Genomic DNA, 115,343 nt, shown 5'->3' on the forward strand with positions numbered 1-115,343 from the left:
TCCCAATCCGTTTTATGACCCGAACGCGAGTTTGGACGCGAAATCCAACCGCGGTTTCGCAGCCTATTCACGTATCCACCATTCACGCGAAGCGGCGTTCGTGCTGGATTCCCCGATCCAGGTCCCCGAAAATGCTCGACTTCGAGTCACGCTGAAGCATCGCGTGTTTGTCCTTGGTGCATTCTCGTTGATCGCGCGGCGGGGGCATTTGGCCGTCAGCGACAGCGAAGAATTCACCAAAATGGTGAATGATGAATCGTTAGCGAAGCTGCGAGATGAACTTACCAAACTCGAGAAAGAGCGATCGAGGATCAAGTCAGTTTCCGTGCCGGTCATGCAAGAGCGTCCCGCGCATTTGGCACGTCCGAGTCATTTGTTCGAGCGCGGCTTGTTTCTCACCAAAGGAAAACAGGTCACGCCTAGTACCCCCGAATCGCTTCACCCCCTTCCCCGCCAAGACACAGACGACAGCTTGCTCCCGCCAAACCGATTGACACTCGCCAAATGGTTGGTCAGCCAGGACAATCCGCTCACTGCACGGGTTGCGGTCAATCGTGTCTGGGCTCAGCTGTTTGGAACCGGCTTGGTGCTCAGCGAAGAGGATTTTGGGTCGTCCGGCGAGTCCCCCTCGCATCCTGAGCTGCTCGATTATTTGGCGCTGCGTTTTCAGAACGAACAGCAATGGAGCATGAAGACGATGATCCGCGAAATCGTGCTTTCACGAACCTATGGGCAATCCGCCAAAGTCACGGACGAAGGTCTCCAATTGGATCCCCAGAATCAATGGCTGTCCCGAGGGCCTCGTCACCGTTTGTCATCGGAAATCGTTCGTGATCAAGCGTTGGCATTGTCAGGATTGCTAAGCGACAAATCGTTTGGCCCCCCGGTTCATCCACCAATTCCCGATGGCGTATGGAAACCGTTCCAATCGGGCGACAAATGGACGCCCTCGAAACCGGGCGACGAAGAGCGTTATCGCCGTTCGATCTATACCTACATGAAACGCAGCATTCCGTATCCGATGTTCGCGGCGTTTGATTCGCCGTCACGAGAGTTCTGTTCGCCACGACGGCTACGTTCCAATACGCCACTGCAAGCGTTGATGATGCTCAATGATGAAACGTTTGCTGAAAGCGCCGCAGCGTTGGCGGCGCGAATGCAGGCGGCAAAAAATGAGCCGCGTGAACAGATTCGATACGGCTTTCTAATCGTGACTTCTCGTGAACCTTCCTCTGCGGATTTAGATGACTTGATGACGCTGTTCAATTCGCAGCGAAACGGAAGCGAAGCGGATCTGAAGCGTGCTGACGCTGATGCGATGACCACCGTGGCCGCAGTGCTGTTGAACCTCGACGAAGTGGTGATGAAGTAAGGATAAACCATGAGCAACGAAAACCTCTACCGCGAAGCCGTCGCCACCAAACTTCAACAAACCACTCGTCGCCATTTCCTGCAAGGGTGCACGACCGGAATGGGAGCAATGTGGATGGCGATGCAGCAGCATGCCGACGCGGCGTCAAGACATCAACCGATTCACGATTCGCAAAATCCACTCAGTCCACTGCCGTCGCCGCTGCCGGGCAAAGCAAAACGAGTGATTTATCTGCATATGATTGGTGCCCCGAGCCAATTGGAGTTGTTTGACTACAAACCGGACTTGAAGCGGTTGGATGGCAAGGACACTCCGCAATCGTTCTTGGAAGGCAAACGGTTTGCCTTCATCCAAGGCACACCGAAGATGTTGGGGCCGCAGTATCCGTTTGCCCAGTATGGTGAAAGCGGAGCATGGGTTTCCGATCGTTTCCCGCATTTCACCAAGCATGTCGACGATGTTTGTTTCATCAAGACGATGCAGACTGACCAATTCAACCACGGTCCCGCACAGCTGATGGTCCACACGGGGCAAGCTCGCATGGGCTACCCGTCGATCGGCTCGTGGACGACCTGGGGGCTGGGGACCGAAAACGAGAATTTACCAGGCTTCTTCGTGCTGCTTTCCGGCGGTCGCCAACCTCGCGTTGGCAAAGCGTTGTGGAGCGGTGGATTTTTGCCCTCGGTGTATCAAGGCGTTCAGTGCCGCTCGCAGGGCGATCCGATCCTGAATATTTCCAACCCCGATGCTGTGTCGCGGGACCGACGACGAACGATGCTCGATACGCTGAATCGGCTAAACCAGCGTAACAATGAAACCTTCGGTGATCCCGAGACGCTGACACGAATCGCCCAATATGAGATGGCGTTTCGGATGCAGGCGGCGGTTCCCGAGGCGATGGACATCCGCGACGAACCAGCCCACATTCACACGATGTATGGAACCGAACCGGGCAAAGAATCGTTCGCCAACAACTGTTTATTGGCCCGACGTTTGGCCGAACGTGACGTCCGGTTTATTCAGTTGTTCGATTGGGGTTGGGATTCGCACGGAGCCGGTAAAGACGAGGCATTGAATGAAGGGTTCAAAGATAAATGCAAACAAGTCGACCAACCCATCTCGGCGCTGCTGACCGATCTGAAACAGCGAGGGATGCTCGAAGACACCTTGGTGATTTGGAGCGGCGAATTTGGCCGTACCCCGATGCGTGAAAATCGAGGCGGTAGCGAAATGCGATTCATTGGCCGCGACCACAATCCTGGCGCCTTCACGCTGTGGATGGCTGGTGGCGGAGTCAAGCCAGGCTACAGCCATGGCGAAACGGATGCCGTTGGCTACTCGGCGGCCGAGAACCCCGTCCCGCTGCGTGACTTTCATGCGACGCTCTTGCACTTGCTCGGATTCGATCACAATAAATTGAGTTATCCGTTTCAAGGCCTGAATCAAAAATTGACCGGCGTGCAACCCGCCCGAGTCATCCATGACATCTTGGCATAGTGCGAAGATTCTATAAATGCTGAGTCTATTTCGATCGTGGTAGCTTCCGTCGCCAGACGAATTTGATCTGGCGGCCAAGCACGTCGATCAGTCGGCGTGTAAAACCGTTGCAATTGTGCGTTCGCCGATGGTGGGTCACTGCCAATCATTGCAGCATCGAGGCACACAGAACGTTCCATTGCCGAATTTGCACATTGTTCAGCGGCAATCATTTTTTGGGCAGGCGTGACAAAGTGGTTCACAGGCGGCCAAGAGATGTAGCGAGCGTCGGTGCGTGAGTTTGGAATTTGCTGTGACTCTTGCAACGCGATTCCTTAACTCGTATCGGACATGTCTCTAAAATTGTGATAGGCAAATGAATATCGTCGGTGGAAGACTGGGTTAAAAACGATGAACCTTCGAACGAAATTTGGGGGCCGCACCAACAGCGTCTTGATTCTGATGACGCTTGTGACATCGGCCGTGAGCGTACATTCGAACCTTGCTGTTCGCGCGAGCGAACCGACGCAGGCACCACCGTCGGGTGAGCAGGCGGAGATTCAACCCCAGTTCGGGGACTGGGGCGATCCGTTTGTCGAACCTCAACATCCCGGCCGCGATCATTTTGGCGGCTGGCACTTGGGGGTGTTTGGTCACTACACGACCACCGGACACCTGTTAACGCAAGTGTTCCCGAACACGCCAGCGGCCCGCGCTGGACTCGAACCAGGAGACCGGATCATCACGGTGAATGGTTATCAAGTCGGCGACGTGTTGAACCGGCAATATCCGATCGACGTCCTGATCCAGCGACATGCGTCCCCCACTGGCTTTGTGCGACTGTTGGTGCAAAACCGACGGACGCTTCGCTTGCACAATCTCGACGTCCGCTTGGCCCGCGGCCGCATCCACTTCTAAACGAAAACCCTTGATGTTTGTAGCGAACATCGTCATCGGTTTGTTGATTTGATCTAAATGCGAATCGCTCTGGAGAGCGGTGGGCCGTGAGGCACCGGGGCGTGCATGGGACGCGGCCGCTGAGGCGTCACGGATCACTAAATCAACAAGCCGCTAACGGCTTTTCCCCAGCCACCGTTTTCGACTGACAAAAAGCAGCCTCCAAGGGTCGAATCCCACTCGAAGCAACTTCGGTGTATGTTAGAGTGGTTCGGGCATGATTGCCGATGCTCGAACCAACATCCCTGCTTCCTGAAGTTGTCGTCTTAGGAGTTCCCCCTTGAAATCCCGCTTCCTTTCCGGTTTGATTCTTTTGCTGTTCGTCTCCGCTAGTCACGTCATGGCCGAAACGCCCAACGTGATTGTCATCATGGCCGACGACCTCGGTTACGGAGACGTTTCTTGTTACGGCGCGACATCGCTAGAAACCCCGAACATCGACAAACTGGCGAACGAAGGAGTGCGATTTACCAGCGGGTACTGCTCGGCATCGACGTGCACTCCGACTCGCTATTCGATGCTAACCGGCACCTATGCCTTTCGCGGGGAACGCACCGGGATCGCACCGCCCAACGCTCCTGCGATCATCAAACCGGGCACCGAAACCGTGGCTTCGCTACTGCAGGGTGCGGGTTACAAGACGGCCGTGATCGGCAAATGGCACCTCGGCTTGGGCGACGAGGGTGGCCCCGATTGGAATGGGGAACTGAAACCAGGACCGCTGGAAATTGGTTTTGATACCTGTTTCCTGTTGCCCACCACCAACGATCGCGTCCCGCAAGTTTATGTGCACGATCATCATGTCGAAAACCTTGACCCTGCGGATCCGTTGTGGGTTGGAACCAAAAAACCAAGCCCCGAGCATCCCACGGGTATCACGCATCGTGACACGCTAAAGATGGATTGGTCGCATGGTCACAACTCGACGATTCACAACGGCATCAGCCGCATCGGCTTTTACACTGGCGGTCACGCGGCTCGTTTTCGGGATGAAGATCTCGCTGATAAATGGGTCGAAGAATCGGTCAAGTTCATTGAACAAAACAAAGACGAAAACTTCTTTCTGTTTTTTGCGTCACATGATATCCACGTCCCACGTATTCCTCACGAACGATTCCAAGGCAAGACCTCACTCGGTTTTCGCGGTGACAGTATCATCGAACTCGATTGGTGCGTTGGCGAGTTGATGAAAACCCTGGACCGACTGAAATTAGCCGAAGACACGTTGGTCGTCTTTTGCAGCGACAATGGCCCTGTGCTGGATGATGGTTACATAGACGCCGCGATCGAGAAAATCGGCGACCATCGCGCAGCAGGCCCTTACACCGGTGGCAAATACAGCGTTTATGAAGGCGGCACGCGAACCCCATTTATCACCCGTTGGAAAGGACGAATCAAACCGGCCGTCAGCGACGAGATCGTCTGCACAATCGACCTTGCCGCCAGCCTTGCGGCGCTGACGGGGCAACCGCTTCCCGAAGACGCGTCTCTGGATAGTTTCAATGTGCTCGGGGCCCTGTTGGGCGACGCCAATGCCGAAGGTCGTGACAGTCTTGTCCAACAGGATAACGGCAGCAGCGGCACCTATGGCTTCCGTGCCGGCAAATGGAAACTGCACCGCTACGACAAGAAGTCCGCGCGCAACGTCGTGGTGGAAAAACAACTTGCCAACACCAAGGTGCCGCGGTTCCAGCTTTTTGATCTCGATAAAGATCCTGCGGAGCAACACAACGTGCTTGATCAGCATCCCGACGTCGCCGAACGATTGAAGCAGCAATTAGCGACAATCATTCAACAGGGACGCAGTCGCCCCTAAACGGCAATGCGGCACCTGCCCCGCCGATGAACTTTTCTCGCATGCATTTGTATCCGTGATGCGGACTCCCGCATCACGCAGGGGGGCAATATTGGCCGCCGATTGATGATTCCGACAATGCTGGGGCTGCAGTACGGCTAGATCGAATCTCATCATCTTGAATCGGAGCGGGGCACGGAAGTACACTGCCAACGTGCGGTAACCCGCCTCGCCTCGTGCCATTCCCGGCTTTGCTGCTCGCCGAAAACCGACGGCTCCGAGGCTTCGGGTTGCAGAAACGAGGTCGTGCCGCTAGGCGGTTGTATCCCGCAAGAGCGACCTTGCCACCGCAGCAATCGATTGCTTTTTTTCTCGGCTTAACTCGGGGATCTTGTAAGTCGTACGCTGCGGATGCCGTGATCTGAGGCTTCTGTGCACATGGCCGTGGCTCATGGACGTGGCAAATATTTTCCATAAAACAGTCTGTTTCCGCCCCGACTGCTAACTCAAGTCTTTTGTTTGCTGCAAATGCTTGTTATCTATTACAGTTGGTAGTAGGTCGTTGACACTGAGCGATTGGTGTTCGGTGGCATAAGGAATCCGGCGCGGGGGCGGTGACGATCGATTGCGAAGGGAGAGTCAACTATGGATCAACCTGAATTTCTAGCGATGGTCGTCGACGACGAAGAAATTCCACGACAGATGCTGGAGTTTGCGCTCGGATCCGAAGGTTTTCGCTGTCTCGGTGCTGGCGATGGCACGCAAGCATTGGGATTGTTAGAGCGTCATTCATTTGACTTGGTCGTTACGGATATACGAATGCCCAATATGCATGGGCATGCATTGGTCGTCCAGTTGCTCGAGCGTGAACCGCCGCCGGTCATCGCCGTTCACACCTCGGTGGTTGAACCACGCATTGTCAAAGATCTGATGCTGCGTGGCGTCGATGATATTGTCTTCAAACCGACCGATTACAAAGCGTTTGCGGCCAAAATGAAAATGTTGGTCTCGCGGCGTCGTTTGGCGTTGGCCCAAGCGGCTACAAAAACGCAATCAGCGACGCCAGCGAATGCCAAAGGCGATCTAGCGGACGAAACAGCAGAGACAGAGTCTCGGGAGTTGCCCGCTAGCATTTCAGTCAACGACAAACTTGACGATGTGTTTGCCGCGTTGCCGATGTCGCCTACATCGATCGAAATCTACCAGTTGACGCTCGACAATGAGGTCGAGACCCGCGAGATCGTTGACCGCATCGAGAGGGAACCGTTCTTGGCGGCCGAGATTTTGCGGCTGGGCAACAGCAGTCACTACAACCCAAGCGGTCAACGAATCAGCGATCTTGTCTTGATTGTCAATCGGATTGGTCGTCGACGCATTGGAGAGCTGGCGCTTGGGGCAAGCGCCTGCAATACATTGAAGGAACGCAGCTTTGCAGGATTGGATGCGGAACTGCTTTGGCGTCGCAGCACCGCCGCGAGCATTGCGGCTCAAATCCTGGGGGACCAGCGTGAGCGAAGCGAGACTGCTGGACTTGTCTTAGGAGCGGTCATGCATTCGCAGGGCCGAGTCGGTTTGTGCAGCGAGTTCCCCGAAGAATACGAAATCATGACCGACGTGGCAAAGCACACCGAGGCATCATTAAGCGAGATCGAGCGACGCATCTTCGGAATCACGCAATCCAAGACAATGTCACAGTTGCTGGGACGTTGGAATATTCCTTCCGAGATCTCGTGGCCGCTGAGCGAGCTGGAAAGCACTTACGCTGAAATCGCGAAACTTGAACCTCGTCGTCGCGACCAAGTCGAGAGCATCAAGCTTGCGGTACTGGTTGGCTGGATCGCGGCCGGCGATTGGGAACCATGGGACATCGTCGAGTTTCCGTCGAGTGAATCGATTCAACGTTTGAATTTTCACTCGATTACTTCGGTGATTGATGCGACGCGTCGAGAACTTGGGCGGATCGCGTCATTGTCGGACCATACGCCGCGTGTCACTCGCGAAACACAGCGAGTCGGCTACATGCGAGTGTTGACGCACGGTTTCGACTTCTTTGCCGAAATGCTCCCCTCGCTAGGATTAGCGCCCGTTTATTCCTCTCCTGAATCTCAACCAAGGGTGATCATCAACGCAATCGGAGCCGGGGCATCTCAGGTGGATCTAAGCGGATTTGATCGTGATCGAACCGTTGTGGTCTGCGAAGAAGCCGGTATTCGCCACTGGGACCGATTTCGCCACACAGTCAAATTGGGCGAGACTCACGGTAAGTTTGAACGCATTTGTCACGGTTCGGATGTCGCCCCGATCACGTCGGCAACTCGCTAAGCGGAACGTGGTGACGGCTTGTTGATGTAATCCAAATGCAAATTGCAACGGTGAGCCGTGGGCCGTAAGTCAACGGGTAACGCGTGGCACCCGGCCGCGGACGCGTCACGGCTCCTTAAAGCAACAAACCATCGGCGAGTTTCGCTTCAGGATGCGCTGCGCGGCTGACTGAAGCGGCTTTTCCTCACGTCGCCTCAACATACCGAGTTTCAAAGCCGCAAATTTTGAGACTTCTCGCCTGTTTTTTCTTTCTCCTGCTGAATTCGCGGCCTAGGGTTCGAGGGAGGAATCTGCGCCAACACACGCAGCCCCCATGAATCAAACACCATTGTCGGGGCAAACGATGATTTCTACGCCGAGCGATTGCCAACAGGCAATCGGTCCCTATTCGCATAATCCAACCGAAAAACGTATCCCTCGTTGGTGCTTGATTGTTGCAATGGGTTGCTGGTTGGCCGCCGTGCTGACCTTCGTGACCTGGATCACCGCCTATGGGTTCAAAGTCGATGCGAGCAATCTTGCCGATTCGGAAGAAACGTGGCCTGCAGATACAACGCTTGCGATCCCAGCGGATCGCCCCACCCTGGTGCTGTTCGTGCACCCCAAATGTCCCTGTTCGCGAGCAACATTGGTAGAGCTCGAAAAGATCCTCACAGCGTCACCCGCAATCACGACGGCGGCTCCAAGCGTTCTCGTGGTGGCCAGCGTGCCTCGCGATGCCGATACGACTTGGACCCACAGTCCGCTGATCCAACGTGCCGCTGAACTAGCCAACGCCGATGTGGTTTTCGATGTCGAAGGCGTAGAAACGGCCCGATTTGGCGTGACGACCAGCGGGACAGTCATGCTGTTTGACCACCACGCAACGCGAACGTTTTCTGGCGGCATCACGACATCGCGGGGGCACGAGGGTCGCAGCGTAGGCGGTGACCTGCTGCGAGATCGTTTGTTGGTGGCGACGAAGGTCGACATCGACGGGATCAGCGACGACGCGGCTAAATCGCCCCCCGTTTTTGGTTGCATCCTGTGCACGCCAAGAATTCCGGTGAACCGCAATCAACCATCGCCGCGATGCGTCGAGGCGGCGGCATGGTAACGTCATCCCAGTCATTTTCACGCGCCGCCACGGATTCTGCTTCGTCATCGTCGTCGAACTACGAAGCATCGGTGCGTAATCATTTCGACCAACATGCGGCATCGATCTTTCGCCGAACCGATCGCATGTTCGCGGTGTTGATGGGATTGCAATGGATTGTTGCGATTGCGGTCGCAATTTGGTTCTCGCCTCACACATGGGACGGCGACCAACGCAGCATTCATCCGCATCTGATCATTGCAATCGTCGGTGGCGGCGTGTTAGCGAGTCTGCCGGTCGCAATGGCGTTGGTATTTCCCGGACGAACGATGACACGTCATGTCATTGCGATCAGCCAAGTTCTGTTTTCAAGCTTGCTCATCCATTTGTCCGGCGGTCGGATCGAGATGCATTTTCATGTCTTTGGTTCGTTTGCCTTCCTGGCATCGTACCGCGACTGGAAAGTGCTGGTGGCGCCGACCCTGATCGTCGCTGCCGACCATATGATCCGCGGTATCTGGTGGCCTGAATCGTTTTTTGGCATTGCTACCGCATCCCATTGGATCTGGATCGAGCACACGGTTTGGGTCTTATTCGAAGAGACGGTCTTGCTGATCACGATACGTCAAAGTGTACGTGAAATGAAGTCACTTGCCGTTCACACCGTCCGGCTCGAAGAGGCGACCCAGAAAGCCGACGAAGCCAACAAAGCCAAGAGCGAGTTTCTCGCCAGCATGAGTCACGAATTGCGAACGCCCCTTAATGGGGTCATCGGGATGACGGAGTTGTTGGCGGAATCAAAATTGGATGAACGCCAGCGGCGGTTTGTACACACCTGTCAATCCAGCGGCAAAATGCTACTGAAATTGATCAGCGATATCCTTGACTATTCAAAGATCGAAGCAGGCTGCATGGAACTCGAACAATATTGCTTCGATCTACGTGAACTACTCGACGACGTCGTTCTGAGTATGCCCATTCGTTTGGATGACAAGAACATCAAACTGACCTGTCACCTCGACGAACTTCTGCCGACGCGGGTGATCGGCGACAGCCATCGGCTACGTCAAGTCCTGCTCAATTTGCTTGGCAACGCAATCAAATTTACAGATCAAGGAGAGATACGTTTATTCGTTCATCCGCAGCGAATCGATGACGCCCAAGTGAAGTTGCTGTTTTCCGTCGAGGACACGGGGATCGGCATTCCGGCGGATCGTTTGGGCAGTCTGTTTGAATCGTTTTCGCAAGTCGATAACTCAATCAGTCGCAAGTACGGAGGGACTGGACTTGGCTTGTCGATCAGCAAATCGATCGTCGAAAAGATGGGCGGGGTGATCGGAGTCGAAAGCCAGGAGGGAGTCGGATCGCGATTTTGGTTTACAGCGACGTTTCCACGGTGCGACGAGACGAGCGAACCGAATCAGACGACCAAACCGTTTCACCATGCTGTGGAACTCGAACCGACCGATTTGCCAACCACCACCCCATCGTTCGCTAGCGACGACCCCTCGGCGGCGCGAATCCTGTTAGCTGACGACAACCACGTCAACCAACAATTGGCACGCGAAATCGTGATCGGATGTGGGTGGCAATGCGACGTGGTGGATAACGGAATTGATGCACTCCAGGCCCTCACCTCGCAACACTACGACGTCGTGCTGATGGATTGTCGGATGCCATTGATGGACGGTTTTTCGACAACGAAAGAAATTCGCAAGCGGATTGCCGAAGGACGAATCCATTCGCGCCCCGCCATCGTCGCCTTGACCGCGAACGCACTGCAGGGGGATCGCCAACGGTGTTTGGACGCCGGGATGGACGACTATGTCCACAAGCCGTTCGAGTCGACGCAGCTCAAAAATGCGGTTGGCCGCTTGTTGACACCTCCCGCTGCCCCCGCCGCGTGCAGTTAACCGACGCGACCACTTGGAGCCCGGTTTTTGCCGATTCGCAGCTGGGGAATGCACTTCGCTCGTGATTATCCCCATTGGCTGACTCAGCAGCGACGTCGACGGAACCTCAAATCTACGATGTTTTTCGCGACAATTCGACGGAAAACTCGATTAGAATAGCTACCATGATTCTGACGAGCGGCGAGCGCAGCGGTTGCAAACGGGATGTAACGACGAGCGGCATTCGCGGGCTCGCCATTTCTTGATTGGTGTTTCAATTGAGTCAGCAGTCCACACAGTGGTCGAGATTTCAAGATGCACGAAAAACAAGTTGCGGGTGATGGTCAATCAGTGGCTCCGGAAGAACCGCCGCCGCCATCGCCTGACGTGCCTGTCGACGATCGATTCTTGCTGCAGGCGTTGATGGACCACATCCCTGACAGCATCTATTTCAAAGATGCCAAGGGCAGGTTCATCCGCATCAATCAAGCCAAGGCCGATCGCTCGGGACTTGCCACCACCGACGACGCGGTTGGCAAAAGCGACTTTGACTTCTTTGATCATGATCACGCCCGAAAAGCGTTGGCCGATGAAATGGAAATCATGCGGACTCGTGACCCGCTCATTGAATCCGAGGAGCATTTGATTTGGTCCAGCGGACTTGAACGCTGGGTTTCCACCACCAAACTGCCTCTGCAACGACAAGATGGCGAAGTGGTGGGAACGTTTGGAATTTCGCGTGACATCACGAAGCTAAAGCAAACCGAACGGGCATTGGGCGCGGCAAAGGAGGCAGCGGAAACCGCCAACCGAGCCAAGAGCGAATTCGTTGCAAACATGAGCCACGAGATTCGCACTCCGATGAACGGCGTCATTGGGATGGCGGAACTATTGCTCGATACCGATCTAAATTCGGTACAGCGTGAATACGCACAAGCGGTGCTGGAATCAGGCGAAGCGTTGCTAGGACTGCTGAACGACGTGCTGGACTTCTCTAAGATCGAAGCGGGCAAGATCGAGTTGGATCCCACTCCGTTTGAGATCCGTGACAGCATCGGCACGATGATGAAGTCGCTCGCCGCTCGAGCGCATCACAAGGGACTCGAACTCGCCTATCATTTCGATTCGGATATTCCCGAGATCGTCGTCGGTGACGCAGGGCGATTGAGACAAGTTCTGATCAACCTAGTTGGGAACGCAATCAAATTCACCGAGCGTGGCGAAGTAGTGGTCGATGTCAAAGCCGAGCGAGTCGAGGTTCACGCAACAAAGGGTCCGATCATCTCACTAAGATTTGCTGTTTCTGATACTGGGATTGGAGTGCCCCAGGACAAACTCGACACGATCTTTACCGAGTTTGAACAGGCCGACAAATCGACCACACGCAAGTATGGTGGTACCGGATTGGGATTGGCCATCGCATCACGCTTTGTCGAACTGATGGGAGGACGTTTGACGGTGCAGAGCCAACTTGGTCGTGGAACAACGTTTAGCTTCAGTATCGATCTTCCCGTGGGTAAACGGGCAACCGCCAACAAGTCCGATTTGAATCCAGACTCCATTCGCGGGCTTCGCGTATTGGTGGTCGACGACAATGCAACCAATCGTCGTATCCTGCATGAGACGCTGCAAAATTGGGGGCTTCACCCCACCACGGTTGCAAATGTCCAAGACGCGCTGCACCAAGTCAAAAGTCAAAGCGAAAAGGGAACCCCGTTCAACTTTGTCATCTCGGACGTCAACATGCCCGAAGCGGATGGGTTTGATTTTGTCGAATCGTTGCGGCGGGACCGCGAGCTTGCCGACACCAACGTGATGCTGTTGACGTCGGCAATTCGGTCCGGCGACGCGATCCGGTGCGATGAGCTAAACGTAGCCACGCATTTGATGAAACCGGTCAAGCAATCGGAACTGCTGCGTGCGATTTTGCATGTGGTCCGGCGAGAATCCCGCGAATCAAAAACCCATGAACTGGCCGCCCACGCTGTGGACTCGGCAACGGGGGACGGTTTGCGTGTGCTGCTCGCCGAAGACAGCCTGGTGAACCAAAGGGTCGCCATGGGGGTGATGCAAAAGTGGGGGCACACCGTCACGATCGCTAAGAATGGGGTCGAGGCGGTGCAGATGAGTGGATCGCAGGATTTTGATTTAATCTTGATGGACGTCGAGATGCCTGAAATGGACGGCCTCGATGCCACGAGAGCAATCCGCAAACGTGAGCAAAACCAATCTCAGCACATCCCTATCATCGCCATGACGGCGCATGCAATGATGGGCGACGAGCAGCGTTGCCGCGATGCCGGGATGGACGCCTACGTCGCCAAACCGATTCGCCAGGAATTACTACTGCAAGCGATATCGTCGTTGGTTGCCAATAGCGTTCGCTGAACCAGAGGCCGGGGTTTTCTCGCCCCATCGTAGCAAATGCCTTGCGGAGTTGCGCCATCGTCGTTTTTCCAGGCAAATCATAACCCGACGCGTCAGCGAGGGACCGTGTCAAGATAAAGATTCCGTCGCTGATGCGTCGGGTGGTGATAAGAACGCAACTTCAATACAACTGCCTCGGGTCAACGCTTACCCCCTGCGATCCACCATCTTCGCGTTGGCGAGCGCGGCTACAGATCGCAGGGCGTTTTCGGGTTTTAGACTGACTTTTTTACCTCGATGCGGTGTCTAACCGAGCTCAGCAACGGTGTCATAAAGCTGCACCGGATCCGTCGACGGCATCCACTTTGCATCGTCCCTATCGAAAGATCCAGTAGAGGACAGCCATCACCAACATCAGCAGCGTCGACAACAGTCGTGGATCGCCCAACCGGCTATCGCCGGGTATCTTCAGCGCGGCCCAAGGCGGATCCCATGCCAATTCCGATCCACGCAAATCACCGGTCTCTGCGGCGACGTCCGGCAGCAATCGGCTCAGGAGTGCTTGGGCCACGACGCATACCGCGAATAAATAGAACGCCATCATCATGAAGCCTCCGGGCAATTGATTCAGCGTCCCCTCCGGCATCAGCGTGTTGGTTGCGAACACGGCGATCCCCAGCACTGAACCACCGATCAGCGTGATGGCTGCCGCACGCGAGCTTGCTCCGCGCCAAAAGACGCCTAACACCAGCACGCTGGTGATCGGCGGAGCGATGTGCGAAATAATGCTCGCCATCCCATTAAAAATGCTCTCGAACATGTTCAGCGCGGGCACCAACGCAACGGCGATCATCAACGCGATCCCAGCCGAAATTCGCCCCACTCGGACAAGCGACTTGTCGTCCACCGCCGGTTTGAACCGTTTGACGATGTCATAGCTAAATAGCGTCGAGATGGAGTTGAGTGCGCCGGACACCGTGCTCATCAATGCCGCCATCAACGCCGCCACCAACACGCCCCGCAGCCCGAGCGGCAACAATTCGGTAATCATGCTGGCGTAAATCCCCTTGGACTGCACTACGCCGTCGACGGTGATTAGCGATAAATCCAATCGCCCATCCGTAAATAGCGCCCATGCCAGCAGACCGGGAAGCACAAACAAGAATACTGGCAGGATCTTCAGCACGCCGGCGAAAATGGGCCCCTGACGAGCGTGCTGTTCGTTCTTGGCACCGAGTACTCGCTGCACAATCGTTTGATCGGCACACCAATACCAGATTCCCAGCACGGGATATCCAAGCATGATCGCATACCATGGCATATTGTCTGCATCACCATGCGGCCGCAACATCGACAGCCGCTGCCCTTGATCTTCGCGGTCGAGGATCGACAGCAAATTTTGCCAACCATCCCATCCGCCCGGAGCGTCCACCGTGCCACCGAGCTGCCAAAGTGCTAACGCGGTGATCAGGACCGCACCGCCTAGCAGCACGATCGTTTGAATGCACTCGGTCACGACCACCGCCAACAAGCCGCCCACGATCGTATAGATTCCCGTCAGCACGCAGAGCACGATGATGCTGTACATCATCGGAATCTCAAGCAGCTCTTCTAAAATGATGCCTCCGGTCAATAAAGCAAACGCGATGTGAATCACAATCGCCGTCAAGATCGAGACGAACGCTAAACAGTCACGGCAGATGCGATTGTAACGACGCTCAAGAAAATCGGGCAGCGTTGCGATCCCCGAGCGGATATAAAACGGTGCGAAAAACAGACCGAGTAGCACCAGCGTAAAGCCTGCCATCCACTCAAAATTCCCGTTCAACAATCCGGTGTCAAAACCGTTCTGTGCCAGACTGACCAAATGCAACGTGGAAATATTGGTTGCAAACAGCGACAGTCCAATGCTGGCCCAGCCAAGGCTTTTGCCCGCCAAAAAATATTCACTGGCAGCACCCTGCTTTTTCTTGTGCAGCCAAGCGGCGAACAATCCGATGGCCACGATCCCGATCAAATAACCAACGGCGACCAGGATATCGATTGTGCTGAGATGAACGTGAACACCACTCGATAAGGGCTCGGAAACATTTTGCAGACTTGCCAACGGCAAGGAAAGAAAAGACATCAAGACTTGAATCACAAGGGAAGGGGGAAGCGAAAAGGGCGGCAGGGTACCTACAAGCGGACGAAAATGCATCACGCATTATCGTATTCGCAATCGTGTACTATTGGAATCCGTTTTTCTTATCAGAGCAACGGAGGACCACAGCGGCCTCCGTTTTGCTGCGGAGCTGATCTCACGGAGGACGCTTTGAAGGGGCAACGACACGGTGGCCGCGAGTAAAACGTTCGATGTTGACCGAGCGGCTTGCGCCGCACCGCCATAAGAAACGCCCGTTTAGTGCGAACGTGGATGGCATTAAGCGGCACCCCGCTGGATTTTCGCCGGCGGCGGTGCTTCGTATCGCGTACTTCGTGGTGTGCAGGCTTTGATGACCTATCTAGCCCGTGGCATGACGAAATTCGACATCAACCACTTGGAAAGTACCGTTTCAACTTCAAGAAGTGGCGCTCTAACAAATACCAACTGGCCACGGCGGCGAGGTAGGTCAGTGTGAACATCACACCAATGTATCCGAGGTGACTTGTCACGGCATCACCGGTGACCGCGGTGAAGGTGGACGCAGTAAGCACCGCGGACACCAGTGCGATCAACGGATTTTGAAAAACATACATCGCATAGCTGTATTTTCCAAGCGAACGCAGTCCTGATAAATTGAAAAAGCGTGCCAAGCCTGCGCTGCGGTACGCCGTCATCAACCAAACCAAAATGTAGGCCCAAATCACCGGCCACAACGTATGCGTCAGCGTGAATAGCCCCTTATTTAGAACCAACCCCATCGCAACGATGAAAACGCAAACCAGAAAAGCAATCGGCAGCCATTTCTTGAGCGGTTCCAGGCCCTTCGGTCTGCGTGCGATCACGGCGACCGCAGCGCCGATCAGCAGCGAGTCGACGCGAAAGATCGTCAACACATCAGCGGCAACACCATGTTGCGTGGCCAGCACGTAACCGACTCGCGAGACCGCGCTGAGGATTGCCAAGCCGATTGCCACGCGAAGCGTCAGGGTGGATCGCAGGTGAAAAAGGATGAACGGCCAAACAAGATAGAAATGCTCTTCCACTGCCAACGACCAGAAATGGTCGAGGTAGCCAAAACACCATTCGTTTTCAAAACTCATCTTGACATTGACCAGATAGGTCCACAGATAGAACTGATTGCTCAGCGGCAGAGCGAACATTTCCGCCAACTCAGGAAATAAACTTGCCCCGATCACGATCGCCGCGAGCGTGCAAAAATAGAGCGGAAAAATCCGCAGGCTGCGGCGGGCGATGAAGTTACGAAAATAGTGCGGACGGTCTTTGCCATCGATCAGGATGCCGGTGATCAGAAAACCCGATAGCACAAAAAAAAGATCAACCCCGCGGTCGCCGTGACTCAAGACAAATCCAATCCACTTACCGATGACGGTCTCTTCAGGAAACCCTTTGCCGAATCGGTACAGCGTCACGACCAAAATGGCCAGCCCACGCAGCCCATCAAGCTCCGGCACATGTTTACCGCGTCGCCAAACCCGCTCGGATCGATGCTGGTGGGTTGCTTCCATATGGCTTTTGTAATGTCGGAGCGGTTTCCAGGCTGTCGAGCCAGACGGGTTTTGGTAGCGAAGGATCGTTAACGGCTTGTTGTTTTAGTTCTACGATGGACTTCCTAATCCGTCGAATGCGCTATTGACGGACTTGAAAGTCCATCATGCACCCCTTGCCGCAGGAAACTTCATTAAATCAACAAGCCGTTAAGAGTTTTATGTCGAAGCACCGATGCGCGAAAGTCTACGCGACTTTCACTGCGAGGAATTTAGGCAAGGCTTGCAGGCTGACGAGGACACGTGCGCAGACTGGAAGCCTCTCCCACAATATAGTCAAAGTTTGACGTTGTTATCTAGTTGTTATCTACCAGCAACAGAGACCGGAACGGATTGCGATGCCAGCCGCCTAGGCACTGATTTGTGGTACATTGATCCCTCCTCCCTTTTGCACACTCCGAGACATCAACGTGTCGGCTGCCGCGATCACCCAAGTCTATCGATACTCGTTCGCATCTGAGTATGATGCTCCGCGGCGGCATTTGTGTTTGGCCGCACAACCGGAACCGCAATCAAGCCCGCTTTATTTTCAGGGGCGACTGCAGGCCCCTCGCTTGACGTGTGATCTCCTTCGAGGCTTGATGCGGGTCGTGCAATCTCGTTTTTTTGCTCCTCCGGCGATGTTGGCCAAAACAATCGCTCTGTCGGATCCGGTGGTCACTTGCAGCGACGAAATGCTTCGTTTCGAAGGTTTCTCGGCGTGTTGTGGCGCGTATGCCCGTGTTGATCTGACGAGCGAGACATTGGACGGACAATGGCTAACCCGAGGAACGACGAATGTCGACTTTAACGCTCCGATGTTATCGGCACTGGCAATGGTGCAGTCGACGGATGAAGTGCAGTTAGCGGTGGGCGCCGACGAAGTCCGTTTGACGAGCGGAGACACGCAAATTGTTGAGAGAAAAGTCGAGCTGCCAATACGATGGCTGAAAGGTTTGATGGAAGTTCAAGTCTGCCAGTCGCGGATGGAAGAGGTGATCAGTGTGTCGGCGCTTGAAGGGCGTCGGTTTTTGCGTGGTTTGCCTCGCATGCACACGCATCGCCGCCCCACTTGGATCGTTCCTGCTAGGAACGGATTGCGGGTCACTCAGGTCGAAAATCGTGATGCCGTTCGTGTGGGTGGACTCCAGCGTCTGCGAGTCTTGGAGCCGCTCGTAACCCACGCGGGTCGCTTGCAGATCTATCATGATCCGGTCACCTCCGCTGCTGCTTTTGTTCTTGATTTCCCAGGTTGCCGGTTTCACTTGGTGCTCAGCCCCGAGATTTGGCGTGGATTCTCTGGTGAAGGCCAAGTGCTATCGTCGACTGCGTTGTCGTCGGATGAACGCGACAAAGAGCTTGCTCATGTCCGCGCGGCACTGCACTGGGATACCGTGCTGGATCCCACTGTTATCGCTGCTCGGGCAGCCACCACCGCCAAACGCGTCACGGAATTGTTGGGCGTGCTGAGCACTCAAGGTGTCGTTGGGTTCGACCTTAGTAACCAAGCTTATTTCCATCGTTTGTTGCCATTTGACTTGGAATCACTGCGGTCCAGCTCGGCGAAAATGCAGCCTCGGCTAGCTGCCGCGACCAAACTGATCAACGAAGGCAAAGTGCGTGTCGGAAAACAGTGTCTCAGCAAATACGAGATCATGGTTGCTAGCAGCGATGTGGTGCATCGAGTTCGAATCGACGAACAATCCGCCAAATGCAGCTGTCCATGGTACGCCAAACACCAAAACGATCGTGGACCGTGTAAACACATCTTGGCTGCGCAGATTTTTCTAGGAATCCAATGACGACCAACGAACAGGCTCTCCTAACGATTTTTCAAAGCGGTGATAAAGCGGCGATGCTGGAGTTCTTTCAAGGTATGAAGGAAGTGGACCGCGCATCGCTGCGTACAAAGTCCAAAGCATTGCTGAGGACCGCACCAACCGCGCACGTACAAACCAACGGTAGCAACCTCCATTTTGTGATACCGCCTCAGTTGCCGGCCGGAGGACTTGCCGTGTTTGCCACCGGGACTTTGTCGGATGTTGCCAAGCTGAACTGGAAATCACTGCCCAACGACGACGAACAGTTCCAGGTGATCGCGGACCGTCGACCGAATTGGACGCAGCGTTGGGTCGTGAAACTTTTAGACGATCGAAGGTATTGGCGAAATTGGAAGCTGGTCCGACGGTTAATACGAGCAGGTCTGTGCGAGAAGCCTGATCACCCGCACTACTACCTCGGGATGATTAGCGGGCTCGATGGCGGTTTCCGATCTGAGACCACAGTGGAATCCAAGTTACTCGAGGATCCCGACTTGCTGGACGACGAGATATGGAAACTGTTCGAATACGAAGGAGGGGGCGACAACAGTTTGGCGAATGTCGATCGATCCTCGGACACATCATGGAAAGCGGCATTGTTATCATTGGCGAAAAGCAATCGCCTATCACGCGAGCGACTGATCGGTTGTACGTTTGACGCGTTGCAACGCGATTTCAACCACTACCGTGCGAAGTGGTTTACAAACTTTCATGATGAGTTGCAGTTGACTCAATCCGAGCGTGTTCAGTTTGCTCCCCGCTATCTGAGTCTGTTGGCGTGTACGACGCAGCCTATCGTGGCTTGGGCGTTCAAACATGTACAGAAAATCGACAAAGAATCTCCATACGCCTCCGCAGACCTGATCGCTGCGTTGATTCCTGTCCTGCAATCGCGACAAAAAGGAATTGTCAAAAACGCATTAAAACTTGTTTCTTCGGTTATCACTCGCGATCCGGAACACACGACGGCAGCAAGTCTGGCGGCGGCTGAGGCGTTGGCACACGAGGCTGCGGATGTGCAAGATGCGGCATGGCAATGGATCCAATCCAACGTCAACGATCCCCATCCGGAACTGCGAACTAAGGTGAGAGAGTATGTCGATTTACTGGCATCTTCGGTCCAACCAAGCGTGCAGCAGTGGTTGGCGGGCGAGGAAGCTGACACCGCATCCACCCCCCTCACTAATCCCGCGGCAGAGAATTCGACGTTGGCAGCGGGCATCGATTCGTCCGCGAGCGAAGTTCGACAACAGTACGATCCGCAGTGGTTACAGCTGTACTCAGTCGGTACCTTGATTGAAAACATCGCGTCGGGCAATCCGAACATTCCTGCAACACGATTCGATGGCACCGAGATCGCTCGACTGCGACCCGAGGACCAGCTTGAACCGGTAACTGATCTCGACGAATTGATCGACCTCTGTTCAAGCGTCTTGGAAGATCGCGGTCAGGTGGATGAAGCCGAATTGGCAATCGATGGGATCGCCCGACTCTGTGATCAACGCCCCGCCGATTTTGCACAGCGTGTCGCACCACTCGCAAAACGGACCGTTCAACTGATCAAACGAGATCTGTTTCCCTTCTGGGGACGTGGCACAGTGTCGGATTTGGCCGGCTGCATCTATGCCTGGGTCGAGGGTGAGGTACTCGGTCCGCAAGGTGAATATGAGATCCGCGACGGACAACCCTACTGCCACGTGGTCAAAGTCGACGGTCTACAGGGGCCGTTTCGCTACTGTAACCGCAACAAACCGCTTGCGGTATTGTCTGAACGCTGTCAACAACTTGCTAGGAAGATGGCGACCGGCACAGCCTCGACGCCGCTGAGCACTCCGACGCATCGAGGCGGCTGGATTGATCCACTCGTCTTGGTCGATCGAGTCCATACTTTGGCGGACGACTCACCCGCCGAAACCGACGTGGTCCTGGCGATCTTACGATTGGCACCCGATCGTCGAGCGGAAGCGCTCACAAAGCTGAAGCCGAGCAAGCAGAATTGGCGTCAAGCGATTCGATACGCCCTCGGCGCCCAAGGCATTACGATTGAAACCAACGAGCGTCTGTGGGTTGCTGCGGCCCGGGCACGATCACCGTGGAAATCGGATCCCGCGGTATCAGACGTCTTTCCCGAGCAAGGTCCGGATGCCGCCACGGCCGCCACCTATCGCTGGGCGCATCAGGCCAATAAATACCGAACATGGTTGTCCGTGGCGAGCGAGCCTGCTTGCCCCGAATCGCACTCGAGTTCGCTGCCAAACGTTTCCGAACACCCCGCCGTCAGCTTCCACTTGCCGCATATCATCGCTTGGGAGGTAGGGCATTTTGCGGGCAACACGACTGATTCCGTCCGTGCCACCGCATCGTTATGGCCGATTGCTCGCGAGTCATATTTCGCTCGCGCTGCGGAGGCGTTCGCGGATAATCTCGATTGGCACGAAGCACGCTGGTACAACAGCCACTTATTGGAACCCATGTTGGATCCTGGGACGCCGCTTTTTGAGATGGCGACGCTTTGTTTGACCCTTGCATTGGCGGCCAAGGAACCCGGCGAGCAGCGTTTGGCAATCGATGTCGCAACGGTCGCAATTGAGGACGGACGTTTGGGAACCGACAATTTGGGGACAGCCATGCGTGCATTGTTACCAGGTGGGATGATCAAGGCGGCCCGCTGGGCGAAATCGCTCGCCGACGTCGCGTCCGTGTCGGATCTGCATGCATTGGTCGTGCAAACCACACTACAAATGTGTCTGCAGGGTGATCCGACGAACTACCCACGTGACTTCGCCAAATTGCTTTCACTACTCAGACAGTTGACGCTCCAGCTAGAGACCGCCGTTGGTGACGTCGACTGCCGCACGACACTCAGTGCGATCCGCGGAACAGGACAAGCCAGCAAGTTAGCCAAGCAGTTGCTGGCGATTGAATCCGCCGTGGCAAGCGACAAAGTGGTCGCTGCGCAGCACCAAGCAATCAACTGCCGCGTGAAACACCGAGGACGTTAACGCGAGAAACCTCGGTCATACGCCTAATGCGATCGACTTTCGCACTAAACGCGTGGTATTTACAGCGATGCTTCGCGAGCCCCCCGGTAAATTCCGAATGTTTTACTCGCTGCAACCGGGCGGGCTCTGCGGCGCACCGCTACAAATGCGGCCCAGACAGCGTCAAGGTAGATGGCATTGAACCTTCGCTCCAACCTAGACGTTTTCGTGCCCTCGGCATTCCAAAATTACTTGCCGCGGCGTGACTCGACCGCATCACTGAGGTCTTGCAGGATGGCCACGGTTTCGTCCCAACCGATACAGGCGTCGGTGATGCTCTTGCCTCGGACCAGGTTCCCATCGCTGAGGCTCTGGTTGCCTTCGACCAAATTGCTCTCGATCATCACGCCCATGATGCGGTGGTCACCATCGCCCACTTGGCTGCAGATGTCTCGGCACACGTAGCGTTGACGTGTGTATTTTTTGCGACTGTTTGCGTGGCTGGTATCGATCATGATCCGTGGCGTCAAATTTGCTTTTTTCAACAAATCCGACGCGGCATCGATGCTGGCGGCGTCATAGTTAGTGTGAATCCCGCCTCGCATGATGACGTGACAATCGCTGTTGCCGGACGTGGCGAAGATCGCCGACGTGCCTTCTTTGGTGACGGACAAGAAATGGTGCGGACGCGACGCCGAGCAGATTGCATCGACGGCAATTTGCACGTTGCCGCTGGTTCCATTTTTAAAGCCGACTGGGCACGACAACCCGGATGCGAGTTCACGATGCCCCTGGCTCTCGGTCGTGCGAGCCCCAATGGCTCCCCAACCGACGAGGTCCGCGATGTATTGGGGACTGATCAGGTCCAAAAATTCGGTACCGGTCGGCAGCCCCATCGCGTTGATGTCACGCAGCAAACCACGAGCGGTTCGCAGTCCACGGTTGATCTCGAAGCTATCATCCAAACCGGGGTCATTGATCAACCCTTTCCAGCCCACAGTGGTACGCGGTTTCTCAAAATAGACTCGCATCACGATCAACAGGTTGTCTTGATGCTTTTGTTGTTCGACCGCCAGATTTTGGGCGTACTCGATCGCGGCCTCCGGATCGTGGATCGAACAGGGGCCAACGACGACGACCAACCGGTCATCTTCTTCGCGAAGCACTCGCTGGATCCCCGCCCGAGCGCTGGAAACGGTTTCAGCCACATCGGCTTCGACCGGGATCTCTGCCATCAACTCTTTGGGCGGCATCAACTGCTTGATCTCGTTGATGCGGAGATCGTCGGTGGCAGGCGTTTGGGTTTTCTCGGTCATCGCGTCGTCAGGTTGGAATCGGATTCAATTCGAAAGTGTTGACTATCGTTGATGGACGCAAAAGATCAACCGGGGATCGAATTTGGACCCGTTTAAGACAGGGAAATAAGCTGGAAACGTTGATACGACCGCTATATTATCGCATCGGCCCGAGGCGGCCACATTGCAGCAACCCCACACCGACCAAGCGTAGTACGGGTCGTTTTGTGTCGACGCAGCGGTCGTATCGCACCTATTGTATCTAGGACGCCCCCTTTCAACAGCAGCCGTTCTGCCTCAGGTGGCACCGTGACCCCCGCTGGTTTTCCGCGATGATCAGGTTGCACCAATCCCTCTCAGCCGGACGTTGCGGCGGCGGACTCGCCCCCGAAGCCCCAACACCACCTGCAAGCGATATACAGCTACCGGACGAAGGTTCAAGTGATGCGAATGGGGGCGGATTGCTAAATCAACGCACCGCAGCGAAGATGGGAAGATGGAAAATCAGCCGCCCGGTGAAGCAATTGTGCTCCGAACCAGTCGATCGAACGAGTGTTTCGAGGCACGGCTCGTGCTGATGGCTGCTGGGTTCGCTGCCGAGGCCGTTTCTCGCGATGGCGCATGGCTTCTGGTCGTTGCCCCGCAAAATCGGGACGCCGCGATCGCCGAATTGGAAGCCTATCGCGCCGAAAACAACGATCGAACCGCTCGCGTGACCACGTCCGATCCGGTTTACGAAGGGGCCACGGTGGCGGTTTTCGTTTATTCCTGCGTCCTGATGCTGGTGGCCGTTTTAGCAGCCAAATCGACATTCGGACTGGAATGGTTCCAAGCGGGACGAATGCACGCGGGCAGCGTCGTTGGCGGCCAGTGGTGGCGGATGCTCACGGCCCTGACCCTGCATCTGGACGCTGCCCACCTGATGGGCAATCTGTTGTTTGGAACTGTCTTTGGTTTGCTGGCCGGCCGATCATTGGGGGGCGGGGTGGCCTGGTTGGGAATCGTGATCGCTGGCGGCATGGGCAATGGCATGAACGCCTGGGCCCAGCCCGCAGCGCATACTTCGATCGGGGCCTCGACGGCCGTGTTCGCCGCACTTGGCATGATCGTTTCTCACGGGCTTCGCCGCTGGGCCGCGTCGCAAGAAAAACCATTCAAACGATGGAGTCCGCTGATCGGCGGAATTCTGTTGTTCGCGTTCACCGGCGTTGGTGGCGAACGGACCGATGTGCTTGCCCATGTCACCGGTTTCTTTGCCGGAATGTTGATCGGTTGGATCGGTAGCCGAGTCCCCAATCGATGGTTGGCCAATCGGTTCGTGCAATACTCGGCTGGCGTCATCGCCATCGCATTGCTCGTGGTGGCCTGGGCCACCGGGCTGACCGTGGCGATGTAGGGGCGTCGGCTTCGTGCCACAATGTCCGTGTGCCTGGTTATGATGACACGCCTACGCCGCAGAGCAATTTCGGTAAACGACATCGTTCGAGCGATCGCATTGTTTGGTGAATCCCACTCGCGCGACGTCGTCCGCACAACACGATTATCCCATTCGCATCCACTGCACGTCCTCAACATGCATACATTTACTTTCCTGCGACGCTTCCGCGCATATGACCTCCGAGTACCGGCGATCTTACTTCTCTTTGGCATTGCCATATCCGCCGACGTCAACGCAGCAAACCGTCCTAACATCGTGTTGATGGTTGCCGATGACATGGGGTACTCGGATCCCGGGTGTTTCGGAGGTGAAATTGCAACTCCTAACATTGATCAACTTGCCCACGAAGGCGTTCGCCTCACTCATTTCTACAACGGTGGCATGTGCGTGGTGTCGCGAGCGATGATGTTTAGTGGCCAGTGGTGGCCGGCGGCGTTGCCGGCCTTCAACGAATTGGATCTCTTGCCCGAACAACTCCATGACTCGGGGTATCGATCGGCGCTGATCGGAAAATGGCATCTTGATGGTCATCCGATGGATCATGGTTTTGATCACTTTTTTGGTTTCTTGACCGGGTTTGCCGACCATTTCGCGGGAGCCCCCAGTTATCGGATCGATCGCAAACCGTTTCGCGATTTTGGCGATGACTTTTACAGCAGCGATGCACTGAGCGACCGGGCAATCAAATTCATCCATGACGCAGCCAAACAACAACCTGCCGCTCCCTTCTTTTTGTGTTTGAGTTACCAATCGCCACACAACCCGCTGCAAGCACCACGTGAAGACATCATGAAGTACCGAGGCAGGTATGCCGCCGGTTGGCAGGCCGTGCGGGAAGCACGGTTCGAACGACAAAAGGAACTTGGACTGATCGCGGACGACGCCGTCCTGCCAGCGTACCCGCAGAATCTGCCGGACTGGAATTCGCTGAGCGAAGAACAACGTGACCTGGAAGACCTGCGAATGTCGGTGTTTGCTGCCATGGTCGAGCGAATGGATCACGGAATCGGTCGGGTCATGGATGCGGTTCGATCCAGCGGTTTCGGGGAGAACACGTTGGTGCTGTTCCTTAGCGATAATGGCAGCGATTCGTTTTCGGTCTTGGATGATGCGATGTTACAAAGCGATCGTTTGCCAGGAGACCGCGGATCCAATTGGCAACTCGGCACCGGTTGGGCTTACGCCAGCGTCACACCGTGGCGGATGTACAAGATTGGCCAGCACGCTGGAGGAGTAACAACCGGTGCAGTCGCTTGGTGGCCAGGACACACGGGGACGGCGGGTCGCATCGATTCACGCCCCGTGCATGTGGTCGATGTGTTGCCAACGCTGCTCGATTTGATTGGCAACGATGCGCCGAGCGCTGCCGGCGAATCGTTTCTGCCGCTGCTGCAGGACCGTGCCTGGCAGCGAGAACAACCGCTTTATTTCCAGTACATGGACAACCGTGCGATTCGCACCGACCGATGGACGTTGGCCGAAGTTGATGGTGCCGGTTGGCAATTACTGGACAATCAAACCGATCCGCTGGAAACAACCGATTTGGCCGTAGAAAAACCAGAACTGGTCGGCGAACTGAACGCAAAATGGTTGGCATGGTGGCAAGAACAAAGCGGCAGCCCCAATTATCAACCACAATCGACCAAACACAGCCCGCACTACCATCCCCAAGGTGATCGCGGAACCGGAGTGCGTTACGTTCCAAGTGCGATGCCGAAGCGATTGTCCGCTCGTTACGCAACCCCTTAGCTCGCTGCGAGCAGTTGCAAGCCAACGGCCATTTGCCCTAGCGAATCCGATCACGGGAACGGTTCACTGTCACCTACTCTGCGTGACGCTCGCAGCGCAAGCCCCATGCTATCTACTTTGGATCGCGGTGCGACGCAAGCCGTTCAGTTGCAGCGAGTAAAACGTTCGACATTGACCGGGCGGCTCGCGCCGCTCCGCTATAAAACCATCCGTTTCGTGTCGACGCAGCAGGCATCGGGCATCCGCTATCCGGACACGAACGTTCCCAAGAAGTCATTGAGCGGACAGCGGCGTCTCCGCTACATTCGCCCAACAACCACCCCAATGATGTACAGCGAAGTTTCGACGGGTTTGACGGAATACTGCGTCACTCCGTTTCTCGTTTCGATTTTGACGAAATTGTCACCCTTCTTTTCCAAGGTGATGCCGCCACCGGACACCGACGATGCCGCTTCGATCTTGGTGTTCGCAGGGTCTTGCGAAGTCCAGCTCATCGTTGGATTGCTGCCTATCAAAAAGCCGACCTTGCGTTGTGCAATCAGTCCCTGTCGGCCAAAGAAGAAGGCATGGTCATACCCTGGTTGAAACTCTAGCTTGCGATGCTGGGCCAACCTCACAAGCCCCGATTTGAACCATGCCCCGGGATCGATCTCAACCCATCCAGCGGACTCAAAGTCAATGGAAAAACTTTGCAGTTGCTCATCGCCGAGCGTAATCGTGTTGTTATCCGGTAACTTGGCTTGCAATTGATAAGGGCCAACAAGCAGCGATTGCTTGACTTCGGAGTTTTGATTGTTGGCGAATAAAAATTTCACCCCGAGATCGTCGGTTGTCGAAGCGGTCCAATCATTTGGCATCGAAGACACCGCCCAAATCATTCGCCACTGCAAGCGAAGCGATGCGTCGCGGACCTTTGTCCATCCGTCAGGCGGATTGCCCGAGTCGACCGGAGATCCCGGCGGCGTTTGGACGGCGTGTCGTGCCGCATCAATCTCCGTCTGAATCATTGGATCCGAGCTGCTGATGAGCTTCAAGAACGTGACGTAATTATTCGTAAAACTATCGCCCGGGATATAAGGGGTTTCCGCCGACCTTGATGCGGGCATCAAATCGCAGAATTGATATTGCCCCGACGAAATCTCCCCAGGAACCGTAATTTGCCAATCCCAGGGAGTAGCGGCCAACATCGGTTGGATGATGGGAGCTGCTGTGGGATCAAGCATCTCGGCAGCATGAGCCGAAAACGCGGCTGATTTGAGGGGATCCTTTGCAGATCGCATCATCGCCGACAAAATGGGTGAGGCGTCCATGGCTGAAAGATCCCGCTTGAGTTCGCTTGACGTATCTTTTTCATGGGGTTTTTGCGCAGCAAGCACTCCGCACTGGAGGCTGATCAAACAGAGCAACGCACTTAGAACTTGTCGCGGCGGCATAATGGCCCTTTTTTTCGTCTCGTTGACTTGTGAAACGATCGCCCCAGCGTGGGGATGCGTGCGGCAAGCCATTTGCCAACTGCAGGCACGTTGCAGCGTCTCATGTGCGAGTCTGGGCCTCGGATTCCCGAGGCCCAAAACGTTTCGTCCACCTATTGCGGATGCACGCCCAGGCCTTGCATCGCGATACGTTGGCTTTAGGCAGTGCCCATGCCAGGGAACGCCACCATGACGCCGACAATCAACGGATCCGTCGAAGTGCTTTGTCCGGAAAATTCTGTCGAACCGTTGGTGCTACGCGTCCACTCGTTGCTATGTCCGCCGCTGCCACCGAAACGGAAACATCCGATTCGAATACCGCCGCTCGCGCTGAACTGATCCTTGTGCTGTTGGAAGGTATTTTCGGACATGCTGATTTTGAAGCCTGGTTTGTAGACCACGGCGAGTCCTGCCACCTGTGTCGACAGCAATCCGTTCTTACCAAACAGAGCGTTTTCAGGCCCCTTGGAAACCCAAGGACTGGTAATTACCCATCCCTGGCCATCGGAACCTTGTTGGGCTTTGGCAAGATTGCTGATAAATCCACCGTCGTACCACGCCCCTGGAGTCACCGGCACAACGGTCGAGCTCTGTGCGGTGATCGTCACCTCGACTGATTTGTCGTTCTGGGCAAGGTCAAATTCCGACCACGAACCACTCGATTCCACACCCCAAAACGGGGTGCCGTAGCTGGCGCTACCGCCAGCCCAACTGCTGGAGGTTGACGAGTTGCCTTGGTTCGCACCCAGCGTCAAACTGAATTGGCCCTTCGTTCCATTGGCCAACGAATCACGCCACTCGGACGCGTTACCGATCGTGTAGTCGGGAGTCCATTGCAGATTGCCAGCGCCATCGGCAACCTTTGCCCACCCCCGCGGCGCCGGATCGTTAACCGGGTTGCCAGTTGGCAGCTTGGCCGCTTCCTGAGCTTCCTGTAACGATTTGGGTTGGTAGCTGCGGACCAAACTCTGATAGGCATTTTGAGCCGCGGTTTGGGTTTTCGCCGCTTGATCCAATTGATCGTCCCATGATTTCCCAGCGGGGCTGTTCAGCCAATCCGTGATCGTGGGGTACTTGGCCGCAAAAATGGCTCCCCCTTGATTCTTGGCGAAAACGTATGCCTGATTCATGTCCGAATTTACTTGGCTCACGGCGCGCTGAGCCTTGATGACTTGATCCTGCAATTGTCGAAGATCGTTTTGTTGTTCCGGACTCACCTTCCAAGTCACATGCGTTAACACTTGACGATAGGCATCAAAGAACGATGCTGCTTGTGCGTCGTAGGTTCCTACGGGTGACCACATCGGCATGATGCTCACGACCTGGTTTGCCGCGGGCGAGATCTGGCCCATTGGAACCGGATCGAAATGGGCATCAATCGGAGACGCATACAGTTGCAGATTACCGGGGAACGCCTTCGATTTGAGCTGATTGTACGATTGCCCAAATAAATCATCGTTTAACGTCGCGGCCTGAGCCACTTGACTCATCATCGGCATCAATGACGCTGCGCCAGCGATTGCACCCGACCGTGCTAAAAATATGCGTCGCGAGATAGAAGGTGACATGATAGAGATCTCCAATTGCAGTGCGGAAAGGGGAGCCTGCCATCGTGAAGAGTCACCCCTTCGTGCGATGGTTGATCCGACATTTGGATCATCCCCGAAATTGTTTCAAGCATCGAACCACCCTCAAGTGTCAATCGAGTGTTGATGCGGTGGCGCGCAACCCTCAAGTGAACCAATGCGCACCCCCGGTGCATCGCTTGGGTGCAACACAATGCCTCGGATTCGCATTTCTATCTCAAGAGATATCCGACGTGACCTTCGCGTCAGCGAACGCCAGCAACATGAAATTCGCGTGAATCCCTGGCAAGAAGGCGTTGAGGTTCATGTCAGCAACACCGTCCGAAATGCGTTTTCAGTAACCGAACCCCACTTCGCATCTAGCTTACCGGCTTCCGAATGAAAGCAAGGCAATGTACCTGGCAAACGTGTGTTATCACCATATTTCTTGCTCAACGCCGTTACGGAAAACAAAAGACAAAGTATCAGACGAGGAAGCAACGCGAGTGCATGCAATCGCACCGAGCAGCGGCGTGGAGGACACGGCATCGATGGGGATCAAAGCAAAACAGTATTCGCGCTATGGTGCACGTTTGACGCATCGATATCGATTGGTTAAACACGATGCAGCCGACTCCGCCGGGGGGTGACTAGCTGACTCTTGGACCGATGGAGAGTTTCAATGCCCGCTGACAACGAATTCGCAATGGATGTTGCGGTCAATTTGCCGCGTACTGATCACGCGGCAAGCACCGGTTACCACTTGTTGTTGCAGGCGTATCGCTACGCGTTGAACGTGCAGGACGAGTTGTGGGACTTTGCATTGGAGATCGATTTGATTTGCTCATCGGGGCTAACCATCAACGATCTGCGTTGGTTGGTCGCTAAAGACTTCTTGGCCCACGGTATAGAAACATCGGTTCGCGGCGATCCACATCGTCGTTTCCAACTCAGCGAAGGGTACAACTTCGCCCCGACGACGTGCGTGATGTTGACCGAACGAGGCGCGGCGTTTGTCGAGCGGTTTTTGAATGAATGTTCATCGTCAACGAAGGCTGACCGAGACCACTGGTTTGCGGCAAGTTTTGAGGAGGCGTTTGCGGTGCATGAGAATAGGTCCGAGAGTGGACGCGATCGATTGCCTTCCAAGTCGGTCCTTTGCAACGTCAAACCTTGTTGGGACGCCGCCGCCCGAGAGCTTCGATTGGCCTCGACCGTGGTGAAACGCTTCCGCGTTCCTGCACGGAATCAAGAAACCATCCTTTGCGTGTTTGAAGAGGAAGGATGGCCCGAGTGCATCGACGACCCGTTACCCATCCACCGCAGCATCGCCCCCCAAACCCGACTGCATGATGCAATCAACCGGCTCAATCGGCATCAAGCCAACCCGCTTTTGAGTTTCCATGGCAATGGAAAAGGGACTGGGATCGCCTGGAAATCTCAAATCTCGTTTCCTCCCCCAAACGATTCTGCGTCCAGCAGCGGCCGTACGGTGTATTCGGGTCCCCGTGAACGCATTTAGAGCGGGATTCGGCTCCAAAACATGCAAACAACGTATCACAATCCGCATATTACTGCACTGAGATACTCCATAGAGCACTGTCAGCGCACATAAACGCCCAGTATTGGCAAGCGTTTTTGAAGACGCGACTAGATGTGTCAGGTAAACTCTTTCGATAGTGCGACCGTGATTCCATCCGAATCACGGTCCGATTTTCGATCTAGGTACACAGCGATCAGGGGCCATGAAAGTCCCAATGGTTTACCGGAGATGCACCTTCGATTTTGGCGGCGGTGGCTGATGTCAATGATTCATCCAACCCTCGCTTCAATGAAGGTGCACCCCGTTGCACCATTGTGTCAGCTCAGATTAGCAACGACGTTCTGCTAAGTCATCTCAGTCGGTCTGCCTAGCAACCAAAACTACACATCTAAAATAAGACTTCACCCCAATGAATACACGCTGCACTGGATCGTTGCTTCTACGATATTCACGTGTCTTAGCAGTTCTTGCGAATCGGACATGGCTCGCGGTTTTGGCATTGGCCCTGGTAAGCACGAGTACGCCGTCGTTTGGCGAAACGATTTTGGTGGAAGCGGAGAGTTTTTCCAACCGAGGCGGATGGGTTATCGATCAACAATCGATGGACCAAATGGGATCTCCTTATCTGATGGCGCACGGATTGGGCACCCCTGTTGATGACGCGACCACACAACTTAACGTATCGCAACCGGGTGAATACCAAGTCTGGGTACGGACACGCGATTGGTCGGGGCCATGGAAGACAACCGACACCATTGCCTCCATGCAAGCGACGGGATACCCAGGTAAGTTCCAGTTGCAAATTAACGGACAAGCATTGGATCCAACCTTTGGTACCGAGCAAAGCGATTGGCATTGGCAAGACGGCGGGAAGGTGCAACTGACGAGCCCCAAGAGCACCTTGACTCTCCACGATTTGACGGGTTTTAACGGCCGCTGTGATGCAATTTTGCTGACGAACGAAGCCGCTTTTGTCCCGCCAAAAACAATGGATGAACTGACGGCTTTTCGTCAGAACGTGCTCGGCCATAACGACAGACCTCGTGAAGCTGGCGATTACGACTTGGTGGTTGTCGGAGGCGGGATCGCAGGCATTTGTTCGGCCATCAGTGCAGCCCGCGCCGATTGCCGCGTTGCGTTGATCCAAGATCGGCCGGTGCTCGGTGGCAACAATAGTTCCGAAGTGCGTGTCGGTTTATCTGGGCTGATCCGACAAAAACCTTACCCCAATCTGGGCAACTTGGTGGATGAAATCAGTCCGGTGGGACACTGGACGCTATGGGATGCTACCGAGCATCCGTCTTGGCCTCGAGCTCAGGAAATGTTGCAAATGACCGAACGTTTCCCTGAAAAGAAGATTCACAATGCGGGACCCAAATCCAATTACGAAGATGACAAAAAGCTAGACGCGGTCAACGCAGAGTCGAATTTGACACTGTTCTTGAACACCCATGTCAATGGCGTCGAGATGGATGGCGACCTTGTCACCGCCGTAGTCGGGCAAGACATACGAACCGGCGAACGCATGTGGTTCACCGGACGGTTGTTTGCCGATTGCACCGGCGATGGCAGCCTCGGAGCGATGGCAAATGCTGACTTCCGCCAAGGACGTGAATCCAAGGAAGAAACACAAGAGTCACTTGCACCGGAGGTCGCCGACGAATTGGTGATGGGGACATCGGTCCAGTGGAATTCGCGGACCACGGCATCCTCGACCTCGTTCCCCGAATGCACGTGGGCTGTTCAATTCGACGAAACGACATGCGTTGATACGATCAAGGGCGATTGGGACTGGGAAACCGGTGCCAACCGGGATCAGGTCGAAGAGATCGAGCGGATTCGTGACTACGGGCTACGAGTCGTCTTTGGCAACTGGAGCGTGCTGAAGAATTCACCGAAATTCAAAGAGCGATTCGCCAATCGTCAATTGCAGTGGGTTGCTTACATCGGTGGCAAACGCGAATCGAGACGTTTGATGGGCGACGTGGTGCTGAAGCAACAAGACATCGTTTCAGGCAAAGAATTCGACGACGCCAGCGTTACAACGACTTGGACGATCGATCTGCATTACCCCTCAAAACCGATGTGCGCTTGCGAGGCGTTTCAGTCAACGGCCAAAACGCTCAAGATCACCCCCTATCCCATCCCCTATCGCTGCCTGTACTCACGCAATGTCAACAATTTGTTTATGGCAGGACGGAACATCAGCGTGACTCATGTTGCGTTAGGCACGGTGCGAGTCCAACGGACCACCGGCATGATGGGCGAAGTCGTTGGTATGGCGGCGGCAATTTGCAAGGAAGCATCATGCCAACCGCGTGACGTTTACACGACTCATCTCGAAGACCTTAAACAGCGGATGGTCGATGGCGTGCCGTCGAACCTCGTGTTGCGGTTAGGCAACACAGAATAACCAATGCCAACGGCATTGCATCGGTTGGGAAGATTCCTTCCTAATCGAATCTCACCATCCATGGCGCTGCGGGGATCGCCCCCCGGCGCCGGGAGCTTGTAGCTACCAAAACTCAAAATGTTCGGCGGTGTTTTGAGGGAAATTTCCACGATTCCCGCGTAGAGGGAATCAATGGAGGCGGAGTTAGACGAATTCAGCTCCTCCTATCCTGTATGTACAGAATCGAATTCGGAGTATTCAAATGAAGAGAGTTTCCCGACAAAGGGACGCGTTTACGCTCGTCGAACTGCTCGTTGTCATTGCCATCATCGGCGTATTGGTCGGGCTGCTGCTGCCTGCGGTTCAGGCGGCACGCGAGGCGGCACGTCGCATGAGTTGCAGTAACAATTTCAAACAAATTGGGCTGGCCATCCATAACTACCACTCGACCTACAACAAATTGCCCAGGCATGGTTCGGGAACTGAGAAGCCAGGTGCCGCGACGTCGACCTATCAATCCGGCAACAATTCCCAGCTGAGTATCTTCGTCGGCTTGTTGCCCTTTTTCGAAGGCCAAGCGTTGTGGGATCAAATCAGCAATCCGTTACAAGGTCGAGCCGACGGAGCCACCAGCGGGTACGGCATTTCACCACTTTGGAATGCGATGGGACCGACTCCAGAGCAAGCGGCTTATGCCCCCTGGGTTACCGAGTTGCCAATGCTGCGATGCCCAAGTGATCCTGGATCCGGTTTGCCAGCGCTGGCCCGTACGAACTATGCCGCCTGCATTGGCGACACCGTCAGTTCCGAGCAATTCCTCGGCAACAAATGGTCCTCGGTGTTCAATAAGGTCGAACCCGCTCGTGCCGAATCAGCACGTGCTCATCTCCGCGGCGTCTTTACGCCTCAAATGACGACGGCATTCCGAGACATCCTTGATGGATTGTCCAACACCGTAATGATGGGCGAAATCGCCACTGATTTAGGTGATCGCGACATCCGCACGCAAGTCATCGCTTCATCGGCGGGAACGACCGAAGAATTCGAGGACGGAGTCAAGATGTGTCGGCAACACGTCGATCCCAATCGGCCAGGATTCTGGTTGACCGGAACTCCGCTTGCCGATTCCGAACAGCGTGGTTTCCAGTGGGCGAGTGCTCACATCCAGATGACCGCGCATACAACCATTTTGTCGCCAAACAGCGAAGTCTGTATGCGAACCAACGTTTCGGGGTATCCCGCTTGCCTGCCGACGTCGAGTCGTCACCAAGGCGGTTGCCACGTGTTGCTTGCTGATGGTGCCGTGAAATTCATCACCGATTCGATCGACGCCGGCAACAGCGATCAGCCTGGTGTCAATCTTGGTGAAACCGGAGTTCGCACTCCGGGATCGGTAAGCCCCTACGGTATTTGGGGAGCCCTTGGAACACGTGCAAATCGTGAAACGGTCGCACCTGAGTTCTAGGAACTCGCAGTACAGATTAGTCCATCGGACGCCTGCGGCCATATGGTCGCAGGCGTCCCTTCCTATCCCATTCTCAATGTGGCGGCGTTGAGATTCATTTATCCAACGGAATTCAAAACGATGTTGCGTCAAATTTCGCTCAGTCTAGTGTGCTTGGTCGTTCCGATGACGTTCACCGCAGCAGGATGCACGGGGTCCGCTGAAGGTCAGATTACGGCAACCCCTGATGAGCTTGCGGAGTTTCAAATCCAACAGCAAAGAGACATTCAAGCTGCTCAAGAAAGAGCCAAAACCGAGAAACCTTAGTTTCGGCGTTGCTTAATCTGAAATATCAAGGATCGGCAAGGCGACGCGAGCGATCGTTTGCACGCTTCGTCTTGGCGGTCCCGTTTGGACGAGCCCATTAAAGGGCCCATTCTGGCGGTTCCATTTTGCGAGGCCGACGCCGAGGTCGAGGTCGACTTTCACCTGGGGGGCCTCCCGCGAATCAACTGGTCCGCCGGTCGATGCGTTTTCTACACAAATCGCAAATTCATCGATCGAATCACGGGGGGATCAACCACGCTCGATTACGACTCGAGCGTCGTGCCGCGGCGGATTGCGTTTCTGCCGAAGCGATCGAGGATAGAATCGGTAGCCTGATCGACTTGCGAGTCACGCCGATCGTTGTCATCAAACAAATCAAGTTGGCGAGTCCGAGAATTCGCGAGCGAGCTAACCCCCATCCCGACAAGCCGCACCGGTTGATCGATCCGAATTCGGGTGAACAAGGCATCGCGAACCGTTTCCCACAGCATGTTGGTCGAATTACTCGGCGATGTGAGCGTCGCGGACCGAGAGAGCGTCTTGAAATCGCTGAATCGCAATTTCAAAGTGACCGTGCTGCAGTAGCGGCCATGGCGACGCAGTCGCCGTGCCACTTGTTCGGTCAACCGCAACAGGATCGCCTGCAACACTTCGTTGTCGACGACATCGGCATGGAACGTGGTCTCGTGCGAGATCGACTTCGCCTCGCGGTCGGGAACCACGGCGCGATCATCTCGCCCCCAAGCCAGTGCGTACAAGTGGTTGGCCGAGCTTGGCCCCATCGTTCGCGTCAACTGGTCGAAATCGGCATGACGCAGATCCGAAACACGATAGATACCGAGCTGCCCCAAACGTGCCTCGGCTCGCTTGCCGACGCCCCAAATTTTGTCGATCGACAGCGGATCTAGAAAGTCATGGACCTTATCGGATTCGACGACGGTAAAGCCCCGCGGTTTGGCATGACCACTGGCGACCTTGGCGATAAATTTGTTCGGTGCAACGCCGACGGACGCGTTCAGCCCTAATTCACCGAGGATCGCCTGCTGGATCTGCTGCCCAATCTCGACAGCGGAACCAAAAAGTGCTTGGCATCCCGTGACATCCAAAAAGGCTTCATCAAGTGACAGCGGTTCCACGACGGGGGTGTAGCGGTGAAAGATTTCGCGGATTTGTCGCGAGATTCCTGCATACACTTCCATGCGAACGGGCACAACGACGAGATGTCGGCAACGTTCGAGTGCCGTTTTCATTGGCATCGCACTGAAAACGCCAAATCGACGTGCCTCGTAACTGGCAGCCGCCACCACACCCCGGCCCGTGGCACTGCCACCGACCACGATCGGCTTGCCACGAAGCGAGGGGTTATCGTGTTGTTCCACCGACGCGTAAAACGCGTCCATGTCGATATGTAAAATCATGTGCCACAGTCTAACGGATGACCGTCATTGTGTATCGCTCACGCCGCTTCGATTTTGACCACTTCGCTTTTCACTCGTTTGCGGGTCCCCAAGTGTCATTTTAGAGCCTCCCTCGATGGCGAAGCTGCCACGTGCGTTATCGACACCCGCCTTCGATATTGTTTGGTTAGGTTGCTCGGTTATAAAGAAGACCGCAGAAACGCAGTCAACTCATCAAAAATTCCGGTTTCGGAATCCGCTCTACTGCGAAAAAAACAGAAATACAAAATCGCAACCGACCGCGAGGAATCTTGACGGTGGAATTTGACCAACTGGCTCACTTTTTAAAGATCGTGCAAACACAGAACATCACTCGGGCGGCCGAAGAGCTCGGGTTGTCACAGCCCGCGGTCAGCCGTTCGCTACAACGATTGGAAGACGAGATTGGTCAACCGCTGTTTGAACGTCAATCACGCAAAATGATGCTCACTGACGCGGGCGAGGTGCTCGCTAGCCGGGCACGTCAGATCATGTCACTGATCGACGACACTCTGAGCGAAATCACCGACGACGGAGAAACCGGACGGATTCGCGTCGGCGCCATCCCGACGATCGCACCCTACTTTCTACCAGGACTGCTACAGAAGTTTTCGACGTCGTTTCCCAAGGCACGGATGCTGGTACAAGAGGAAACGACGCAGAGTCTGCTGCAGCGATTGACCCAAGGCGAATTGGATCTCGCGATTCTCGCCCTTCCGATCCCTGCCAAATATTTGGAAGTCGAAGTCTTGTTCGAGGAAGAGTTGTTGCTGGTCATGCCAACCGGACATCCGCTTAGCCAGAAACGGCAAATCAAATTGGACGACATTCAATCGTTGCCCTTCGTGCTGTTGGATGAAGCTCACTGTTTGTCGGACAACATCGTTTCATTCTGTCGCCAGCGATCGTTCCAGCCGGTGTCGATGGAAAAGACAAGCCAGTTGGCGATGGTGCAAGAGCTTGTCTCACTCGGGCATGGCATCTCGATGGTACCCGCCATGGCACGTGCGATCGACAGCAATCAACAGCGATTGTATCGCTCCTTTGCCAATCCAAAGCCAATGCGAACCATCGCCGCGGTCTGGAATCCGTATCGATTCCAAAGCCGATTGCTGCAAGCGTTTCACAAGGCGATTCAGGCCTACGCTGCGGCCTTTTCCGCGAAAGCCTAGTTCGCCGGCAACTTTCAACTTGTCGTACGACCTGACCGCATCAACGAAAAGTCTAGAGTTGATTGTTGGTCCGCGAACGAATTGCTTGTTTGATCCGCAGACTTGCTTCGGTCGAAAGTTTTACCCGCTTTCCGCTAACGTCGTGGCTCAAATCAGGTTGATGTCGGCGTGTCTGCTCGTGCAAATACACGATGTCACGGCGGAATCCTGCACAGATGCGACACATCCGCAAATGAATCCACAATTCGATGCGTTGTCGCAACGACAGCGGTTGATCCATCGACACGGAAACGAGCTTTGTGATCTCTTTGCAGCTGAGCATTGAATCGGCTTCCACCTAGGCGTGGTCATGATGCCATCGATGTTTCATACAATTTGCCAATCGCAAACGGGCTCGATGTAGCAAGACCCACAAATTGGACGGACTGATCGCTAATTCCTTACAAATTTCTTGCGTCCCAAGTTTGTCCATTTCTCGCAGCGTGAACGCGTCCGCCTGATTTGTGGGAAGCCCGTCGAGACAGCGACGCAGAATGGGCCAGAACTCTTCACGATCGATCGAATCGAGCGGTTGCATCGACGTGCAATGCGTGTTTTTTCGCCAGTTCCCGTTGTGGTCGAACATCCGGTCCAGCGAATCGCCGGACTCGCCGTCGTTTAACGCAACGGTGCGGTTTCGAGCGCGAATCAAATCCACGATCTTGCGTTTCAAAATGCCCAGCAGCCAGCCTTGCTCGGACCCTTGACCCGAAAACTGATCCACGTGTTCCAGCCCCGCCAAAAACGTCTGCTGAACCACCTCCTCGGCCGCATCGGCATCGCGTAGTCGCGACAACGCGTAGCGAAACAGGTTGTCACCATACTGATCGACCCACATCGCCGGGTTGGTCGTCGAACGTTTTTCGTTTTTTACAAGAACGTCCATCGTTTCACTCGTCCCATTAGCTCACAATTTTCCAACGTTCGCGTACAGGGATTGCACCACAATCACCGGAGTGGATGCAAACCGTTGAACTCGCAACCCAAGTCAAAGAAAAGCAGCATACGACTTGATCCAGCTAAACGCGGCCAAGTCATTCGTATGCAGTGCAGTTTTAAAAGCCACCTGGCGACCGCTTCGTATCGACGTTTGCAAGTCGCAACGGGTGATTCTCAAACGTGACAATCAAGCAATGACTGTTGCGTTTCAACGTCCGCAGTTCCATTCTAACTTTTTTTCGGCTGCTCGAAACCAGAAAAAAGTTCAACGCAATGTCAGCATTCACGGTCATGCGGCGAGCAGCGAGCTGCCGAAATTCATCCGGCAACACCCTGATTCATAGGGTTTGACGACTTAATGTCGGTCGCTGGCCCCTAAACGGCGATCACCCCAGCTTGCCAAGCGCCATGAGAACGGGGGTACTGGGCACGGTCTGAGAACGAATCAATGGCGGAAACTTGGCAGCGGAATTCGATTTCCCACTGGGTTATGCCATGCTGCCAAACGTCTTGACGGGCTGTTGATTTAGTGAAGGTTCCTGCGGCAACAGGTGTAGGATGGACTTCCTAGTCCGTCAATGGTGGATTCGACGGACTAGGAAGTCCATCGTACGACTAAAACAACAAGCCGCCCGTGACTTCCGCTACGGTTTTCGGACAGAGCTTAGCTGGCTATTGAATCGGTTGCAGTTGAACCGCATCAATGATCACGTAGCCATCGGTTCCCTCGTTACGGATCGTGACGGTGACGTTTCCGCTTGGAAACTCGTCTTCGGCCAGCGTGACGAAACCATCATCGCCGGGACGCTTGCGCTGATTCACTTGCACGGTTTGTGTTTTTTCACCGCAATGGATCGTGACCGGGACGTTGGACGCGCGATTGGGGTTGGCGGTATAGGACATACGAACCGCGTATCGCCCAGGTTCCTTGACCGCCAACGCGAACGTGGCATGTTGTTGCCCCTTGTCCGCATCGCCATCGTGACGATAGTTGTGTCCCACAAATTTCGGCACCGTGTAACCCGCTCCGTTGAATCCCGTCCGTTCGGCGCTGACATCGTCCAGCACGACACCCGAAAGTTTTTCAGGATCGATCGAGTAGCCTGGACGTAGTGCTGGTGTCCAATCGAGCACTTGTTTGTCGAGAATCAATTGTTCACGTAACTTTTCATAATTGATTTCGTGTAGCGATTGCTTGTCGCGAATCGCTTGTATCGCTGCGGTGGCCGAGGATTGCCCGAGCACCATGAAGACCGGTTCCATCCGAATTGATCCAAACGCCATATGGGATGCGCTGAGCGAAACGGGCACTAGCAAATTCGTACACTCGTCGGATTTCGGCAGCAGCGAGCGATAGGAGATCGGATAGGGTGGGAAACCGCCGACTTGCACGTCGCCTTCATTGCGAGCGTGCCCATTCTCGTCGACATAACGCTGAACGTTGTGCGAATCCATTGTGTAGGCGGCCATGCCCACCGCATCTTCGGCTACCTTGCGTCCTTGACAATGATGTTGGGTCATCACTTCGGCGCCGATCAAACGACGTGCTTCGCGAATATACAGCTGCTGTTGCCAACCGTCTTCTCGCTCGAACTCGTCTTTACATGTCCCCCAGCGGCTGACGATTTTGCGAGTCGCCTCGGGAACACGTGGATGATTGGCCATCGTCCAAAAGAGGCCTTGTTGGTAAACGCGATGCCGCTGGATGATCTGTTCACGTTCCTCGTCGGTCGCCTCGGGGTAGTCGTAGTTTTGTCCGATGAAATCCGTTGAGAAGCCCGTGCGGTTGTTCGTATCGGTTTTGCGATTGGGCATCGCCGAATTGATCACGGGAAACCCCGATTGGCCCGCTTCGAAATTTCGCAGCATCAACTCGTATAGACTTGGGTCATAGTCCTCAGGCTTAAAGAACGGGATGCGATTTTCTGGATGATCGGTCAAACAGACACGAAAACAATACGCTTGGACGCGATGATCTGCGGATCCCTCTTCGCCAGGCCCTGTCGGGTCGATGCCGGGTAACAAACCGCTCTCGGGGTCGCCTTTGCGAACATACGGATCCACTCCGGGCATCAATTGATGATGCCGAGCGTTGGCGGTTTGGACTCCGCTGAGTGTTTCGCCATAGGTTGCATTCGCTTCACGTCCAACCGTGTAGCTGATGCCGGCGGTTGCAAACAGGTCACCTTCATAGGTTGCATCGATAAACATACGGCCGCGGTAAACGTTTCCGCTGACGCATCGGATCGACTTGATCTTTCCGTCGACAATCTCGACGCCAGCACCAACTTGCCCCGATCGCCGGCTTCCTGTGCGGTCAAGACGCTCGTTGTAAACGACCTTCACGTTGTGCTCGTCGACGAACCCCTGAAGCACATGGAGTGCAGCGGAAGGCTCGAACGTCCACATTGTTGCCTCGCCCTCGGCGGTACGCGATTGTCCGCCGCTTTTGTACTGCTCCGCCGTTTGCCATTTCCAATTCTCTGGCTTTTGGTAGTACTGCGAAATGCGTTCGTAAAACTCACGCGAAATGCCGCCGATAGCCGCCTTGTTGCCGATATCGGTCTGACCGAGTCCGCCTGTGGTCAATCCTCCGATCCGCGAACTCGGTTCGATTACGATCGCGGATCCTCCCATCCGTTCGACTTGCACCGCCGCCACAACCCCAGCGGCGGTTCCGCCGTAAATCACCACGTCGTAAACCTCGGTATCGCTGCGATTCTCATTGGCATACGCCGGCGATGCCAACATCATCAGCGCTAAGAGTGTCAGCGTAATCCCCACGGAAAAAATCGATCGCTTCTTCAGAATTCGACCTGGTTTAGGAATCAATGGCATAAGAAACAAACTCCACAGAGGTTGGGGGAACGAGGGCAGGACGCAGGATAAAACAGGAGGGCGTGAGTGCGGAAAAGCACGTTTTCCGAAGCGAGGGATTCTACGCCAGCGACACTGAAACGCAAAGCAATCGCGATGTGCGAATCCATCCGAATTGCCAATTTTAATTGCCCTTGGCGGATCCGATGCCGCTCGTTTTGCGGATTTGTCGGTTTCATCGCCAATTGGGTGCAGCGGGCGGGAATGTCGTATAGACTATCGTTTCCTACCTTTGCGAACCTGCCCGCCTCAAAGATCGACCGAAAGTCTATGTATTTTCGACTCAGCACCGTTTTCTTCAGCGGTGTCGTGCTCGCAGTGACCGCGTTGTCCGAAACGCCGAAAATTGCTGCCGCCGAGCCCGACCCTTTGGAAATCGAATATTTCGAGCGGAAAATTCGCCCGCTGCTTAGCGAGCATTGCTTTGAGTGTCATTCCGAAGACTCTGATACGGTGCAAGGCGGATTGCGATTGGATTCGGCGGCCGGGCTTGCCCAAGGCGGTGACAGCGGCCCGGCGGTCGTTGCCGGATCGCCCGAGACAAGCTTGCTCGTCGAAACCATTCTTTATGATGGCGGAATCCAAATGCCGCCCAAAGGGAAACTCGCTGACAGCGAAATCGCGGAACTCACCCGCTGGGTCCAGCGTGGCGCGGCGTTTCCACCGTCTGCAAGCCCGGTGATTCAAAGCCCCGGCGGTATCGACTTTGATCAAGGACGGAAATTCTGGTCGTTCCAGCCTGTCGAGGAACAACCACTGCCGGTCATCAACGATTCTAGTTGGCCGCAGTCGCGAATTGACACCTTCGTACTGGCCGCGATCGAGCAACACGGTTTAACACCTTCGCCACGCGCCGACCGTGGGACGCTGGCGCGGCGTTTGTATTTTGATTTGACCGGATTGCCACCTACGCCCAAACAACTGCAGTCGTTTCTCGACGACACGTCCCCCAACGCCTACGACAACCTCGTCAACACGCTATTGGAATCGCCTCACTACGGCGAAAAGTGGGGACGATGGTGGTTGGATATGGCTCGCTACACCGATCGTACCGCCAGCTGGTTACCGCAAACAAGTCAGGCACATCTTTATCGAGATTGGGTTGTCAGTGCGTTCAATCAAGACATTCCCTACGATCAATTTGTCCATCGTCAACTAGCCACCGATCTGATGTCACAGACGGGCCCCGAAGACTTGCCCGCACTCGGCTTCCTCAGTCTCAGCCCCACCTATTGGAAAGAGCCAAAGTTGCCCTGTGAAATCATCAAGGTCATCGTGGCCGACGAGTGGGAAGAACGTGTTGATGCCGTCACGCGTACGTTCCTGGGGCTGACCGTTGCCTGCGCCCGCTGCCATGATCACAAATTCGATCCGATCAGCGCCGACGACTACTACGGTTTAGCTGGCGTCTTCGCAAGCACACGACACGTCGAGCGTCCCTTGATCGATGATGCAACCTACAAGCCGGTTCGTTTGGCCAAACAAGCGGTCAAGAAGCTCGAAGCCGAAATCGCGAAATTGAAGAAGCAAAAGCCGGTTCCTCAGGAACAGGTGCAGGGCTTGCAAGCAAATATCGACGAACTTAAATCCGCGACTCCGCTTTACGACACCCCGATGGCGTACGCGCTGTCCGAAGAATCGATGTACGTCGTCCGAGCCGGTAAAACACCCGAACAGGGAACGCGATTTGAATACCGCCCCGAGCCTCGTGATTTACCCTCATTTATCCGTGGCAATCCCAATCGGCCAGGACCAGTCATCCGGCGCCGCTTTCTAACGGTATTGAGCAATAATCCACAACCATTTGAAAACGGCAGTGGCAGACTCGAATTGGCTCAATCGATCACCCAGCAATCCGCGTCCCTTGCCGCCCGGGTGATCGTCAACCGCATTTGGATGGCTCACTTTGGTCAAGGCATTGTCAACACGCCCAGCAATTTTGGCCAGCAAGGCGATCGTCCCACGCATCCGGAATTGCTTGACGATCTTGCCGCCAGATTCATCAAAGACGGTTGGTCGATAAAACGGCTGCATCGAGAAATCGTGATGTCAGCCACCTGGCAGCAAGTGTCGACGGATTCGTCCCATCGAACCGAAGTCGACCCTGAAAACGTATGGCTGTCGCGAATGAACCGACGTCGACTGACCTTCGAAGAGTGGCGTGACGCGATGTTGTTGGCAAGTGACCGTTTGAATCTCACTCTTGGTGGCCCTTCACTCTCGCTCGACTCGCGTGCCAACCATCGCCGCACCCTTTATGCAACCGTCAACCGCCGTGATGTTTCATCGACGTTGATGGTGCATGACTTTCCCGATCCGACTCAGCACAGTCCCGCTCGGATGCCCACGGTCACACCGTTACAAGGTTTGTACACGCTGAACGGCCCATTGCTGGAACAGCAAGCCGAATCGATGGCCGAGCGACTCCAAAAATCAGATAGCGCTACCACCGTTCAAAAGATTGGCGATCTATATCAGCGACTGTTTTCGCGTGGACCTCACGACCACGAGCTTCGCCTCGCGATCGAATACATCGGCAACGATCCCCCGGCCCAGCAGTCGGACCGCTGGCAACAATACGTCCATGTTTTGTTAGCCACCAACGAGTTCGCCTTTATTGATTGAGTCTAAATGATGAACCTAACGCAACCCCATTCGGATCTGCTCGACCGCCGCCGTTTGCTTCAGCGACTCGGCAGCGGCGTCGGCATGCTCGGTGCGACCACCGCGGTGGCATCCCCATTGTCTGCGACGTCCGCTGAGTCGACTCACTTGGCGGGGCCTCATTTCCCCGCCAAGGCGAAACGCGTTATCCACTTGTTTATGAATGGCGGTCCCTATCAAGGCGATCTCTTTGACCCCAAACCAGCACTCGAGAGATACGCAGGCACGAAGCCTGCAGGTGCAGACCTGTTGACCGAGCGTCCGACCGGAGGCTTGTTGCCGTCACCGTTCAAATTTCGCCAGCACGGTGAATCCGGGCTTCCGGTTAGCGAGCTTTTGCCTCATCTGAGCCAACACGTTGACGACATTTGTGTGATCAATTCGCTGCATGCCGACAATCCCAATCACGGGCCTGCATTGCTGCAGATGAACAATGGCACAATCACACCGACTCGGCCCAGTATGGGAGCATGGTTCTTATATGGACTCGGCACCGAGAACCCGAATCTGCCGGGCTATCTCGTGCTGTGCCCGGGACGTCCTGTGCGATTTTCGATTCTATGGAACAGTGCCTTCCTGCCATCGAAGTACCAAGGGACCTACATCAACCATTCGACAATCGATCCCGAAAAGATGTTGCCGCACTTGCGAAATACGCGGTGGGACCATGCTACCCAGCGTGAGCAACTCGACTTGCTGGAACAATTGAACAACGTACACGTGACCGCAAGGAAGGACGATTCCGTTTTGCGTGCCCGCAGCGAAGCGATCGAAACCGCATATCGGATGCAATTCGAAGCGAGCGATGCATTTGATCTAAATCGTGAATCCAAACACACTCGCGAAGCGTACGGAGCCGGAGAATTTGCGAACGGATGTTTGTTGGCCCGCCGCATGGTCGAACGAGGAGTTCGTTTCGTGCAGGTGTATTACGGCAACGGACAACCCTGGGACACTCACAGCGGTCATAACAATACCGTGCCCAAGCTCTGCAAAAATATCGACCAGCCCATCGCCGCACTCATCGCTGATTTGAAACAGCGAGGCATGCTCGAGGACACTTTAATTGTTTGGGGTGGCGAGTTTGGACGCACTCCGGTGTCCGAAAATGGCAACGGCCGTGATCACAATCATCATGGCTTTACGATGTGGATGGCTGGCGGCGGCGTCAAAGGCGGGATGAGCTATGGCGAAACCGATGACTTTGGTTTCAAAGCGGTTATCGACAAGGTTCACATTCACGATTTGCACGCTACGATGTTGCACCTGTTAGGGCTGGACCACAAACGTCTGACGTACCGTCACGCCGGTCGCGATTTTCGGCTGACCGATGTCCATGGCCGCGTGGTACACGAGATCATCAGTTGATCACTGTATCTCGTTAATCGTCCCAATCGTGGATGCTTGCGGCCGTCATGATGCCCTCCCCAATTTTGTTAATCAAGCTAATGTTAAAACAACTTTACACTTGCTCTACGATCGCGATCCTGTTGCTTTTGCCTTCCTCGGTCGTCATGGCGGCGGAATCTGGCATTAATCTGTACGTCTCGGTTGACGGCGCTGATACATACCCCGGGACGCAGTCGCAACCTTTTGCCTCCATCCAGCGTGCTCAACAGGCCGTTCGCGACGCTCGACAACGCGAACCCGATCAAGCGGTCACCGTCCATCTAGCGGCCGGCCACTACACGCTCGATCAAACCGTGCTGTTTACCGCGGCGGATTCGGGACATTCTGCCCGGCGTCCGGTGCGATATCACGGGCATGGTGAGGTCGTCATTTCCGGTGGCCGTCCCATTTCCGGTTGGCAATCCGATCCACAACACCCCGAGCTTTGGAAAACTCGCATCGCCGCCCCCAAAGCGGACGGCGATCAAGATTGGCGATTCGAGCAGTTGTGGGTCAACGGGCGTCGTGCCGTGCGTGCGAGAACGCCCAACGAAGGCGATTTCCACACCTTGCTGGGAGTGAGCGAGGTTCCAATTCCAGGATCCAAGCGGATGCTGAAACACACGTTTGCCGCTCAACCGAGTGATTTGGCCTCTCTAAAGGACGTCGACGAGGTATCACGCCGCGACGTCCAAGTTGTTGTCTACCACAAATGGGACACCACGCGTGAATGGCTGCAAACGAGTGACCCACAACGCGGTTTGTTCACCACTCAGGGTGAGATCATGAAGCCGCACAACCCGATGAAACGCGATTGTTTGTACTTCATCGAAAACTATCGGGCCGCGTTGGACGCTGCAGGGGAATGGTTCTTGGATCGTGATGGATGGCTGTACTATCATCCACGTGAAAATGAAACGATGGCGGAAACGCAAGTGGTTGCGGCAGGCGTGCCACGGTTGTTTGATTTCCAAGGTGACGTTCAAGATCCCCAGCAACGCGTCAAACATATCCATTTTGAAGGGATCAAGCTGCAACACGCGGAATTCCGCATTCCGCAGATTGGCATCCGCTCGAACCAGGCTGCCATGAACGTGGACGCCACCGCGATCCAGCTCGATGGCGCCGAGGGCATTCGGTTCGCCAATTGCGCAGTGGAGCACATCGGTGGCACCGGGTTTTGGTTTCGCAAAGCTTGCCGCGATTGCAGCGTCACGCGCACACGCGTCGCCGATGTCGGCGTCAGTGCGGTGCGAATCGGCGAGATGAGTCTTGTACCTGAAGCGGTGCGTACTGGCGGGATCACGATCGACAATTGCATCTTACACAGCGGTGGCCGGATCTTGCCACATGCGGTGGGGGTGTGGATTGGACATAGTAGCGACAACGCGATCACCCACTGTGACGTGGCCGATTTCTATTACACCGCCGTTTCTGTTGGCTGGCGATGGGGCTATGCCGAGAGCGGGGCGAAACGCAACCGCATCGAGTACAACCATTTGCACCACATCGGCTACCGCATCCTCAGCGACATGGGCGGCGTTTATACGTTGGGGCCGAGCGAAGGCACCTCGGTCAGCCACAATGTGATCCACGACGTCTATGCAACTCGTTACGGTGGATGGGGACTTTACCCCGACGAGGGCAGCTCGCACATCGTGTTTGAAAACAACTTAGTGTACGACGTTCGCGATGGCGGATTTCATCAACACTACGGGCGTGAGAATATCGTTCGCAACAACATCTTGGCGTTCTCTGAAGAAGGTCAAGTGGCGGTGACGCGTGCGGAATCGCATTTGTCATTCACCTTTGAACACAACCTTGTCTACTTTGACACCGGACGACTGCTCGGATACTCGGGCTGGAAAAATGGATCCAAAGTGGCCATGAACCACAATTTGTACTGGCGTGCCGAGGGCCAACCACTGGATTTTGACGGTAAAACGTGGACGCAATGGAGGGCGGCGGGACACGATCAAGATTCGATCGTTGCCGATCCGCTGTTCGTCGATGCTAAGAATCGCGATTTCACGCTGCGCCCCGAGTCGCCAGCCACCGAGATCGGTTTTGTTCCGTTCGATACCACTGCGGCCGGAGTCCAGGGCGACCAAGCGTGGAAAGACCTTGCCGCGGCGACCAAGTTTCGCGAACCCTATGTCGTGCCGCCACCGGCCCCGGTTCATGTCGACGATGACTTTGAATCGGACACCCCGGTTTCACTGCTGGGAATTGCGACGCTTCAACAAGAAGGACGCCATTCGTTGATCGGAGTCGTTCCCACGCCGGAGGGAAATGGGCGCTGTTTGAAGGTTCAAGACGCGGTCGATATGAAAGCCGTCTACAATCCTCATTTCTATTGGCAACCCAGCTACACCGACGGCAACACACGTTTAAGTTTCCGCATTCGTCTGCAGCCAACGGTGGCAGTTTCCTGTGAATGGCGAAGCAACACCCGGCCGTACCGAACCGGCCCTGTGTTGCAGTTCACCGACTCGGCGGTGACAAGCCGCGGCCGCAGATTGCTCGACATCGATGCCGACACGTGGATCGACGTCACCATGGAAGCTCCGCAAGGCAAAACCAATAGCCGCTGGAAAGCGACGTTTGTATTGCCCAATGGCCAACGTCATGAGGTCGCCGATCTGAATTGCGATCCCGACTGGACCGAAACTCGCTGGGTTGGATTCATTGCAACGACTCGCAGCGACGCCGCATTCTTCTTAGATGACGTCAAAATGCACAACGATTGACGGTCGTTGCCCGACAATCGCTCGACGTAACAATCGAACCGCCCTCTGCCCCCGACTCCACCCTCCTGTCCATTTTTTGCTGAATTGATGTACCTAAAATTTGAACTCTACATACTGCTCGTGGCACTCGCGGTCGGTCCGGCGACTTTGTTTGCCAACGAAGCACCGGATCAGGATCTCAACCGCAGGCGAACTGATGCGGGTGCCCGTTTTTATGTCGCCGCCGATGCCGCCGCGCACGGTAATGGTACCGAATCGGAGCCCTTCCAAAATTTGACTCAGGCGCGAGACGGAATTCGTGCGGCCCGAAAATCAGGAAGCTTGAAACCCGATCAAACGGTGACGGTGCAAATTGGTCCGGGCGTGTACCGATTGAGTTCGACGTTTCAATTGACGGCCGAAGACGGCGGAACGACGGAGGCTCCGGTCATTTATCAGGCCATCGAACCTGGCAGCGTGCGGATTCGCGGCAGCGAGGCACTACCCCCGGCGACATTCGTGCCGGTGTCCGATGAAGCGATTCGATCGAGGCTCGACGATTCGGTCCGCGACAAAATCCTAGTTTGCGATATTTCGAGCGTCGTCCCCGCAGCGTTCCCAAGTTGGAAAGTTTCCTTTCGCGGCGTTCCGTCCGCGCCGTGGTTGTATGTCAATCATCATCCGAAACCGATCGCCCGTTGGCCGAATCTCGATACGCCCGAACAAGGTTGGGCCGGGTTCAGCAAAGCGATCGATACAGGATTGGCCGATCCCAAGTCTCCCGACCCGACACGCCGAAAGGCACGCGGTGGATCATTTGAATTTAACGATCCCCGTCCCGCCCGCTGGAACCTAGACGAGGGAGTCTGGCTGGAAGGGTATTGGACGCACGATTGGTACGACGAAGTCATTCGTGTGGAATCGTACGACGCGGCGAACAAGGTCATCAAGCTGGCCGCAGCTCACAATTACGGCATCATGGCAGGCACGTGGGGATCCGCCGAACGTCGTTTTTTTGCCTTCAATACGCTCGATGAACTTGATGCCCCCGGCGAATGGTATCTCGATCGCACTGCCGAAAAACTGTACTACTATCCCGAGGCGGACTTTGCAGATGCATCGATTGAATTGGCCACGCTGAACCAACCGCTGATCAAAATTGACGACGCCAAACACCTGAAATTTCGAGGCTTGGCTTTTGAGTATGGTCACGGCGACGGGATTTTGATGAAGCGGACCGAAGCGATCGAGGTCGCCGGTTGTGTGATCGCCAATATCGCCCGCGGAGGGATCTCAATCGACGGGACCGAAAATATCGTTCGTTCCTGTGACTTGTACAACTTGGGTACCGGCGGCATTTCGCTTCGCGGCGGTGACCGGCTATCGCTCGAACCGGCAGCCAATCAAGCCATCAACAACCACATCCACCACTACGGTTTGTTCCAGCGGTCCTATGCACCGGGGATTGGCGCTCATGGATGTGGGCAAGTCGTCGTCAACAACTGTATCCATGACGCCCCCCACAACGCGATCCAGTACAGCGGAAACGAACATCGTTTTCTAAGGAATGAAATCTATCGTGTCGTCATGGAAACCGGCGATTCGGGTGCGTTCTATACCGGACGCGATTGGACAAGCCAAGGCAATCTATTGCGACACAATTACATCCACGACCTTGGCAGCGGCGATTCAACTCATGTCAATACAATGGGCGTCTATCTAGACGATTGTGATAGTGGTGACACAATCGAAGGAAATTTATTTTTCCGCGCTGGCCGCGCGATCATGATCGGCGGTGGTCGTGACAATCGCGTTCTCAACAACTTGGTCATCGATTGTCCAATCGGAATGCATCTCGATTCACGCGGGATGACTTGGAAACAATGGAACAGTCCCACCGACACGAGTTGGCAACTCGAACGCAAAGCCAACGAGATGAACTATCAAGAACCGCCATGGAGCGATCGTTATCCGAATCTCGCAGTGATCATGGACGACTCGCCCAAAGAACCGCTTCACAATGAATTCCAGCGGAATGTTTTCGTCGACTGCGCCAAACAAGTTTGGAATCTGGATACGAATGCCAAAAAGGTTTTGGACAAATTGCTGGTTCGCGACAATGCAGCCGTCAACACCCGCGGGAGTGATGGGATCGCGATGACTGGTGAAATCGAAGGTTTCACCAACGTCACCGGCACCAACGAAGAGCCCATCGAGATCGGGTTCCAAAGCGACGCCCCAACGACGTTGACTCCGATTATCGACGCACGTGTCCGCGATGCCGTTCCGTCGTTCGAGCCAATCCCATTCGAGACGATTGGATTGACCCGAGATTCCTACCGCCACAGCATTAAATGAACCACCGCTAGCCTAATGGCGGCACGAAAACCGCAACCCAATCAAGCTTCCAACATCACGACCGAGATCATCCATGCGAACAACAGCTACACACATCCAACGTCTGCCCCGACAACTTCCCAAGCTAGTTTTGACCTTATTGGTAGTCGCGATCGGTATCGGGATCACGTCTGAAGCGAACGCGGACACGCCGAGCTACGCAGCGGTGCAAGCAGAACTCGTCCGTCCTCGCGACGGACTTGGCAACGTGCTGGCGAAATTGCGTGATGGCGAACCGGTCCGGATCGGCTATTTAGGCGGTTCGATTACCGCCGCCAACGGATGGCGAGTCAAAACGCGAGAATGGTTCGCGAAAGAGTTCCCGAAATCCGACGTGTCCGAGATTCACGCAGCGATTGGCGGAACCGGCAGCGACCTCGGTGTGTTTCGCGTCGAGCGGGATGCACTGCGGCACAAACCGGATTTGTTGTTTGTCGAATTTGCAGTGAACGACGGTGGTGCGGCCCCGGAACAAATCTGGAAAGCAATGGAGGGGATCGTGCGACAAACGTGGGCTGCCAACCCCAGCACCGATATCTGTTTCGTCTATACCTACCGCACCGGATACGAAAACGATTTGAGAAAAGGATTCTGTCCGCGTGCCGCATCGTCGATGGAGATGCTGGCGGACCATTATGGAATTCCGTCAATCAATTTTGCCAAGCAGATTGTTGAACTCGAGGCCGCAGGGAAGCTTGTCTTTCAATCTGCCGAACCGACCGGCGACGGCGTGATCCAGTTCTCAAAGGACGGCGTTCATCCATTGGACGCGGGACACGAAATCTACGCCGAGATCGTTGCCGATGCGATCAAGCAGATCAGCAAAACAGCCGAGCCGATCGATCACGAACCCAAACTCGAAACGGCGTTTGTCGAAGATCACTTGCAGGCTGCGAAAATGGTTCCGATTGCCGAAGACATGCTCTCGCCGGAGTGGAAGCAACTCGCCGGAGACGACACACTGTCAAAACGGTTCGGCAACCGCATGGGGACGTTGTGGGAGGCCACGGAACCGGGCAGTAAATTGACGTTTCGGTTCCGCGGATCGTCCGCCAAACTGTACGATTTGCTGGGGCCTGACGGCGGCCAAGTGATCATCACGGTTGACGGCAAGCGGAAACCCAAAGCGGTACCTCGTTTCGATAGTTACTGTACCTATCACCGCATCGCAACGATGCATGTGGCAAGTGGATTAGATCCAAACGAAGTCCACACGGTGACGGTCGAAGTCGACGCGGAACAACCCGACCGTCAAAGCGTCGCCTTCCGATTGAAGGATCCCGAAGTCGAACTGAAAGCCCCGAAATACCAGGGCACCAACATACGAGTTGGCCAGATCCTCGTGCTCGGCGACATCGTCCCGTAGTCAGCGATTGAATCGAGCGTAAACCGCAGCGAAAGTCGTCAAGACTTTCGTCGGTTCGGGGGAATCTGCGGTGGGGGAACGAAACTCTTGGCGAGTTTCGCTACATCAATCAGCGTTACGTCATTCGACACTACAAAATCAACGTCTTAAACGTAGGTGTGTCGCAAGTTCTTTCTAATCTTTGACGTTTGCAAATGCTTCGCGGAAAAATTTCAGCATCTCGGCTTGCTGATTCCTCGTTTCGCTCGTCGATGTGTGCACGTACACATTCCTGATTTCCAATTGATCCATGGCCTGTTTCAATTGTTTGCCAAAATTTGGGTGGTGAATGAATTGTCCAGGGCGTGAGTCTTTGGGCGGCACGATATCAGGTTCGCTATAGATCATGTACAGCGGCGGATCATCCTTGGTCAAATGGGTAATCGCGGAAGCCTCGTCGTATAATTCTTGCATCTCCGGCGTCGGGTTCAGGGCTTCTTCGGCGGTGTGATTACCGTACACCAAAAAAATCGAAGGATGCTCCCACGCCCGCCCACCGACCAATTTTTTGATTTTGACTGGATCATAGGTCCCCTGCCCGCCCATCGTTCCAATCGCCACCACGCGAGTCGATTGTCTGGCAATCGGGTCATTGCTGTCGGGGTCCGCTAGGTCGTCGTGAAAACCAAGCCACATGCTGATCCCGGCACCAGCGGATCCACCATAGCAGGCGCCCCGTTTTGGATCGATGTTCCACTCTTCTGACTGGCTTCGTAAAAACTGCAACGCTCGTGCACAATCGTGTTGCGGCGTCGGAAACAGGATGTCTTTGCCATCGACGAACCGATAGTTCAGCGCAGCGACACTGATCCCTGCCTCATTGGCCTCGCGAACCATTTTGGGATTGATCGAACGCTTATCACCTCCCACAAACCCGCCTCCGTGAATGTAGACAATCAGCGGAGTGGGTTGATCGGTTTTCGCTTGATAGAAGTCGAGGACATTTCGCGAATGATCACCGTAGGCTACATCCGGATGCGTCGGCACGGCGCGGTCGCCTTGATTTCGCTTCGCATTTCGCTCCGTCGCTTTGGCCCGGTAATCGCGCGCCTCCTGTTCGCTCAATACACCATCGTTGTTCGTGTCGGCCTGTGGAAATCGTTTTAACAGTTGGCCGAGCCGTTCGGCATTTAGCGCACGACGTTGCACAGTAGGTTCCGTCACCGGATCATCAGCCCGAACCGCATCTCCGGCTACGAACCATGCGATGAGTCCACAAAAGAGAAGAGGAAATAGACGGCACATCGACAGTTCCTTTGGTTTCGAATCGCATTTGCCCGTGAGTTGCTGCGAACCAGCATCGATAGGGGCCAACATAATTATTATCCAAACGAGCCAAGTGCTAGGCAAGCAAGGTAGCGATGTATCGCATCTGCCCCGCCCCGACGGGGTGATCAGGGATCGATGCGGGGCCGCCATCGAAGGACTGCGGGAAACCGACGGAAGGGACGAAAACGATGCGAGAGACGGCCGGACATGCAATATGAACGCGGGTGCACCACGTCTACGAAGCCGTCCGGGGATCGCCAAACGTCATCGGTTCGCTTAAAAAACAGCAACGCGGCCTCTTCGAATTCACTTTCCCTGCTCCCTTGATCCAACATCGTTTTTTAATGCAACGAATGAAATTCCGCGGCTACAAGTTGCTGTTCAATCACCGCGCGGCAGCCGAATCGATGGTTCGGCAGATTGACGATTTCCCATCGTTCTTCACTCCGAAAAACGAAAGACCGTTGATCATCGATTGCGGTGCCAATATCGGCGTCTCGGTGTTGGAATGGAAAACACGTTGGCCGGGAGCCGAGATTATCTGTTTTGAACCCGATCCATTCGCGTTTAAGGTGCTGCACGCGAATATCGAGGTCAACGATATCCCCGGGGTACGCTGCATCAATGCCGCCGTGTCCGATTGCGAGGATGCTGTGCCCTTTTATGGAGACGTCTCGGTCGCAGGTGATGCGCGTGGCAACTCGATCGACCCCGCATGGGGCCAGCGAGATGGAACCGCGAAAACAAATGTGCAATGCAAACGCCTGTCTCGCTATCTCGCCGATCGGGAGGTTGCCTTTCTAAAGCTTGACATCGAAGGTGCCGAGCAACGTGTGTTGACCGAGATCGAAGGATACCTGGATCGCGTCGGTGCTATCTATGTCGAGGTTCACGAGACCGACGACAGCACTCCCTACAACTCGGCTGCCGAGATCGAGCGAATGCTTCACGAATCCGGTTTTACGGTGGAAGCCGAATCTCGTTTTGACGAACACGCGTTGCCAATGCACTTGGATGCATGGAAGAACCGTGTCGGAGCTAGACAAGTGCAATTGCTCGGCTGGCGGTGACCGCGTGTTGTGATGGCAAGTGCAGTTAGTAACCGATGCCGGCGCGGAACATGATCGCGTCGTCTTGATCGAATTGGTTCGCTTTGTTTTCGTAAAGGATTTCACGATCGAAAACGTAGCCGACTTCGACGAACGCATTGCGTCGCCCGGCCTGGATAAATTCGTGCTGGCCCCATTCGAGTCCAAACATCACGCGATAATCATTGATATCGACTTGCTGTTCCGAGTTGTCCGAACGCGTGACCGTCCACGACCCACCACCATATTCGCCGCCTAGATACCACCACACGTCTTGGGTTCCGACGGTTCGCCAATAGTGTGCTAATTTGGGTTGCGGAAAGAAAATGTCGTATCGCGAGTACGGGTCGGGTTGCCACAAAATGCCACCAGCGGGAATGACGTTGTAGCGGATCCGATCAAGCACATAGACACCACCCTTGATCGTCGATGCGGGCGTCAAGCGAAAATTGACCAAGCCTTTTCCCATCACTCGCAGGCTGTCGCTGTTCATTGTGTCAAAGTCGGTAAAGACGCCGACACGCGTTCCAAGTTCGAGCCCCAAAATCTGGTTGGGGTCACTTTGCCAACCCAGATCAATGAATCCGCTGTAGGCGCTGCTGGGCAGATCCGCGTTCTGTGTCGGCGTGGTTTCGGGACCGTCCCACAGATGCAGCGAGAACGACGGCGCGATCATTAGCGGTTGGCTGGAGTACAAAAAGTTTTGGTAGGCAAACACCACCGAGACATCCGTATCGTTGACTCCCAAAGAATCGGGTTCGTCGGTCGTGCCCAGAAAGGTGTGCCGGATCCGCGGACCTTGCAGCAATCGATAAGCACTAAATTCGCTACTGCTGCCGAATACACTGCCATTTCCGCCGAAGATGCCACCGGGAAACAGCGTCGTCGGCCCGACCGACGGGTAGACCGTGCTGGGATAAGCCGGCCCCGACAACGGGACTCCGCTGTCAAAACCTCCGCTTGGCCCGTACGCTGGAGCTCCATACGTCGGTGCCCCGTAGGGCGACGGTCCGTACGGGGTAGAACCGTATGCGTTTGCACCATAGTTGGCGGGTGGCAAAATCGTCGTACTCGAGCCGCCACCGTATGCGGACGCTCCATATCCCGTCGTTGCCGTGGGCATGATCGGGCTGGAACCGGAATTCGAAAAGATTCGGCTAAACAAACTTTCGCCGCCCGGCCGTGAAGCAGGCAGCAGCGTCCCGGGAACTTGAACGGGACCAAGCGTGGTGCCCGGTGGAACGCTCGGAGCTGGATAACTGGGCAATCCGGCGGCCCCTGTGGCGTAGGGATCAAAATTGCCGCCAATCGAAGAGGATGCGGACGGAAATGGGGAAGCTGCCGGCGGGCTGGTCGAAAATCCGCCGCCTCCCATCGGTTGCAGATTGGTTTGCGGAATATCGACCGGCGACTGGCCACCGAAGGAAACTCCGGGCGAAATTGGGGTGTTGCTCGATTGAAACCCGTTCTGAGCCCAACCGGTACTGTTTAGAGAAAACACCGCGATCACGGCGATCCACGCGCACGTCCTCGACACGGTCACCAGCGACGTACGGGAAAATGGACCGCAAACGACTGGCAATCCGACGACACGACGCACGTTCCTCGCATCCTGGTTTTTCCGTTGGACGGATCGCAGGTACGACAGCTGATGGATGATCGTTGGGAGCCAGCGAATCATAGGATCCTGCTCTGAGAGTTCGTTGGAGTGGTTCCGCAGTCGGCGTGCGACCGATCCGCAAGGCAACTTTAGCCAATCCCGGAAATACCTAGAGAATTGTTTCGCTGTCAATGCTAAAGTCTCCATCGGCACGATTCGGAATCCCGAAGACACGGTCCCATGACTTTGGTACTCAGGTTGCTTAAAACAGGTCCGTAGGCTCAAACAATGCCCAGGCACGTGGTTTTCGTTATCCCTCACTTTCTCCAAAAACATTGAAACTTTCGCCATGATGGAAGATCTCGACGCCGCTCGCATCGCGGAATACCTTCACGTCACCCCGGACCAAGTCCAAAAAATGGCAGATCGCGGCCGGATCCCTGCACGCAAAGTGGGGGGGCAGTGGCGTTTTTCGAAAGCCGAAATTCACCATTGGCTCGAAGAGCGGATTGGGGCCAGCGACCCCGAAGAATTGGATCAAGTTCAAAAGGTTTTGGACCGTGTTTCGCCCACGGCAGTGGATCGGCCGATCCACGAACTCTGCACCGTCGACACGATCGAAGTACCGCTAAACGCGAGGACTCGAGGCAGCGTGATCCGGTCGATGTGCGGGCTGGCGGCGAAAAGCGGGATGATGTGGGACGCTCCGGCGATGGCCGAAGCGGTGCAGACGCGTGAGCAGATGCATCCGACCGCATTGGACTGTGGCGTGGCTCTGTTGCACCCGCGGCGTCCGCAAACCTCGATCCTCGCCGATTCCGTGATCGCCCTTGGTCTGTGTCCATCGGCAATCCCGTTTTCTGATCGAGGCCAATTGACGGATGTTTTCTTTCTAATTTGCTCTTACGACGATCGGAACCACCTTCGTATCCTAGCAAAGCTCAGTCGCATGATCGTCGACGATTCCTTTTTGGCTGAGTTACGTTCTAGCACAGGGCCCGGCGACGCGTGGCACGCAATCAAAGCGTGTGAGGAGCGTCTCGACGAGCTTTGATTGACAGCACACAAATGACGGATCGACCCCATGCGTGACAACTTCCTCTCTCCCGCATCATCGCTACCTTGCCGGACATTGATGTGGATCGGCCCTCGAAACAGCAACGAGTTTCAGGCGTGTTACCAGTTTGCGGAAACGAATTCACTGCAGATCGCGTTTCGCTATTCACTGCGTGACGCACTTGAGCGGCCCGCCTCGACCGTCGACCGTATTATTGTCACCCGTAATCACCGCGGCGAGTTTGATTGGAACCAAGTCAATATTCTGCTGGGTCGCTACCAGAACGCCCAAGGCATGGTGCTGTTGGGCGCAGCGTGCGAAGGCGTGCGTCACACCGAGCGGTTTGCGGTGGCGGCAGCAGCCAAATCCGAAGCGGCATCGCGGCTGTCGGTTTACAACGCAATGCAGTGGCGCCAGCAAGTGCCTCAATGGATGCTCGGGGCTGCGGCACATCCGGTTCGTCTTGCCGATCAAAAAGTCACCGTGGCGGTCATCGCCGCGACGCTGCGGATCGCCGAACCGTTGTTGGATATTGCTGCGGCATGTGGCGCCGCGGCCATCTGGATGCGACAAGACGACTCGCTACGAATCCGCAACCTTGATCGTGTGGTTTGGGACGACTCGGTCGCACCACCGGTCCACCGGCAAGCTTGGTTGTCACGAATGACCGCCATTGATCCCATGCGAACCAGCTCGCATGCTTGGATTGCTAACGCGCCACGTCATCACCAAATCGAGGAAGCCGAATCAGCCGGAGTCGAGCTTGTGTTGGCCAAACCCCACGGCGTTGATGGATTGAGCCAGTGGCTCGGCGGTGCACGCCAACACGCCGTCAGCCATCAATACCGCGAGAAGATTGCAGCGTAACTTGCCGGCTAGGCGAATCAGGCTATCTGGACCGACATGACGTCCTTCGCCAAGTCTCTATTCGCTGACTTCCTCTTCAACAAAACGAATGAACGCGATGACCTCGGCGGGGTGCGTCAACGAGATGACGTGTCCGCCGCCAGCAACAACTTGTGTTGGAGAAACGTTCTGGATTGGTAGTACGCGGTCTCGGTCACCGTGTATCTGGAACACAGGGCACTTGAGCGTGGGCGACGAGTCCCAATCCAAGATCCTCGCTAACGACCATTTGAACACCGCGGGACTGCAATGCTGGAACTGTCGGGCCAGCCCGCTGAGGTGGGGAACTCGTCTGGCGATGACTCGCGAATCAAGGGGCGAGGTAAGTTTTTGTAACAAGCCAACCGGCAGACGCGATACGCAAGGCTTCAAATAACGAGCCACTCGTGCATAACGCGGCAGCTCCGACGGGCCACGAACACTGCCGATCAAAATCACGGCCAAAGGATCGAGATACTTGGCGACGTGCAAGGCGACAATCCCGCCAAAGGATGCTCCGCCGATCACAGTGGTTTCCGTCGAACGTAAATCGTCTGCCAACCGCTTGCTGTAGCTGTCGAGCGTGTCGCCGGGTTCGGGCTCAGGCCAGACCGGGACGATCAACTGTTCAAACGCTAACGATTGCGGAGCAAACACGTCGTGATCCGCTGCAAGGCCGGAAAAAAGGATAAGTCGAATTGGCAAAAAATTCTTCCTTGCAATCGAGCCACGATGCCGCCGAACCAGTTCACGCCCATAGATCATATTCGACTCGCCGCGGCAGTTCGGCGGCAACAATCCGATTTGCCAAAATCGCTCGCTGCGAACTCACGAAACTGTTTCATTAACATTCGTCCAAACGCACGCGATCGGCGAGACGGTACTCGATGATTTGCACTGAAAGCGATACGATAGGGCTCGGCTCTCCGAGTCACAGCTGGCGTTTCGAGACGTCCACAAACTTTAGCCCCGGGGTGGGCGTTCGCCACTACCACTGCTCACCACCATTACTGATCAACTAACACCACCGTTTGACGAATCATCGCACCAAAGAATCAAGACATGGCTCATTTAACAATCGTCGCTGACATCAAAGCCAAAGCAGACAAAGTCGACTTGGTCAAATCCGAGCTTCTAAAGCTGATCGCTCCTACTCACGCCGAACCGGGCTGCGTTCAATACGACTTGCATCAAGACAACGAGAACCCGGCGCATTTTTTGTTCTACGAGAACTGGGAGTCGCGAGAACTTTGGCAGATGCATTCTAACAGCAACCATGTGAAAGAACTTGGCGCGGCGACCGAAGGTGCCATTGAAGCACTGAGCATTTACGAGATGACCAAGGTCGGTTAGTAGCGGGTGAGCGGCTCGTCGGCGGAGACGCTCCCGGTAAGGCCTGCGTTCTCTGAAATCGAGTGCAATTCAGTTCGCATTCAGCGATTCTGATCCGCTGGTTTGCCGTGACATGGGCGACCAGTACCAGCTTGCGATCGCTTTTGCACATCGGGCCACGTCGGACCCCGCCAGCACAGCGCACGGCACCATGTACAGCGTGATCGCCGTTGCGAACAACACTCCGAAGGCGAGTGAAACGGCCATGGGAATCAAAAATTGGGCCTGAATCGATTCGTCCAACATCAGCGGCAACAAGCCAACAAACGTCGTGATCGACGTCAGAAAGATCGGCCGAAATCGTTTTCCGCCTGCTTCCAGCGCCGCGTCCAACAGCGACACTCCTTCGCTGCGACGCCGGTTGATGAAATCAACCATCACCAACGTGTCGTTGACCGCGATGCCGGCCAACGCCAACATCCCGAAAATCGACAGGTAGGATGGAGTCAGGTCCAATACGATGTGCCCGGCAAGTGCTCCGATGATTGCAAATGGAACGGCTAACAACACATAGATTGGTTGAACGAGCGACTTCAGTGCGATCGCAAGCAGTCCATACAGTGTCAAAAAAAGAAGCGTTGAACCGATGATCGTTTGTTGTTTCGTTTTCTCGGCCTCGGCGACATAGCCGAGGAATTGGTACGACAATCCGTTTTTGATACACAACGCATCAAGTTTCGGCTTCAATTCCTTCGAGATTCCCACGACGTCCACGGTTTCATCCACCGGTTGTGCTCCCAAGCGAATGATCTCAGCACGATCGTTGCGTTCGACAAACGAAGGTGCTTTGGCCAGATTGATTGTCGCGACCGTTTCCAATGGCACCTCGGCGCCACGAGGCGTGCGGATCTTCATGCGGTCCAGTGTGTGCAATGACCGACGCGCCTCGATCGGCAACCGCACCATCACACGGATGTCATCGATCCCACGTTGCAGACGCTGTGCTTCCTCGCCAAAGAAAGCTTGGCGAATTTGGCTGGCCAACGCCGATTGCGTCAGCCCCAGTTCCGCCGCACGCGGCTTTAAACTGAGCTCCAACTCGTCCTGCCCCTCGGTGACGTTGGCAAATTGGCCTTTCAGCTCGCTGTAGCCCTCCAACATCGCTTTGATCTGCCGCGCGACCGCTCGTTTCTCAGGCGACGAGGGGCCTCGCAATTCGATGTTCAAATCTTCGTCATCATATTGGTCGTCGCGAACGAGAGCCGCCTCGGACCGCGTTTCAAACCGCCGAGCCTCGGGGATTTCACCCACCAGCTCGCTCCAACGCGTCGCCAATTCGTTGTTCTTGGGGCCTGGCACGGTTCGCTGTTCCGGCGGCAGAACTTCGAACGCCATGTAGCCGCGTGATTTGTCAAAATTCGACCCTGGTCGCCGCCCCCCGCTCATTCGGACGACGTTTTGCACCAGCGATTGCCCAGTCCCAGGGTCCACATACTCGGTCGCCAATTGATCAAGTGCATCAGAGATCCGATCGATATAGCGCTCGGTCACTTCCAGCGGCGTGTCGTCCGGAAGATCCAACATGGCACTGATTTTTGTGTTGTCCACACTTGGAAATGCAACGAACCCCATTCGCCCGCCGGCACAGTATCCCGCCATCAACAATCCGAGTGACACGAAGCCGGCAATCACGGCCCAGCGATTTCGCACCGCGGTTTGCAGTGAAGGTCGATAAAGCGTGCTGATCAAGCGTTCCAACCCCTTAGCGACTGCGGCTTGGAACCTTGCGAACCAGCCTCGTCCCGTTTTCCGACGCAAATGCTTGAGGTGAGCCGGAAGAATCAGCTTTGACTCGACCAGCGAGAACAACAGCACCGGCGCTACCACGGGTGGCACTTGCCGTGCGTAATCGCCCCACGTGCCGTCAAAGAACATCAGCGGCAGGAACGCAACCACCGTCGTCAACGCACCAAAGGTCACCGGCGTTGCGACTTCGCGAGTTCCTTCGACAGCCGCTTCAAGCGGATCGATCCCCTCCATAATTTTCGAATACACATTTTCGCCCGTCACGATCGCGTCGTCGACAACGATTCCCGTAACGATGATGAACCCGAACAAACTCATCACATTGGCGGTCAAATCAAACCACGGCATCAACATCGCCGCACCGGCAAACGAGACGGGGATACCGATCACAATCCAAAACGCCAACGCCGGTCGAATGAACAGACCTAAGATCAACAACACAAAGAAGCCGCCCTGCAGTAACGACCACGCCAACGTGCTCAACCGGTGTCGGATCTGCAGCGACTCGTCGTCCCAGATTTCCAACTCAATGCCCACGGGAAATCGCGTTGATGCGGTCCGCACGTATTCACGCACCGCGTTGGAGATTCCGATCGCACTCTCATCTCCGACTCGCATGACCGGAACAAAGACAGCGGGTTTGCCATTGAAGAACGTCTTTTGGTCCCCTTCGACGAATCCATCCGAAACGGTGGCGACTTCGCCGAGACGCACTTCCGCTCCCGAGGACGATCGAATCGGAATGTCATTGAATTCGTCTTCCGAATAGGCTTGTCCGCGTGTGCGAACAATAAACGTTCCGCTGTCGCTATCGATCGCACCGGCAGGAAGATCCAACGAAAACCCGCGAATTGCGTCTGCCAAATCTTGGAAAGTCAGATTGTAAGCCAGCAGCTTCTCGACATCGGCCTCGATGGAAACTTCGGATTCTTTGGCTCCACGAATGTCGACGCGACTGATCCCCGGCATTTCGACCAAGTCCTGCTGAACTCGCCGAGCGACACGACGCATGTCGTGATCCGACAAATTTCCCATCACTGCGATCTGCAGAATGTCGTAGCGGTTTGCTGATTCGGGTATATAGACGCGTGGAGGTTCCGTCTCGGCTGGAAACGTGGTAATCGTGTCGATCCGCGCCTTGACGTCGTCCATCAGGTTTCGCAAATCGGTGCCACGGCTGGCACGCAGAAAAAACTTTGCACGACCGCGATGGCCGTCGGCATTCAGCGCCTCGATGCCGTCGACGCCTTCCAGAGCCGCCTCGACAGGAATCAAGATCGCTCGCTCGACGTCTTTTGCGGTCGCGCCACGGTACTCCATGTCGATGATCACGGTGTCCCAGCTCAGCGCGGGCGTGACCTCAAGCGGTACATGGTTCACCGCAACGTAACTGCCCGCGACGATGATCGCGAGCATCAAGAAATTGGCGGCGATGCCGTTATTGGTAAACCAACGGATCACGGCGTCGCTTCCATCTCAGGCGGTGAACCTGCCAGCGAAACCGGTCCATCGTCCTCGGGGATAATCTCGACCGGGCTTCCTTCGGGTGCATAGACCAACATCGTGGTGGCGAGCAGTTCGCCGTTGCGAATCGTTTGCCCCGGAACAATGACATGTTCGGCATCGGACCAAAGTGGATCGATGGTCAATGACCGCAGTGTCAATTTCTGTTGATCAATCAAATAAACCTTATCCAATCGCCGGACGGCGCCGCGAGGAATCGCGATCACGTCTTTTAGCGTCTCGCCGAAAATGGTCGCCACGACCGGCTGTCCAATTCGCAACACGGGATGCTCACTGTTTAACGAAAATGGATCCTCGATTTTCGCGATTGCAAACAGTTCCAATGAATCGGCATCTAACGTGCCTTCGGTACGAACGATCTTTGCACGCCATACGCTGTCCGAGGAGGTGTCAATTGCATTTCGCAATTCGACATCGACCGGAGCGTCGCCTTCCATTTCAGGCAATTTTAAATGGCGTAGTTCGCGACCTGCGATCGGCAATCGCACCTCGGCGTAATCCACCGCGAACACCTCGCCCAGCACCGTGCCAGGGCTAACCAATTCCCCCACTCCGATCTCTTTCGACACGACGCGACCATCAAAAGGTGCATAGATTTTCGTTCGCTGCAGGTCGCGTTCAGCTTGCTCGATTGCCGACGCGGTCACCTCCACTTGCGATTCGGCCTGAACCAGCGACGCAAAAATGGCATCGGCTTCGGACGTCGATGCACTGTCTTGACGCAAGAGTTGCTGCATCCGATCGTTCGCCGCTTGGGCTAACTTTAGCGTCGCTTTGGCGAGTTTGTGTTGTTCGCGAGCAATGTCCAGCGCGGTTTGATAGTCGCGGTCGTCCATCTCGAGCAGCAGGTCGCCAGCACTGAAAAACGCCCCGGCCTCAAATATCGAATGTGTCGATTGAATTGTCCCGGTGACTTCGGCGCTAAGCGCGACGTGATTGTGTGGTCCGACAACGCCATGGGTCTCGATTTTCACCGCAAAGTCACGTGTATCGAGCGAACAGACGTGGCTGCGAAGCACCTGTTTTTCGGCAGGCTCGCTGGGCTCTTGGTCCGTGTTGACGGACAAAACTGCAAAGCCATATCCGCCGGCGATCAGGATGCCGACGGGAATGCAAACACGGATCAAGGCGTGGATCAAGAACTTCATGTTGATACGTCGCCGAGAGGTGGCGGGGCAGGGAAAGTCAGGCGGGAGTGGCAGTATGACCGATGGACTCGGGCAAGTCAAAACCTTCAGCATCGATGAGGTGTTTTTTTGCCAAGACCATCGTCCTTTTTTGCCCCCTGCACTTCACAATTCAGATTGCAACGCCCCTATCAACCGGTCATGACGTCTTACCCCGCCTTGGTTTTCCCACCTTTCTTGTGCAAATCGATGGTTCTCGCGGTACGATCATCGATACGGCGTGGCCATCGTTGACAAATGGCTAAGCAACAACATTAGCCAATAAGCGCAGCCGATCCACGATTCCCACAACGGATGACAGCGGTAGCTATCCACGAAGCCCCCACCCCACCCACCAGGAAAAATGATGATAAGAAGCATTGCCGCGGCAATGGTCGCGATAATTAGTCTGTACGGAAACTTGATGGCCGATGACCGCCCTAACATCATCGTGATCGTGGCCGATGATCTTGGTTTCAGCGACGTTGGGTTCAACGGGTGCCAAGAGATTCCGACGCCGCACTTGGATGAATTGGCGAAAAGCGGGATCGTATTCGAATCCGGCTACGCCTCGCATCCGTACTGTAGCCCCAGTCGTGCGGGCTTATTGACAGGACGATACCAACAGCGATTTGGGCACGAATGTAATCCCAATTCAGGTAAAGACGGCAGCAGCGATGGTTTACCGCTGAGCGAAACGTTGCTTTCGAACGTGTTACAAGAAAACGGTTATCAAACGAGCTGTATCGGAAAATGGCACCTCGGTGACGAGCCAAAATTCTGGCCCACCGAACGTGGCTTCGACGAGTGGTTCGGTTTCTCAGGCGGCAGCATGAGTTACTGGGGTGACACCGGCAACAGGTCTCCCGAACACGGAGTCCTGCGAAATGGCGCGGTCGTAGCAAAATCGGAACTGAGCTATTTAACGGACGATTTTTCCAGTGAAGCCGTTTCGTTTGTTGAGCGAAATCAATCCAACCCGTTTCTTATGTACTTGGCCTACAACGCTCCGCACGCACCCGATCAAGTGACCCGCGAACACCTGAAGAAAACGGAACACATCGAATATGGCGGACGAGCGGTCTACGGCGCGATGGTGGCGGCGATGGACGAAGGAATCGGCCGGGTGACCGCCAAGCTGACGGAATTCGGGCTTCGCGATAACACGTTGATCTTTTTCTATAGCGACAACGGTGGGCGAACCGATCACGCGGTCAATTTTCCATACCGTGGGCATAAAGGGATGTTGTTCGAAGGCGGAATCCGCGTTCCGTTTTGTGTCTCATGGCCTGCCAAAATTCAGGGCGACCAACGCTATGACCATCCCATCACGGCGCTCGACATTTTCCCAACCGCGTTGGCTGCCGCAGAGGTCGAGACGTCTGAGTCCGTGCAGCTCGATGGCGTCAACCTGCTACCCTACCTGCAACACAACGACCAAGCGAAGCCTCATCAAACTCTGTTCTGGCGGTATGCGGTGGGCGATGGTCGCTACGGCTATGCGGTGCGGGATGGTGACCATAAATTGGTCTATAGTGTTTACAAGAGTAAACATCTGTTATTTGATATCGGCCGAGACCCTTGGGAACGCGAAGACATCTCGGCGACCAATCCCGGCTTGGTAAAAGCATTGACTACAAAATACGAGCAATGGCAACAGGAACTGATGCCTCCGCGATGGCTCGACCCTCACGGCCCGAATGTCAAGAAGGAAGAGCAAAAGAGACAAGCTGCCGTGGATGCCGCGTCGCGAGGCGAACGGTAGTTCAAGCTGCCAGCACTTAAACTTGTCCAAATAATCGCAGCCCACAACGCATCCCTTCTCCCCTACGTTCCAATGAGAGCCTTTATGAAAATCTGTGGCAACTCATTCATGATGTCGTTGACCGCGTCCATCGCATGGTTGGTTTTTGCCAGTATCAGCAGTGCATCCGATCGGCCTAACATCATCTTGATGATGGCGGATGACATGGGACTCGGTGACACCAGTGCTTACCAGGACTTCACTGGCAATTCGGATGCCGACCAGATTGCGACTCCAAACATGCAGCGACTCGCCAACATGGGAGTGCGATTTACGGACGCCCACGCACCCTCGTCACGCTGTTCGCCCACACGCTATGGATTGCTAACGGGACGATACCCGTGGCGGAACCGCTTGAAACATTTCGTTTTGTTTGGCGTTCAAGGGGATCCAATGATCGAAGCGGATCGACCGACGCTTGGCACGCTGATGAAATCGCACGGCTACCGAACCGGTTTGTTCGGCAAGTGGCATGTCGGGCTGCGTTATCGGCAAAGCGACGGACGGCCAGCCGCAGGTTGGGATGATGCCGACCTCACCCAACCGATGGCGGACACTCCGCTGGATCATGGTTTCGATGTCTGTCACTTCACCTCGCGATCGCATGGCACCAGCGGTACAGCATTGGGAACGAAGCAGCGTCCTAATGATGAACATCAATCACACGGTCCGGGACACATCGATGGACGTACGGTCGTCAGCGGTACCGGACGTGGTAAACAGCTCCATACCGATGGTCCACACGCTTACGTGTTGGACGAACTCGGCGGCCGTCATTCGGACCACGCGATCCGGTTTATGAGCGAGCATGTTCGTGATGGGGAGGCCGCCTCGCCACCCTTCTTTGTTTACTACCCTTCGAATTCAAACCATTCGCCTTACACACCCGATGATCAAATCGGTGGCGTTGCTGTTGCGGGTGCGTCGCGAAGCGTCAGTGGAAAACCGATGAATGTAAGAAGCGACTTTATCCACGAAAACGACGTGGCGCTCGGGCGAATGATCGATTTCCTCGAGCAGAACGAAGACCCAAGACGGCCGGGACATCCGCTGATGGATAACACCATCGTCATCTTCACGAGTGACAACGGTGCCGAAAGCAAATCGAAAACCGCAACAGGGCCCTTCCGAAGCAACAAAGGATCCTGTTACGAAGGCGGTCACCGTGTGCCGCTATTGGTCGCTTGGAAAAACGGCGGTGTGGGGGATGGGGATCCGCAAACAACCGGGCAAACCAACACGTCACTGGTCGGACTGCACGACATGTTCGCCACGTTTGCTGAAATTTTGGGAAGCGACCTCCCTGATTTACGCCACGGACAAAAGGGGGCTGAGGATAGTCGGAGCGTCTTGGCAGCGTGGCAAGGGAAAACACTCGAACCACGTCCGATGTTCTATCACGATCACAAACAGGCAAAGCCGGATCCAGCGGCCAGTGCGATGCGGCTCGACAACCCAATCGTGGCAGGGCAAGAGAAGCGTGGACAGTGGAAGATCTTCTTTGATCCAGCTCTGCTGCGTGCCGGACAAACCACCCCGTTTGAGCTCTACGACTTGGCTGCCGATCCCATGGAAACGCACAACCTGATCCAAGAACCGACCCTGCAGCCACTCATCGCGCATCTTTGCGATGCCGCACGGCTGCATCGAAATTGTGGCGGACATCGTTACAGCGACGTTCCCCTTTCAAAAACCTTCGCCATTGACTTTCAATTTGACGAGGCAATCCGAGATCAAATCAAAGATACTCAATCAGCCGCTTTCAATCTAAACGTGGGCGAGATTGCTGCCGAGTTTGTTGGCCAATACAACGACTCAGCGGCAGCCAAACGGGGATTCGATGTGTCCGATGACGGGATCGGAATGGTCGGGGGCGCATCCGCCGCCGTCGACAGTGGTGAAACGATGACAATCCGTTTTGATCGTGACGTCTTGATCGAATCGGTGTCCTTGTACGCGGGCGGCCAGCCCTGCGGTGGATTTTACAAAATCGGTGACAACGCCCCGCTTAACATTTACTGCGTTGATGCTGACATCGATTCGCAAGACCAATCAGGCGTGCTCAGTGATATCGGCGTCGTTCGCAAAGGGCAGACACTGACGCTGTCGAGCGAGCCTTTCCTCGGCGTCGAAACGCCGGGCAGTTGGCGACTTCGCCGTATCCAATTGCGTGAGCTTGCCCCCCGCAGCATCCGGTATAATACCGAGTAGTGCAGGCTGCCAGCCTGCATGAGAAACACATTTTTATCATATGAACAGGCTGGCAGCCTGTGCTACGACGGGAGCCCCGGCCATCGAACTGATCCACAAGCGATCGTTGCCACACTGGTACGTCTCCGGCGCTGCCCACTTCGTTACCTATCGGCTTGCAGGAAGTCTGCCGGTCGCTGTCGTTCACGATCTGAACAAACGCAGAGATCAATTACTCGCCAAACCAACCGATCGTCCGCCTGGCGAATATCGTAGCCACGTCAACCGACTACTGTTTGTCGCGTATGAAAAATACCTTGATCAGCTATCGAACCTTGATTGGCTTCGTAACCCACGCATTGCGTCGATGTTACGCGAAAACCTTTATCACCATGACGAAAGCAAGTGCCACTTACATGCCTACTGCGTGATGCCGAATCACGTGCACGTCCTGTTAACGCCAACCCCAGTGGAAGTTTCACCTTCACTTGATGCAGATGCCGAGATGGTTGTTGGCGAGCGTGCTGACGCCGTAAGTCCGCTCTCAAAAATCATGCACAGCTTGAAGAGCTATACTGCAAACAAGGCAAACCGGGTACTGAAACGGACAGGGACGTTCTGGCAACCCGAGTCCTACGACCATTGGGCACGCAATGACGATGAACTTGAACGAATCACGAACTACATCCGAGCCAATCCCGTGACCGCGGGATTGGTGTCACGACATGAAGATTGGCCGTGGTGCTCGTGCCATGATCGATTCCTAATCGATGGCGACACCACCGCTTGGTTACCCACAACGTAGTAGTGCAGGCTGCCAGCCTGCATTAGACACGCTATTTCTAAAACTAACAGGCTGGCAGCCTGTACTACTTATGAAAACCATTTTCCTCCTCGCGTTTTTCCTTTTCACAGCCACCGCAGTGTTGGCTGAGGAGATGGACAGTGTTAGCGAGGACGAAAAGCTGTTTGCCCTGCACGTGAAACCGCTGCTAGAGGAAAAATGTCTTGCTTGTCATGGCCAAGATCCGGACCGAATCGAAGGTGGTTTGGATCTGCGATCACGCGACGGCGTGCTAGCAGGCGGCGATTCGTTCGACACCGATGTGGTGCTAACTGGCGATGGGCAACACAGCATCCTGTACCTCAGCACGACGCGGCAAATCGAAGACTATGAGATGCCGCCGAAACAGGCGGATCAACTGTCCGAGCAACAGCAGTGGTTCATTCGTGATTGGATTGACGCCGGGGCTCCGTGGCCAAGTGACGATCGGGTTAAACAGATTCAACAAGCGTATGCCGAAGGCGAACAAGTCCTGGTTTCGCGTGCCCTCTCCGACGCGTGGCAAAACCGACGTTATGCACCGGAACAATTGTGGGCGTACCGTCCAATCGAAAAACAGGACGTACCGGACGGTCACCATCCGGTCGACTGGTTTATCAACAAAAAACTGGCCGAACACGATGTCACACCGGCACCGCCTGCGGATGCCGCAACACTGGTTCGCCGACTCCGCTTTGGGCTGACCGGATTGCCCCCCACTCCTGCCGAGGTCAAGCGGTTCGTAGCGGACTATCAAGCGGATTCGGATGCCGCGGTCGCCAGCTACGCGGCACGGTGGATGGCATCGCCGCACTACGGTGAACACTTTGCGATGCATTGGCTTGACGTCGTCCGCTATGCCGATACCGCCGGCTTCGCGAACGATTACAGCCGCCCTAACGCATGGCGGTACCGTGACTATGTCGTTCGCTCGTTCAATGAGGACAAACCGTACAACCAATTCGTGCGTCAGCAGATCGCCGGCGACGAGATCGATGAAACCAACGCCGAAAACTTGATCGCGACCGGCTTCCTACGCATGGGGCCTTGGGAACAAACCGGCATGAGTGTGTTCAAGGAAACTCGCGGACAATGGTTGGACGATGTGACTGACACGGTGGGGCAAACCTTCCTCGCGCATTCGATGTCGTGCTGCAAATGTCATGATCACAAATTCGATCCGGTGCCGACGCGTGACTACTACCGCATGATGGCAGTCTTCTCGACCACTCAGTTTGCTGAGCGAGAGGCGGCATTTCTGGACCAAGAGAACCAACAAGGGTTCGCGGCGGATTCGCAATGGGTTGATGCCAAAATTGCTGCGTACGAGACACAGAGGAAACAGCTTTCGGCAAAGATCCAGCGGCGAAAACGACAGGAATCTGGCAACGCCAAGGTTGGCGACAACGGGCTGGATCCTGGTGACGAAGCCTCGCTGGCTCGGATCTCCAAAAACATCTCGCGACATGGCATCGAGCGTGATCGCAGCGAACCAATGGCGTTATCCGTTTACACCGGAGCAACCATTTCACGAAAGAACATTAGCGGGCGAATCGACCTGCCCGACGATCGCTGGAAGAAAGGCGAAATTGAACAGGATGTCATCCACAGCGGCGGAGACGTGTACGCGACCGGCGACGTCGTCACCCCGGGTGCCCTCAGTGCAGCCGAGTCGCTCGGGCAAATGAATGCGGTCGAATTCCCCAGCGGCAAAGGCGATCGCCGTCGAGCATTGGCCGATTGGATTGTCGATCCGACAAACCCGCTTACGGCCCGAGTCATTGTCAATCGCGTGTGGTCGTGGCATTTCGGCAAAGGCATCGCGGCAAATCCGAACAACTTTGGCGGAACCGGTGGATTCCCCTCCCATCCTGAATTGCTGGACCATTTGGCAGCGTGGTTCATGGACAACGGAGGCTCGATCAAGAAATTGAATCACCTGATTGTCACTTCCGCTGCCTACCGCCGCGACAGCCGGCACCCGGATCCCGATCAACTGCAAGAAAAGGATCCGCTGAATCAGCTCTATGCAACCTTTCAACCACGACGGTTGACGGCGGAGGAACTGCGTGACGCTATGCTTTCGGTCAGCGGTGAACTCGAACGAACCGTCGGCGGAATCCCCTGTCGCCCTGACATCAATCTCGAGGTCGCGTTTCAACCGCGACAGATCATGGGAGGCGCCGCATCGGTTTACGAACCCGATCCGATGCCGCAGCAGCGAAACCGCCGTACCCTGTATGCCGAGCGCATTCGTGGTCTGCGAGACCCATTCATGGAAACGTTCAATCAACCGGGGCCAGACAAATCCTGTGAACTGCGTGAAACGTCTACCGTGGCACCACAAGCGTTAACGTTGCTCAACTCGCAGGAGGTTTTTGACCGGGCAATCGCCTTCGCTAATCGTTTGATCACTGCGGAACTGGTAAACGACGAAGCCACGCTGCGTCGTGCCTTCGAATTGGCCGTTGCCCGCGAACCGAACGACCGCGAACTCGCTCTCTGTCTAGCCCATTGGCAATCAGCCCGCGATGAAGAGTCGAGCAAGACCTACGAGCGTCCAATCTTTGCCGATCGCATTACACGCACGGTGATGGCTGAAAAGACCGGCGAGCCCTATCGCTTTGAAGAGATCCTCCCCGCTTACAAAACCTACGTGCCGGACCTTGGGCCGGCCGACGTCGACGCTAACACTCGTGGCTTGGCCCATGTCTTGTTGGTCATCCTCAACACGAACGAGTTTTCGTATTTGGACTGAGTCGCCCCTCGTAGTGCAGGCTGTAAGCCTGCAGGAAAGAATACAAAACAGGTTAGCAGCCCGTACTACAACACACACAACAGGCTGGCAGCCTGTACTACGCCTTGCACGGCAGTGAATCATGAATCATACCATTGTCAAACCAAATCGCCGCGACACGTTGTTCGGACTTGGTACAGGGCTAGGATCGATCGCTTTTGCGTCGATGGTTCATGGAAATGAATCATTGCCACACCATGCAGCGAAAGCCAAGCGATGTATCTTTTTAATGATGGAAGGCGGTCCGTCACATCTGGACACCTTTGATCCCAAACCCGAGTTGGCGAAACAGCACTTGAAAGCGTTCACCCGCAGTGGTGAGATGGAAAGTGCAATGTCCTCCGGCAAACGCTACTTTGTCAAAAGTCCCTTCGACTTTGTCAAAGCGGGCCAGTGCGGAGCCGACATCTCCTCCCCTTGGGTGCACTTACGGGAAATGGTGGACGAGATTTGTTTCTATCGGGGCGCGCAAGTCGAATCGGTCAACCATCCCACGGCTTGCTACCAACTGAACACCGGAAATCAATTTGGCGGCGACCCCGCCGTCGGTTCCTGGGTCACTTATGGATTGGGATCTCCCAACGAGAACTTACCTGGTTTCGTCGTACTTCCGCGAACGAGTTATCCGCAAGGGGGAGCGGGGAATTGGTCCAACGGATTCCTGCCCGCCAAGTTTCAAGGCACTCCGCTTCGATCCTCAGGCAGCCCCATTTTGGATCTCTCTCCCGTCGACGAGATCACGCAGGATCGGCAACGCGAGAATCTCGACTTACTGGCCCAACTGAATCAACAGCATTTGGCCGCGCGGCCCGGACGTAGCGATTTGGCGGCCCGCATGGACAGCTACGAACTGGCCTACTCGATGCAGACCGAGGTTCCCGGCGTGATCGATCTCGACGGAGAATCCGCACGAACGCTAGCAGCTTATGGGATCGGTGATGCCAAAACCGACGACTTTGGACGTAAATGTTTACTTGCCCGCCGCTTGGTCGAAAAGGGCGTTCGTTTTGTGCAGGCCTACGCGGGCAATTGGGATAGCCACGACTATATCCAAAAGGCCCATGGATCGCTGATTCGCAGCGTCGATAAACCGATCGCGGCACTGCTTCGCGATTTGAAACAACGCGGTATGCTCGAGGACACGCTGGTGGTTTGGTGTGGCGAATTCGGACGCACCCCCGACAACGGCCTTCGCGGCGGCGGCCAATCGTATGGTCGTGACCACAATGCCAAAGCAATGACGATGTGGTTCGCTGGCGGCGGCACTCGCGCCGGACACACGGTCGGCGCAACCGATGAAATTGGCGGCGAGGCGGTCGAGTGTGTCCATCACATCCGCGACGTCCATGTCACACTGTTACATCTGCTGGGTTTGGACGATAACCAACTGACCTACTACCACGCCGGTCGCCACAAACAGTTGTCGCAATTCGGCGGATCGGTCATCAAAGAACTGTTGGCCTAATCTGTTCGGCGAATCCGATTCGCCGGAGCATCCAAACATTGCGGACATCCCCCTGCCGCAAGTAGCGAGTCAATCAGACTCGGTCTACTCGCTTAGTTTTTCCAAGGACATCTCAGAACGCGTGAGAAAGCCTCTATGACATTGAGTATTAAAACTCGCCGTCGATCAGTTCTTTATTGGCCCGAGTCCCAAGTGCTCCCCAAAGACCATAAGGACTTTTGGATCCAGCGGGGTTGATGACCCAGCCGTCGTGGCGAACAGGAGGAGCCTTTGAGTTCCCGGCTTCGATGGAATCAGTAATGAATTTTACCGCGCCGTCGGCCATCAGCACATGGACACCGCCCTGGTGGCGGCTGCTTGGCGGAAGCACTCCCTCGTTATGTCGGTTATCCTGCATGCAAATCTCCGAATTCGGAGGAAGGATGGTGTTCATCGCACTGAACAATGGTCGACCATATGCCCACTTGTAACCGCGTGCCATTTCCGCATCAGGTCCGGTGACGGCAGGCGAAGAAACGAACGGAGCTCCGTTGACCCAAAACTGCGGACGTTGTGGATCGAGCATTGGACGACACTCCAACGCATTGTTCGGTCCGGTCGGATCGCTCGAGCTGGCCATGATGCTGCCGGGAGCGTCCGCGGGCCAAGTTCGTGCATCGCGATCACCTAAATCGGTACAAATTTCACCCGCGGCAATCGTGTTTGCCAAACCGTCCAAAATCTCACTGAATTTCGTCGACCGGCTGGCGACAAAGACGCCGCGACACGCCGCACGCTCGGCGGTATACCACCCGGTGCTTGGCGAAACCGCTCGGTCATCCTGATTCCCTACATGCATGTGATGTGTCGAGTCGCCCAAACACGCCGCATAGTTGGTTCGACCTTGAGCGGGTAGCCCCTCGCCTGGATCACTAGGGCAACGAAGCGAAGGGATATTCGTCAACCAAGGCGAGTATCGATTTCCGGCCGCACCATGGTCGGAGATGTTCATTCGCGGATCGGGGCCCATCGCTTGGAAATCGACAACGCCATTGCCATCGGAATCCATCGGATTACTAATCTGTTCCCAAAGTGCTTGTTGCTCAAAGAATGGCGTCAATCCTGGCAACCAACTTAGTTCGTTGCGATTGTGTCCTCCTCCGCCATCCCGACGCAGCGCTGGATTTGGCGAGCCAGAGTTAGCCGTATTGGTCGTTCCTCTGGAGTGTGCCGGCAACTGGTTGTAGGCGGCATGGTAGTTGTGAAGTGCAAGCCCAATCTGCTTGAAATTGTTGCTGCAACTCATCCGCCGAGCTGCTTCCCGTGCGGCTTGAACCGCAGGCAGCAGCAGGCCTACCAAGACACCGATAATTGCAATCACAACCAATAGTTCGACGAGGGTAAAACCTCGTGTTTGCTTTGAACGTAGCATCCATCAGACCTCTGATTAATGGCAAAAAAGAACCGAGGCATATGCCTGCGGATAAAAAGACTCTTAAAACGACCGCACGGCGTATCGGCTATTCAGTGGTGTTGCCGTTGTCCAGCGTGGCACCACTATCGAAGTCGTGCGGGTTTTCGGAAACATACTCCGACAACTCATCCGAACTCGGTGATGTCGCTGTATCTCCTCCGCATCCGCTGTGCGACAAGCACATCAAGACAACGACAAACGAAATGAGTGAAATTCTCTGTTGCGGACGAAACAGGGGGCGTCTCATGCGAAATAGCCTACGTGTAAAAAAGACGATCGATAAAATGCAGATAGAAATAGGGCGAATGGGTGCATCCACACTAACGTTGCAGAAACCGCCCTAGCTGCCATGCTAAAAGAGGGATCGGCGCAAGTCAACCTGCCACTCCACTGGCTGCACAGCATTCATCGGAAAAGGCTATAGAGTGGCTCACGACTCTATACAGTCAGGCCGTTGCTGCCGCACAAGCTCGTATTCTCGTGAGCGGACCTCGTCTGACACTGCGGCAGACGGGACGCAACGAACCGCTGAGACAATAATCTGAGACGAAGATCACGTGACTGCAACGATCGAGAACGAGCAGCTCTCTGGCCTGCCCCCCAAACGTCCAATCGTGTTTCATGTCGCCCCAACTTGGAAACAAAAAAAGCCGCCGATGCCCAAGCAGGCAACGACGGCGAACGCAGGAGTAAGCGGAGCAATCGCAACTCAACAGCGACTAGTACATGTCATAGTCGCCGCCGTGCCCCTTGGCTGACTTCGTTTCCGCCTTGGGCTTGTCTGCAATCAATGCATCACTGGTTAGCAGCAACGTCGAGACACTCGACGCGTTTTCGAGTGCCGTGCGGACCACTTTGGTGGGGTCGATGACGCCGCATTCCACCAGATCTTCATAGGTGTTCGTGGCAGCGTTGTAGCCGTAGTTGCCTTGCTCGGCAGCCACTTTCTCGCACACCAACGATCCGTCTTGACCCGCATTCTCGGCAATCCAAGTCATCGGCGCTCGACATGCTCTTAGCACGATGTTGTATCCGGCACGTTCATCGTCATTTAGTTTTGATGCGTCACACTGGCTGGCCGCTCGCACGAGTGCCACGCCGCCACCGGGCAGGATGCCCTCTTCGACTGCGGCACGCGTTGCGGACAGCGCGTCTTCGTAACGCATCTTCTTTTCTTTGACTTCGGCTTCGGTCGCGCCACCGACGCTGATCTTGGCCACGCCGCCCACCAGTTTCGCTTTGCGTTCTTGCAACTTTTCGCGATCGTATTCGCTGGTCGACTTGTCATACTCCGTCTCGATCTGCTTGATGCGAGCGTGAATATCCTCAGTCTTGCCGGCACCCTCGATGATCGTTGTGTTTTCCTTGTCGATGATGACCTTCTTGGCACGCCCAAGGTCGGCAAGTTCGATGTTCTCGAGCTTCACCCCTAAGCTTTCAAAGAACGCTTTGCCACCGGTCAAAATGGCCATGTCTTCCATCATTGCTTTACGGCGGTCGCCATAGCCAGGTGCTTTCACCGCGGCGGCAACGAAGGTTCCCCGCAAACGGTTCACCACCAGCGTTGCTAAGGCTTCGCCGTCGACATCTTCAGCAATGATGAGCAGCGGTTTGCCTGCTTTGGCAACTTTTTCTAGCAGCGGCACGAAGTCACGCAGGTTGCTGATCTTCTTTTCATGGATCAGCACATAGGGTTCTTCGAGCACACACTCCATCGTGTCAGGCGAGGTGACGAAATAGGGCGACAGGTAGCCTTTGTCAAACTGCATCCCCTCGACCCATTTGACTTCGGTTTCGAGGCTCTTGCCTTCGTCGATCGTGACGACGCCGTCCTTGCCGACTTTGTCCATCGCATCGGCAACGATCTGGCCGACCTTGGGATCTTGGTTGCCACTGATTCGAGCCACCTGTTCCATCTCTTTGCGGCCTTTGATCGGCGTCGACATCGATTTGAGCTTGCTGACGATGTCTTCGACCGCTTGCTCGATGCCACGTTTCATGCCGATCGGATTGGTCCCCGCCACAACGGCTCGCAACCCTTCGTTAAAAATCGCTTCGGCAAGCACGGTCGCCGTCGTCGTTCCGTCCCCGGCGACATCGTTGGTCTTCGAAGCTACTTCGCGGACCATCCGTGCCCCCATGTTTTCATAGGGGTCTTCGAGTTCGATCTCTTTGGCAACGGTAACGCCATCTCGAGTGACAACGGGCGATCCGTAACTCTTTTGGATGATCACATTGTGCCCGCCCGGCCCAAGTGTGCTACGGACAGTCTTGGCCAATTTGTAAACACCGCGACGCATCGATTCGCGGGCTTCTTGTTCAAAAGCAATCATTTTTGACATAGTTGATTTCCTATTCCGAGTTGATTCCCTTGCCTACTCTTCGATGACCGCCAAGATGTCACTCTCTCGGACGATGGTGTATTTGATCTCGCCAACTTCAAATTCGTCGCCACCGTACTTGCTCAGCAGAACGTGGTCGCCTGGCTTGACCGAGAGAGGATGACAGGTGCCGTTGTCATCGAGTTTGCCGGGGCCAACCGCAATCACTTTCGCTTGGTTGACTTTCTCTTTTGCAGAATCGGGCAGCACGATGCCGCCGGATGTCATCTCGTCCGCTTCGTCACGTTGGCAGACAACGCGGTCGGCAAGAGGTTTTAGCTTCAGGTTAAGACTGGAATTTGCTTCTGATTTCGTAGCAGTCGCCATGAAATGCCCTCCATTGTTCGCTTGGACATTGCACAACTTTCGTGGCCCTGCCGCTCCGGAGCCACAGCCAATTTGGCACAACGCCAGCGGCAAAAATCCGAAATAGCAACCGCCGTGCCAGACGATTTTGGCACGGGAACTCAGGCCTGAACTGCGTTGCTCATGACCTGACGATCGGACAAAACGGTGTCTCCCGAGTACCTCAGTCCGATTGTACTTTCAAGCAATGGAATCGGCTGTCATGATTTGGCACCGCAAGCAGAATTGCACCTGCCGGAAAGGCACGATGCCCTAACAAAATGCCCTCTCCCGCCGCGGAATCCGGGCGGGAGAGGGTTATTGCGATCGGGGAAACCACTTGATGACGTTGCCATCGCATTAACGTCACGCCTCAGACGTCATAGCGTCATTGCGACTGAGCCACAATGAATGCGGGATGACGATCTGATGTCGATCCCCTACGGAGTTTCGGCTGATCCATCGTCGCTGGACTCGCTGAGCGTTTGGGCAGACGAACCGTCGGCTGAGTCGTCGGTCGCGGACTCCGTTTTCGTTACGGTTTCAGCGTCCGGCGTAGCTTCGTGTTTCGAATCCACTTCCGAATCGGAGGACTCCATTTCGGTTCTATCAGCGGTCTTCGTCGCGGTTGCAGCTTCCGGTTCAGTTTCAGCCGCAGCCTGAGTTTCAGTTTCGGGCTTGGCCGTAGCCTCCGTTTCGGAATCAGTCGCGGCCTCGGTTTCCGATGGATCGCTCGACGTTTCGGTCACCGCACAGGATTCTTCATTTGCTGCCGCGTCGTCCTCGGATGCCTCTTTGGCTTTGATAAAGTCACTGCGTGACAGGGCAAGCTTATCGTACTGTTCCCCTGGGATCACGTAGTACCACTGAGCATAACGGTGATTCAGCTCCTCTGCCTTTTCTTTACCCGCTTTCACCTTCTCTTGATAGGATTCAAACTCTCGCAGCTTCGATTGATACTCGTCCATCTGGTTCTCGTATTCCTTGCGGAGTTCTTCAAGCTTCGCAGCCTCTTGCTCGTCTACTTCAGCCCCAGCCTCCTCGGACTCGTTCACATCAGACGAGTTGGCCGAGTCTTTCTGCTCTAAAGCTTCGGGCTTCTCGGGTTCGCTTGGTTTGGACGGCTCATCTCCAAAATACTGCTTGTCAAATGCAACGGTGACGAAGACATAACGCCCAGGCTTCTCCTTGTCCTTCTGCTGCTCGTCGCCATTACCGCTCTCTTCGCCTTGTTCGTCGGAAGCGTCGCCGGTTTTCTCGGAAGCCTCGGACTGTTTGTCGTCTTCATCACTCGAGGCACTCGTGAGGCCAATTTCCAATTCCTCTTCGCTGCCAGTAAAGACGCGACCGAAGTGCAGTTTGTACACCAGCCCTTCGTTCGTTGCCGTGGACAACTCACCCTCGCGAGCGATCAGCTTCAAGGTGTCTGGATCGCTATCGCTGGCCGGCTGCAACAAAAAGCCTCGCGAAAGCAGGTCGGATTGCAACCGGTCCACGTCGCGCTGCGATCCCACCGCCTCGCGATCGAGCTGCAGTTGCGGCGTCAACCCTTTCTGCTTTGGCCGCACGCCGGCGATATTCAGTCCGGCGATCGCGATGATCGTTTCACGCACGGCATCTTGATCTACCTCAGCAACGGCGTCGTCGATTTCGGCCATCTGCCATGGTTCGCCTGAACTTTCGCGACGAAGCGTGGTAACATCCCGCTGCGTCACCGTCGCATTGAGTTCGTCGAATTGATAATCGTTCAAGCTCAGTTGAACGATATCGGAACTGCTGACCCCCAGTAGATCGGTGTCGATCCACTCGCGGAATCGTGTGGACAGATCGATGTCCAGCGTCGCGACATAGGTTTCGTCCTCTTCGGGGTGGCGGACGTAATATTGGTTCACTTCTCCTTCGACCGGATCACCGATGATGTAATCAGCCAGCACCTCGTTGCCCTCGCCGCGGAGTGTCAATCGTTTTCCGATCCCTTCGAGTTGATCGACGCCGAGCGAATCGACTTTGGGATCGACAACGCCGTAGCGGGGATGATCTGATGCCCATCGGCTGACCATTGCCCCCCGCGTGATGCCGATCACACTGCTGGCAGTTTTCGCTAGTTGATCCTCCGCATCGGCAGGATAATTGTGATGCGAGGGAATTACCCATTGCCCATTCTGTGTCTGCTCCACCGCGAACTCTTGCGCAGTCACTTGTTCCTTGTCGATGACCGCGACGTTCAGCGCCATCGCACGGGTTGGGTCGGTGAAATCGGGAAAGAAGGGCTGCCCCACTTTCCCGTATTCTCGAATTTCAGCTGGACGGCTTGCCCATTCGACCACTGCGGTGACTGCCAAACACGCAAGTCCTGCGACCGCGTAGAGCACCGTCCGTCGAGATTCGCTGCCGAGTGTCGACCAGCGTTTACTGACCGACTCAGACGCGGTACGAATTGAGTCTCCGGCATGCCCTCCGAGCTTGCCGTTATCGTTCGGGGTACTTTGACTATGAGTAATGGTGGACATCGAAACTTTTCCCTAAATGACGAAAGGTTGGCTTCTGGAATTCGCGAGTTGACGGTCGTGAGCGACCGTACTATCTGCTCGAATCAATGGACGTTGGAATCATCGGACGATCGATCGCGGCGACGCGAATCGAGGACGTTGTTGCGTTCGTCTTTGGAACGTTGAACAAAGACGAACAATCCAAGTGCCAACGCCGGGATTGCTGGCAGGCCAACGGACCAGAGCCGGATATTCGATTCCAATTTTCGGATTTGACGGTTTGTGGTCGCACGGATCTTGCGGATTTGGTCGTTCTTTTCTTGTTCGATCTGTGCCTCGGCCAACGTCATTCGCTTCTGCTCGGCCTCTTGAGCCTGTCGTAACATCTGAGCTTTGGCGATCGGATCCAAATCTTCGTTCTCTTGGATCTCCTTGACCCGCTTGCTCAATTGTTCGCGACGAAGCTCCAACTCTTTTTCGGCAGCCTGGTCCGCTTTGCGTTCCGCTTCGTTCGCTGCTTCAAGGAATTCGCGTTTTTGTTCTTCCACACGGACCAGCGTTCGATGAGCTGGTCGACGACTGCGAAGTTCTAGAAAGGAGGTGTCGCCGACCAACGAATCGACGGCATTCAAAACGAAGGTAACATTGTCAAACTTCATACTCAAATTGCCGAGATTCCGTTCTTGAAAGAAGAAATCGGAAATCATATCGACATCCGCGACAAAGATCGCATTGACCGAATTGTCACCCTCCCGAGTCACTTTGGCGGCGATGGTGTGCGTGTTTGCATCGATCACTCGGAATGGGTTTTGCCGAGGATTGACGGCCGCTTGCATCGTAAACATGTTGAAACCGCTGTCGTCCACAAATTCCTCCCATCGCAACACACCCGACTCGCGACCGGTCTGTAAAAGCGGTTCAAATTGGGTGTCCGAATCGTTTGCCGCGCGAACTTCTCCTGGATAAAGTGCAATCAACTCTTGCAGCCCACGCGTGATTTCATCGTCGCGATTAAACGATTCCGAATCAGTCTGCTGACGAGTGACGAAGACATATTCCGCAGGCAGCATTGCAAATTCAGGATGCGGGTTGTTCATGTCAAAAACGACCGCATCGTATTGCCAACGAAGCCCGAGGGCATTGAGTAACCGTGTCGCTTTGCCGCCATCGGCTTTGGATTCGCTGGGCGAACCGCCTCCCATCATCGACGAGTGCCCGCGTTTTGGTTGCCGCGGAGCTCCGGTGACACCAAATCCGTTGCTTCCTAGGGTCAACGGAAACGGGTCATCAAAAACCAACAGCGGACTGCCGGTTTTGGCGTAGTTGACCAGATTGTCCATTTCGGATTCCGTCAACGATGAAGGCATCACCGCCAACAGCACATCAAACTTTTCGGCGTTGATCTCGCTCGACGCCGAAACCTCTTCGACGTCGTATTGCTTGCGAAGCTCCTCTACGATCTGCCAATCGCTGCCCGACATCAATCCTGCATCGGTACTCAGCACGCCAACCGTATGTCGTTCTTCGCTGGCCACGGTTTGGATCGATCGCGTCAACTCGTATTCAATCGGCAACCCCTTTCCAAAGAATGGAACGACCACCTTGTCATAGCTGCTGATCACCACGGCGCCGAGATACACGTCGACTTCGCTGCGTCGCCCATCACGCTCAGTCATGACTTGGACCGGCTCGATCCCAAAGTGCTCGGCTTCTTCGGCTTGCGGACTGAACGGTTCGACGTCGACATAACGAACCGCAAGATTCTTGCCTCCAAGCTCATCGAATTGTCGCAGCAATCCGACTAGGCGCTTTCGCGTCTCGGTGTATTCGCGGGGCACCTCGGGGCTTAGAAACGCTTGGATCTCGATTGGGCGTTCGGATTCAAGTTTAGCGAGGATCGATTTTGTGGTTGGCGAAAGACTGAATAGCCGCTGGCTCGTGGCATCGACGCGAAGTGCGCTGTAGCCAGCCCACGCGGTTGCACAGCCCAGCACGGCCGCGACACTGACCGCTCGGATTGCGAACTGCGTCGCCATCGAAGGCTCGCGTTTGGTTTGCCAATGTCGACGGGTCATGACGACGTAGTTCAAATACAACATCAACACCGTCAAGCTGACGAAATACAAAACCCCGGTTAGCGGAACGACGCCCATACCAAAATCACGAAACTGTTCCGCCAGACTAAACTGGTTCAGCGTGTCACCCAAACCCAGCAAATTGCCGAGGTTGCCGATAAATACCGGAATCCCACACAACAAAATGCCGACGACAAATGCCACCGTCATGTTCGATGTCAGCAGCGACGCGAGCATGCCGGCACTGAGCAGCGCCGCCCCCGCGATCCAGTAACCGAAATAGGTCGTCGCAATCAGTCCCCAATCGGGGTTGCCAAGAAACATCAATACCATGACGTGAGCCATCGAGAAGACCAGTGCCACGCTGTAAACGGCCAGAACGGCAGCATACTTTCCTAGCAGAATCTCTTTCTCGCTGGCGGGCATCGTAAATAGCAATTCGTCGGTCCCCATCTTCTTCTCTTCGGCCCACACACTCATGGTGACCGCGGGAATGAAAAACAGCAGCAATACCGGGTACCACTGAGACAATTGATCCAGCGACGGAGTGTTGCCGGTAAAGAACCGCGCGTTAAACGCGAGTGCACCTCCCAACACCACAAAGACGACAATGAAAAGGTAACCAAGGACACCAGAGAAATAGCTGGCAAAGTTGCGTTTAAAGATGGATTGAATGACTCTTTTTCGCAGTTGCATCTTCGAATTCCTTCGTTGTTTTGTTGTATTCATGCGGGCTGTGAAGGAACCGCCACTCACGCGGCGATCGTCAATTCGCGGAACTTCGCTTCCATTGCGTCACTGTGAGGACCAAGTTCCGAAGTGGGGCCATCGAACACCAAGCGTCCTTCGTTGATCAACACGACGCGACTGCACACCGCATGGACTTCCTGCAGAATGTGCGTCGACAACAAGACGGTTTTGGTTTCGCTAAGACTCTCGATGAGCTGACGAACTCCATGAACCTGATTGGGGTCCAGCCCGCTGGTGGGTTCATCCAGAATCAGCACATCGGGATCATGCAATAACGCTTGAGCCATCCCGACGCGTTGGCGATACCCCCGCGATAATTTGCCAATCGCTTTTTTCCATACATCACCGAGCGAACACTGCTGACAAACCCAACCCAAACGATCCTCCAATTCGCCGCCGCCAAGCATGCGGGTTTCGCCAACGTATCTTAAAAATGAATTCGGCGTCATCTCGGGGTACAACGGCCCGTTTTCAGGCAGGTAACCGAGACGCTCTGCCGCGGCGATACGGTCACTATGCACATCGAATCCTCCAATGCGTGCGGTTCCTGTGTCGGGGGATAAGAAGCCCGTCAACATTTTCATCGTTGTGGACTTACCCGCGCCGTTGGGTCCAAGAAACGCACAAACTTGACCTGCGGGAACCGAGAAGGTGATGTTCTGAGCGGCGGCAAACTCACCATAAAATTTCGACAGACCTGACGCTTCGATCATGTCGCTCATAGGCGGATGTCTCCTGATGGGGGAAATGCAGTTCGCGGCATGGGGTGACGTCGTCTGAGCTCTCAGCGATCACCACGCACGACAGCGGCCAATTTCGCATGCCTCCTAGCATCCCGCGTGCCAAGGCAACCACCACGTTTTCGATCGGCCATTCGAGTGCCAATATGTCGCTACTTCCGACAAACTGTCGCTACAGCAACCTTCTCCAGCCGCTGTTCGTACAGAGATAAATGACGTGTGACGAAATCTCCGGCTAACTCGCTCGCTCGTGCGAGCGCAACGCGTTGCCAACGGGTACCACCGAAACACAAAAGCCAAGTTCCGCTGATAAACGTCACCATGGCATGACACTTGCCGCAGTAATTTGGCAAGGCCAGCCCTTCACGGTCGGCGTCTGCGTCGCATCGCCGGCCTTGGCGAGCCGATACCTGTGTAGCGGAGGCAATCCCATGAACCACTCGAACCTTCCACTTCGCGAGAGATTAGCGGCGAGTGAGGACCAACTCGCTCGCACCACCGCCGAGTTTCACGACTATCGTCATCGCAGCCGAAATGAACTCAATGAGGAGAAGAAGTATTCGGGCATCCATTTGATGCACGACTTGCTTCCAGTGCTCGACAATCTCGATCGGGCCATTCTATCGGGGCAACACTCCGGCGATTTTGACGCGCTGATGGAGTCGGTCGAATTGGTTCGCGATCAGTTCTATGACGCACTCTCTAAACATGGACTACGCGAAGTCTCGGGGTCATGGAGCCCCTTCGATCCAAAACAACATCGCGTGATCGGGCAAAAGGATTCGGATAAACATCCCGACGGATCGGTGTTGGAAGTGGTCGAGCAGGGCTACCGATTGCACGATCGTGTGATTCGACCATCCAAGGTTATTGTTTCTCGAAGTGATTCACCAACACAGGGAGAGAATCCAGTGAACGACTATATTATTGTCGAAACCGACGACGGTTACACCATCGCAGGCGTCCCCAATGGATCGACCGCTGAATCTGCAGCCATGGATGCGGGAGGCGTGCTGATCGACGACGTCCGATACAAGACGTTCGACGAGGCCCAAGACGTGTTAATGGCGTTACCCAGCCCGTATCCCGAACGGGCGAACGATTGAGTTGGATTCGCTTGAAAGCACGCTGAACACCCGTTTCCCGTGGTCACGGGAGACGGGGATGCGACCTCGCAGTGGCACCACGTTACGTTGATGCCGCGGACCCGAGACGAGATCGATTGTTGGCGGCGGAGGAGTGTAACAATCCGGCAGACAAACCGGTCTCGGCCGAGCTCGCCGCATTGGTTTGTCGCGTCAATCGCCGCCAGCGTTTCAACAGCCGATTGGCTTGTCGAGTGCGAGCGTTCATTTCGGCCCCCGTCGTTGGCAGTGGCTTCTCACAAAATTGGCAAAGCTGCGATTCCAATTCGATGCACAATCGCACCGCATCGACACATTGTCCTGCGAGCCGCTCACAAACCGATGCTAGTTGCTTCTCTAACTGCAGGGTCAACGTTTCCCATTGCAATCGCAAATCTCGCTTCCTCATGATCTCAAATGCTCCTCGTTCGGCGATGTCGCAAAACGCCGTTGGGTTACAAGGGGCGTTTTGTGGTTTCATCGGGACGAAAGTGCATTCGGCGTACCGAACTTTGATGACACTTTGCCGCAGTGTCTCCGGCCCAACCTGCGGACGCGTTGTCCGGTCGGGATCGGCGCCGTGCCAGATTGGCTTTGAGCCCTAGTTTTACGGTGTTTTGGTACGACGGTTGCAATACGCAGTCGCGATTCATTTTCCGTTTCTATCGGCTTGGCCTCTGGCGCCCGTGGTCGTTACTCGGTCGCCAATTCACACGGCTGGCTGATTATCGATCTCAAAGGATGTCTATAAAGGAAACCAACTGATGAGAATCGCTCAGGTCGCCCCCTTGATTGAAACCGTACCTCCCAAAACGTACGGCGGTACCGAACGAGTCGTCCACTACTTGACCGAAGAACTCGTCAACCAAGGACATGACGTGACTCTCTTTGCCAGCGGAGACTCACTGACCAACGCGGACCATGTTGCCGTTGTCAACGAGTCGCTACGATGCAGCAGCGTGCCACGCGATCCGATCATTTGGCATCAGCGGCAATTGATGGAAGTGCTACGTATGGCGGATAAATTTGACATCATTCACTTCCACACCGATTTCAGTCACTTTAGCGTAATGCGTTACCTCGACACACCGCATGTGACAACGCTGCATGGGCGACTTGATCTCCCTGACTTTCAAGTCGTGTTTGACGAGTTTCCGGATATGCCTGTGGTCTCGATCAGCGATTCGCAGCGGGCGCCGATCAAAAACGCCAACTGGGTTGGAACCGTTTACAATGGCACGCCTGGCGAAAACTATGACTACCAACCCGCACCGGATCCGAATGAATACTTTGCCTTTCTCGGACGGTTCTCACCAGAAAAAGGCCCTGAACGTGCAATCGAAATCGCCAAACGACTCGGCGTCAAACTAAAGATGGCGGCGAAGATCGACAAAGTGGATGAACCGTATTTCATGGAGCGGATCCAACCCCATCTGGATCATCCATTGATCGAATACATTGGCGAAGTCAACGAGTGTGGAAAAAACAAATTGCTTGGCGGTGCCAAGGCATTGTTGTTTCCCATCGATTGGCCTGAGCCATTTGGGTTGGTGATGACCGAATCGATGGCCTGCGGAACTCCCGTGATCGCGTTTCGCAACGGAAGCGTTGACGAGGTGATGAAGCATGGTGTCAGCGGGTACATTGTCGAAAGTGTGGACGAGGCGGTCGAGGCAGCACGCAACATTGACAAAATCAACCGCCGTGCTTGTCGCATCTACTTCCAAAACCGTTTCTCGGTCGAATCGATGACCAAGGGTTACGTTAGCGTTTACGAACAACTGATCAAACCACAAGAATCGATTCGCATGCCTTCGCGAAACGCGATCGTGAAAACCACCGAGGCCGCGGTGTCAGCTGGCTAGTATTCTGTGTCTCGTTTCTATATCAGTAACTCGTTCCGTGGCGTCCCGCAGACGTCGACATTGCACAACGCCGTGGCTTTACCCTCGACGTCTGCGGTCGCCATCCAACGCCTTACCCTACCATGAGCAATACGCCCCCAGCGAAAGTCCAAACCAACACGACCGATTGGGATGTTCAGGCCAAAAACAACCGCGCGCCTGCCGACAGCCAAGTCCTAAAACAGGGTGATACGTTCGCCATCTTTGACCGACTTGGTGAAATCGGTGGGAGGGGCGAGTCCGAACAAGGCGTGTATCATCTCGGCACCCGGTTTCTATCGAATTGGGAATTGCTGATCAACGACAAGCGCCCTTTGCTGTTGAATTCGACGATGAAAGAAGACAACAGCTCGTTTGTGGTGCAGATGACCACGCCGGAACTGGCGCAAACCGATCACGTGCTTCCCCAAGGTACACTGCACGTCTTCCGCAGCATGCTGCTTGACGGGGGGACGTTCTACGAACACTTATGCCTGAAGAATTACTCACGCAGCCCCATCGAATTGAAAATTGAGTATCGATTCGCTGCGGATTTTCGTGACATATTCGAAGTGAGGGGCGAACACCGATCGCGACGGGGTGAATTGCTTGACGCCGAGGTCAGCCCATCGGCGGTCAAATTGGCTTATTGCGGATTGGATGAACAAAAGCGAGAAGTGCACATTGCGTTCGATGGTGATGTCGAAGCGATCGAACCACGTCGCTGCGTGCTACACATCCAGCTCGGACCCGGCGATGAAACCACGCTACACGCGACCGCAGAGTGCCGGACAGAAAAATCAGGGTATGTAAAAAAGCCAGAGATTCCTGCTCGAAACCATGCCGAAGCGGTCACCGGATGGACTAACCGACTTCGTGAAACCGAGGCCGAACGCGTTGAGATTTTTACGTCAAACGAAGAATTCAACGGGTGGCTCAACCGCAGCAATGCGGACCTCGACATGCTCGTCTCGGACACCATCTATGGTCGCTACCCATATGCCGGAGTCCCCTGGTTCGCAACGCCGTTTGGTCGCGATGGAATCATCACGGCGCTGGAAACGCTTTGGGTGCGTCCAAAGTTGGCTCGTGGCGTATTGAGTTTTCTAGCCGCGACGCAAGCCACCGACGTCGACCCTAGCATCGAATCCGAGCCAGGAAAGATCGTCCATGAGATGCGTGATGGAGAGATGGCCGCACTAGGCGAGGTTCCCTTTAAACGCTACTACGGAACGGTCGATGCTACGCCTCTGTTTGTCATCTTGGCGGGACAATACTACCGTCGTACCGGGGATCGCGAATTCATCGACTTTATCTGGAACAACATCCGACGGGCGGTGAATTGGATTGACGAATACGGCGACGTTGATGGCGATGGATTCGTCGAATACCAATCGCACAACGAACGTGGTTTGACACACCAATGCTGGAAAGATAGTAACGATTCCATCTTTCACAGCGATGGGCGAGACGCTAAAGGAGCAATCGCGGTCAGCGAAGTGCAAGGCTATGTTTATGAAGCCAAACTGCTAGCGGCTGAATTGGCGGATGTCCTGGGGGACCCTGGCTGGGCCAAAGAGCTTCGCGAACAAGCAGAACGGCTGAAACAGGAATTCAATGCCCGCTTTTGGGTTCCGTCGATCGGCACATTTGCGATCGCACTGGACGGCGACAAACAACCGTGCAAGGTGCGAAACAGTAACGCTGGGCATTTGCTGTTTAGTGGCATTGTCGATCCAAACCATGCCGCATCGGTTGCCGCGACGTTGATCGACGAACGAGCGTTCAATGGTTGGGGAATCCGCACCATCAGCGCGGGCGAAGTCCGATACAACCCCATGTCCTATCACAACGGTTCGATCTGGCCGCATGATACCGCGATGTGCGCCGCAGGCTTGGCTCGTTACGGGTTTCGCGACGAGTGCGCCCGAGTGATCGCGGGACTGTTTGATGCGTCGCTCTTCAATGACCTACATCGGTTACCCGAATTATTCTGCGGTTTCGATCGATTGCCCGGACACGCGCCGACGCTCTATCCGGTCGCCTGTTCGCCGCAAGCCTGGGCAACCGGCGCTGCATTCCTGTTGCTGCAAAGCATCCTCGGATTAACGTTCTCTCCGACCAAACCCCAAGTTCAATTTGAGAACCCACGGTTACCCGACTTTTTGAACTGGGTTCGAATTCAAAACTTGCGAGTCGGCGATGGGGTGATCGATCTTGCCTTCCATCGCCATCCTCGCGACGTCGGCATGAACGTCGAGCGTAAAGAAGGGGACGTGCAGATCGTCGTCATCGGGTAAAGGGGGCAATGCCAGTGACCGGTGATATCCAATCGCGATGGTGCCAATTTGACATCGCGATTGCGACAATAATTCACCACCCAACGTCAAAATGAGTGTTAACGCCGACAGTAGGAATGCGTAAGCGATTTGGCACACTCGTTGCACTGCTGTCTAATATGTAGTCTCCGCCATTTTCAGTGCCCACCGCATACGGTCCCGATGCCGGATTCCATGGAGGTCTTCGAGCATCGGTCATGTCAGATGCATTGGCCGTGGCCGCGTCCGAGGATCATCTGTTACTCACAACGTAGACTCTCTCCCTTCCTCCGCGGCCCGGCCAGTCTGGCGTTTAGCGTTTGCCCTCACGATAAGTCCGTTGTTGGCGGACGACCGAACCAAGTGGTGTCGTACAGTCAACGCTATCTCCACATCGACTTAGATCCCAAGCTCTTTGACACGGCGTTGCATCGTCCGAGTGCTAATTCCTAATTGTTTTGCGGCCGCTTTGCGACAACCGCCACTCTGCTGCAACGCCTGGTGGATTGCTTCGGTTTCAATTTCCGCCAGCGTCATGCCGGGGCGGATCAGTGGCTTGTCGTCCTCTTGATGTTGCAATGCTGCTAGGTCCAACAGTTCCAACGCCGCTTGGCTGCGAAGCAACGCGGGATTGATTCCCAATCGTCGTGCCGCTTCCACCTTGTCACCCCCGGTGCGTTTGAGCACCTCACGAACAAGCTGTTGTTCGACCGCACCGATCACATCGTCGTACAAATGAGTCGAATCAAAATCGAGCTGGCTATCCGCAATACCGGTCACGATGTTAACGGGGGCATTCTCGGCGGGCTCGCCATTCGCTGACGTGGTCACACGGGCGTCGATGCTGTCGACTTCATGCGGCGGATCTGTATCTGTTTGCTGTTCTTCCGCTGCGTGCTTGGCACGTGTAAAGACGAACGAGGGCAAAAAGTCGGGCAACAACGCCGGTCCGGAAGTCTTCAGAATTGCTTGACGAATCGCATTCTGCAACTCACGGATGTTGCCCGGCCATGAATAGTCGCGTAGTACTTGCATCGCGTCACGCGACACCACATGAACGTCCTTATCGAATTCACGGCTCGCATGACGTCGAAAATGCTCTACCAACAAATCAAGGTCGTTACCGCGGTCCCGGAGCGGCGGCAAACGAATCGAGAAACCATTCAGCCGATAGTACAAATCCGCTCGAAATTCGCCGTCGCTGACCATCTGTTCCAAGTTTCGATGCGTCGCTGCGATGACTCGCACGTCGGCTTGGATCGTTTCGTTGCCGCCAACCCGCTCGAACTGCTTTTCTTGCAGCACGCGTAGCAATTTGCTTTGCAATACCGGTGACATATCCCCGATTTCATCCAAGAACAAAGTGCCACCACGGCATTGTTCAAACTTTCCGATTCGTTTGCGGTCCGCTCCGGTGAAGGCCCCTTTTTCGTGGCCAAACAGTTCGCTTTCTAGCAACGCTTCGGGAATCGCGGCACAGTTTACTGCGAGAAACGGTCCCTGCACCCGCTCGCTGTATTGGTACAACGCTCTAGCCACCAACTCCTTCCCAGTGCCGCTTTCACCTCGGATAAGCACGGTTACGTCTTGGCCAGCGACGATCCCAATCGACTTGTAAACCTCCTGCATCGCGGGGCATCGTCCAATGATCGAATGAATATCGCTTGATCGCCAGTCGACATTCATCTCGACGGGCGATTCGGTCAACCTGCGGATTTCAACCGCACGTCCCACCACGCTACGAAGCTCGGTGACATTGATCGGTTTTAGCAAATAGTCCAACGCGCCAAGCTTCATTGCTCGGATCGCAGTGCTGCTCTCTCCACCGGATGTCACAAACACCACGGGCAAGTGCTCGTCGATCTCACGAATCTTTTGCAGGACATCCAATCCGTCCTCATCAGGCAACATTACGTCTAACACAGCGACGTCGACCGACTCTCGCCGAAGTTTTCTCAGTGCATCCCTTGCACAGTCGGCGGTGGCGACATCGTAGTCTTGTTTTTCAAGTGCACGACGAACCAAATTTAGATCAGCCGGTTCATCGTCAACGACAAGGATTCGGGACATGCGATCACTCGGGTTGGCTCGCAGAACGCGAACATACGCTCGATTGGAAAAAGTGAACTTCAATTCGAGTCAAATTGGCAGCATATTTGCTGAAGCAAACATAGTTGCAAGCAGTGTGCCATTTTGTCGTCACCCCCCAAACTTGGTAGCGATGAACAAGAAAGCATTTCAAATCCGGTTGCCTGAATCCGCTTCCCAAGTTCGTTCCGAACCGTCTGATTCGCGCGGCGATGAACAGGCCGCGGCGGATCGCGACGATTTGGAGACATTGTCGTTGGTCGTCAGCCGGGCCAGTAATGCGATTTTGATCATGGACGCGAGCGGCGTGATCCAGTGGACCAATGAGGCATTTAGTAAACTTAGCGGGTACGAGGCAACCGAGGCAGTGGGGTGCCTGTTGGATGAATTGGTTTTCGGTCCTAGCACTGACGCCAACACGCGTCAGCAGATCAATAAGACGCTCGTGGCTGGCGAGGAACTGACGACGGATGTATTGCAGTATCGCAGTGATGGGACCACGTTGTGGGTCGAGTGTAAACTGATCCCGGTCAGCGATGACAGCGGAGAAACCTCTCGTTGGATCGTCATTGAAAGTGACGTGACGAGACGCCGACAAACCGAAGAGGCATTGTTGGCGGCTAAGAAGTCGGCCGAGGCGAATAGTCGCAGCAAAAGCGAGTTCCTGGCCAATATGAGCCACGAAATTCGCACGCCGCTCAATGCCATTCTAGGCATGACCGAACTTGCTCTAACAACCGATTTGTCACGCGAGCAGCGTGATTATATCCAAACGGTAAAAACGTCGGCTGACGCGCTGCTGGATCTACTGAACGATGTGTTGGACATCACTAAAATCGAAGCCGGTAAAATGGAAATCGAAGAAGTCGATTTCAACTTGGCCGAAGTCGTTCGAGAAACGACCAAGGCATTGGCGGTTCGCGCTCATGAGAAAGGCCTGGAGTTGGCCGTCCACATGCCCATGACCATCCCGCATGAATTGCGCGGCGACCCGACTCGTATTCGGCAGGTTCTATTCAACCTGATCGGCAACGCGATTAAGTTTACCTCCGCCGGCGAGATCGTCGTCGATGTGCAAGAGCAGTGGCAGACCGACGACGAAGTCTGTATGCAGTTTTCGGTCTCCGATACGGGGATCGGCATTCCCAAAGAACGGCTGCAAAAGATCTTCGATGCGTTCACCCAGGTTGATTCATCCATGGCTCGCCGCTTCGGCGGTAGTGGATTGGGGTTAACGATAACCTCGAAATTAGTGCGATTGATGAACGGCAAGCTGTGGGTACAAAGCAGCGAAGGCAAAGGCAGCACGTTTCACTTCACGCTGACGTTGAAGCTGGCGGCTTCGGAAGAGCGTTCGTCGGACCGACACCGTGGGCCTGTGACGTCGCGAGATCGAATCTGCGATCTGGCGTCGCAGAACCTGGACGGGAAACGCGTGCTGATCGTCGATGACAACGCCACCAACCGCCGCATCTTAAACGAGATGCTCGGGCACTGGGGACTTAAAACCACGCTTTGTGATGGAGCGGCAGCCGCTTTGAAAGAACTGGAATCTGCGATCCGCGGGGATGCCCCCTTTGACCTCGTCATCTTGGACGCAATGATGCCCGTCGTTGACGGTTTTCAGCTTGCTGAAATGATGCAGCAGCGCCCTGATTTGCAAGCAGGCACGGTGATGATGCTCTCTTCGGCGGACCGCCCCACTTCGACGCACAAGTGCAAACAGCTGGGGATTGAATCGTATCTCGTCAAACCTGTTTCGGCATCCGCATTGCTCGAAGCCATTGTCAACACATTGGCAACCGGCACGGATGAGTCGGCGCAGAATGATTCTGCGAGCGTTGAACGCGGTTCGATGCGTGATTCGCAGTTCTTTCAACCGGTCGAGAAGCCTCTTCGCGTCTTGCTAGTCGATGATCATGAACCCAACCGCAAACTGGTTGAATCGATATTGAAACGCCGCGGCCATGATGTTCGTAGTGAGTGTGATGGTGAAGCCGCCATCTTGGCCTGCCAATCGGAATCGTTCGACGTTGTGTTGATGGACGTACAGATGCCAGGCCGCGATGGATTTTCGGCCACCAAGGCGATTCGAGAAAACGAAGCGAACACGGGGCGGCACTCGCCGATCATCGCACTGACTGCGCACGCGTTGAAAGGGGATCGCGAAAGATGTTTGGCTGCCGGCATGGATTCGTATCTTGCGAAACCAATTCACGCTGCGGATCTAGTGAGCTTAGTCGAACAGATCGGACGCGGAGACGCAAAACCGCGAACTGAGGACGACCAGTCGACTTCATCACGTAGTCCCGATTCATTCAACATCGGTTCGGCGTTAGAGCGGATGGGCGGCGAGCTGGATCTGTTGAAGGAACACATTGGTTACGTGATCAACGATATGCCGCAGTTGATGCAGATGATGGTGGATGCGATAGAGCAATCCGAACCGCGACAACTTGAGATTGCGGCTCACCGAATGAAGAGTTTGGTGAGTAGTTATGATCATACTGAAGCTCGCGAATTGGCTCAGCAGATCGAGCAGGACGCGAAGCACGGCCGAATCGATGATGCACGGGACCGAATCGCGGCGCTGCGTCCACTCGTCGAATCGTTCACGCTTGCGGTCGATGAATACCTTCAAGCCAACTGACCGAAGACAATTTGGCACACCTGGCGACAGAATGCACCTCTGTTTCATCCTGACCGCGGCGTAACCGTTTGCTTCCGGGATGTACCTGTGGCCCCAACTGCGGGTAGTGCATGCGTCACTGTTTTCGTTGAACGTCAATGTTCAGGCCAGGGCATTTTGCTAGCGCATTGGCACGCCGCGTGCTGATTTTGATAATGTGAAAACTTCGCTGCATTATGCAAACGGAGGAAACGAACATGGCTACCACGCTAGATCGGCCTAGTCAGAAAGAGATCAAACGTCCATCTCGGGTTCAACGAGCGCACTCGCCTGGGCGTCCAACAAGCAAAGTCCACGGGCGGAAGGCCCCAAACGTCGACGATCGAAGTCGTCCGAGTCAGCGACGACATCAGCGACGAGGTCGAAGCGCGTCTTCGTCGAAAACGGATCCGCGATTTCAAAGAAGCAGTCACCATGCGGGTCGATACCAACCGAATCGACGATCCAAAACGCGTCTAGGCAGGTTCTTCCATGGATTTTCGCTCGAGAAATTCTTCACCTTCGTTTCGTTTCTCGTGGCGGCCGCGATACTCGTACTCTGTACGTTGGATTTAGCAATTGCCTGGCCATGGAAACACGCGCGGCCTTTTTTTGATTGGACCTATCTCGGAGTCAGCGTCACCATGATCTGGCTCTGCTATGACGTATTCAAAGACCAATCACGCCGCTAAACGTCACCGTCACCCCCTTTCAACCGGTGCCACCCACCTATTTTACCTTCCCAATCGGTGCCAGCCACCTATTTTGATGCCTGGCACCTATTTTGGAAGCCGATTTTGATTTTCGGTTTGCGGCTTGGCTCTCTGAATGAACCACAAAACCTAGGGCTAGGTGAGGCCTGAGACGCCAATCGACTCTCCGAGGCGTCGCGAAATAAGATTACTCCAAGCGGAACCTGCAGAGCGGCGACGCCGAGACCGGGACGCGGCACTAAAGAGGATGCATCAAGATCAAACGGTCGCTCGATGCACTGCGATCTGCTCGCGTTAGATAAAGCAGGCTGAGGCTCTCGATTGGCCGCGGTGCCAATGGTGCCCCGTCCGCTCGGCATCAGCTTGCATCGACTCACGCCGACCAATACAGCTTGATTGACCAAAGTATGCGTTCCAGTGCCATACGATTTCTCGCCACATCGACACGTCGATCCCCAGTGACTCAAGCGTTTTGGCGAGACTCCTGGGAACTTTCACTTTGTCATTGCCGTGTTGGGCAACCCAGCGGAGCAACCGAACATAATCGCTTAGTGACAGACTCAGGAAACCGCGATCGCTGCTTCGAAATCCTTTGGTGTGCGACTGGGGATCGCTCGAGAGCGTGCCGGAGTCGAGCGGCAGCGGAGCAAGCCATCCGTCACGAAGTACCTGACGTCCAGTCGGATTTGCACGCTTGGTTCCCTGTTGTTGACGAACTGACTCGACCGGTGTGTCGCGAGTCGCCTTTGCCGCTGCTTCGGTTGGAATCGGCTTCAAATCGAAGGCGGCCGAATCAATCTGCTTGCCTTTTGCCGCTTCGATGCGGTCATAGGCCGAGGTGTGCGGCGAATGGTCGGGGGCATCCGCCATCGCTGCGCGCACCGGATTCAAGTCGACATACATACTGCACGCAAGCAGACCGGTTTCGTCAACGATTCGCTGCGCCTTGAAACGACCTTCCCAAAAGTGCCCGGTACACTCATCGACCTTGTTGGCACGGCGAGCAATCGGCTCGGACAAGGCTCGCATGAACCAGGAAATGTCGGCTAAGCGTTGCCGGATCGTCTTTAGCCGCTGTTTGTCACGGACGAGAGTTTGGACGTCGTTTTCGGTTGGTTCGGCAAGATGTTCTTCGAGCCGATGGCCGGGGAAAACTTTCAGCCACCGCAGCGCCACTTCGGCATCGGACCACTTGGCCAAGACATCGGGCCGATTGCGGAGAATCACGTGAACGTGACTGCTCATGACGGAATAGGATAGTATGTCAATGGAAAAGACAGATGCTAGCGATTCCATACGCCTACGGATCCATTCTCGACGGCAAGAGTAGTCCTTGCCGGTGACCGCATCGACGCCGGCCAGGAAGGCGCGGCGGACACAGCGCTGGGTCACATGGACGATACAAACTTCATCGGGGCTGAATTGTTCAGCTCGTGGTGGCCGCGGCATCAGGTCACCTCCGCAGGCTTGAGGGATGTGATAGGGCTACCGTGATTAGAGCGGAAATTGAAAACCTGTCAAATTTTCGGTGCCAGGCACCTAAATTTAGGTGCCTGGCACCGATTTGAATGGTGGGTGGCACCGACTGGGAACGCTAGTGTGGTGCGGCGGTTCGGAACTGGCGGCGTATCAGTTACACCAAGGTGTAATTGATGTCTCGATGGAATATCGGATCATGGAAGCAGCCATTAAAGGTTTTCGCTCTCAGATCGCTTGCCGGAGAACTGCAATGAAACGGCTTTTTCGATGTTGTGCAGCCATGTTGATGGTATCCGCATGGTTGGCGTTGTTCTTTGCGGCAGCGAATTCGACTGCGGTGGCCAAGACAATCGAAATGTTGGACGGTCGAGTGGAACTTGGCGGCGTGCCGCTTGACGGGGCCAACGTGGTCCTGTACGCAACCAAAGGTCCTGATCCGGCCCAACGGATCGTCACCGTCACCACCACCCCGGAAGGCTCCTTCAGAATCTTTGATGTGGCTATTCCTGATGATGCAGTGGCTTATCTAGTTGTTCATGATAAGACGAGACCGATTGCGTTGCTTTCGATCCTGGGACAGGCGGTTCCGGATCAAGTGGTTGTCAACGAACTGACAACCGTGGCGTCAGCGTTCACTGCGGCGCGCTTCATCGATGGCGAGTCGATATCAGGTAACCCACTGGGACTTCGGATTGCCGCTGGAAATGCACCAAATCTGGTTGACCCGACAACCGGCAAGTGGGGCGAGGTTTTACTCGATCCAATCAATAGCACCGAGAACACGACACTCGCGCGGCTCAACACCTTGGGTGCGATGATCACTGCCTTTGGGACTATCGCGGACGATGAGTGGCGTAAAGCTTTCCTCAAGGCCGCGACCCCGACGGATGGTTCGACTCCGAAAGACACGCTCGGCGCGTTAGCCGGCATCGCGCGAACCCCGTGGGCAAATCCCAAACCGCTATACGATCTCTTCGACAAAGCGTACCCACGACCTAATGACGGCTCGCGACGCAGTGCTCCGTTCGTGCCCTATCTCGCCTACAGCCCACCCGACTTTGCAATGATGCTGAAATTCGCAGGCGGAGGCATCTACAGCGCCGGGAAAATTTGCTTTGATGCCAAAGGCAATCTATGGAGTGGTCAGAATTGGATGGCGGGGTCCCAATCCGGCGTGATCAGGAACATTGGTGGTGGCACCGTCAAACTGGCTCCCAACGGCACTTCCCTCTCACCACCAATCGTCGGCTTTACTGGAATGGGCGTCGACGGAATCGGCTGGGGCACCGGAGTAACACTCGATAAGGTTTGGGTCACTAGTTTCAACGGTTCAATCGGGGTGATGGACTTCGACGGAAAACCAGTTGCAAGCGAGTCCGATTTCCCGATGGCGGGCAAGACTGGAAACTTGATGGGAGTCGGTGTCGCTGGCAATGGCGATGTTTGGATCGCCGACGGTACGAAGGATCAACTACTGCATTTTCCCGGCGGAAGCGTGAAGGACGGACGCGTCGTCACGGTCGAGGGTCTGAAGTCACCGTTCGGCATCGCGATCGATGCACAGAATCGCGTTTGGGTCAGTAACTCGCAATCCGATACGGTCGTGCGATTCGCTGCCAATAATCCGTCAAAGTCAGAATCCTTTCGGGCCGGAATCGGTGTTCGCGGCGTGAACCTAGACTCAAAAGGCAATTTGTGGGTTGTCAGCAACATGTCGTTGAACTTTCCCCCACCACAGGTTCCGAAGGGAACTTCGATCATGAAGCAGTTTCAAATGGTGCTGGAGTATCTGGCGCCAAAACTCAGCGGCGGCAAGACCACCGGCGTTGCCAACATGATCCGTCCCGACGGGACTCAGCCTGAACCGATGGGCTTCACCGGAGGCGGCGTGGTCAACGTCCCCTGGGGTGTCTCGATCGACGGCAATGACGACGTTTGGATTGGTAACTTTTGGGGCCGCGGCGTGGTGTTGATGGCCGGTGATGAAACCAAGGGGCATCGCGACGGCACGAAAACCGGTGACGCTATCCACGTCTTCCAAAGCGGCAGCATCCAGATGGTTACCGACGTAGCAATCGATCCTGCGGGGAACGCTTGGGTCGCTAACAATTGGAACAACGTGGCCGCAGCAGGCGAAGCCGATCCAGCACGCCAAACATCAACATGGGGCGGTGGTGACGGTATTGTTTGTATCTATGGCGTCGCAGCCCCCGCAAAGACTCCCGTGATGGGACAAGCGCGAGCGGCGAACTAATTGGAATGGTATCGCTAGTTTGAGAGGTACATTGTTTGCGTGATCTTCGTCCCGCACTTCATTCCAAGTTTGCGGGACAACGGCATCCAGATGGGCAACATCGCCGTTCCAACTAACGCGTCGAACAACGGTTCATCACGCAACCCTCAAGACGAGTTCGAGCGGCATGACTGGGATCGCCCCACGCGGTCCTACATACAACTCAATTTTTCGTATCGATTGTGGCAGTCTAATGAAATCGCGCGGCCAACATGTCCACCACTGCTCGTAGCAACCGCGGCAGCGGCTTCAAACTCGATCGCTTAGCCGGATTCAGCGATGGTGTCATCGCTATCGCAATCACCCTCCTTGTCCTTGGTTTGGAAGTTCCTTCGTCGCACAAGGTGAACACAAGCGAACTAGGCAATTACCTGCGTGAATCGCTGCATCCGGCCATGGGATATGTCGTTAGCTTTGTGCTGATCGGAACTTTTTGGCTAAGCCACTTTGTGATCTTCCACTATCTAACTCATGCGACGCGCCCGCTGATCGTTTTGAATGGTTTGTTCTTGCTTTGCTTGACGTTCCTACCGTTTCCAACGGGGCTACAAGCTGCGTATCGGCATGACGAATTCGCAATGGTGTTTTACAGTTTCTCGCTATTTATGTGTGGAATAACGTTGCTCGGTATTTGGTTGTATGCGTCCCGGCAACATCGGCTTATCGATCCCAATACGTCGCCAACCGTCGTGCAAAGCATGACGCAGCGACTCCTGATCGCCCCCTCGCTTTGCATTCTGGCGATTGGATGTTCGTTTCTGAGTATCGGACTCAGCAAAATCATTTTGATAGCGATTCCTTGCTTCTATTTCTCGCACCAATTGGCTGATTCCGGTTGGCGAGCATCCGAACCCTCGTCGTGATCGAATTTCCGGAGGCCTAGCACCCAAAATAGGTGCCAGGCACCGAATCAAAGGGTGGGTGGCACCAAATTTGGTGGGTGGCACCGATTGGGGGCTGTGTGGCGTCGGGCAAGAATGCTTGGAGGCCAACGGAGCGGTATCGCAAAATACCGCGCAGTCATTATCTGGATAGAGGCTCCTACTTTAGAAGTCCATCAACTTCAGGAATCGACGATGTCCAAACGTGTTTCACACAGCCTGCTCGATCCGCTGGTCGGTCCGCCATTAGCCTCGCTTTACCCACGATTACCCATTTCACGCCGCTTTCCACCGGAAGGGATCGTGTTGATCGGTCATCTGTCTGCGGTCGCCGGAGCGGTCGGGCTGGCCTATTCCACGACTTATTGGTGGGGAGGGCTATTGGCGACCGCGGGCATCGTTGGCAATCACTTCGCGGACTGTGTTGATGGCCGACATGCTCGCGCAACCGGGCAATGCCGCAATGGTGGTGAATTGCTGGACCACTTCACGGATCCGCTCTCGTTCACCTATTGGTTGGTCGGATTGGCTGTTGCATCCAGCCGACTGGACCTTGGGCTGATCGCTGTGATCGTGCTGATGGCGATGGCGGTACTAACTAACTTGCGAGCGAAGTTGACCGGTGAGTTCTCGCTTGCCGCATTCGGCCCAACCGAGTTCAAGACCTTGCTGGCTCTCTTTGCTCTAGCCCTAGCAACGCTGACCGTGTTGGTACCTGCCGCAACCCAGACGACTTGCCTGGTAGGGTTGGTTGCTTTGACTGGACTCGGGCTGATTCTGCTGCCGGTGCAGTTGATTCAATCGGTTCGCGAAGTCAATCGCTGTGGCAACCAGCCTGATACCAGCGAATGGGAAACAACACGTTCTAGTTAACTGAATGGCTTAATACGTCTAAACCGTAGGCCTCGACAACACATCGTCTGTCGCCCCGTCCTCCCACCCTGGCTCAGCACCCTCGAAGCGTGTTGCGTCTTCGTTTGCGGTGCCCGCTGCAACACTTTTAAAAGCTCAAGTGGCTCTTTGCAGTGCAACATGGAGCACCACGATCCAGTGACCAACCCGTTCTCTGCCACTTCTGCGATCATCGACGTCGCTCGTGTACATCCCAATCTGCACGATCGTCTGTGGCATAGCAATTGCATCGCAGAATACCGATCACTTCCCCACAACCGTTTCCCCAAATACGGAGCAGACGATGAGTAAGACTGACTATTATACCGAAAAAGATTTGAGCACTTGGGAACGCATCAAAAAGGCGTTCGCGAACGATTGGGAGCAAACCAAGGCGGACTTCGGTTCCGATTCGGCTCGAGACATGGACCAGGACGTCGACGATACCCTCAAACAGATGGCGGGCTCGGATGATGCGTTTGAAAACCGCGAGCAAGCTTTCCGATTTGGCTACGTTGCGCAGCATCGTTACGGCTCGGATCACCCAAAGTGGAGCGACGACTTGGACACCCGTCTCCGTAAAGAATACGACGGCGACTACGACGCCGACCGTCGCTATATTCAACATGCGTACGGTTATCGTCCCAAAAGCTAGCCACTTATCCACATGACGAAGCGAAGCGATGGAACAGTAAACTCGTCATTGAGATTCGATTGAACTTGAAACGCCTGCGACGATGCGTTCCGCCGCGGACGTTTCGCAATATTATCATTAGCCGACGCCCCGGGTCACCACACCTGGTCCTTCGGTCTTGCCTCCCAACACGGATGGCGAAGTGGTCACCGTCGATCACCACGATCCGTGTTTCTAGTGCGATGCTAAGACGTGCGTCGTCTCCCTTCCTCTTTCTTCAGCACATAGACTTCCGCCTCGAAATGGTGACGCGGAATAACGCTGCCAGCTCTCGCCAGCGTTAGCTCTTCTCGTACTCGCTAGGCGCGTGGTTCGACGAAGCCCCCGTCGACGTTGTCACCAGCAGGGCTCTGCACTAGGCACTGTCTGAGAACGCATCAGAGGCGGAAACTTGGTAGCGGAATTCGTGAAGAATTTCGATTTCCCAATGGGTTATGCCATGCTGCCGAATGTATTGACGGCTTGTTTGTTTTAGCGAAGGTTCCTGCGGCACGGGGTGTATGATGGACTTCCTAGTCAGTCAATGGTGGATTCGACGGACTAGGAAGTCCATCGTACCACTAAAACAACAAGCCGTTGACAACTTCCGCTACGGTTTTTAGACAGAGCCTAGCACTCCGTCGCGTGACTTGAACAGCATGATCGCGTCCCACTTGGGATCTCGGGAACTGATAAGATGTTCGGGAACTTATCCGATTCCTTCACGAGGGGTGATCATGTTGGAATTCAAAACTCTCCAAACCGCGATTCTTGCGAAAGACGCTGCCGCCGTGGTTCGGACGCTGTCGAGTTGCGACGAGGATGACCGTCACGCTGCGAGAGAACCGCTTGCCGTCTTGCTATTCGCCTTAGGTATCGACTCGCTCTTTGTACGGTTGCTAGAAACCAACGTCACACCAGAAGATCCCCGAATCGCGCAAAAGCGTCAGAACGACGGCATCGTACCGATGTCATCACGAGAGCGCAACTATGATCACGATCTCCATTACATCGCTTGGCTGGCGAGCTATGGTGTCGCTCCGGAATTATCGTTCCGGCGGTTCGTCTGCACCCCCGATTACGAAGCCGAGTCGGCCCAGATCATGGCGGATCGCCGACCGGAATGGGTTGCCACCTGGATCGACCATGTCACCCAATGCGACGAAGACAGCGTTTCCGCCGAAATGACGGCAGCGTTCTGGTGCCGGCTATATCAACACGGTCTGATTCAAACGGTGAAACAAGACTGGATCCAGCACGTCTTTATTCAGCAACTTCCGGATGCGTTTCAAAGTGCTTGCCAGGCAACGCAGACCGTCTTGCGCGACGTCGAAGCAGCAAGGAATGTGATCTACGAGCTTCCCAGATGGCCCTACCAACTCTCGGTAGCCAAGCAGTGGATCCCAATCATCGAGTGGCTGGCGCAGGCAAATCTACTTGATCACAAAGCGATTCTAGCGATGTTTGCAGAAACGCTTCACGAACCACTAAACCAAACCGAGCGAAACGGCTGCGTCATACTATCCAAGGCGATCATCAAGCCCATCGGCAAATCGAACCCTAAAATCATCTCTGAACTTCAAACCAATTGGATAGGCTTACTTGCGGATCCGCAGGCGGCGGTCGCCGGCTTTGCCCTCGAGCAACTTATCACGTTAGAAAAACACGGTTTAGTGGACGCCGAGCGCGCCGTCCCCAAAATTCCCGCCATCTTTCAGCTCAAACCCAAAGGACATGCATTAAAAGCGGTGCAATTATTGAACCGCATTGCCAGCGATAACAGTCATCGCAAACAGGCAATCGAAGGTCTCTGCGAAGCGATCACCCATGCGAACAAAGATGTCCAGTCCGCGGGTTTGGAAGCGATCGCCGAGCGAATCACACCAGCGGACGAATCGGTCATCGAAAAGCTGCAACATTGCGAAGCGATGGTGGCGGCAACGCTCAAACCCAAACTACTGCAGTTGATTGCCACGCGTTCGCTACACTCCGAACCTCCATCGACAAACACGGTGCTTGATAGCCAGCCCCTGGTTGACCTCGACGAATTGCGACAACGAGCAACCCAATTCGCCCCTGCGATCGCGAACCGATTTCAAATCGATGAAGCTCTTCAATCCGCTGCCCACAACCGCTGGGAACCTTGCGCCCCTTGGCAAATGACGGAGCTTTGCATCACCAATATCCGAGCCCCTATTGAACCCATTGATTCCGTTGAAACGTTAATCGAAGCGGTATCCCAGGCAGTCGAGCACTGCGATTGTGGCGACACTCCCGATCGAATTGTCGATGCGATCATCCGCCTGCATGCGGACCGCAATGATCACTTCGACGCGATGACCGATTCGCTGCGTTCCAGGGCCTGCGCCCATATTTTTGACCGTCCAAATCGTGGCTTGGTGGGAGGCATCCTGGGAGACGCCTTCTCGAACTTGATCGCCGCTTGGCTGGGGGTGCCACCCGAGGATGAGGATGACTACATGGTCATCCCCGAGCGTTACCCAATGGGCATATTTCTACGACAACTGGCCGCACGCATTCGCTCGGGAACCACCTATCCGCTACTTTCAACGCCAACGCACCAAGGCGGCTGGATCGCTCCGGCGATATGGGTGGATCGGCTTCGCTACATCGACCTCGAGCAAATTGATTTCATCGAAGACGATTTTACCCGCAGCATGCTGCGAATTGCTCCTAACGGACGTGACGAAGCGTGGCGACTTGCTTCCGATTCCAAAACACCGCTGTCACCAAGATTTCTAAAACTTGCCCAGTTCGTGCTAGACATGAAGACGGCCAACACCGATCTGGCGTTGGATGACACTTGGCCACTGCAAGTTTGGATCGTCGCCATTCGTGCTCGCGATCCTTGGGTAGACTTGGGCGACTATCTTCCCGACGGTGAACGTGCGCAGGTCCCCGACGAAATATGGCAATTGCCGGATGTTTTTCAACCGGCAAACTACCAGTGGTCAGTCGTCTCGGTTAAAGACAAGCGATATCGACGCGGGCTAGTTCCGAGCAGCCCCATGCCCAAGGAACAGCGTAGCGATGCCCCAGATGAGCAAAACTTTTTGTCGCAAATTTTGGGCGACGCGCCGTTGGAAGACAATTTTGAGCAGTTGTTTCAACAGATGACCACCGGACAAAGCCATCCGTTCAATGACGCGGGATTCTATACGGCCAAACTGAATCAACTTCACAGCTATGCCGCTCCAGCCTACATCTATCCCTATTTGGCCACCCACTGGCCCGCGAAGCTGACATGGTACTGGGCAATGGCGAGCCACGCACTGTCGCAACGCGTGAATAGCGGTCCATCGGTCGAAGAGCGGTACGATCACTACTTGTTGCCGCTGCTGGCGACGGACCAAAGCGTCGACCGGATGGCCGCCCGCGCGTTATGGATTGCCACTACCAGCAAGGACGCAAACGCCAAATCGATGGCAATCGAAGTCTGGATCGCTATCATTGCCGAAGATCGTTGTAACGTCGAAACGATGACCGACGCATGGCGTGACATCCTTGTGGGCGACTGGATGAAGATGAATCGCATTGCAGAATGTTTCGCCGAAGTCGCAGCGGTGTCCAATCAGCATGCGCTACTGATTGCATTGCTGATCGAGTCCTTTCTATCCACTCACGACATCGACGGTGACCTACCACGCGACACCGCCAAGCTGCTCGAAATCCTTGACGAGTGCAACGAACGATTGGGTCGAAGCGTCGGCGAGTCGTCAGAAGTGGTGTTAGAGACAATCAAGAGCGGAAAGGCAAAAAGTTTACCAAAGTCATTGCTTGCCCGAAAAGACGTGCCCAACGGACCGTGCCAAGCCGCGATCCTCGCGGCGCTGGACGCGCGAATCTCGCGAGCCGAGCGGCACGGCAAAGGATGCTGAGCGGCAGACAGAAAAGCGTCAGCCCTCAAAGAGCGAGCACAAGACGTTTCAGAATTGAGGTTGGGTTATTATCGTTCTTGCCGGCACACCATCACCCGTAACGTCAGCGAGAAACCGCGCAAGGATCGAGATTCCCTCGCTTATCCATCGGGGTGTGATTGGGAATTTCTCCGCCGCCCTGGGAACAACGAAGCCTTCGCAACCGACCCTGCCCCTTACCTTTGCGAATCCACCAAGATCCTCGCCGCCAAGATGTGTTTGCACGGGCCCCGCTGACCTTGATGCCGCGTATACCAGACACAGGTGCAACGATCGCCATCGCTGCGGAGCCGCACAAACTGTGTGGCCGTGTTTCCTGTAACTTCGATGTCGTGTCCATCGTTCGTCGCCCCCAAGATCCTGACGTGTCCCTTGTCGATCAGCATTCTGGCACTTTTCAATCGGGGCTGATCACGCTCGGCCAACGCGATTGCGAAGGGCAGCTCGCGATGAAAATAGTAGCCGGACGCGGCATCAAAACCTGCAATCCCGCGAGTGGACAGGATCGCTAGACTCGCGGCGGCATCCTCGGCACGACATCCAAGCTGGACCGCCAGCTCGGCTGGATGCAGTTCGGATTGCCAACCAAGCAGATCATATATCTCGTCCGCAATTTGAACGGCTTGATCGCTTGTCAACGTCTGCAACAGCTGTCCTTCCCCTGAAAACCCACGGTGCATTGCGGGACTTAGCACGAACCAAAATCGTCCGATTTCCAGTTCAATGGACACTGCGAACACGCCAGAATTCTCATCACTCCACAACCCAACTTCGCGAGCCTGCAGCAGCAGTGGAGCGAGCGGTTTGAGACGTTCGGCACCCCCAATCGCCAGACTGCCGGGGGTTTGCCGTCGACTCAGTCTGACCGCTGATCCATGTACAGCCAAGTATTCGATGCCCCGCGATACGGTGCCAAGGCTTTGAAGTAAACGTGACACAGAAGCGGGATGCAATGTGTGCCGCAGCTTCAGCTTCGTCTGGTAAGCCTGTACTTCGCTCAGCCCCTTGATCCAACGACGCGGCAGCGGCACCTTTCTCTCGACGACCTCCGCCTCACCCGTGCGCAGCACGATCGCCTCGTTCGAAATTGAAAGTCGTGTTTCGTCGTGTCGACCGACTTTGGACAACTGACTGACCATCTCGGTATTGAAATCGACGTTCGTGGTCCCAAAGGTCTGTTCGGCAGTTTGGAATGCACGCTGATCAAGGTCGACTCTAGCGTACGCTCCGCAGCAACCGCTAAAGCCTTCCCAGCGAACCATCTTGGGACTGCTGGTGACGATGGGATCACGTTGAGATGGGCGTGCGTCAAAGAAATGCGTTCGCACAATCCGGTTGAGCACAAGCAGCGATTGCGATACCAAATCCGGCCGCTGCAATCCGCCTTGAAAGAACGTTGCATGTCTATCGTCGACCGCGGTGCCCGCCAGATTCCAGCGTGACCTAACCACGGCCGATGCAAACGGATACTGGTACGTGTACTCGATCGTCGATGCAGCCAACGGATTACTCCCTGAATCAACCGACAGCACTGGATGCCGCGATTGATCGTGCGAGTGCGATTGATACAAAAGGGGACGTAATTGCTTAACGGCTTGTTGTTTTAATCCGATTGCAAATCGAAACGATGAGCCGTGGGCCGTAACGCACCGAGTAACGCGTGGGAGCCGACCGATGACGCGCCGCGACTCATTAAATTAACAAGCCATTAACAAATCAATTCTAGCAGTTCGCCGAGTCCTGTTGTTGTCGCCGCGGATTCCTGTCAAACCCAGTCGTGTTTCGTTGCCTAAGCAGCCCAAACAATCCGGTCAGAAATACGTAAATTGCATTCCCATTCGCAAAGATCGCGAAGACCACCCCGACCTTAAACTCGCGGCGTGCAACGGACTCCTGACGTTGACGCAAACTTTGCGATGAAATCGACAAACCGAATTCATCTAAAACCAAAATGGTAGATGGACATTCTGAAACTGAACCTGCAGCAAGTCTACGAATCATACCGTTATTGATCGTGCCAATTTCTATTGTTGAGTTTCCTCTTGAATAACGTTTTCATCAGACGCAGCAAGCGTTTAGGCCGAATACCAACGCTTGAAATAAGATGCGAAAAAATCGTCAGTTCCCAGTCCCACGTATGGGGACTTCCTGCGTTCGCGGCCCTCGCCGTGCACAGATTGATCGCGACCGGGTGATGTCCGCTACAATGAATTCGACCTGACGATCCGTCGTCACCCATTGCCCCAAGAGAAGTTGCATGAACTGGTTGGATCGCATCCCCTTGTTGCTTTTTCTGGTGGCGGCATTGACCGTAGGGTTGGCTCCGTTTGTTCCCGAGCCTCATCTCTGGGAAAAGTTGAAAATGCTCGCAAGCGGAACGCTCAAGCGGCCGATCGACATTTTCGACTTGTTGCTCCATGCGACGCCGTGGTTGTTCTTGATCGTGAAAGTGGTTCGGATGCTAAGTGCGGCAAAGAGATAGTTGAGACGATGAAAATTTGGTTTATTTCCGACACGCACAACGAGCATTTGGGACTGGACGTTCCCGTCGTCGATGTGGTGATCCATTGCGGCGATGAATCGACCGATGGAAATGCGATCACAAACGAACCCGAAGCAAGACGGTTCTTTGATTGGTACTCGGGTTTACCAATCGCGACCAAGGTGTACGTGCCTGGTAACCACTCAACCGCAGTCGCACAGGAACTGATCCGTGCGGAGGACTATCCGGACATTCGATTCTTGATCCATGAATCGATGCAGTGCAACGATGTCAAATTATTCGGTTCCCCCTACACGCCTCGATTTCACGATTGGGCTTATATGAAGAAGCGAAGCCAGTTGGATCAGGTTTGGCAATCGGTTCCCGAGGATGTGGATATTTTGATCACACACGGTCCGCCCAAGGGAGTGTTGGATCTAACGCACGATATGGAAACGAAAGCACTGATCCAAGTCGGGTGCATGGCGCTGCGGCATCACGTCGAAAATCGGATCAAGCCAAAAATTCACGCTTTCGGTCACCTGCACGACGAGAGGGGCATCAGCAACTTTGGTATCTACACCCGTGGTGCGACGCAGTTCATCAATTGTTCCTGTTGTAACCTAGCTGCAAAACTAAAGAACAATGGATTCGTCATCGACGTTTAAATGAACGTGGAACGCCCACTGCACAAACTGAAAATTTCGCTTTGATTGTCGACCTCTTGTTTGCCAGTTTATCCCCCGAAAGGGGACAACTGCAAACCTCCGCATCGCCGCTGCAACGCTCGAAATCAAGAGGCCGTGGTGGCATGTGATTTGCGTGGCAAAAAATAGAACATGGATTGGCCTTAGGCCGACACATTGATTTTCTAACCTTGCCTCGCACCCCAATACTGATGAGCCAGACCCGACTTTTTGCAATCGTATTGATCCTTTTCAGCTTCGTTTCCTCGGCCCCGTTGTCTGCAGAAGCGGGTTCCCCCACCGGCTGGAGTCCGATTATCCTACCTACGGGAACTTACCGAGCCCAAATCAAGTCAATGCCGATCCACCAACGTCCTGGACGGCCGTTACACGTGTATGGCAACACGATTCGCTTGATGGAGCAGTCCAAAATGACGGGTGGTTTCCATCGGCCACTGCGGCAAATTCTTTTCGGCACCAATGACTTGATGGGGACTCTATCGAACCGCTGATCGATGGCATCGCGGTCGCCCGACTCCACCAACACCCACCGCTAGCAGGGATCGTTCGTGTTGATCGATTGGCAGACGACTTGAATTCTTTGCAATCAATCTCACCGGCGAACTAAAATCCCCCCTTGCCTGCTCGCTCGTCGAAGCAAGCATGTGACATGAGTCTCCCTAACGGATGCAGAGTACAAGTGGACCTGCATCATGATCTCGCGAAGCAAGCCTAATCGTATTTGTACAACCTCAAATCAACCTAGTGTCGCGGCTTCTGCGTGGCGGTGGGAGTTAGCAGAACCGCAGAGTGGCCGGGGATATGCCAATCGGTTGTATTCAGTAGTGCGGTGCCGGAACCACCATACTCTGGGTCCTCGCTGGAAAATTTGATTTGCCAATGTGCATGCAGCACGGGCGCTACCAGCGGCTCGGCGGAGGGACGCCAATGAAAATCCCGTCCTAGATTGACAAGCAGCAAGCGATCCCACTCGCCTTGTTCGCGTTCGGTATTATGCCAACGAAGCAGGAAACAGTCGTCATTGATCACTGCTCCCTGAATCATGCTTTTATCTTGCTTTGAAAACGTGGGGTCTTCGCGGCGAAGTCGCAATAGATCGCGGTGAAGCGTGAGGTCATGCCCGTGTTCGTCACATTTTGACCAGTCCAATTTGCAAGCTTGGAACGTCGATTCATCGGCCGGGTCCGGCAGTGACACTTGTCGACCATCGCGTCCTGCGATCCGTGGAAATTGCCGCAATGATTCCCAGCGGCCTTCGCGAACCAGCGAGGCTAATTCGACGTCGTGATCTGCAAAAAAGCGGAAGGGGGTGTGGGTTCCAAACTCTTGCCCCATAAAAAACATTGGGGTTCCCGGCCCAAGCAACCACAGCGTCGTAAGAGCCCGGTACGTTCCCGGCGACGTCAACTCGGGCAACCGCGACCCGTGTGCGGAATTCGCCACTTGATCATGGTTCTGCAGATACGCAACAAACCGCCATCCAGGAACATGCCATGCCGGCGTGCCTCGCCAACGTTTCAGTTCATGCGAGTACTGTCCCTGGAACAGGTATCCCCAGCGGGTCGCCGAGACTAGTTCTTGAGACGTCCCTGAAAAATCGGCGTAGTAGTATTCGGCATGTCCGGTGGCGGCAACCCGGCAAGCGTGATGAAAGTCATCGTTCCATAATCCGTCTAACCCGAAGCCGTTATCGGTGGTGCTTTCGACATGCCGTACTTCCTGCGTTTCATTTTCGGCGATCAAGACGATCTTGCGTTGCTCACCAGACGCGGTGAACGCCGCGCCCCGTGCTGCAACCGACAGATCGGCTAACAAATGTCGTGGCGAATCGTCATAGATGGTTTGGGTTGCATCAAGTCGCAAACCATCCAAATGAAACTCGCGGATCCAATAGGCTGCATTTTGAATGACAAACTCGCGAACTCCCGCAGCCTGTTCCCCATCGTAATTGATGGCATCACCCCATTCGGTCGGATGACGATGGGAAACAAAATAGGGCGAGAAGGCACCGGTATAATTTCCTGTGGGACCGAAATGGTTGTAGACGACATCCAAGATCACGGCTAATCCGAGTTGATGGGCGGTATCGACGAAGTGCCGAAAATCGTCAGCCGAACCGTAGAGCCGCGTGGGTGCATACCATTTGACGCCATCGTATCCCCAGCCAAATTCACCGTCGAAATCGGCGACCGGCATCACCTCTAACATCGTAATTCCGGTCTCAGCAAGGAAGGGAAGTTTGCTTTCCGCTGATTTCCAAGTGCCTGCGTCTGTAAAACATCCGATGTGCATCTCATAGATCACTTGCCCCGGCAACTCGACGCCACGCCAATCACGATCATTCCATTGATATGACTGAGGATCGACCACTTGAGAGGCCCCGTGAACTCCATCGGGCTGAAATCGCGACGCAGGATCGGGATAGTCATAGTCATCATCATCAAGCCGAAATGAATAGCGTGCTCCGGCGCCGATGCCTTCACAGAAAGAACTGAAATGGCCGTTGCCTTCGCTTTCCAACGGAACCAATTCGCCCGACTCACTCAGTTTCACACTGACCTGTTTTCGCTTAGGCGCCCACACGCGGAAGTGGACACCATTTTCGACCACTTCGGCTCCGAGTGGCATACGACGTTTCAACTCAGTTTGCATTGAAGGGTTTCCGAATTCCAAAGTCCAAAAAGCAAGCAACATAATGTGACGACACCATGTCGGTCACCGCCTCATGGGCGTGCCAAGTTGCTTAGCAAATTTGGTACCGGATTTGCATCAACGCCTGCCTTCGTTTTCGTCTCATCTCCGGGACATTCCATCCACGGAAGGCACATCCATGCCGCATACCGCGACACACCCCTCATCCACCGCAATCGATCAGGCAGCGACGGTCTATCGTTTGCCACGAGCCACGTATCGCGTTCAATTGAGAAGCGATTTCGGGTTCGCGTCGCTTCAACGATTGGTTCCCTATTTGAAAGACTTAGGGATCAGCGATCTGTATTTATCGCCCCTTTTTCACGCTCGCGAAGACAGCCAACACGGTTACGACGTCGTCGACCACGGAAGAATCGAATCGGCATTCGGCGATCTCGATTCGCTTCGTCAACTCGCCGATGCGGCGAAACACGCTGGGATGGGAATCGTGTTGGACATTGTGCCCAACCATATGGGCATCAACGATCCCGACAATGCTCACTGGAACGATGTGCTCGAAAATGGACCAGCCGCTCGATCGGCGATCTTCTTTGACATCGATTGGAATCCGCCTGGTACTGATTTTCCTAATCGCGTCTTGCTTCCGTTTCTTGGCAAGCCGTTTGGCGAGACACTCGAAGCCGGAGAGTTGCAAGTCAAACGGGAAGATGGCGGATTCACGCTTCATTATTTCAACCGCCGCTTCCCGCTGACGCCTGCAAGTTGGGCGGTGATTCTCGAGAATGCAGCTGCAGCATTGCCTCAGTCCGTGGATCCTCTGGTGCGAGAGGAGCTGCTCAGTGTCGTCACACAACTGCAACGATTGAACCAGCAAACAAGCACGATCGAAGAACGCTATCGCGAGCAATCCGTTGCCCGACGACGGCTGACGCAGTTGCAAAGCAATGAACCCGCCGTGGTCACGGCGATCGATGACGCCGTCAAAGAGATCAACGGAACGGTAGGCGAGCCACGTAGTTTTGATGCGTTAGAGGCTTTGCTGAATCAGCAGTACTACCGGTTGGCGTTCTGGCAAGTCGCCGTGGACGAAATCAATTACCGTCGCTTCTTCGACATCAACGATTTGGCAGCCATCCGCGTCGAAGAACCGGCGGTGTTTGACGCGGTTCATTCATTAACCTTTGATTTGATGAAACGCGGGATCGTAACCGGATTACGAGTGGATCACCCCGATGGATTGCTCGATCCAACGGAGTATTTCAAGGATCTGCAAACTGCATTCAAAAAGTCACAGGGCGAGAGTGAAAATCGCGATCTGTGGGTCGTTGCTGAAAAAATCTTGTCCGGTGACGAATCATTGCCCGAGGATTGGCAGATCAGTGGGACGACAGGTTACGAGTTACTGAATCAATTGTCCGCCGTGCTAGTGGATCCCAATGGCGTTTCGAAGCTGCAATCGTTCTATCACAAGATGACTCAAGCTCCCGAGCATCCACGCGACGTTGCTTATCAAGGCAAGATGACGATCTTGCATGACGCGATGGCGAGTGAGGTATTTGTGCTCGCGTCGCATCTATTCCGGCTGGCACGAGCCGATCGCCGATCCTGTGATTTCACCCATCCGGTGCTAACACGGGCGCTACAAGAATGGATCGCATGTTTTTCGGTCTATCGCACCTACACACGCCCTGTGGGGTGGGATGTCGGCAGTGAAGACAATGGTCGTATCCGTGATGCGATCCGCTGGGCAAAAATCCGCAACCCCACCATGTCACGCGCTGCACTCGATTTCCTCGCCCGCGTGCTGTTGTTGGAATTTCCGGTCGACCTTAGCGAGGACTTGAAACAACGGTGGCGTGCTCTGGCGGTTCGGTTGCAACAGGTGACTGGGCCAGTGACCGCCAAAGGAATCGAGGACACGGCGTTTTACCGTTATTATCCGCTGGTATCACTCAACGAAGTCGGGGCCGAGCTTGGATCGACCGGCAGCACGACCGACGAGTTCCATCGCCACATGCAACGCCGCGTGACCGATTGGCCTCGCAGTTTGTCGACCACCGCCACCCATGACGCCAAACGCGGAGAGGACGTCCGCGCTCGGCTGCATGTTTTGTCGGAAATCCCTGAACGCTATCAGCAAGATTTCCAGCGGTGGGATGCCGAGGTCCAGTCGCTCGTCGAGCGTCATGATGAGAAAGAGGTGCCTGATGTCAATTCAAGGTATTTGATTCACCAGACTCTGCTAGGAACATGGCCTATCGATCCAGCGGGCGATGCGACCAATACCACAACCTGGGACCACTACACTCAGCGAATGTTGGCGTATTTCCAAAAGGCGTTTCGCGAAGCCAAACAGCATACGTCGTGGCGATTGCCCTCGGAATCGTTCGAATCCGCGATCGATACCTTTGTAACCGCGGTCCTGTCCGATCGCGAACATGATCGTTTTCACCAACTTGATACACTGGCTCGCCAAATCGCCGGACCGGGGTATGTGAATTCGCTGAGCCAATTGATTTTAAAGGCGACGCTTCCGGGAGTGCCTGATTTTTATCAGGGCAACGAATTCTGGGACTTTCATCTCGTTGATCCTGATAACCGCCAACCGGTCGATTTCGAAACACGGACCGCTGTGCTGAAGAAGATCCAATCGCAATACCGCGACGCCCGGCTGGAGCTTGTTCGTTCGCTCCGTCGTGGTTTTACCGACGAACTGAAATTGTTCACGACACTGCGGACGTTGCACACGCGTCAGCAACATTGGTCGGCATTTGCGTCGGGGGACTATTCTCCGCTTTCGACCAGCGGCAAGTTTGCAGAGAACGTCGTCGCGTTTTCACGGCGTCACATGGATCGTTTGGTGGTGGTCGTGGTGCCGAGATTGCCTCAGCAATTCCTGAAGTCCGAATCTGCGGTCGTCTCGTTGCATCCGTGGTTAGCATCGGCTTGGGGTGACACAACCGTAATGTTGCCTAGCGATGCATGCGTACCGCTGCGTGATTCATTTACGGATCAGACGTTTGATGTGAACGCCACTGAGAATGGCGTCGGACATCTGCGATTGAGCGAAGTGTTTAACGAGTTTCCATTTTGCGTTCTAACAAGCATGGGAAGATGATGCATCCATTACGTGTATGGCCCGGACGTCCTTATCCACTGGGTGCGACGTGGGACGGTCGCGGCGTGAATTTTGCGATCTATAGCGAGAACGCGACCAAGGTCGAACTATGTTTGTTCGACGACGTTGGCGATCAAAAAGAATCTCAGCGGTACGTGATGGCCGAACATACCGACATGGTTTGGCACATCTATCTTCCGGACGCTCGGCCGGGGCAATTGTATGGCTATCGAGTTCACGGTCCGTACGAGCCTGAGAAAGGCCACCGATTTAACGCCAACAAACTGCTACTGGATCCCTATGCCAAAGCAATCGCTCGACTGCCAAAGTGGTCCGATGCGATGCATGGCTACATGGTCGGCGACGAGAACCAAGATCTTTCGTTCAGCCCGCTAGATAGTGCCGCGGACGCGCCACTAGCGATGGTCGTCGATGAGGCGTTCACCTGGGGAGATCACCGCTTTCCGCAAATTCCATCGCACCAATTGGTGATTTATGAAATGCATGTCAAAGGCTTTAGCAAACTAAACAAGGCAATTCACGAAGCTCATCGCGGCACCTATGCAGGACTTGGGTCGCATGAATCCATCACTTATTTGAAAGAGCTTGGGATCAACGCAGTCGAATTGTTGCCCATCCAATTCCACAGCGATGACCGCTACCTTCAAGAAAAAGGACTGACCAATTATTGGGGTTACAACACGATGGGGTTCTTTGCCCCGGATTCTCGATACGCGTCTTCGGACGACCCGCTAGAGGTCATTCGCGAATTCAAAACCATGGTGCGAAACCTTCATGATGCCGATATCGAAGTCATCCTTGACGTCGTCTACAACCATACGTTCGAAGGGAACCAAATGGGACCGACGGCATCGTTTCGCGGCATTGACAACGCCGCGTACTATCGATTGGTTGCCGATGACCCGCGCTATTACATGGATTACACCGGTTGCGGCAACACGCTGAACGTACGCAATCCTCGTGTGCTGCAATTCATCATGGATAGTCTGCGGTACTGGGTTACTCATATGCATGTAGACGGATTCCGTTTTGATCTCGCCAGTACATTAGCGAGAGAATTGCATGAAGTTGACAAGCTCGGTGCATTCTTTGACATCATTCACCAAGACCCGGTGCTGTCGCAAGTCAAATTGATTGCCGAGCCATGGGACCTTGGCGAAGGGGGATACCAGGTCGGAAACTTTCCCGTGGGCTGGTCCGAATGGAACGGACGTTACCGAGATTGTGTTCGTCGCTTCTGGAAGGGGGACGGTGGTTTGGCGTCGGAATTTGCGACACGAATCACTGGATCAAGCGACCTGTACCAATGGAATGGTCGTCGGCCCCATGCGAGCGTCAACTTTGTAACATGCCATGACGGGTTCACTCTAAACGACTTGGTTTCATATGACCACAAGCACAATGAAGCAAACAAAGAGGACAATCGCGACGGTGCGGATCACAACGACAGCTGGAATTGCGGCGATGAAGGCCCAACCAATGATGAACAAGTGATCCGGCTTCGCGAGAAAAAGAAGCGAGCCATACTTGCAACGTTATTGCTTTCGCAAGGCGTGCCGATGCTGCTAAGTGGGGACGAGTGCAGCCACACACAACGCGGCAACAACAACGCCTATTGCCAAGACAACGAATTGACTTGGTTGGATTGGTCTTCCGATGAATCCAAGTCTGAATTGCGTGAATTCGTGCAACAGGTCATCGAGCTCCGCAAGTCACAGCCAGTGTTCCATCGCCGGCGATTCTTTCACGGGCAAGCGATTCGTGGGTTGGACAGTCTCGATGTCACCTGGTTGGATCCCAACGGCAAAGAGATGAGTGACGAAACATGGAACGACCCAAGCGTTCGCTGCCTGGGAGTTCACTTTTGCGGCGGCAAAATCGACGTCGACGAATATGGCGAACCAATCATCGGTGACCATATCCTGATGTTGTTTAACGCCGACCATGGACAGGAAATTGAATTCCGTTTACCTAATTTGGCGGAAGGCAAACCCTGGCAACGCGTGTTCGACACCGCTCTGTTTGACGAAGACGAGACCGACATCATGCAGAACACCTACACCTTAAAAACATGCTCGCTGGTCGTGTTGAAAAGTCCCGTCGAAGAGGAAGTAGAATCGAAATAGTCTTCGTGTTCGGACTCGCCCCCTTCGCTACAACGGCTTGTGTGGTTTTATGCAAAAATCGACACCGCCGCTGATGACAGGTTGAGGGATGCCAGGACAAAAATTATTGCATTGACGTTGCGTAGCAATCATCCACGCTCTGGCGAGCGTAGCTACGGGACGCAAATACCGTCATTTGCCGTCTCCAAATGTTTCATAGCGTTGGGTAAAACGGCCAATCGATTGAAAGA

At 54.9% G+C, this 115,343-nt stretch carries 70 protein-coding genes (1 of these 70 cut by a window edge); 44 read left to right on the plus strand and 26 right to left on the minus strand.

Annotated elements, in window-relative coordinates; all coding sequences use genetic code 11:
* The 8 genes from ABEA92_RS18715 to ABEA92_RS18750 all read left to right on the plus strand — a co-directional run.
* Window positions 1-1,372: the end of a PSD1 and planctomycete cytochrome C domain-containing protein gene (locus ABEA92_RS18715; protein ID WP_345685377.1), read on the plus strand. It extends 1,466 nt beyond the left edge of the window; only the last 1,372 of its 2,838 coding nucleotides appear in the window; its start codon lies beyond the left edge, outside the window; its stop codon occupies window positions 1,370-1,372.
* A 9-nt stretch (window positions 1,373-1,381) separates the two neighbouring features.
* Window positions 1,382-2,869: a DUF1501 domain-containing protein gene (locus ABEA92_RS18720; RefSeq protein ID WP_345685378.1), complete on the plus strand. Its 1,488-nt coding sequence runs from the start codon at window positions 1,382-1,384 to the stop codon at window positions 2,867-2,869.
* A 390-nt stretch (window positions 2,870-3,259) separates the two neighbouring features.
* A complete protein-coding gene (locus tag ABEA92_RS18725) occupies window positions 3,260-3,766 on the plus strand; it encodes a PDZ domain-containing protein (protein WP_345685379.1) in 507 nt (168 codons plus the stop codon).
* Between the two features lie 379 nt (window positions 3,767-4,145).
* Window positions 4,146-5,621, plus strand: coding sequence for a sulfatase family protein (locus tag ABEA92_RS18730; RefSeq protein ID WP_345685495.1), 1,476 nt, complete (start codon window positions 4,146-4,148; stop codon window positions 5,619-5,621).
* Window positions 5,622-6,245: 624 nt separating this feature from the next.
* Window positions 6,246-7,922: an HDOD domain-containing protein gene (locus ABEA92_RS18735; protein WP_345685380.1), complete on the plus strand. Its 1,677-nt coding sequence runs from the start codon at window positions 6,246-6,248 to the stop codon at window positions 7,920-7,922.
* 313 nt (window positions 7,923-8,235) lie between these two features.
* Window positions 8,236-9,018 carry a hypothetical protein gene (locus tag ABEA92_RS18740; protein WP_345685381.1) on the plus strand — a complete coding sequence of 261 codons (783 nt, stop codon included), beginning with the start codon at window positions 8,236-8,238 and terminating at the stop codon, window positions 9,016-9,018.
* Between the two features lie 71 nt (window positions 9,019-9,089).
* The gene (locus ABEA92_RS18745; RefSeq protein WP_345685382.1) at window positions 9,090-10,910 is read left to right on the plus strand and encodes an ATP-binding protein; all 1,821 of its coding nucleotides are present in this window, start codon (window positions 9,090-9,092) and stop codon (window positions 10,908-10,910) included.
* 294 nt (window positions 10,911-11,204) lie between these two features.
* The gene (locus ABEA92_RS18750; RefSeq protein WP_345685383.1) at window positions 11,205-13,277 is read left to right on the plus strand and encodes a PAS domain-containing hybrid sensor histidine kinase/response regulator; all 2,073 of its coding nucleotides are present in this window, start codon (window positions 11,205-11,207) and stop codon (window positions 13,275-13,277) included.
* Between the two features lie 355 nt (window positions 13,278-13,632).
* On the opposite strand, the gene ABEA92_RS18755 is transcribed toward ABEA92_RS18750, so the two are convergent.
* Together ABEA92_RS18755 and ABEA92_RS18760 are read right to left on the minus strand one after the other, a co-directional pair.
* Window positions 13,633-15,384 carry a sodium:solute symporter gene (locus ABEA92_RS18755; RefSeq protein WP_345685384.1) on the minus strand — a complete coding sequence of 584 codons (1,752 nt, stop codon included), beginning with the start codon at window positions 15,382-15,384 and terminating at the stop codon, window positions 13,633-13,635.
* A gap of 404 nt (window positions 15,385-15,788) precedes the next feature.
* Complete coding sequence (locus ABEA92_RS18760; RefSeq protein WP_345685385.1) at window positions 15,789-16,928, minus strand: acyltransferase family protein; 1,140 nt, start codon at window positions 16,926-16,928, stop codon at window positions 15,789-15,791.
* Between the two features lie 449 nt (window positions 16,929-17,377).
* Between ABEA92_RS18760 and ABEA92_RS18765 the strand changes: the two genes are divergently transcribed.
* Both ABEA92_RS18765 and ABEA92_RS18770 read left to right on the plus strand, forming a co-directional pair.
* Complete coding sequence (locus ABEA92_RS18765; RefSeq protein ID WP_345685386.1) at window positions 17,378-18,748, plus strand: SWIM zinc finger family protein; 1,371 nt, start codon at window positions 17,378-17,380, stop codon at window positions 18,746-18,748.
* On the plus strand, window positions 18,745-21,768 hold the full coding sequence (locus ABEA92_RS18770) for a DUF6493 family protein (RefSeq protein WP_345685387.1): 3,024 nt from the start codon (window positions 18,745-18,747) through the stop codon (window positions 21,766-21,768). Before ABEA92_RS18765 ends, ABEA92_RS18770 begins: the two co-directional genes overlap by 4 nt.
* A 227-nt stretch (window positions 21,769-21,995) precedes the next feature.
* Here ABEA92_RS18770 and ABEA92_RS18775 read toward each other — a convergent pair whose 3' ends face one another.
* A complete protein-coding gene (locus ABEA92_RS18775; protein ID WP_345685388.1) occupies window positions 21,996-23,063 on the minus strand; it encodes a 3-deoxy-7-phosphoheptulonate synthase in 1,068 nt (355 codons plus the stop codon).
* Between the two features lie 556 nt (window positions 23,064-23,619).
* Between ABEA92_RS18775 and ABEA92_RS18780 the strand changes: the two genes are divergently transcribed.
* Together ABEA92_RS18780 and ABEA92_RS18785 are read left to right on the plus strand one after the other, a co-directional pair.
* Entirely contained in the window at window positions 23,620-24,438 is an 819-nt protein-coding gene (locus tag ABEA92_RS18780) for a rhomboid family intramembrane serine protease (protein WP_345685389.1), read from the plus strand.
* Window positions 24,439-24,615: 177 nt separating this feature from the next.
* Complete coding sequence (locus tag ABEA92_RS18785) at window positions 24,616-26,229, plus strand: arylsulfatase (protein ID WP_345685390.1); 1,614 nt, start codon at window positions 24,616-24,618, stop codon at window positions 26,227-26,229.
* A gap of 299 nt (window positions 26,230-26,528) precedes the next feature.
* On the opposite strand, the gene ABEA92_RS18790 is transcribed toward ABEA92_RS18785, so the two are convergent.
* Window positions 26,529-27,539 carry a hypothetical protein gene (locus ABEA92_RS18790; RefSeq protein WP_345685391.1) on the minus strand — a complete coding sequence of 337 codons (1,011 nt, stop codon included), beginning with the start codon at window positions 27,537-27,539 and terminating at the stop codon, window positions 26,529-26,531.
* A gap of 320 nt (window positions 27,540-27,859) precedes the next feature.
* The gene (locus ABEA92_RS18795; protein ID WP_345685392.1) at window positions 27,860-29,269 is read right to left on the minus strand and encodes a hypothetical protein; all 1,410 of its coding nucleotides are present in this window, start codon (window positions 29,267-29,269) and stop codon (window positions 27,860-27,862) included.
* A 679-nt stretch (window positions 29,270-29,948) separates the two neighbouring features.
* On the opposite strand from ABEA92_RS18795, the gene ABEA92_RS18800 reads away from it, so the two are divergent.
* From ABEA92_RS18800 to ABEA92_RS18810, 3 genes are all read left to right on the plus strand, one after another.
* Window positions 29,949-30,788 carry a hypothetical protein gene (locus ABEA92_RS18800; protein WP_345685393.1) on the plus strand — a complete coding sequence of 280 codons (840 nt, stop codon included), beginning with the start codon at window positions 29,949-29,951 and terminating at the stop codon, window positions 30,786-30,788.
* A 430-nt stretch (window positions 30,789-31,218) separates the two neighbouring features.
* Window positions 31,219-33,222 carry an FAD-dependent oxidoreductase gene (locus tag ABEA92_RS18805; protein ID WP_345685394.1) on the plus strand — a complete coding sequence of 668 codons (2,004 nt, stop codon included), beginning with the start codon at window positions 31,219-31,221 and terminating at the stop codon, window positions 33,220-33,222.
* Between the two features lie 241 nt (window positions 33,223-33,463).
* Window positions 33,464-34,666: a DUF1559 family PulG-like putative transporter gene (locus ABEA92_RS18810; RefSeq protein ID WP_345685395.1), complete on the plus strand. Its 1,203-nt coding sequence runs from the start codon at window positions 33,464-33,466 to the stop codon at window positions 34,664-34,666.
* A 569-nt stretch (window positions 34,667-35,235) separates the two neighbouring features.
* On the opposite strand, the gene dinB is transcribed toward ABEA92_RS18810, so the two are convergent.
* The gene (gene dinB / locus ABEA92_RS18815) at window positions 35,236-36,390 is read right to left on the minus strand and encodes a DNA polymerase IV (RefSeq protein ID WP_345685396.1); all 1,155 of its coding nucleotides are present in this window, start codon (window positions 36,388-36,390) and stop codon (window positions 35,236-35,238) included.
* A 296-nt stretch (window positions 36,391-36,686) separates the two neighbouring features.
* Here dinB and ABEA92_RS18820 point away from each other — a divergent pair, with 296 nt between their 5' ends.
* Entirely contained in the window at window positions 36,687-37,580 is an 894-nt protein-coding gene (locus ABEA92_RS18820; protein ID WP_345685397.1) for a LysR family transcriptional regulator, read from the plus strand.
* A 52-nt stretch (window positions 37,581-37,632) separates the two neighbouring features.
* Here ABEA92_RS18820 and ABEA92_RS18825 read toward each other — a convergent pair whose 3' ends face one another.
* The 3 genes from ABEA92_RS18825 to ABEA92_RS18835 all read right to left on the minus strand — a co-directional run bounded on the left by ABEA92_RS18825 (window position 37,633) and on the right by ABEA92_RS18835 (window position 41,396).
* Window positions 37,633-37,902, minus strand: a complete 270-nt coding sequence (locus ABEA92_RS18825; protein WP_345685398.1) for an anti-sigma factor family protein — start codon at window positions 37,900-37,902, stop codon at window positions 37,633-37,635.
* Between the two features lie 15 nt (window positions 37,903-37,917).
* Complete coding sequence (locus ABEA92_RS18830) at window positions 37,918-38,505, minus strand: sigma-70 family RNA polymerase sigma factor (protein ID WP_345685399.1); 588 nt, start codon at window positions 38,503-38,505, stop codon at window positions 37,918-37,920.
* Between the two features lie 725 nt (window positions 38,506-39,230).
* On the minus strand, window positions 39,231-41,396 hold the full coding sequence (locus ABEA92_RS18835; protein WP_345685400.1) for an FAD-dependent oxidoreductase: 2,166 nt from the start codon (window positions 41,394-41,396) through the stop codon (window positions 39,231-39,233).
* A 309-nt stretch (window positions 41,397-41,705) separates the two neighbouring features.
* Here ABEA92_RS18835 and ABEA92_RS18840 point away from each other — a divergent pair, with 309 nt between their 5' ends.
* The 5 genes from ABEA92_RS18840 to ABEA92_RS18860 all read left to right on the plus strand — a co-directional run bounded on the left by ABEA92_RS18840 (window position 41,706) and on the right by ABEA92_RS18860 (window position 51,980).
* A complete protein-coding gene (locus ABEA92_RS18840; protein ID WP_345685401.1) occupies window positions 41,706-44,060 on the plus strand; it encodes a PSD1 and planctomycete cytochrome C domain-containing protein in 2,355 nt (784 codons plus the stop codon).
* Window positions 44,061-44,069: 9 nt separating this feature from the next.
* On the plus strand, window positions 44,070-45,467 hold the full coding sequence (locus tag ABEA92_RS18845) for a DUF1501 domain-containing protein (RefSeq protein ID WP_425572462.1): 1,398 nt from the start codon (window positions 44,070-44,072) through the stop codon (window positions 45,465-45,467).
* An 80-nt stretch (window positions 45,468-45,547) separates the two neighbouring features.
* Window positions 45,548-48,238 carry a right-handed parallel beta-helix repeat-containing protein gene (locus tag ABEA92_RS18850; RefSeq protein ID WP_345685403.1) on the plus strand — a complete coding sequence of 897 codons (2,691 nt, stop codon included), beginning with the start codon at window positions 45,548-45,550 and terminating at the stop codon, window positions 48,236-48,238.
* Between the two features lie 87 nt (window positions 48,239-48,325).
* Window positions 48,326-50,575 (plus strand): right-handed parallel beta-helix repeat-containing protein, encoded by a 2,250-nt coding sequence (locus ABEA92_RS18855; RefSeq protein ID WP_345685496.1) that lies wholly within the window; start codon window positions 48,326-48,328, stop codon window positions 50,573-50,575.
* Window positions 50,576-50,648: 73 nt separating this feature from the next.
* Complete coding sequence (locus ABEA92_RS18860) at window positions 50,649-51,980, plus strand: GDSL-type esterase/lipase family protein (RefSeq protein ID WP_345685404.1); 1,332 nt, start codon at window positions 50,649-50,651, stop codon at window positions 51,978-51,980.
* Window positions 51,981-52,154: 174 nt separating this feature from the next.
* On the opposite strand, the gene ABEA92_RS18865 is transcribed toward ABEA92_RS18860, so the two are convergent.
* The gene (locus ABEA92_RS18865) at window positions 52,155-53,183 is read right to left on the minus strand and encodes an alpha/beta hydrolase fold domain-containing protein (protein ID WP_345685405.1); all 1,029 of its coding nucleotides are present in this window, start codon (window positions 53,181-53,183) and stop codon (window positions 52,155-52,157) included.
* 449 nt (window positions 53,184-53,632) lie between these two features.
* Here ABEA92_RS18865 and ABEA92_RS18870 point away from each other — a divergent pair, with 449 nt between their 5' ends.
* Complete coding sequence (locus tag ABEA92_RS18870; RefSeq protein WP_345685406.1) at window positions 53,633-54,358, plus strand: FkbM family methyltransferase; 726 nt, start codon at window positions 53,633-53,635, stop codon at window positions 54,356-54,358.
* Between the two features lie 25 nt (window positions 54,359-54,383).
* Here ABEA92_RS18870 and ABEA92_RS18875 read toward each other — a convergent pair whose 3' ends face one another.
* A complete protein-coding gene (locus ABEA92_RS18875) occupies window positions 54,384-56,057 on the minus strand; it encodes a hypothetical protein (protein ID WP_345685407.1) in 1,674 nt (557 codons plus the stop codon).
* 268 nt (window positions 56,058-56,325) lie between these two features.
* On the opposite strand from ABEA92_RS18875, the gene ABEA92_RS18880 reads away from it, so the two are divergent.
* Both ABEA92_RS18880 and ABEA92_RS18885 read left to right on the plus strand, forming a co-directional pair.
* Complete coding sequence (locus ABEA92_RS18880; RefSeq protein ID WP_345685408.1) at window positions 56,326-57,030, plus strand: PTS sugar transporter subunit IIA; 705 nt, start codon at window positions 56,326-56,328, stop codon at window positions 57,028-57,030.
* Window positions 57,031-57,060: 30 nt separating this feature from the next.
* Window positions 57,061-57,900 carry a hypothetical protein gene (locus tag ABEA92_RS18885; protein WP_345685409.1) on the plus strand — a complete coding sequence of 280 codons (840 nt, stop codon included), beginning with the start codon at window positions 57,061-57,063 and terminating at the stop codon, window positions 57,898-57,900.
* A 57-nt stretch (window positions 57,901-57,957) separates the two neighbouring features.
* Here the strand turns inward: ABEA92_RS18885 and ABEA92_RS18890 are convergent, their stop codons facing one another.
* Window positions 57,958-58,623, minus strand: a complete 666-nt coding sequence (locus ABEA92_RS18890; RefSeq protein ID WP_345685410.1) for an alpha/beta fold hydrolase — start codon at window positions 58,621-58,623, stop codon at window positions 57,958-57,960.
* A 357-nt stretch (window positions 58,624-58,980) separates the two neighbouring features.
* Between ABEA92_RS18890 and ABEA92_RS18895 the strand changes: the two genes are divergently transcribed.
* Window positions 58,981-59,271 carry a putative quinol monooxygenase gene (locus ABEA92_RS18895; RefSeq protein WP_345685411.1) on the plus strand — a complete coding sequence of 97 codons (291 nt, stop codon included), beginning with the start codon at window positions 58,981-58,983 and terminating at the stop codon, window positions 59,269-59,271.
* Window positions 59,272-59,340: 69 nt separating this feature from the next.
* On the opposite strand, the gene ABEA92_RS18900 is transcribed toward ABEA92_RS18895, so the two are convergent.
* Complete coding sequence (locus ABEA92_RS18900; protein WP_345685412.1) at window positions 59,341-62,517, minus strand: efflux RND transporter permease subunit; 3,177 nt, start codon at window positions 62,515-62,517, stop codon at window positions 59,341-59,343.
* Window positions 62,514-63,728, minus strand: coding sequence for an efflux RND transporter periplasmic adaptor subunit (locus ABEA92_RS18905; protein ID WP_345685413.1), 1,215 nt, complete (start codon window positions 63,726-63,728; stop codon window positions 62,514-62,516). Before ABEA92_RS18905 ends, ABEA92_RS18900 begins: the two co-directional genes overlap by 4 nt.
* Before the next feature lie 382 nt (window positions 63,729-64,110).
* Between ABEA92_RS18905 and ABEA92_RS18910 the strand changes: the two genes are divergently transcribed.
* The 5 genes from ABEA92_RS18910 (at window position 64,111) to ABEA92_RS18930 (ending at window position 72,825) form a co-directional block, all read left to right on the plus strand.
* The gene (locus tag ABEA92_RS18910) at window positions 64,111-65,511 is read left to right on the plus strand and encodes a sulfatase-like hydrolase/transferase (protein ID WP_345685414.1); all 1,401 of its coding nucleotides are present in this window, start codon (window positions 64,111-64,113) and stop codon (window positions 65,509-65,511) included.
* Window positions 65,512-65,595: 84 nt separating this feature from the next.
* Window positions 65,596-67,761, plus strand: a complete 2,166-nt coding sequence (locus tag ABEA92_RS18915; protein ID WP_345685415.1) for a sulfatase family protein — start codon at window positions 65,596-65,598, stop codon at window positions 67,759-67,761.
* Window positions 67,762-67,801: 40 nt separating this feature from the next.
* On the plus strand, window positions 67,802-68,545 hold the full coding sequence (locus ABEA92_RS18920) for a transposase (protein WP_345685416.1): 744 nt from the start codon (window positions 67,802-67,804) through the stop codon (window positions 68,543-68,545).
* 70 nt (window positions 68,546-68,615) lie between these two features.
* Window positions 68,616-71,321, plus strand: a complete 2,706-nt coding sequence (locus ABEA92_RS18925) for a PSD1 and planctomycete cytochrome C domain-containing protein (RefSeq protein ID WP_345685417.1) — start codon at window positions 68,616-68,618, stop codon at window positions 71,319-71,321.
* Window positions 71,322-71,442: 121 nt separating this feature from the next.
* Window positions 71,443-72,825, plus strand: a complete 1,383-nt coding sequence (locus ABEA92_RS18930) for a DUF1501 domain-containing protein (protein ID WP_345685418.1) — start codon at window positions 71,443-71,445, stop codon at window positions 72,823-72,825.
* A gap of 148 nt (window positions 72,826-72,973) precedes the next feature.
* On the opposite strand, the gene ABEA92_RS18935 is transcribed toward ABEA92_RS18930, so the two are convergent.
* The 7 genes from ABEA92_RS18935 to ABEA92_RS18965 form a co-directional block, all read right to left on the minus strand.
* Window positions 72,974-74,236, minus strand: a complete 1,263-nt coding sequence (locus ABEA92_RS18935; RefSeq protein WP_345685419.1) for a DUF1559 family PulG-like putative transporter — start codon at window positions 74,234-74,236, stop codon at window positions 72,974-72,976.
* Window positions 74,237-74,324: 88 nt separating this feature from the next.
* Window positions 74,325-74,525, minus strand: coding sequence for a hypothetical protein (locus ABEA92_RS18940; protein WP_345685420.1), 201 nt, complete (start codon window positions 74,523-74,525; stop codon window positions 74,325-74,327).
* A gap of 472 nt (window positions 74,526-74,997) precedes the next feature.
* Window positions 74,998-76,620 carry a chaperonin GroEL gene (groL, locus tag ABEA92_RS18945; protein WP_345685421.1) on the minus strand — a complete coding sequence of 541 codons (1,623 nt, stop codon included), beginning with the start codon at window positions 76,618-76,620 and terminating at the stop codon, window positions 74,998-75,000.
* A gap of 33 nt (window positions 76,621-76,653) precedes the next feature.
* Window positions 76,654-76,986: a co-chaperone GroES gene (locus ABEA92_RS18950; RefSeq protein WP_345685422.1), complete on the minus strand. Its 333-nt coding sequence runs from the start codon at window positions 76,984-76,986 to the stop codon at window positions 76,654-76,656.
* Between the two features lie 458 nt (window positions 76,987-77,444).
* Window positions 77,445-79,514, minus strand: coding sequence for a DUF4340 domain-containing protein (locus tag ABEA92_RS18955; protein ID WP_345685423.1), 2,070 nt, complete (start codon window positions 79,512-79,514; stop codon window positions 77,445-77,447).
* 83 nt (window positions 79,515-79,597) lie between these two features.
* A complete protein-coding gene (locus tag ABEA92_RS18960) occupies window positions 79,598-82,264 on the minus strand; it encodes a Gldg family protein (protein ID WP_345685424.1) in 2,667 nt (888 codons plus the stop codon).
* Between the two features lie 56 nt (window positions 82,265-82,320).
* Window positions 82,321-83,040, minus strand: coding sequence for an ABC transporter ATP-binding protein (locus tag ABEA92_RS18965; RefSeq protein WP_345685425.1), 720 nt, complete (start codon window positions 83,038-83,040; stop codon window positions 82,321-82,323).
* Between the two features lie 449 nt (window positions 83,041-83,489).
* On the opposite strand from ABEA92_RS18965, the gene ABEA92_RS18970 reads away from it, so the two are divergent.
* Window positions 83,490-84,164 (plus strand): nucleotide exchange factor GrpE, encoded by a 675-nt coding sequence (locus ABEA92_RS18970; protein ID WP_345685426.1) that lies wholly within the window; start codon window positions 83,490-83,492, stop codon window positions 84,162-84,164.
* Between the two features lie 82 nt (window positions 84,165-84,246).
* Here the strand turns inward: ABEA92_RS18970 and ABEA92_RS18975 are convergent, their stop codons facing one another.
* Window positions 84,247-84,663, minus strand: a complete 417-nt coding sequence (locus ABEA92_RS18975; protein ID WP_345685427.1) for a hypothetical protein — start codon at window positions 84,661-84,663, stop codon at window positions 84,247-84,249.
* 283 nt (window positions 84,664-84,946) lie between these two features.
* On the opposite strand from ABEA92_RS18975, the gene ABEA92_RS18980 reads away from it, so the two are divergent.
* A complete protein-coding gene (locus ABEA92_RS18980; protein WP_345685428.1) occupies window positions 84,947-86,047 on the plus strand; it encodes a glycosyltransferase family 4 protein in 1,101 nt (366 codons plus the stop codon).
* Between the two features lie 122 nt (window positions 86,048-86,169).
* The gene (locus tag ABEA92_RS18985) at window positions 86,170-88,365 is read left to right on the plus strand and encodes an amylo-alpha-1,6-glucosidase (RefSeq protein ID WP_345685429.1); all 2,196 of its coding nucleotides are present in this window, start codon (window positions 86,170-86,172) and stop codon (window positions 88,363-88,365) included.
* 417 nt (window positions 88,366-88,782) lie between these two features.
* Here the strand turns inward: ABEA92_RS18985 and ABEA92_RS18990 are convergent, their stop codons facing one another.
* A complete protein-coding gene (locus tag ABEA92_RS18990; protein ID WP_345685430.1) occupies window positions 88,783-90,453 on the minus strand; it encodes a sigma 54-interacting transcriptional regulator in 1,671 nt (556 codons plus the stop codon).
* A 151-nt stretch (window positions 90,454-90,604) separates the two neighbouring features.
* Here ABEA92_RS18990 and ABEA92_RS18995 point away from each other — a divergent pair, with 151 nt between their 5' ends.
* On the plus strand, window positions 90,605-93,121 hold the full coding sequence (locus tag ABEA92_RS18995; protein WP_345685431.1) for a PAS domain-containing hybrid sensor histidine kinase/response regulator: 2,517 nt from the start codon (window positions 90,605-90,607) through the stop codon (window positions 93,119-93,121).
* Window positions 93,122-94,146: 1,025 nt separating this feature from the next.
* Here ABEA92_RS18995 and ABEA92_RS19000 read toward each other — a convergent pair.
* Window positions 94,147-95,301 (minus strand): hypothetical protein, encoded by a 1,155-nt coding sequence (locus tag ABEA92_RS19000; RefSeq protein WP_345685432.1) that lies wholly within the window; start codon window positions 95,299-95,301, stop codon window positions 94,147-94,149.
* Window positions 95,302-95,581: 280 nt separating this feature from the next.
* On the opposite strand from ABEA92_RS19000, the gene ABEA92_RS19005 reads away from it, so the two are divergent.
* From ABEA92_RS19005 to ABEA92_RS19025, 5 genes are all read left to right on the plus strand, one after another.
* On the plus strand, window positions 95,582-97,585 hold the full coding sequence (locus ABEA92_RS19005; RefSeq protein WP_345685433.1) for a hypothetical protein: 2,004 nt from the start codon (window positions 95,582-95,584) through the stop codon (window positions 97,583-97,585).
* Window positions 97,586-97,836: 251 nt separating this feature from the next.
* Window positions 97,837-98,487, plus strand: a complete 651-nt coding sequence (locus ABEA92_RS19010; protein WP_345685434.1) for a TMEM175 family protein — start codon at window positions 97,837-97,839, stop codon at window positions 98,485-98,487.
* A gap of 213 nt (window positions 98,488-98,700) precedes the next feature.
* Window positions 98,701-99,378, plus strand: coding sequence for a CDP-alcohol phosphatidyltransferase family protein (locus tag ABEA92_RS19015; RefSeq protein WP_345685435.1), 678 nt, complete (start codon window positions 98,701-98,703; stop codon window positions 99,376-99,378).
* 322 nt (window positions 99,379-99,700) lie between these two features.
* Complete coding sequence (locus ABEA92_RS19020; RefSeq protein ID WP_345685436.1) at window positions 99,701-100,051, plus strand: hypothetical protein; 351 nt, start codon at window positions 99,701-99,703, stop codon at window positions 100,049-100,051.
* A gap of 755 nt (window positions 100,052-100,806) precedes the next feature.
* Entirely contained in the window at window positions 100,807-103,968 is a 3,162-nt protein-coding gene (locus tag ABEA92_RS19025) for a DUF7824 domain-containing protein (protein WP_345685437.1), read from the plus strand.
* A gap of 215 nt (window positions 103,969-104,183) precedes the next feature.
* Here ABEA92_RS19025 and ABEA92_RS19030 read toward each other — a convergent pair whose 3' ends face one another.
* Window positions 104,184-105,509, minus strand: coding sequence for a hypothetical protein (locus tag ABEA92_RS19030; RefSeq protein WP_345685438.1), 1,326 nt, complete (start codon window positions 105,507-105,509; stop codon window positions 104,184-104,186).
* Window positions 105,510-106,264: 755 nt separating this feature from the next.
* On the opposite strand from ABEA92_RS19030, the gene ABEA92_RS19035 reads away from it, so the two are divergent.
* The 3 genes from ABEA92_RS19035 (at window position 106,265) to ABEA92_RS19045 (ending at window position 107,687) form a co-directional block, all read left to right on the plus strand.
* Window positions 106,265-106,489 carry a hypothetical protein gene (locus ABEA92_RS19035; RefSeq protein WP_345685439.1) on the plus strand — a complete coding sequence of 75 codons (225 nt, stop codon included), beginning with the start codon at window positions 106,265-106,267 and terminating at the stop codon, window positions 106,487-106,489.
* Window positions 106,490-106,497: 8 nt separating this feature from the next.
* Entirely contained in the window at window positions 106,498-107,157 is a 660-nt protein-coding gene (locus tag ABEA92_RS19040) for a metallophosphoesterase (protein ID WP_345685440.1), read from the plus strand.
* 230 nt (window positions 107,158-107,387) lie between these two features.
* Window positions 107,388-107,687, plus strand: a complete 300-nt coding sequence (locus tag ABEA92_RS19045) for a hypothetical protein (protein ID WP_345685441.1) — start codon at window positions 107,388-107,390, stop codon at window positions 107,685-107,687.
* A 250-nt stretch (window positions 107,688-107,937) separates the two neighbouring features.
* Here the strand turns inward: ABEA92_RS19045 and treZ are convergent, their stop codons facing one another.
* A complete protein-coding gene (gene treZ, locus ABEA92_RS19050; protein ID WP_345685442.1) occupies window positions 107,938-109,848 on the minus strand; it encodes a malto-oligosyltrehalose trehalohydrolase in 1,911 nt (636 codons plus the stop codon).
* Between the two features lie 178 nt (window positions 109,849-110,026).
* Between treZ and treY the strand changes: the two genes are divergently transcribed.
* A complete protein-coding gene (treY, locus tag ABEA92_RS19055; protein WP_345685443.1) occupies window positions 110,027-112,966 on the plus strand; it encodes a malto-oligosyltrehalose synthase in 2,940 nt (979 codons plus the stop codon).
* Entirely contained in the window at window positions 112,963-115,113 is a 2,151-nt protein-coding gene (glgX, locus tag ABEA92_RS19060; RefSeq protein ID WP_345685444.1) for a glycogen debranching protein GlgX, read from the plus strand. The genes treY and glgX overlap by 4 nt, the downstream gene beginning before the upstream one ends.
* Window positions 115,114-115,343: the final 230 nt, after the last annotated feature.

The organism is Novipirellula caenicola (genome assembly GCF_039545035.1).
GTDB classification, from domain to species: domain Bacteria; phylum Planctomycetota; class Planctomycetia; order Pirellulales; family Pirellulaceae; genus Novipirellula; species Novipirellula caenicola.

Bases quoted from the DNA above. Each gene is read 5' to 3' on its own strand.
- ABEA92_RS18720 (WP_345685378.1), top strand. From the start codon at position 1,382: ATGAGCAACGAAAACCTCTACCGCGAAGCCGTCGCCACCAAACTTCAA.
- ABEA92_RS18725 (WP_345685379.1), top strand. From the start codon at position 3,260: ATGAACCTTCGAACGAAATTTGGGGGCCGCACCAACAGCGTCTTGATT.
- ABEA92_RS18730 (WP_345685495.1), top strand. From the start codon at position 4,146: ATGGCCGAAACGCCCAACGTGATTGTCATCATGGCCGACGACCTCGGT.
- ABEA92_RS18735 (WP_345685380.1), top strand. From the start codon at position 6,246: ATGGATCAACCTGAATTTCTAGCGATGGTCGTCGACGACGAAGAAATT.
- ABEA92_RS18740 (WP_345685381.1), top strand. From the start codon at position 8,236: ATGAATCAAACACCATTGTCGGGGCAAACGATGATTTCTACGCCGAGC.
- ABEA92_RS18750 (WP_345685383.1), top strand. From the start codon at position 11,205: ATGCACGAAAAACAAGTTGCGGGTGATGGTCAATCAGTGGCTCCGGAA.
- ABEA92_RS18755 (WP_345685384.1), bottom strand. From the start codon at position 15,384: ATGTCTTTTCTTTCCTTGCCGTTGGCAAGTCTGCAAAATGTTTCCGAG.
- ABEA92_RS18760 (WP_345685385.1), bottom strand. From the start codon at position 16,928: ATGGAAGCAACCCACCAGCATCGATCCGAGCGGGTTTGGCGACGCGGT.
- ABEA92_RS18770 (WP_345685387.1), top strand. From the start codon at position 18,745: ATGACGACCAACGAACAGGCTCTCCTAACGATTTTTCAAAGCGGTGAT.
- ABEA92_RS18775 (WP_345685388.1), bottom strand. From the start codon at position 23,063: ATGACCGAGAAAACCCAAACGCCTGCCACCGACGATCTCCGCATCAAC.
- ABEA92_RS18780 (WP_345685389.1), top strand. From the start codon at position 23,620: ATGGCTGCTGGGTTCGCTGCCGAGGCCGTTTCTCGCGATGGCGCATGG.
- ABEA92_RS18785 (WP_345685390.1), top strand. From the start codon at position 24,616: ATGCATACATTTACTTTCCTGCGACGCTTCCGCGCATATGACCTCCGA.
- ABEA92_RS18790 (WP_345685391.1), bottom strand. From the start codon at position 27,539: ATGGACGCCTCACCCATTTTGTCGGCGATGATGCGATCTGCAAAGGAT.
- ABEA92_RS18795 (WP_345685392.1), bottom strand. From the start codon at position 29,269: ATGTCACCTTCTATCTCGCGACGCATATTTTTAGCACGGTCGGGTGCA.
- ABEA92_RS18800 (WP_345685393.1), top strand. From the start codon at position 29,949: ATGCCCGCTGACAACGAATTCGCAATGGATGTTGCGGTCAATTTGCCG.
- ABEA92_RS18805 (WP_345685394.1), top strand. From the start codon at position 31,219: ATGAATACACGCTGCACTGGATCGTTGCTTCTACGATATTCACGTGTC.
- ABEA92_RS18810 (WP_345685395.1), top strand. From the start codon at position 33,464: ATGAAGAGAGTTTCCCGACAAAGGGACGCGTTTACGCTCGTCGAACTG.
- dinB (WP_345685396.1), bottom strand. From the start codon at position 36,390: ATGATTTTACATATCGACATGGACGCGTTTTACGCGTCGGTGGAACAA.
- ABEA92_RS18825 (WP_345685398.1), bottom strand. From the start codon at position 37,902: ATGCTCAGCTGCAAAGAGATCACAAAGCTCGTTTCCGTGTCGATGGAT.
- ABEA92_RS18830 (WP_345685399.1), bottom strand. From the start codon at position 38,505: ATGGACGTTCTTGTAAAAAACGAAAAACGTTCGACGACCAACCCGGCG.
- ABEA92_RS18835 (WP_345685400.1), bottom strand. From the start codon at position 41,396: ATGCCATTGATTCCTAAACCAGGTCGAATTCTGAAGAAGCGATCGATT.
- ABEA92_RS18840 (WP_345685401.1), top strand. From the start codon at position 41,706: ATGTATTTTCGACTCAGCACCGTTTTCTTCAGCGGTGTCGTGCTCGCA.
- ABEA92_RS18845 (WP_425572462.1), top strand. From the start codon at position 44,070: ATGAACCTAACGCAACCCCATTCGGATCTGCTCGACCGCCGCCGTTTG.
- ABEA92_RS18850 (WP_345685403.1), top strand. From the start codon at position 45,548: ATGTTAAAACAACTTTACACTTGCTCTACGATCGCGATCCTGTTGCTT.
- ABEA92_RS18855 (WP_345685496.1), top strand. From the start codon at position 48,326: ATGTACCTAAAATTTGAACTCTACATACTGCTCGTGGCACTCGCGGTC.
- ABEA92_RS18860 (WP_345685404.1), top strand. From the start codon at position 50,649: ATGCGAACAACAGCTACACACATCCAACGTCTGCCCCGACAACTTCCC.
- ABEA92_RS18870 (WP_345685406.1), top strand. From the start codon at position 53,633: ATGCAACGAATGAAATTCCGCGGCTACAAGTTGCTGTTCAATCACCGC.
- ABEA92_RS18875 (WP_345685407.1), bottom strand. From the start codon at position 56,057: ATGATTCGCTGGCTCCCAACGATCATCCATCAGCTGTCGTACCTGCGA.
- ABEA92_RS18880 (WP_345685408.1), top strand. From the start codon at position 56,326: ATGATGGAAGATCTCGACGCCGCTCGCATCGCGGAATACCTTCACGTC.
- ABEA92_RS18885 (WP_345685409.1), top strand. From the start codon at position 57,061: ATGCGTGACAACTTCCTCTCTCCCGCATCATCGCTACCTTGCCGGACA.
- ABEA92_RS18895 (WP_345685411.1), top strand. From the start codon at position 58,981: ATGGCTCATTTAACAATCGTCGCTGACATCAAAGCCAAAGCAGACAAA.
- ABEA92_RS18905 (WP_345685413.1), bottom strand. From the start codon at position 63,728: ATGAAGTTCTTGATCCACGCCTTGATCCGTGTTTGCATTCCCGTCGGC.
- ABEA92_RS18910 (WP_345685414.1), top strand. From the start codon at position 64,111: ATGATGATAAGAAGCATTGCCGCGGCAATGGTCGCGATAATTAGTCTG.
- ABEA92_RS18915 (WP_345685415.1), top strand. From the start codon at position 65,596: ATGAAAATCTGTGGCAACTCATTCATGATGTCGTTGACCGCGTCCATC.
- ABEA92_RS18920 (WP_345685416.1), top strand. From the start codon at position 67,802: ATGAACAGGCTGGCAGCCTGTGCTACGACGGGAGCCCCGGCCATCGAA.
- ABEA92_RS18925 (WP_345685417.1), top strand. From the start codon at position 68,616: ATGAAAACCATTTTCCTCCTCGCGTTTTTCCTTTTCACAGCCACCGCA.
- ABEA92_RS18930 (WP_345685418.1), top strand. From the start codon at position 71,443: ATGAATCATACCATTGTCAAACCAAATCGCCGCGACACGTTGTTCGGA.
- ABEA92_RS18935 (WP_345685419.1), bottom strand. From the start codon at position 74,236: ATGCTACGTTCAAAGCAAACACGAGGTTTTACCCTCGTCGAACTATTG.
- ABEA92_RS18940 (WP_345685420.1), bottom strand. From the start codon at position 74,525: ATGAGACGCCCCCTGTTTCGTCCGCAACAGAGAATTTCACTCATTTCG.
- groL (WP_345685421.1), bottom strand. From the start codon at position 76,620: ATGTCAAAAATGATTGCTTTTGAACAAGAAGCCCGCGAATCGATGCGT.
- ABEA92_RS18950 (WP_345685422.1), bottom strand. From the start codon at position 76,986: ATGGCGACTGCTACGAAATCAGAAGCAAATTCCAGTCTTAACCTGAAG.
- ABEA92_RS18955 (WP_345685423.1), bottom strand. From the start codon at position 79,514: ATGTCCACCATTACTCATAGTCAAAGTACCCCGAACGATAACGGCAAG.
- ABEA92_RS18960 (WP_345685424.1), bottom strand. From the start codon at position 82,264: ATGCAACTGCGAAAAAGAGTCATTCAATCCATCTTTAAACGCAACTTT.
- ABEA92_RS18965 (WP_345685425.1), bottom strand. From the start codon at position 83,040: ATGAGCGACATGATCGAAGCGTCAGGTCTGTCGAAATTTTATGGTGAG.
- ABEA92_RS18970 (WP_345685426.1), top strand. From the start codon at position 83,490: ATGAACCACTCGAACCTTCCACTTCGCGAGAGATTAGCGGCGAGTGAG.
- ABEA92_RS18975 (WP_345685427.1), bottom strand. From the start codon at position 84,663: ATGAAACCACAAAACGCCCCTTGTAACCCAACGGCGTTTTGCGACATC.
- ABEA92_RS18980 (WP_345685428.1), top strand. From the start codon at position 84,947: ATGAGAATCGCTCAGGTCGCCCCCTTGATTGAAACCGTACCTCCCAAA.
- ABEA92_RS18985 (WP_345685429.1), top strand. From the start codon at position 86,170: ATGAGCAATACGCCCCCAGCGAAAGTCCAAACCAACACGACCGATTGG.
- ABEA92_RS18990 (WP_345685430.1), bottom strand. From the start codon at position 90,453: ATGTCCCGAATCCTTGTCGTTGACGATGAACCGGCTGATCTAAATTTG.
- ABEA92_RS18995 (WP_345685431.1), top strand. From the start codon at position 90,605: ATGAACAAGAAAGCATTTCAAATCCGGTTGCCTGAATCCGCTTCCCAA.
- ABEA92_RS19000 (WP_345685432.1), bottom strand. From the start codon at position 95,301: ATGCCGCGGCCACCACGAGCTGAACAATTCAGCCCCGATGAAGTTTGT.
- ABEA92_RS19005 (WP_345685433.1), top strand. From the start codon at position 95,582: ATGAAACGGCTTTTTCGATGTTGTGCAGCCATGTTGATGGTATCCGCA.
- ABEA92_RS19010 (WP_345685434.1), top strand. From the start codon at position 97,837: ATGTCCACCACTGCTCGTAGCAACCGCGGCAGCGGCTTCAAACTCGAT.
- ABEA92_RS19015 (WP_345685435.1), top strand. From the start codon at position 98,701: ATGTCCAAACGTGTTTCACACAGCCTGCTCGATCCGCTGGTCGGTCCG.
- ABEA92_RS19020 (WP_345685436.1), top strand. From the start codon at position 99,701: ATGAGTAAGACTGACTATTATACCGAAAAAGATTTGAGCACTTGGGAA.
- ABEA92_RS19025 (WP_345685437.1), top strand. From the start codon at position 100,807: ATGTTGGAATTCAAAACTCTCCAAACCGCGATTCTTGCGAAAGACGCT.
- ABEA92_RS19035 (WP_345685439.1), top strand. From the start codon at position 106,265: ATGAACTGGTTGGATCGCATCCCCTTGTTGCTTTTTCTGGTGGCGGCA.
- ABEA92_RS19040 (WP_345685440.1), top strand. From the start codon at position 106,498: ATGAAAATTTGGTTTATTTCCGACACGCACAACGAGCATTTGGGACTG.
- ABEA92_RS19045 (WP_345685441.1), top strand. From the start codon at position 107,388: ATGAGCCAGACCCGACTTTTTGCAATCGTATTGATCCTTTTCAGCTTC.
- treZ (WP_345685442.1), bottom strand. From the start codon at position 109,848: ATGCAAACTGAGTTGAAACGTCGTATGCCACTCGGAGCCGAAGTGGTC.
- treY (WP_345685443.1), top strand. From the start codon at position 110,027: ATGCCGCATACCGCGACACACCCCTCATCCACCGCAATCGATCAGGCA.
- glgX (WP_345685444.1), top strand. From the start codon at position 112,963: ATGATGCATCCATTACGTGTATGGCCCGGACGTCCTTATCCACTGGGT.